At 65.8% G+C, this 115343-nt stretch carries 79 protein-coding genes and 1 pseudogene (1 of these 80 running past the window's edge); 50 read left to right on the top strand and 30 right to left on the bottom strand.

The genetic code is table 11. The features are described from left to right. A protein-coding gene (gene guaA / locus ADE01S_RS04160) for a glutamine-hydrolyzing GMP synthase (RefSeq protein ID WP_062680198.1) crosses the window boundary here: on the top strand, window positions 1-1346 show its 3' portion. It extends 247 nt beyond the left edge of the window; only the last 1346 of its 1593 coding nucleotides appear in the window; its start codon lies beyond the left edge, outside the window; its stop codon occupies window positions 1344-1346. A 589-nt stretch (window positions 1347-1935) separates the two neighbouring features. Further along, window positions 1936-3185: pseudogene (locus ADE01S_RS04155) on the top strand (tyrosine-type recombinase/integrase). Window positions 3186-3467: 282 nt separating this feature from the next. Here ADE01S_RS04155 and ADE01S_RS04150 read toward each other — a convergent pair. Both ADE01S_RS04150 and ADE01S_RS04145 read right to left on the bottom strand, forming a co-directional pair. After that, complete coding sequence (locus ADE01S_RS04150; protein ID WP_242663379.1) at window positions 3468-4697, bottom strand: argonaute/piwi family protein; 1230 nt, start codon at window positions 4695-4697, stop codon at window positions 3468-3470. A 221-nt stretch (window positions 4698-4918) separates the two neighbouring features. Continuing rightward, window positions 4919-6808 (bottom strand): SIR2 family protein, encoded by a 1890-nt coding sequence (locus ADE01S_RS04145; protein ID WP_242663380.1) that lies wholly within the window; start codon window positions 6806-6808, stop codon window positions 4919-4921. A 652-nt stretch (window positions 6809-7460) separates the two neighbouring features. On the opposite strand from ADE01S_RS04145, the gene ADE01S_RS31095 reads away from it, so the two are divergent. The 9 genes from ADE01S_RS31095 (at window position 7461) to ADE01S_RS04105 (ending at window position 22932) form a co-directional block, all read left to right on the top strand. Next, window positions 7461-11438, top strand: coding sequence for a reverse transcriptase domain-containing protein (locus ADE01S_RS31095; protein ID WP_075873231.1), 3978 nt, complete (start codon window positions 7461-7463; stop codon window positions 11436-11438). Between the two features lie 617 nt (window positions 11439-12055). Next, window positions 12056-12667, top strand: a complete 612-nt coding sequence (locus ADE01S_RS04135) for a hypothetical protein (protein WP_062680194.1) — start codon at window positions 12056-12058, stop codon at window positions 12665-12667. After that, a complete protein-coding gene (locus ADE01S_RS04130; RefSeq protein WP_062680193.1) occupies window positions 12660-13604 on the top strand; it encodes a nucleotidyl transferase AbiEii/AbiGii toxin family protein in 945 nt (314 codons plus the stop codon). The genes ADE01S_RS04135 and ADE01S_RS04130 overlap by 8 nt, the downstream gene beginning before the upstream one ends. Window positions 13605-13650: 46 nt before the next feature. Continuing rightward, entirely contained in the window at window positions 13651-14070 is a 420-nt protein-coding gene (locus ADE01S_RS04125; protein WP_062680192.1) for a hypothetical protein, read from the top strand. A 1028-nt stretch (window positions 14071-15098) separates the two neighbouring features. Then, window positions 15099-17432: a tellurite resistance TerB family protein gene (locus tag ADE01S_RS04120; RefSeq protein ID WP_242663381.1), complete on the top strand. Its 2334-nt coding sequence runs from the start codon at window positions 15099-15101 to the stop codon at window positions 17430-17432. Beyond that, window positions 17429-18733, top strand: a complete 1305-nt coding sequence (locus tag ADE01S_RS04115) for an ATP-binding protein (protein ID WP_062680190.1) — start codon at window positions 17429-17431, stop codon at window positions 18731-18733. The genes ADE01S_RS04120 and ADE01S_RS04115 overlap by 4 nt, the downstream gene beginning before the upstream one ends. An 18-nt stretch (window positions 18734-18751) precedes the next feature. Continuing rightward, window positions 18752-21016, top strand: coding sequence for a DEAD/DEAH box helicase (locus ADE01S_RS04110; protein ID WP_062680189.1), 2265 nt, complete (start codon window positions 18752-18754; stop codon window positions 21014-21016). A gap of 284 nt (window positions 21017-21300) precedes the next feature. Then, complete coding sequence (locus ADE01S_RS31475) at window positions 21301-21456, top strand: hypothetical protein (RefSeq protein WP_156494247.1); 156 nt, start codon at window positions 21301-21303, stop codon at window positions 21454-21456. A gap of 720 nt (window positions 21457-22176) precedes the next feature. After that, window positions 22177-22932 carry a methyltransferase domain-containing protein gene (locus ADE01S_RS04105; protein WP_062680188.1) on the top strand — a complete coding sequence of 252 codons (756 nt, stop codon included), beginning with the start codon at window positions 22177-22179 and terminating at the stop codon, window positions 22930-22932. 258 nt (window positions 22933-23190) lie between these two features. On the opposite strand, the gene ADE01S_RS04100 is transcribed toward ADE01S_RS04105, so the two are convergent. Continuing rightward, window positions 23191-24111 carry a glycoside hydrolase family 75 protein gene (locus ADE01S_RS04100; RefSeq protein WP_075873232.1) on the bottom strand — a complete coding sequence of 307 codons (921 nt, stop codon included), beginning with the start codon at window positions 24109-24111 and terminating at the stop codon, window positions 23191-23193. Between the two features lie 281 nt (window positions 24112-24392). Here ADE01S_RS04100 and ADE01S_RS04095 point away from each other — a divergent pair, with 281 nt between their 5' ends. From ADE01S_RS04095 to ADE01S_RS04080, 4 genes are all read left to right on the top strand, one after another. After that, window positions 24393-25169, top strand: coding sequence for a GntR family transcriptional regulator (locus ADE01S_RS04095; RefSeq protein WP_062680186.1), 777 nt, complete (start codon window positions 24393-24395; stop codon window positions 25167-25169). A 91-nt stretch (window positions 25170-25260) separates the two neighbouring features. Next, on the top strand, window positions 25261-26220 hold the full coding sequence (locus ADE01S_RS04090; RefSeq protein WP_062680185.1) for a Bug family tripartite tricarboxylate transporter substrate binding protein: 960 nt from the start codon (window positions 25261-25263) through the stop codon (window positions 26218-26220). A 32-nt stretch (window positions 26221-26252) separates the two neighbouring features. After that, window positions 26253-26972, top strand: coding sequence for an arylmalonate decarboxylase (locus ADE01S_RS04085; protein ID WP_062680184.1), 720 nt, complete (start codon window positions 26253-26255; stop codon window positions 26970-26972). A 212-nt stretch (window positions 26973-27184) separates the two neighbouring features. Continuing rightward, window positions 27185-28168, top strand: coding sequence for a Bug family tripartite tricarboxylate transporter substrate binding protein (locus tag ADE01S_RS04080; protein WP_062680183.1), 984 nt, complete (start codon window positions 27185-27187; stop codon window positions 28166-28168). Window positions 28169-28266: 98 nt separating this feature from the next. Here the strand turns inward: ADE01S_RS04080 and ADE01S_RS04075 are convergent, their stop codons facing one another. The 4 genes from ADE01S_RS04075 to ADE01S_RS04060 all read right to left on the bottom strand — a co-directional run bounded on the left by ADE01S_RS04075 (window position 28267) and on the right by ADE01S_RS04060 (window position 33559). Then, complete coding sequence (locus tag ADE01S_RS04075) at window positions 28267-30687, bottom strand: TonB-dependent receptor (protein ID WP_062680182.1); 2421 nt, start codon at window positions 30685-30687, stop codon at window positions 28267-28269. 100 nt (window positions 30688-30787) lie between these two features. Beyond that, the gene (locus ADE01S_RS04070) at window positions 30788-31804 is read right to left on the bottom strand and encodes a FecR family protein (RefSeq protein WP_075873240.1); all 1017 of its coding nucleotides are present in this window, start codon (window positions 31802-31804) and stop codon (window positions 30788-30790) included. Between the two features lie 5 nt (window positions 31805-31809). Beyond that, window positions 31810-32448, bottom strand: a complete 639-nt coding sequence (locus ADE01S_RS04065; RefSeq protein ID WP_062680180.1) for an RNA polymerase sigma factor — start codon at window positions 32446-32448, stop codon at window positions 31810-31812. Between the two features lie 208 nt (window positions 32449-32656). Then, a complete protein-coding gene (locus tag ADE01S_RS04060; protein ID WP_062680179.1) occupies window positions 32657-33559 on the bottom strand; it encodes a LysR family transcriptional regulator in 903 nt (300 codons plus the stop codon). 300 nt (window positions 33560-33859) lie between these two features. Between ADE01S_RS04060 and ADE01S_RS04055 the strand changes: the two genes are divergently transcribed. From ADE01S_RS04055 to ADE01S_RS04020, 8 genes are all read left to right on the top strand, one after another. Beyond that, complete coding sequence (locus ADE01S_RS04055; RefSeq protein WP_062680178.1) at window positions 33860-35500, top strand: GMC family oxidoreductase; 1641 nt, start codon at window positions 33860-33862, stop codon at window positions 35498-35500. A gap of 82 nt (window positions 35501-35582) precedes the next feature. Beyond that, window positions 35583-37022, top strand: a complete 1440-nt coding sequence (locus ADE01S_RS04050) for an aldehyde dehydrogenase family protein (protein ID WP_062680177.1) — start codon at window positions 35583-35585, stop codon at window positions 37020-37022. Window positions 37023-37038: 16 nt separating this feature from the next. Then, on the top strand, window positions 37039-38304 hold the full coding sequence (locus tag ADE01S_RS04045) for a methylaspartate ammonia-lyase (protein ID WP_062680176.1): 1266 nt from the start codon (window positions 37039-37041) through the stop codon (window positions 38302-38304). A gap of 17 nt (window positions 38305-38321) precedes the next feature. Beyond that, window positions 38322-39125, top strand: a complete 804-nt coding sequence (locus tag ADE01S_RS04040) for an inositol monophosphatase family protein (protein WP_062680175.1) — start codon at window positions 38322-38324, stop codon at window positions 39123-39125. Between the two features lie 30 nt (window positions 39126-39155). Continuing rightward, the gene (locus ADE01S_RS04035; RefSeq protein ID WP_062680174.1) at window positions 39156-40208 is read left to right on the top strand and encodes an ABC transporter ATP-binding protein; all 1053 of its coding nucleotides are present in this window, start codon (window positions 39156-39158) and stop codon (window positions 40206-40208) included. After that, window positions 40205-41854, top strand: coding sequence for an ABC transporter permease (locus ADE01S_RS04030; protein ID WP_062680173.1), 1650 nt, complete (start codon window positions 40205-40207; stop codon window positions 41852-41854). Before ADE01S_RS04035 ends, ADE01S_RS04030 begins: the two co-directional genes overlap by 4 nt. Window positions 41855-41902: 48 nt before the next feature. Then, the gene (locus ADE01S_RS04025; protein WP_087881355.1) at window positions 41903-42925 is read left to right on the top strand and encodes an extracellular solute-binding protein; all 1023 of its coding nucleotides are present in this window, start codon (window positions 41903-41905) and stop codon (window positions 42923-42925) included. A 160-nt stretch (window positions 42926-43085) separates the two neighbouring features. Next, window positions 43086-45119 (top strand): DUF2075 domain-containing protein, encoded by a 2034-nt coding sequence (locus tag ADE01S_RS04020; protein WP_075873235.1) that lies wholly within the window; start codon window positions 43086-43088, stop codon window positions 45117-45119. Window positions 45120-45248: 129 nt separating this feature from the next. Here the strand turns inward: ADE01S_RS04020 and ADE01S_RS04015 are convergent, their stop codons facing one another. Next, on the bottom strand, window positions 45249-46748 hold the full coding sequence (locus ADE01S_RS04015; RefSeq protein ID WP_062680172.1) for a catalase: 1500 nt from the start codon (window positions 46746-46748) through the stop codon (window positions 45249-45251). A 550-nt stretch (window positions 46749-47298) separates the two neighbouring features. Here ADE01S_RS04015 and ADE01S_RS04010 point away from each other — a divergent pair. The 4 genes from ADE01S_RS04010 (at window position 47299) to ADE01S_RS03995 (ending at window position 53977) form a co-directional block, all read left to right on the top strand. Continuing rightward, window positions 47299-47562 carry a helix-turn-helix domain-containing protein gene (locus ADE01S_RS04010; protein WP_062680171.1) on the top strand — a complete coding sequence of 88 codons (264 nt, stop codon included), beginning with the start codon at window positions 47299-47301 and terminating at the stop codon, window positions 47560-47562. Window position 47563: 1 nt separating this feature from the next. Then, window positions 47564-48904 (top strand): type II toxin-antitoxin system HipA family toxin, encoded by a 1341-nt coding sequence (locus ADE01S_RS04005; RefSeq protein WP_062680170.1) that lies wholly within the window; start codon window positions 47564-47566, stop codon window positions 48902-48904. Window positions 48905-49240: 336 nt separating this feature from the next. Then, on the top strand, window positions 49241-51133 hold the full coding sequence (locus ADE01S_RS04000; RefSeq protein WP_131828704.1) for a hypothetical protein: 1893 nt from the start codon (window positions 49241-49243) through the stop codon (window positions 51131-51133). 126 nt (window positions 51134-51259) lie between these two features. Then, complete coding sequence (locus tag ADE01S_RS03995) at window positions 51260-53977, top strand: cation-transporting P-type ATPase (RefSeq protein ID WP_062680168.1); 2718 nt, start codon at window positions 51260-51262, stop codon at window positions 53975-53977. Here ADE01S_RS03995 and ADE01S_RS03990 read toward each other — a convergent pair. The 5 genes from ADE01S_RS03990 to ADE01S_RS03970 all read right to left on the bottom strand — a co-directional run bounded on the left by ADE01S_RS03990 (window position 53964) and on the right by ADE01S_RS03970 (window position 62455). Beyond that, window positions 53964-55064 (bottom strand): NAD(P)-dependent alcohol dehydrogenase, encoded by a 1101-nt coding sequence (locus tag ADE01S_RS03990; protein ID WP_062680167.1) that lies wholly within the window; start codon window positions 55062-55064, stop codon window positions 53964-53966. The two genes, ADE01S_RS03995 and ADE01S_RS03990, sit on opposite strands and share 14 nt — an antisense overlap. A 140-nt stretch (window positions 55065-55204) precedes the next feature. Next, complete coding sequence (locus tag ADE01S_RS03985) at window positions 55205-57166, bottom strand: sigma-54-dependent Fis family transcriptional regulator (RefSeq protein ID WP_242663382.1); 1962 nt, start codon at window positions 57164-57166, stop codon at window positions 55205-55207. 260 nt (window positions 57167-57426) lie between these two features. Beyond that, window positions 57427-57933 carry an acetone carboxylase subunit gamma gene (locus ADE01S_RS03980; RefSeq protein ID WP_062680165.1) on the bottom strand — a complete coding sequence of 169 codons (507 nt, stop codon included), beginning with the start codon at window positions 57931-57933 and terminating at the stop codon, window positions 57427-57429. 31 nt (window positions 57934-57964) lie between these two features. Next, window positions 57965-60289 (bottom strand): hydantoinase B/oxoprolinase family protein, encoded by a 2325-nt coding sequence (locus tag ADE01S_RS03975; protein ID WP_062680164.1) that lies wholly within the window; start codon window positions 60287-60289, stop codon window positions 57965-57967. Window positions 60290-60310: 21 nt separating this feature from the next. Continuing rightward, entirely contained in the window at window positions 60311-62455 is a 2145-nt protein-coding gene (locus ADE01S_RS03970) for a hydantoinase/oxoprolinase family protein (RefSeq protein ID WP_062680163.1), read from the bottom strand. A gap of 422 nt (window positions 62456-62877) precedes the next feature. Here ADE01S_RS03970 and ADE01S_RS03965 point away from each other — a divergent pair, with 422 nt between their 5' ends. Together ADE01S_RS03965 and ADE01S_RS03960 are read left to right on the top strand one after the other, a co-directional pair. Beyond that, window positions 62878-64002: a hypothetical protein gene (locus ADE01S_RS03965; protein ID WP_062680162.1), complete on the top strand. Its 1125-nt coding sequence runs from the start codon at window positions 62878-62880 to the stop codon at window positions 64000-64002. 3 nt (window positions 64003-64005) lie between these two features. After that, a complete protein-coding gene (locus tag ADE01S_RS03960) occupies window positions 64006-66768 on the top strand; it encodes a DEAD/DEAH box helicase (protein WP_075873236.1) in 2763 nt (920 codons plus the stop codon). A gap of 33 nt (window positions 66769-66801) precedes the next feature. On the opposite strand, the gene ADE01S_RS03955 is transcribed toward ADE01S_RS03960, so the two are convergent. Beyond that, complete coding sequence (locus ADE01S_RS03955; protein ID WP_062680161.1) at window positions 66802-67704, bottom strand: LysR family transcriptional regulator; 903 nt, start codon at window positions 67702-67704, stop codon at window positions 66802-66804. 103 nt (window positions 67705-67807) lie between these two features. Between ADE01S_RS03955 and ADE01S_RS03950 the strand changes: the two genes are divergently transcribed. Next, entirely contained in the window at window positions 67808-68779 is a 972-nt protein-coding gene (locus tag ADE01S_RS03950; protein ID WP_062680160.1) for a Bug family tripartite tricarboxylate transporter substrate binding protein, read from the top strand. A 7-nt stretch (window positions 68780-68786) separates the two neighbouring features. Next, window positions 68787-69953 (top strand): alpha-hydroxy acid oxidase, encoded by a 1167-nt coding sequence (locus ADE01S_RS03945; protein ID WP_062680159.1) that lies wholly within the window; start codon window positions 68787-68789, stop codon window positions 69951-69953. Here the strand turns inward: ADE01S_RS03945 and ADE01S_RS03940 are convergent. The 3 genes from ADE01S_RS03940 to ADE01S_RS03930 are packed head-to-tail and all read right to left on the bottom strand — an operon-like array spanning window position 69935 to window position 74073. Next, entirely contained in the window at window positions 69935-71767 is a 1833-nt protein-coding gene (locus tag ADE01S_RS03940) for a gamma-glutamyltransferase family protein (protein ID WP_228468476.1), read from the bottom strand. The two genes, ADE01S_RS03945 and ADE01S_RS03940, sit on opposite strands and share 19 nt — an antisense overlap. Next, window positions 71764-72780 carry a Bug family tripartite tricarboxylate transporter substrate binding protein gene (locus tag ADE01S_RS03935; protein ID WP_062680158.1) on the bottom strand — a complete coding sequence of 339 codons (1017 nt, stop codon included), beginning with the start codon at window positions 72778-72780 and terminating at the stop codon, window positions 71764-71766. The genes ADE01S_RS03940 and ADE01S_RS03935 overlap by 4 nt, the downstream gene beginning before the upstream one ends. A 12-nt stretch (window positions 72781-72792) precedes the next feature. Continuing rightward, window positions 72793-74073 (bottom strand): NAD(P)/FAD-dependent oxidoreductase, encoded by a 1281-nt coding sequence (locus tag ADE01S_RS03930; RefSeq protein ID WP_062680157.1) that lies wholly within the window; start codon window positions 74071-74073, stop codon window positions 72793-72795. A gap of 171 nt (window positions 74074-74244) precedes the next feature. Here ADE01S_RS03930 and ADE01S_RS03925 point away from each other — a divergent pair, with 171 nt between their 5' ends. Then, the gene (locus ADE01S_RS03925; protein ID WP_075873238.1) at window positions 74245-75009 is read left to right on the top strand and encodes an IclR family transcriptional regulator; all 765 of its coding nucleotides are present in this window, start codon (window positions 74245-74247) and stop codon (window positions 75007-75009) included. Between the two features lie 7 nt (window positions 75010-75016). Here the strand turns inward: ADE01S_RS03925 and ADE01S_RS03920 are convergent, their stop codons facing one another. Then, window positions 75017-76027 carry a Bug family tripartite tricarboxylate transporter substrate binding protein gene (locus ADE01S_RS03920; protein ID WP_232481982.1) on the bottom strand — a complete coding sequence of 337 codons (1011 nt, stop codon included), beginning with the start codon at window positions 76025-76027 and terminating at the stop codon, window positions 75017-75019. Further along, a complete protein-coding gene (gene argE, locus ADE01S_RS03915; protein WP_075873239.1) occupies window positions 76024-77235 on the bottom strand; it encodes an acetylornithine deacetylase in 1212 nt (403 codons plus the stop codon). Before argE ends, ADE01S_RS03920 begins: the two co-directional genes overlap by 4 nt. A gap of 535 nt (window positions 77236-77770) precedes the next feature. On the opposite strand from argE, the gene ADE01S_RS03910 reads away from it, so the two are divergent. From ADE01S_RS03910 to ADE01S_RS03885, 6 genes are all read left to right on the top strand, one after another. After that, on the top strand, window positions 77771-78484 hold the full coding sequence (locus ADE01S_RS03910; protein WP_062680156.1) for a gluconate 2-dehydrogenase subunit 3 family protein: 714 nt from the start codon (window positions 77771-77773) through the stop codon (window positions 78482-78484). Window positions 78485-78487: 3 nt separating this feature from the next. Continuing rightward, window positions 78488-80263, top strand: coding sequence for a GMC family oxidoreductase (locus ADE01S_RS03905; RefSeq protein WP_062680155.1), 1776 nt, complete (start codon window positions 78488-78490; stop codon window positions 80261-80263). A gap of 12 nt (window positions 80264-80275) precedes the next feature. Continuing rightward, on the top strand, window positions 80276-81589 hold the full coding sequence (locus ADE01S_RS03900) for a c-type cytochrome (RefSeq protein WP_062680154.1): 1314 nt from the start codon (window positions 80276-80278) through the stop codon (window positions 81587-81589). Between the two features lie 209 nt (window positions 81590-81798). Next, window positions 81799-82338: a P-loop nucleotide/nucleoside kinase family protein gene (locus ADE01S_RS03895; protein WP_062680153.1), complete on the top strand. Its 540-nt coding sequence runs from the start codon at window positions 81799-81801 to the stop codon at window positions 82336-82338. Between the two features lie 35 nt (window positions 82339-82373). Further along, on the top strand, window positions 82374-84017 hold the full coding sequence (locus tag ADE01S_RS03890) for a VRR-NUC domain-containing protein (RefSeq protein WP_062680152.1): 1644 nt from the start codon (window positions 82374-82376) through the stop codon (window positions 84015-84017). An 80-nt stretch (window positions 84018-84097) separates the two neighbouring features. Then, complete coding sequence (locus ADE01S_RS03885) at window positions 84098-86401, top strand: ATP-dependent DNA helicase (RefSeq protein ID WP_062680319.1); 2304 nt, start codon at window positions 84098-84100, stop codon at window positions 86399-86401. On the opposite strand, the gene ADE01S_RS03880 is transcribed toward ADE01S_RS03885, so the two are convergent. Then, window positions 86402-86809 (bottom strand): group III truncated hemoglobin, encoded by a 408-nt coding sequence (locus ADE01S_RS03880; protein WP_062680151.1) that lies wholly within the window; start codon window positions 86807-86809, stop codon window positions 86402-86404. Between the two features lie 173 nt (window positions 86810-86982). Between ADE01S_RS03880 and ADE01S_RS03875 the strand changes: the two genes are divergently transcribed. The 8 genes from ADE01S_RS03875 to ADE01S_RS03840 all read left to right on the top strand — a co-directional run bounded on the left by ADE01S_RS03875 (window position 86983) and on the right by ADE01S_RS03840 (window position 97077). Continuing rightward, window positions 86983-88452: an amidase gene (locus ADE01S_RS03875; RefSeq protein WP_062680150.1), complete on the top strand. Its 1470-nt coding sequence runs from the start codon at window positions 86983-86985 to the stop codon at window positions 88450-88452. A gap of 253 nt (window positions 88453-88705) precedes the next feature. Further along, complete coding sequence (locus ADE01S_RS03870) at window positions 88706-90325, top strand: methyl-accepting chemotaxis protein (RefSeq protein WP_062680149.1); 1620 nt, start codon at window positions 88706-88708, stop codon at window positions 90323-90325. 8 nt (window positions 90326-90333) lie between these two features. Continuing rightward, a complete protein-coding gene (locus ADE01S_RS03865; protein ID WP_062680148.1) occupies window positions 90334-90837 on the top strand; it encodes a chemotaxis protein CheW in 504 nt (167 codons plus the stop codon). After that, window positions 90834-92096 (top strand): CheR family methyltransferase, encoded by a 1263-nt coding sequence (locus ADE01S_RS03860; RefSeq protein WP_082775689.1) that lies wholly within the window; start codon window positions 90834-90836, stop codon window positions 92094-92096. The genes ADE01S_RS03865 and ADE01S_RS03860 overlap by 4 nt, the downstream gene beginning before the upstream one ends. Then, complete coding sequence (locus ADE01S_RS03855; RefSeq protein WP_062680147.1) at window positions 92089-92751, top strand: chemotaxis protein CheW; 663 nt, start codon at window positions 92089-92091, stop codon at window positions 92749-92751. The genes ADE01S_RS03860 and ADE01S_RS03855 overlap by 8 nt, the downstream gene beginning before the upstream one ends. Further along, entirely contained in the window at window positions 92748-95021 is a 2274-nt protein-coding gene (locus tag ADE01S_RS03850) for a hybrid sensor histidine kinase/response regulator (protein WP_062680146.1), read from the top strand. The genes ADE01S_RS03855 and ADE01S_RS03850 overlap by 4 nt, the downstream gene beginning before the upstream one ends. Next, window positions 95018-96028, top strand: coding sequence for a chemotaxis response regulator protein-glutamate methylesterase (locus tag ADE01S_RS03845; RefSeq protein ID WP_062680145.1), 1011 nt, complete (start codon window positions 95018-95020; stop codon window positions 96026-96028). The genes ADE01S_RS03850 and ADE01S_RS03845 overlap by 4 nt, the downstream gene beginning before the upstream one ends. A gap of 35 nt (window positions 96029-96063) precedes the next feature. After that, window positions 96064-97077 (top strand): response regulator, encoded by a 1014-nt coding sequence (locus ADE01S_RS03840; protein ID WP_062680144.1) that lies wholly within the window; start codon window positions 96064-96066, stop codon window positions 97075-97077. A gap of 13 nt (window positions 97078-97090) precedes the next feature. Here the strand turns inward: ADE01S_RS03840 and ADE01S_RS03835 are convergent, their stop codons facing one another. Continuing rightward, window positions 97091-97570 (bottom strand): Lrp/AsnC family transcriptional regulator, encoded by a 480-nt coding sequence (locus ADE01S_RS03835; RefSeq protein ID WP_075873492.1) that lies wholly within the window; start codon window positions 97568-97570, stop codon window positions 97091-97093. A gap of 159 nt (window positions 97571-97729) precedes the next feature. Between ADE01S_RS03835 and ADE01S_RS03830 the strand changes: the two genes are divergently transcribed. Next, window positions 97730-99013 (top strand): cystathionine gamma-synthase family protein, encoded by a 1284-nt coding sequence (locus ADE01S_RS03830; RefSeq protein WP_062680142.1) that lies wholly within the window; start codon window positions 97730-97732, stop codon window positions 99011-99013. Between the two features lie 15 nt (window positions 99014-99028). Here ADE01S_RS03830 and ADE01S_RS03825 read toward each other — a convergent pair whose 3' ends face one another. Continuing rightward, the gene (locus ADE01S_RS03825) at window positions 99029-100540 is read right to left on the bottom strand and encodes an MFS transporter (protein WP_062680141.1); all 1512 of its coding nucleotides are present in this window, start codon (window positions 100538-100540) and stop codon (window positions 99029-99031) included. Window positions 100541-100693: 153 nt separating this feature from the next. Between ADE01S_RS03825 and ADE01S_RS03820 the strand changes: the two genes are divergently transcribed. After that, window positions 100694-101599 carry a LysR family transcriptional regulator gene (locus ADE01S_RS03820; RefSeq protein ID WP_062680140.1) on the top strand — a complete coding sequence of 302 codons (906 nt, stop codon included), beginning with the start codon at window positions 100694-100696 and terminating at the stop codon, window positions 101597-101599. Here the strand turns inward: ADE01S_RS03820 and ADE01S_RS03815 are convergent. Both ADE01S_RS03815 and ADE01S_RS03810 read right to left on the bottom strand, forming a co-directional pair. After that, complete coding sequence (locus tag ADE01S_RS03815) at window positions 101592-102278, bottom strand: GntR family transcriptional regulator (RefSeq protein ID WP_062680139.1); 687 nt, start codon at window positions 102276-102278, stop codon at window positions 101592-101594. The two genes, ADE01S_RS03820 and ADE01S_RS03815, sit on opposite strands and share 8 nt — an antisense overlap. A 70-nt stretch (window positions 102279-102348) precedes the next feature. Next, window positions 102349-103239: a LysR family transcriptional regulator gene (locus ADE01S_RS03810; RefSeq protein ID WP_062680317.1), complete on the bottom strand. Its 891-nt coding sequence runs from the start codon at window positions 103237-103239 to the stop codon at window positions 102349-102351. Between the two features lie 133 nt (window positions 103240-103372). Between ADE01S_RS03810 and ADE01S_RS03805 the strand changes: the two genes are divergently transcribed. Beyond that, window positions 103373-103969, top strand: coding sequence for a short chain dehydrogenase (locus ADE01S_RS03805; RefSeq protein WP_062680138.1), 597 nt, complete (start codon window positions 103373-103375; stop codon window positions 103967-103969). Between the two features lie 256 nt (window positions 103970-104225). After that, the gene (locus ADE01S_RS03800) at window positions 104226-107279 is read left to right on the top strand and encodes an autotransporter family protein (protein ID WP_075873490.1); all 3054 of its coding nucleotides are present in this window, start codon (window positions 104226-104228) and stop codon (window positions 107277-107279) included. 66 nt (window positions 107280-107345) lie between these two features. On the opposite strand, the gene ADE01S_RS03795 is transcribed toward ADE01S_RS03800, so the two are convergent. The 6 genes from ADE01S_RS03795 to ADE01S_RS03770 all read right to left on the bottom strand — a co-directional run. After that, window positions 107346-108332, bottom strand: coding sequence for a tripartite tricarboxylate transporter substrate binding protein (locus tag ADE01S_RS03795; RefSeq protein WP_062680136.1), 987 nt, complete (start codon window positions 108330-108332; stop codon window positions 107346-107348). A gap of 41 nt (window positions 108333-108373) precedes the next feature. After that, window positions 108374-110305: an acyl-CoA synthetase gene (locus tag ADE01S_RS03790; RefSeq protein ID WP_062680135.1), complete on the bottom strand. Its 1932-nt coding sequence runs from the start codon at window positions 110303-110305 to the stop codon at window positions 108374-108376. A gap of 16 nt (window positions 110306-110321) precedes the next feature. After that, entirely contained in the window at window positions 110322-111455 is a 1134-nt protein-coding gene (locus ADE01S_RS03785; protein WP_062680134.1) for an acyl-CoA dehydrogenase family protein, read from the bottom strand. A 9-nt stretch (window positions 111456-111464) separates the two neighbouring features. After that, the gene (locus ADE01S_RS03780) at window positions 111465-112661 is read right to left on the bottom strand and encodes an acyl-CoA dehydrogenase family protein (protein ID WP_062680133.1); all 1197 of its coding nucleotides are present in this window, start codon (window positions 112659-112661) and stop codon (window positions 111465-111467) included. Between the two features lie 9 nt (window positions 112662-112670). Then, entirely contained in the window at window positions 112671-113852 is a 1182-nt protein-coding gene (locus tag ADE01S_RS03775; RefSeq protein WP_062680132.1) for an acetyl-CoA C-acyltransferase, read from the bottom strand. 24 nt (window positions 113853-113876) lie between these two features. Continuing rightward, on the bottom strand, window positions 113877-115343 hold a 1467-nt coding region (locus ADE01S_RS03770; protein ID WP_062680131.1), incomplete at its 5' end, for a 3-hydroxyacyl-CoA dehydrogenase.

Here is a 115343-nt window from a genome sequence, read left to right as displayed (position 1 = left end):
TCTGCTACGGCATGCAGTCCATGGCGCAACAGCTGGGCGGCGTGGTCAGCTTCTCCGACCACCGCGAATTCGGCTACGCCGAAGTCCGCGCCCACGGCCATACCAAGCTGCTGGAAGGCCTGGAAGACTTCTCCACGCCGGAAGGTCACGGCATGCTGAAGGTCTGGATGAGCCACGGCGACAAGGTCACCGAGCTGCCCCCCGGCTTCAAGCTCATGGCCTCCACGCCGTCCTGCCCGATCGCCGGCATGGCCGACGAAGACCGCAACTTCTACGCCGTGCAGTTCCACCCCGAAGTCACGCACACCGTCCAGGGCAAGGCCATGCTGGCCCGCTTCGTGAACGAGATCTGCGGCTGCGAAGGCGACTGGAACATGCCCGACTACGTGGCCGAAGCCGTCGCCCGCATCCGCGAGCAAGTCGGCACCGACGAAGTCATCCTCGGCCTGTCCGGCGGCGTGGACTCGTCGGTTGCCGCCGCGCTGATCCACAAGGCCATCGGCGACCAGCTCACCTGCGTCTTCGTCGACCACGGCCTGTTGCGCCTGGACGAAGGCAAGCAGGTCATGCAGACCTTCGCCGAGAACATGGGCGTCAAGATCATCCACGTCGACGCCACCGCCCAGTTCATGGGCAAGCTGTCCGGCGTGGCCGATCCCGAAGCCAAGCGCAAGATCATCGGCCGCGAATTCGTCGAAGTGTTCCAGGAACAGGCCGGCAAGCAGAAGAGCGCCAAGTGGCTGGCCCAGGGCACCATCTACCCCGACGTCATCGAGTCGGCTGGCGCCAAGACCGGCAAGGCCACCTCGATCAAGTCGCACCACAACGTGGGCGGCCTGCCCGACACGCTGAACCTGCAACTGCTGGAGCCCCTGCGCGAACTGTTCAAGGACGAAGTCCGCGAACTCGGCGTGGCCCTCGGCCTGCCTCCGCAGATGGTCTACCGCCACCCGTTCCCCGGCCCCGGCCTGGGCGTGCGCATCCTCGGCGAAGTCAAGCACGAATACGCCGAACTGCTGCGCCGCGCGGATGCGATCTTCATTGAAGAGCTGCGTAATACCAAGGACGAGGCCAGCGGGCTGACCTGGTATGAGCTGACCTCGCAAGCCTTCGCCGTGTTCCTGCCCGTGAAGTCGGTGGGGGTGATGGGGGATGGGCGCACGTATGAGTACGTTGTGGCTTTGCGCGCCGTGCAGACCTTCGACTTCATGACCGCCGACTGGGCGCCGTTGCCGCATCCGCTGCTGGCGCGCGTGTCGTCGCGCATCATCAATGAAGTGCGCGGGATCAACCGGGTCGTGTACGACGTGTCGAGCAAGCCGCCGGCGACGATTGAGTGGGAGTGAGTGGTAAAAAATATCCTTATAAATCAACAACTTGCCGCGTATTTTGCACGTGCAAGTTGATGAAATATAGCCTGGTGACCCATCTCTAAGCTATTGATTAAAAAGGGTAATCGTCTTTTTGTTCCTCTCGAAGTCGATGGTTGCCAAGCACTGAACTCGACGGTATTGGCGACGGTAGAAATAGCGCGCTCAGCCTAGGCCCAATCTAGGCTAACCGCCATACCGTCTGCCGATACCGTGCGACACGGTATGCCGCGCTCAAAAAAGTCAGGTTTCATGCGGGTTGGCGGGCAGGTGTACGTCTTGTGGCTGGTGACGGCATTCGTCTCTTGCCGGTCGTCGTTGTTTCCTTGGTTTTGGATAGATTAGGGCGCCATGTCGCTGCGTACAAGCAGGCAAGAGGCATTGCGCAGTTTTTCGGCCGGTTTACCGGCCGTTTGCATGTGGTGAATGTAGGCAGCTGGAGCCTGGGACCGCATGAGACAGAATGCGACCATGGGTCAAGTGGCCAGTCACTCAGGGTGGAGCGGAAATCTGTAGGTTTCACGATTGATGACGGCAACCGGCCGTCTCGATTCAGGAAACCAACATGCTTACAGACTTCGCCCTGCGGAACCTCAAACCTCGCGCGACCCTTTACAAAGTCGCTGACCGAGATGGGATGTACGTGGCCATCTCCCCGACAGGGTCCATCTCCTTCCGGTACGACTACGGCATCAACGGCCGGCGCGAAACGCTGACCCTCGGCCGCTATGGCTTCGGCGGCATCTCGCTCGCCGCTGCACGGGACAAACTGTCAGCCGCCAAGCGGTTGGTGCGCGATGGGATTTCCCCAGGCATCCAGAAACAGCGCGAGAAAGCCCGTGGGCCGGAGCTCAAGACCTTCGGTGATCACGCTGCTAATTGGCTCTACGGAGCGACTATGGCCCCTACGACTCGGGCAATGCGCAAGAGCGTGCTGGATCGAGACATCCTACCGATCTTAAGAAGCGCCTTTTGAGCGAGGTGCAAGCGGAGGATTTGCGTGCGCTATGCCTGCGCGTAAAGGGGCGAGGGGCTCCCACGGTGGCGCTCAACATCCGTGAAATCATCAAGCTGATCTACGGCTACGCTCACCTTCATGGAGAGAAGGTGAGCAATCCCGCCGATGATGTCAACGCAGCGTCTATTGCTACATGTGCACCGAAAGATCGAGCGCTATCTCCTGACGAAATTCAGCTGATGTGCCGGCAGCTGGAGCTTGCCCCGACCCATCCGGCGATCCGGCTCGCGTTGCGGCTGATCCTGCTGACCTTGGTACGCAAGAGCGAATTGATCGAGGCAACCTGGGATGAAGTCGATTTCGAGGCGGCGGTATGCACCATCCCGAAAGCTCGCATGAAGGGGAGGAGGGCGCACAACGTGTATCTATCGTCACAGGCGCTCGACATCATGATCGCGCTGCGCACGTATTCCGCTGGGTCTAGGTACGTATTGCCATCGCGCTACAGCGCGGATCGGTGTATGTCCAAAGCGACGCTGAATCGCGTGACGCAGCTGATTTCAGCGCAGGCGAAGGCTGCGGGGGTGCCGTTGGAGTCATTCACCGTCCATGATTTGAGGCGAACGGGGTCTACGTTGCTTAATGAGGCTGGTTTCAATGGGGATTGGGTCGAGAAGTGTCTGGCGCACGAAAGTGGCCGGTCTTCACGGTCGATTTATAACAAAGCGGAGTATGCGGAGCCGCGGCGGCATATGTTGCAGGAGTGGGCGAATATGGTTGATACTTGGGGAGTTGGAGAGAGGTATGCGCCGGTGGTGTATTCACTGGCGGTTGTTATGGGAGGTAACGGTACTTGATGACTCAGTCCTAAGCGGAGTGTTTGCTCTGCAGCGGTTGCTGACGAGGGGTGCGGCCAAGCGCACTCCCGCTGCATGCCAAAAACGGCTGTTCAGTTCCGATGCCGGATCTGGTTGCCAACAACGCTTGTCCGGTGTACTGCGGTCACAAGGCTTCCGTGACTCAACGTGTGTACGCCATCGGTCGCTTTCCCATCACCCGTACTGCCGGTTTCGACCCAACTCAGACCTGGCTAGAGGCTGCTTCCAGCAGCCCATATCGTCTACTTCTCGCCGCTTTTTTTACATGAAAAGTCGGTAGGGATAGACATTGCCAGGCAACTCCGGCACGTTGGCAATGGTCCGTGCCAGCCTCTGAGAGTACCGGATACTCACAGGCACGGGGTCGTACAAAGCATCGTTGTTCCAGTCCATCTTCGTCATGGCCAATGCTTCATGGGCGATCAGCTCTAGTGGCCCACTGCCGGCATGTCGAATCAGTTGTAGCGGCTTCGGGATGCTTTTACCGCCCTGGTAGTAATCGCCTTTGGGAGAAGCTTGCGGGGCATTTCCAGCCACCCAAACGAGCGCTGAATTCCCCGAGCGAATGACCATAGTACCTCGAGGCACTGGGTACCCAGACGGCTTGGTGGGTGCGTTTCTCTGTCCTGATTTAATTAGCCAGACACCTCTCCAGCATGAGGCCGCCCCTACCTCGATGCACTCGATTTCAGGCACGCCGGCCAAGGCATCGAAGGCCCCTTCAATCTCCTGCTCTTTAAAGGCCGTGGTCTTGTGGATCACCAGCCGTTTGGGCAACTGTCCACCGTTCCTGCCTTGGTAGAGACCCAAGCTTCGAGCTATGACGGCACGCATGTCATCACGGCTCAGAAACGGATTCCTGCGAGCCTCGGCAAGGTCTACAACGGGATCGCGTGCTTCAAACGCCACGAACTGCATGCCGCCACCGTCCATGTCGAAGACCTGCGAGCAACAGGTCACATAGTGAGCCTCTCGCTGGTCACCCCTCAGCGCGTATGCAAGTCCTATGTATGCAGTGTCGTTTGGAACGCCCTTAAGAGGCACTAGCTTCCAAGGCGTGCCCGATGCCTTGACGTACAGTGCAATGCCAAGGCGCCAAGCAAGCTGAGCCTTGTAGGGAAAAGTGAAGGCCCGGTCGTTCAGCACCTGAGTCGGGATGTTGTACTTCGCGCCCAGCGCCTTGAGTACATCATGCGCGTCAAAGGTCTTCGTGCGTGTCGCCTGCGCCCAGGAGTCCGGGAAGTGGATCAAGGCGACGTCGAATTCGTTGCGCGCGGTGTCGAGTTGCCGCAACGCCGACTCCATCGCCTGAACCAGCCGAGACTGCAGGTCTCCCGCGCCCGGTAACTGGCTGACCACGTCCGGCCATTTGATGTGCTGCGCTGCCGGCGCCGACGCCAACCTCACCCCAAAGAGCGGCTCAAAGCCTGGGTAGTCAGGAACGTACTCGGTGCGGTCAATTGGGCGATGCAAATTGCGCAGCGATGCCATCAACTCGCCGCGGCGACGGAAGGCGCTTTCAGGACCAATGGTCGCGATCCGTACTTCCGAGGTGTAGCCGCTGAAGGAGCCCTTAGAGTAAGGCCCGAATTTTGCCAAACCCCGAAGGGGGTGTACGTGCTGCTGCTGAGGGTCGGATGGCGAAAAGGAGAGCAACGGCTCATCCAAGAGGGTAAATGGCGGGAGTTGGGATGCTTGAGCGCGGCTTGCCATTACTTGGTCCTGTCAAAGTAGTCGTGCTGGTGGGCCGGCCGACTCCAGCCCGTAAACGTAGAGAGTGCAAAGGTAGCGTCTACACCCTCGCCGTCTCCAAGATTAAAGGCACGGACTGAACCATCTCTAGTGGTGGTCAGTAGTTTGGTCCACGCATCGATGATGGACGCCCAGTTTTTGTTGTACTTCTGTGCCCAGCGTTCTCTACGCCAATCACCTGCGGGGTCGCCTCCTCTCGCGTCGAAGAATCGGCCCAGCGCATCACGCTCTGCAGCGGCGGTCTCGCCATACATGCCTTTATCCACCCCAGGATCTCGCGGAATGTCAACAAACGTGTAAGGCTCGAAGCCGCACCACCAGCGCCCCTCGATTTGCTCAAGCTTCAGGAAAATGCCCTCTTGAAAAGGGAAACCAAGCTTCTGAACGGTGCCTGTGACAGGCCCCCCATAAGCGAACCGCAGTTGAGCGAGATCTTGCTCTTGCCGACGGACGCGCTCCGGGTCATCCCCCTCCCTTTGCGTCGCCACGATCAACGAGTGACCGGCCCTCTTGTAACGAGGGATGAGTGGGCGGTATCGCGATAGCGCCTTGACCAACGCATCGTAAAGAAGGCCCAGCGCCCAACTGTCTCGGGTGGGGTCGAGGGCGATAGTTCCATCAAGCTTTGCACCATCAGGGCCTAGTATCGCTATTACCTCCTCGTCGCGTCCGAACACAGCGAGCTCGTGACCGTTCGCGGCCACGACCGCCTTGCATCCATGGGCCCTGAGAAGGCCGCGCACCACCGGAGTTGTGGTGGCTTGGGTAAGGGCGATTCGCCGAGCAGTTTTTGGTATGGATTCGATCAGGACAGCGGAGTACCTGAGCACAGGAAATTGCAGTGCGGTTGTCTCTGGAAGCACCACAGGAACTAGGCGTGGCTCTGGATGCGCCTGCATGACATGATCCATGAGGAGCTTTGGTAGTTCTAGCCGCTTGATGACATCCGCAGCAAGCTCATCGAAGGTCTTGCATTCAACGACAGCGACGTCCACGCCGGCGATGTGCGCAGCTTCCAGGAATTGCGTGACCGCAGGCAGCAGCTTCGAAGTAGAAGAAGTCACCCAGTACAAGCCATTGGGAAACGCATCTGGCTCCCGAAGCACCGAAGCCAAGGCCTCCATCACGGATGAGTCGCGGCCGCTGTACCCGACGAACACCATGCCAAAGCGCTGGCTGGCCTCGACCAAGACGTGTCTCATGCTGTCATCTTGCTTTTCAAGCTCAGTCCCAGTGATCTTGATGGAAACGGACTGGTAGTCACCATGCAATTTGGCAACAAGCGGCCAATCCGATTCCCTCAGGCATCGCAACGCCCGTTCACCGGAGTCAATGCCAGCAACTGTCGGTCGTGCGCGCGCCTCAACAGACAATAGGTTGTTCGCAGCACCCGCAGCGTCCTCAACCAGCGGGTCAAAGTTGGTTGTGAATACGCAGTCGACCTTCTGTGCCGCAATCAGGCTGCCAAGCACGCGATGTCCAAAACATGGTGTGCCCTTGGAGATAGCGTCGTCGATGTACTGGCGGCGGTGCCGTGGCTGGGGGTACACCGCTTCGAAGGCTGCAGCGTATTCGTTTGGATCGCCATCCGGGGGGAGGATGGATGTCTGGCGAAAGAAGCGGTCGATCCGCTCAAGCCAGACTTGGTCACCTGTGTCTATTTCTCTAGGGGATAGGTTGTTTTCTCGGCAGAAGATTTCTGCTTTGAAGTTCCGGATCATGTCGTAGCCGGTGGGAATTCCGGAGGCGGCGGAGGCTCCGGCACCAAGGAACCAGGCTACGAGGTTGGGCCGCAAGGCAAGAGCAGTGGAGAACTGCGCGGCTGAAATGCTCGGAAACGACTGCGTCACAACGCCCCTTTTTTTGGAATGAGACTGCACCTTCCGCTATGCGGCTTGCTGATTTGAAGAGCTTCCAATATAGCTTAGATAACGCCGCTTTTAATCACCTATCGTATACAACTGGGGAAAACATCGCGCAACTGAATACCTAGACTGCATGTTTCATCTAACCAGATGACGCGTCATGGGCCAGGTCATTCCCCTTCACACGTTAAAGCGATGTGCCCAATCAGGCCTGCCGGTGGCCGGATCCAGTTTGCAACCTAGAACGGCCTCGCCCCTAGTGGTGACTTTGCAGCGATTGCCGCTGCTCGTAGCCGCATCGCGGCCCATCGTTCAAGCCCCATAACGGCCATCTGAGCATTGACGCTGGTGATGGCTCAGCACGGGTATCAGGTGAACTGCAGACACTGCCCGTCAGTTGCAGGCGTATACCCTTCCGGCCAAAAGCGGCAGTTCATTTGGTTTGCTCCAGCGTCCGGTGAAGGCTGGTCTCGATTTATGGCTGACCTTAAAGGCTGGAGTCGTACTGGAGTTGTCGTCCGGCTCGGCAAATGAATACTGTTCTTCAAGCGACAGCTCTCCTCTAAACTATAGGAGTTTGCCTTGATCTGAGCGCTAGCCCAGAGAATCGAACGCAACAAGAACGAAGGGGAGTTGGGTGTCTATCGTCAAAGAAGAGTATCAAGGCCTTCCGCCGAGGGGTGAGAAACTTTGTGATGTAGTTGTGCTCGCACAGGCCTGGAAAAAGTCGCACACTTACGTCCGCCGGCACAACTGGTACGCCGATGTTCTGGAACTAGATGCTTCGACCATCGACCTAGAGAACCAACTGATACGTTGGGCGGCGGAGGTCTGCCATGTCGATTTCCGACCGAAGGACCTGTTACTCGTTCCCGCACCCAAGAACGCGCGCTGGGGGTTTCGCCCGGCACCAATCATTACCTCGTTCGACCAGTTGTTGGACCTTGACCTCGATGACCTGGGTTCCGAGCCGACATTTGAGGACTGGATACCTACCGAATCATATCAGTCAGAAGCGCCTGGCGAACAGCTACGACAAGATCTGCCGCGTCTGAAGTTGCGACCGCTGTCCCATCTGTCCATTCGTGATCAGACTTTGGCGACGACGGTGATGATGTGCTTGGCGGAGGCTGTGGAGTCCGCACAAGGCGATACGACAAACAATGATTTAGTGGCAATGCGTGCAAGCGGTGTGGTGAGCTACGGAAACCGCCTGCACTGCACATGGGCCGTCAATACTGGTGTTCGACCCCGAGCTCAATTTTCATGGGGCAACAGCAGAACATATCGCCAATATTTCCAGGATTATCGGGCGTTCCTCTCTCGCTCCCGTCGAATCTGTGCAGAACTGGCCCCTCACTTGCGGCCACGGCAGGAGCTGTTTGTGGTGTCTCTGGACATCAAGTCGTTCTTTGACCATATCGACAAAAACGCTTTGATCGCGGAATTGAAGATACTGGAGGACGAACATCGGATGGAACAAAAACTGCCTGACTCAGCGGCAGCTGACACGGTGTTCTGGGAGCGCGTCGCAAGAATTTTCTCCTGGCGGTGGCGTTCCGAAGATCAGCAAGAAGCTGAGCTAATCCGCGGTGGAGAGCATCAAGATCTTGAGCTTGGGTTGCCTCAAGGACTGGTTGCTTCGGGATTCCTAGCGAATGCCTATCTGGTTCGATTCGATCGTGAAATGCAGAAGTCTGTAGCTGACGGTGCCATGGTTGGCGACGAAGTCAAACTACTGGACTACTGTCGGTATGTCGATGATATGCGCCTCGTTGTTGAGGCTAAGAGTGTGCCTGGCGGGCTTGGCCAAGCAGCGGTATTGGAGCATGTAAAACGTCATGTAACCTTGGTCCTGAAAGAGCATTGCCACCGCATTGGTGCACAGAGAGTGCTCGAGTTGTCGTTGGAAAAATGCGTGACCACCTCATACCGGGCGATTTCAGCTCAAAGCCATGCATCGGGCCTAATGGAGATGCTCAACGCAGAGTTGAGTGGTACCTTCGACCTGGAATCTCTGGCGCAGGCGGCAGGCGGCCTTGAGGGACTACTGTGGGTGTCAGAGCAGATTGAAAGCGTTGCCGACCCAAAGCCATCACGATTGTCGTTGGCGACGGTCGCTGTGCCCAACACTGACGTGCGAGACGATACCGTGAAGCGGTTTGTCGCGACACGCATTGCCCAACTAATGCGGCACCGGCTAGCGATGACGGATCTCGAAAGTCCTGTGGGCTCGGGTGAGACTACTAACGACCAGGTGACACAGGGCGTAGTTCTGTCGCATGAATTCGAGTCAACAGCACGTAAGCTCATCAAATGCTGGGCCGAGAACCCCGCGCTTGTCTTACTGCTGCGGTGTGGCCTGGATCTGTTTCCACACCCTCGCCTACTGAGTCCTGTGATCGAAGCGCTTAGCATTAAGTTGTTCGACGTAGCTGCGGACTTGGACACAGGCAAACGCAGGCAGGTGCGTGTGGCGGAGTACATACTGGCCGACCTCTTGCGAGCTGGTGCAGTGGAGACTGGCTTCCGTGACCCGGAGGAGTATCCGGACGGCGTGGATATTCAAGGCTTCCGTGAGGACCTTGGCGGAATCGCACGCCGCGTTTTGACCGAACGAACGTCGTCGCCTTGGTACCTGCGCCAACAGGCTCGCCTCTATCTGGCTTCCATTGGTGACTCTTCGCTCGCTGCAATGGTCGAAGTTGCCGCCGAGGTGCAGATGTACGCAGCATTGCAACGTGCGGCGCTGTTTGAGCCCATGCAGGGTGAAGCACTGAAGGAAGCTATACCCCTAGCTATCGTCGCGCAGCAATTGCAGCCGAATGCACGACGCTTCGGCGTGTGGTTATCAGAAGGGCTCCGGTGTACAGATGACGAGGGGATCCGAGAGGCAGTTGTGCGCTCCGTGGCACTAAGCCGCCCAGACTTGCTGATGGCAGCGCTGAACGGGCGACGGGCATCGAACTGGCGCCAGTTTGTTCCGCCCGCTCTGGTTCAAGCCAATAAGCGCTCGAATAGTTCGCGTAGACACCCGGCCAAGTTGAAGAGCACCCTGCCACTTCTGCAAATCATCAGTGAATCGAATAACCTTTTCGATCAGGAAAACGCTCTGCTCATGCTCGCTGATGCGTTGCTTCGCCACCCCGACGCAGAGGAGAAATTGTCCGCAGGGAAGAGCGCTGCTGATATTGTGCTTCGATGCGAGGATTGGTCAAAACTACCGGAACTGCCTGAGCAGCCAGGCTTCCTACATGTAGAGTCAATTGAGGGAGACGATGCGACAAACCCCTTGTATGCCAGCCCACCATGGGTGGTGCCTGAAAAAGCCTGGCTCTACGGGCTGGGTCGCATCCTGCGCTCGGCTCTTACCGGAGAGTTTGACTTCACGAGCCGTCGTTATCTTGTCACTGAAGATGTAGGCCGATACAGTGGGCTACGCAGCACCTGGTTCAAACGCCGATTCGGTCTTTTGAATTCCGGACGTGGGCTTTTGAACGAGCCAGGACCGGTGTCGCCGTGGCTTTCCAGCCTGCTTTCAACTCTCTTGCAATGGCCTGGAGTTGAGTTCCGCGCTAATGCCGCGTTGGCAGCGGGCGATGTCCGGACCGCTGCCGAACTACTCGTGCTTGTTCAGGAGCGCATCGTGGTGCAACGCGGGCTGTTTGGCCGTCGAAGTAAGACGCCGATGTATGTGGTGCCTGTTGATGACCATGAGCCCTTACAGGATCGGCCACTACGCGTGGCTATCATTCAACCGATGCGCCCGTGGCGAGAGGAATTTAATGACAAGGACCCGACGCACTGGACACCGGGGACTTTGGCCGGGCATCGTCGCCACTTGGCCGAGGTTTGCAGATTGGCCCATCAGAAACTCAAGACTTGGGCGTCGGCAAGTTCTGCGATAGCGTCCGACAAGACTGATGGTCCGATGGTCGATGTCATCTTGTTCCCTGAGCTGGCCGTACATCCGGAACATGTCTTCCTGTTAAGACGACTTTCAGACAAGGTGCGAGCTAACATCTTCACTGGCTTAACGTTTCTCCACTCGCACAAAGCGGGTGGCACTGTTAATCAAGGCCTATGGTTGATTCGAACCGAGTCCTCGGCGCATGGCCGGGCTTTTCAATACGCCTGGCAGGGCAAGCAGCATCCGATGAAGGATGAAGTGAGGATGGGCGTGAGGGGGCATCGGCCACATGTAACCCTGGTTGAATTGCCAATTGGTGCCAAGTCACGCACCCGCATCGCGGCGGCCATTTGCTACGACGCCACAGACCTCGATCTCGTCGCCGACCTTCGCGACAGGTCGGACATGTTCTTGGTCGCAGCATTGAATCAGGATGTTCAGACGTTCGACAACATGGTGGCGGCGCTGCACTTTCACATGTATCAGCCGGTGGTCCTTGCCAACTCGGGCGAGTTCGGCGGTTCGACAGCACAGGTGCCTCTACCCAAGCACGAGCGCCTCATTGCACATGTGCATGGAAATCAGCAAGTTGCGGTTAGCGTGTTTGAGGTCGACCCGTCTCTCTTCAAGTCCACATCGGCAACCAAGGCTCCGAAGGTTTTAAAGACTCCGCCGGCTGGATATAAGGGACGCCCCGATAACTGATGCCAGAAGAGTCAAGTCACAGGACGCAGAAGTCCTGTGCCGATATGTTGTTTAAGGAAGTCTGAACCGCCTCGGGGCAATTCATAATGCCAATTCGTCGAGCGTTAGTGTTTCGCCTTCGTCATTGCTAAGGAATTCCGCTTTGGGTCGCGATGAGCCTGCCGCGGCGCGTAGATGCAGTCATCCGACTTGGTACGCGGCGAGCCGTGCAATCGAGCGGCCGGTTCTGAGGGAGAGGCGGCCGTTAAGGACTGGTGGCCTTCAACGACGGATATTGGTGGTTGCTGCCGCTTAGGCACTGGACAGTGAATGACTCAGATCAGCTTTGAGCAGGCATCGCTTTGCTGTGCCCAACAATCTGCCATCCGTACCAAGACAATAGAGAATTTGCGCAACCGAGAGGAAGCGTGATGCGCGAGAGCAAGTATACAGACGAGTAGGGCTATTGAGTTCATCAAGCATACACATGATGATTGTCATGAGCTAAAGACTTCTTCCAACAGGTACGACCAAAGGACGCTGCGAGGGATTGGCGGTGACCCCTTGGGCACTCCCTTGGGTCTGACATAGTCGGCAGAATGCGATAAAATGCATGAAAATTCAATGAGAAATTAGACATGACTGAAGCTGCTCTATCTGCCGTTGAGCCCCTCCGAGGGGCCGCAGCTCATCTTGCGGATGAGTTGCAGGCCGGTCGTGTCTATCGTCGCGAGGACCTGGCACGTCTGTCCACCGCAGTGGATAGGCATCTCCGTGAGCTGGTAGCCACAGGAAAGCTGAAAAAACTTGCTCAGGGCCTCTACCACGCGCCGAAGCAGTCCAGCTTTGGCCCGCTGCCACCAACTGATGACCAAGTGGTGGGGGGCTTTCTTCGTGACAAGGACTTTTTGGTGTTTTCACCCTCGGCCTACAACGCCGTGGGTCTTGGTACCACTCAGCTCTATAACCGCACGCTGGTCTACAACCACAAGCGCCATGGTGTTTTCCAACTTGGCAACCGGCAGTTCGATTTCCGAATGAAGCCGCGCTTCCCGAAGAAGCTGACCCCCGAGTTTCTGTATGTCGATCTGCTAAACAACCTTGAAGAGTTGGCCGAGGATCGTGATGCCGTTTTGCGCCAAGCGCGCAGCAAGCTGTCCTCGTTCGACTCAGTCCGGCTGCAGCGGGCTGCCGACAGTTTTGGCAATGTGGCGACGCGCAAGCGCCTGCGGGAGTGGATGAGTGCCTGATTTCCTGCACGCGCGGAAGGACTTTGATCAGTTGCTTGCTCTTGTCGCTGACGAACGAGGGCTTGATCCTATGTTGGTCGAGAAGGACTACTGGATCATGCATTGCCTGTGGGGTTTGCAGGCACAGGGCTTCCAGTTCGAACTAAAGGGAGGGACGTCGCTCTCGAAGGGCTTTGGTGTCATCCACCGTTTTTCTGAAGACATCGACATTCGCATCGAGCCGCCCGCCGACATGGATGTGAAGACGGGGCGCAATCAAGACAAGCCAGCGCACGTCCTTTCGCGCCGTGCGTATTACGACGAACTGGCGGCGCGTATCCGTATCCCAGGCATCGGCAACGTTGAGCGCGACACGCAATTTGACGACGACAAGATGCGTAGCGCCGGCATTCGCTTGATATACACGCCGCGCGTATCGGCATTGGCAGGCGTCAAAGATGGAATTTTGTTGGAGCTTGGGTTTGACGACACGGCACCCAATCGAGCTGTCACGATCTCGTCATGGGCTTTCGATGTTGCCAGAGATCGCGGCGTAGACGTGTTCGACAACCGTGCAGTAGCGGTACCTTGCTATGCGCCGACGTACACTTTCGTCGAGAAGCTTCAGACAATTTCCACCAAGTACCGTCGCTTGGGTGAGTCGGAGGCGTTTCCGGGCAATTTCCTTCGGCACTACTATGACGTGTACTGCCTTCTGGGTTTGGAGGAGGTGCAGGTATTCATGCGGAAACCGGCCTACCAGGAGCGTAAGGCGCAGCGCTTTCGTAGTGGCGACGAGCGGGTGATTGCACGAAACCAGGCATTTGTCCTTGCTGACGCTGCACAACGCGAGCGCTTCGCGTTGGAGTACCGCAAGACGCAAGCGCTGTATTACCAGGGCCAGCCAGATTTCGATGCGCTGGTGGCCCGAATACATGAGCACATCGACGTGATGTGAGCTGTTGATCAGTTCTTCCCAGCAACGGCATGCAACCAACCTCTTCATGCAGAACCAATTCAAAGAAGCAGCAATGCTGGAGCGATCACGAAAAGCCGTGCTGGACAACGCGGATTGGTTGACCGTAGCCGAGATTGCCGAACGTATTGAATCGAATCAAGCCCGCCTGAGTGAGCTATTTGGGCAATGGGTACGAGAACGGCGGATTTTTACGATTCGCCGCGATGGTGTCGATTATTTCCCTGGCTATGGTTTGGATGCTGGGGCAGGGTGGCAGCCTTTTAAGGGGCTGGAGACCGTACTGGAGGTCTTTGGAGATGCCAGGGATGGCTGGGGCCTGGCCTACTGGTTCCTTTCGGCCAACAGCTTTTTCGGCGGGAGACGTCCTCAAGACACATTAGCGTCAGAGCCTGAGCAGGTTATCGCAGCCGCGAAGGATGAGATGCAAGGTGTCGTGCACGGCTAAATCCTGCGGAACACCGTCGGTGGACTCCATTGGTGCGGGACCGCAGACGCCACAATTGCAGAAGCACCTATGGGAGATGGCTCAGGTACTGGCCATGACAATCGAACTGACTGGCGACGAGAAGCGAGCAGCGTTCCTCTTGTGCAATTAGCCGTTGCGTGCCTTTTGCGGTAAGACGGCCAATTCACTCGTCCAGGAGGGGAGGACCGAGGCGGTCACCACTTATCTGGAGTCGTTTGCGGGTGGCTCGGCGGAGTAACCTTTTCCCTAAACGGATGGTTAAGAGTTTTTATGACGTGTTCGAACTGCTTCAGTTTCTAGTTCTCGCGGTGCAGTAGAAGTGCCAGTAGGGTCTTCTGACATCGCCATTGCGGAGTGATGGTAACGAAGTCGCCGCGCCTCATTCGGCCCGGTCGTCCACGTCCGCCAAGGCATCATTTATCCACTGCACTAGGTCAGCGTCGGTTTGGTTGGCCTTGACTACCAACTCGGTTTGATAATTAGCTATATTGATAGGAGTTTGAGGAATCCATGATTTGCGCACTATAGGTCAGCAAATTCCGGGGAGCGAGGGGTTTAAAAACCCTTTTTAAATCAATGATTTGCGAATCAATCCCAGTTTGTGAATGAACTGGGATTTGGGTGTAAGTCTTTGATTTTTTATGGGAATTTTTGTCTTGCCTTCTTAACGAAGGACAAGGTTTTGATGGTGTCAATGACGGTATCAGTCTACCTCGCTTTTAATCAGATTATTTACCGTCTCGCCAGGTAGATGATCTGACGGTAAAAATTCCGCGAAAAGCTAGGTTTCATGCGGATTGCGAGGCAGTTGGCACGTTCTTGTCCAAGGTGTTCGTCGATTACGCTCACATTAAGATTGCACTTCTTCCCAAATGCGAGTAAAGACGTTGGGTGTTTCTGGTTGCGGTGCACAATATTCGTAACTAATAGTTTGCGGTGGTAGGAGGGGGCAAAGCATGGCGAGGCGAAAGAAATCAGGAGTGGGTGGGGGCATTGTTGCAGTCGTCGTGGGACTGCTGGTGCTGTTGGCTGCTATTCCGCGCGAGATCTGGATCGGGGTCGGCGTGCTCGCCGCCATCGGCGTTGGCATCTATCTCTATCTCAAGTCCAAAGGCGGTGCTCAGGAGACCGCTCGTCCTGCTCGCGCTGTTCCTTGTCCCGAGAGTCGCGCGCCGGTTGCGCCGAGCCCGGCGGTCAGTTCGCGCGTGTCCAGCCGACTCCATGACGATGAGCAGCCTGTAGCGGTTGCGGCCAGCCCAGCACCTGCCACACCGTCGTTTCGCATCCCGGCCGCGCCCAAGCGCTTCGGCCTCGGAGCCTGGGTTCCTGCCGGAGAGGCGGTTGAGCTCGGGGGCGTCTCGATTCCCGGTGGCCTCATCTATGTCGGCACGTCGCTGCCCACCCCCACGGGTGGTAATGATCCATGCCTCATCGATCCGTCGAAATCTGTCGCATCCAGTGGCGATTACACAGAGCGGCAGATGGGCTACTGGCCGAGCTACTCGGAGATTTCACCTTCCGCCCGGCGCGCCTATCTGAACTGGCTGGCAGGCGGCAGGCAGGATCCCGAGGCCGATGTTGGGTACGTCTTCATCTTCTTCTACGGGTTGGAGCGCCGCGCCATTCTGGATGCCTCGAAGGACGACGCAGCCAAGGCCGACTGGCCTGTGATTGCCGCGGAACTGCGCCGGTTGCTGGACATCTATGGCGACAAGTCGGGCTCATTCCGAAGCTACGCGGGCTCGCTGCTGGATTGGGTCTCTCTGGCCGAGCACCCCGAGAAGGCCTATCTCAAGCCTATTCCGAGTTTTCCCAAGACCTACGAACTGCCTCTCTACATCCGTGTCGCCCTTGGCCAGGCGGCGGTCGATGGCGTGCCGGTGCCGGCGCAACTGGCACTGGCCTGGGCTAAGCTGGATCCGACCAATTACCTGCGAACGCCTGCAACGCGTTGTCCCGAAGAGTTCGACAAGCTGTTTGTGTCGAAGTACCACGAGATATTCGGGCAGGGCTTGGCCCTTCCGAGAAACAAAACCAAGATCAAGCTGGTTCATCGCCCCGCCTCTGCCGGCTTTCGCGGGTACACGGACCTGACCCTGTCGTTTGGGAATACGCCGGACGTCACCGTGCTGACCGCGCCCATCAACAAGCTGCGCCAGGTTGTCGAGGCGGCCACGAAGGAACTGGAGCCGTTCAGCCGCTATGTGGGGCGGAATCCGGATGGCAGGCATGCGCTGGAGGGGCTGCTGCAATTGCCTGCCACGCTGTGGCCCGAAGGTGCCCAGAAGGCCTTGCATGATCTGAAGGCACGTATGGGCGAAGGGATGATCGCCATGTCGTTCCAGGAACTGCTGGGCAGTCTGGATGCGAAGACGACGCTGACGCGGGACCGGACGCTGGCGTTGGCGCGAGCGCTCGAATCCTTGAGCATCGGTATCGAGCCCGATGTCCTGGGTGGAGCCAGGCTGCCCAAGCCGGACGAGACGGTTGTGCTGTTCGCCGTTCCGCCGGGCGAGGCGGCCAGCCGCTCGACGCCGGCTTATCAGGCCGCTGTGCTGACCCTGGATCTGGCATCGGCCGTCGCTGCTGCCGATGGCGAATTCAGTGTTCAGGAAATGGCGCATCTCCGGGCACAGGTGCAGTCTTGGGCTCACCTCACGCCGAACCATGTCTGCAGACTTCTGGCGCACCTGCGTCTGCTGATGACGACGCCGGCATCACTGACCGCGCTCAGAAAGAAGCTGGAGCCACTAGACGCTGACGCCAAAGAGACCATTGCTGCCTTTATGGCCACGGTTGCGCAGTCCGATGGAGATGTTTCACCGATAGAAGTGAAGATGCTGGAGAGGGTCTATAAAGCCCTCGGCGTCGAGCCCAAGAAGGTGTTTTCCGACGTGCATGCCGTGGCGGCAGGAGCAAAGCCAACGGCGACGGCCGTCGCGAAAGTCGAGGAGACCGGGCTCAAGCTCGATCCCGCACGTATTGCTGCCCTCCAGAAGGATACCGAAGCCGTATCGGCGCTGTTGTCGGAAATCTTCAAGGAAGAAAATCTGCCCGAGCCGGTGCTTGTCGAACCCGAGCCTGAAGGCAATACCGAGGCGACATCACCAGGACTGCTCGGCCTGGACGAGGCGCACAGCGCGCTCGCGCGCCTGCTGCTGTCGCGGCCGGAATGGACAAAGGACGAGCTCGGCGACGCCGCTGCCGACCTGGACCTGATGGTCGATGGAGCCATCGAAGCCCTCAACGAGGCGGCCTTCGACCTGCACGACATACCGTTCACAGAGGGCGAGGATGTCGTGACGGTGAACCCTGAACTCCTGGAGAAGCTGGAAGCATGAACGCACCGATCCGCCCCAGAGACCGCGACGCGGTCATCCAATCGTTACGTGCGGGTGTCGTGCCCCGCAGCGGTCAGCACCTGATCCAAGTCGGCCGTGCCCGGGAAATCGAGACACTGGTAGCCGACATCGCCCGCATTGCCGATGGGGGCTCGGCATTCCGTGTCGTCATCGGCGAGTACGGTGCTGGCAAGACCTTCTTCCTGAATCTGGTGCGTGCCGTGGCCCTGGAGAAGAAGCTCGTGGTGGCGACGGCCGATCTGAACCCGGACCGGCGTCTTCACGCCAGTGGCGGACAGGCCCGTTCGCTCTATGCCGAACTCATGCGCAACCTGTCGACCCGAACCAAGCCGGATGGGGGCGCGCTTGCGGGCATCGTCGAGAAGTTCATCGCCACGGCCAAGACGGAGGCCAAGGCATCCAGCCAATCGACCGAGGCGGTCTTGCGCCAGAAGCTCGACCAACTGACCGAACTGGTGAACGGCTACGACTTCGCGGACGTCATTGCTGCCTACTGTCGTGGCTATGAGGAGGGCAACGAGAAGCTCAAGTCCGATGGCATCCGCTGGCTGCGGGGGGAATTCGCAACCAAGACCGATGCCAGGCAGGCTCTCGGCGTGCGGAGCATCGTCGATGATTCCGAGGTCTATGACCAACTCAAGCTCATGGCGCGCTTCGTGCGCTTGGCCGGCTTTTCTGGCCTGCTAGTTGGCCTGGATGAACTGGTCAATCTCTACAAGCTGGCCAACACGCAGGCCCGCAATGCGAACTACGAACAGATCCTGCGTATCCTCAACGACTCGCTGCAAGGCACAGCCGTGGGCCTCGGGTTTGTGCTCGGCGGGACGCCGGAGTTTCTGCTGGACACCCGGCGTGGGCTCTACAGTTATCCCGCGTTGCAGAGTCGTCTTGCGCAGAACACCTTCGCCTCGGATGGCTTGGTCGACTACAGCGGACCGGTGGTCCGGCTGTCGAGTCTCACGCCCGAGGACTTCTACGTCCTGCTGCAGAAAATTCGCTCCGTCTACGCCTTCGGCGACGCCGACAAGTTTCTCGTTCCGGATAAAGGCATCTTCAGCTTCATGGAGCACTGCTCCAAACGCATCGGGGACACCTACTTCCGAACGCCGCGCACGACCATCACGGCCTTCATCAACATGCTCGCTGTGCTCGATCAGAACCCTGGTGCGGCATGGCAGGACTTGCTGGGCGGAATAGAGGTTGCCGCGGACAACGGCGGCGTGACTGATCAGCAGGTCGAGGCGGACGACGGCGATGAGTTCGCCTCGTTCAAGATGTGATGGTCCGCGTTTGAACACATGTCCGGCGACAGCGCTTCCTTCTTCCTGCTAGACGAGCGTATCCAGCGTTTCCTATGGGCCGAAGGCTGGGAGTCGCTGAGAGATGCCCAGGAGGCGGCCATTCCGCTGATCGTCAAAGCGGACCGTGACGTCATCGTGGCCGCCGCCACGGCCGCCGGCAAGACGGAAGCGGCATTTCTGCCGGCGCTGACAAACCTGCTTCAGGCGGAGTCGCAGGGGCTCATCGTCTACATCAGCCCGCTCAAGGCGCTCATCAATGACCAGTTCGGTCGCCTCGACCGGCTGTGCGAGCAACTGGAAATTCCGGTGTGGCCCTGGCATGGCGACATCTCTTCTTCGGCCAAGGCACGCTTCCTGGCGAAGCGGCAAGGGGTCTTACTGATCACGCCGGAGTCCCTGGAGGCAACGTTGTGCCATCGAGGTACGTCGATCGGTGCGGTGTTCGACCGGCTGAAGTTCTTTGTCGTCGACGAGCTTCACGCCTTCATCGGATCGGAACGCGGCAAACAGCTTCAATCCCTGATGCATCGCATCGAGCGGGTCATCGGTCGACAGGTAGCGCGTGTAGGCCTTTCCGCGACCTTGGGTGACATGCGCCTGGCTGCCGATTTCCTGCGCCCGGGGCAAGGAGGCTCGGTCGCATTGGTGGGGTCGAAGTCCTCCCACAGTGAACTGAGAATCCTGGTCAAAGGCTACGAGGAGCCTCTGGCCGTGCGCAATGAGGATGGCGACGAGGAGCCGGAATCTGTCACCCCGGCCAAGATTGCCCTGCATCTGTTCCAGGGCTTGCGCGGCACGAACAATCTGGTCTTCCCGAACTCGCGCCGTGAGGTCGAACGCTACACGCACCTTCTCAACAAACTGTGCGCGCAAGAGAAGGTGCCCAATGAGTTCTGGCCGCACCACGGCAGTCTGTCGAAGGAGATCCGCTCGGAGACCGAGGCGGCCCTGAAACAAAAGGAATTCCCCGCGACGGCCATCTGTACCAACACGCTGGAGTTGGGCATCGACATTGGCGCCGTCAAGAGCGTGGCCCAGATCGGCCCGCCACCGTCGGTAGCCAGCTTGCGACAGCGCCTGGGGCGGTCGGGTCGCCGCAAGGGAGATCCGGCCATTTTGCGGGGCTACAGCGTGGAGAACGCGCTTGGCGGGAAGCCGTCGCTCGCCGACGAACTCCGGCTGGAGACGGTGAAGGTGACGGCGATGATCTCGCTGCTCCTGGATGGCTGGTTCGAACCACCCATGGCGCATGGCGTTCACCTGTCGACGCTGGTTCAGCAGATACTGTCCTATGTGGCACAGAACGGCGGAGCGTCCATCGGACAACTCCACGCGATGTTCTGTGCTTCCGAGACCCTTTTCACGGGGCTAGACAAAGGTGAGTTTGTGGAACTCGTTCGCCATCTCGGCCAGAAAGAACTGCTTATGCAGGAGTCCAGCGGTCTCCTGCTGCATGGCCGTGTCGGCGAGAAGTTCGTCAACCACTACACCTTCTATGCCGCGTTTGCCGCTGACGAGGAGTTCCGCATCGTCTGCGGCGGGAAAACGCTCGGCACCTTGCCGGTATCGCAGATGCTCAGCGTGGGTCAGCGTATCCTGTTTGCTGGCAGGACCTGGCTGGTGGAAGACATCGACGAGGAGCAAAAAAACATATTCGTCGTCCGCTCTGGTGGCGGGGTGCCGCCGTTGTTTTCGGGAGGAACAGGGCGCACGCACACGCGCGTTCACCAGCGAATGCGCCAATTGTTCGAGTCCTCCGAGGTGCCGCCGTTTTTGGATGAAGTGGCCAGGCGGTTCCTAGCCGAGGGCAGGGCGAACTACGCTGAGCGAAACCTGGCGAACGGCTGCGTCGTGGACCAAGGGCGGGAAGTGGTACTTCTGACCTGGCTTGGGGATGCCGCCAACGAAGCGCTGGCTTGCCTGCTCCGCCGGCGAGGCTATTCGGCCAATGCGGCCGGCCCGGGCATCGAAGTCGTCAAGGGGGCTTCGGGTATCGAGAGCATCGTCGATGCCCTTATCGATGCGGCGGTGGATGAGCCTCCGCCGCTCGACATGCTTCTGGTCGACGTCCGCAACCTGCAGCGCGAGAAGTGGGATTGGGCTTTGCCCGATGGACTCCTACGCAAGGCGTATGCAAGTCTGTACCTGAACCTTGAAGAGGCTCTCTCTTGGGCAAGGGCACTTCCTGGTAATTACGCATTCCATAGCCGTGAGTCACCGTTGAATCGGGTGGATGAGGATGGAGCGGCTAGTGCAGCGTAGCAGTCGTTTGGTTAGGGCGCCATATCGCTGCGTACAAGCTGGCAAGAGGCATTGCGCAGTTTTTCGGCCGGTTTACCGGCCGTTTTCACCTCGACTGCAATGGGCGCACTATGCTCTTGGTTCATTCCGAGCTATGCCACCGGGCAAGCATCTCCATCAACTGGACCGGCAGTCGCAAGGCTGACTATCTGGAGGCGTTGACTTAGGAACTGCTCAGACCTAATGACCAGCCTCTCGATGCGTACTTACGCCCACTGTTGGGAGACGCACCGGCCAAGCGTACCTTGCTCGAGCAACTGGTGGCCTTGCCCGGTTTGGACGGTCGTGGTGGTGACGCTGGCCAGGAACTCGATGTGGCCAATGCAGCGGATGATCCGCAGGCCAATCAAGGTTACCTGGATATGAAGCGATCGCGAGGAGAGGGCGATAGCGGCAAGTGATACGGTGGACCTGAATAGGCTGACGGGACCAGTTCGCGATGAGTTAGGTTAGCTGTCCAAGTCACCGGGGTCTGGTTTTCTAGCGCAGTCGATGGGCTTTGGCGGCACGCCATGGGACGGCCTGGTACTGACTTGACGGTATCGGGTGAGCGGGACTTGGGGCGCTTCAGGAGCCGATACCGTCAAAGCACGGGCACCCTCCCGATTCCGATACCGTAAACTCCTCCGAAGAGGCTATTTCTGATACCGTCAGAACAGTGGTGAAAGTCGTCGCTGGTACCGTTGGGCTCTGGCTTTCGGAGTACGATTTCCCTGTTGGAAGTGACCCATCAGGACAATTGCAAGGTCGCGAAGGGGCTCTACAGTTCAATGGGCTACCATGGGCCTACATGAAACCGCTCTGGCAGGGCCACCCCAGCGAGACCAGTCGGCCGGTATCCCTGACGGTATCAAGCTCCCCACCCCAACCCGAAACCCTTGCCACACAACGCTCTCCACGGCCCTATTGACAATCGAGTGGGAGTGATCCCGCAGTTTGTCACGCGGTGAATGAGAAAGGCGCTTCGGCGCCTTTTTTATTGGCGCACCGGGAGGCCGCACCAAGCATCCCGCTGTAGATGGATATGTTGCGCGACAATGTCGCAGCGCTGGGCCAGACGATTATGCGACCTATGATGAATCAGATCGACAGCCTATTCATCGTTATTGATTAGGAATGAAATGGAAAATCGGTATGGAAAGCTTGCATCCTGGGTCTACAACCTCGATAAGCCAGTCGGTCGGTCATTCGGGGATTTGGAGTACTACCGGCAGCTTCTCAGTGAGTGTGAAGGTCCAATTTTGGAGCCTGCCGTAGGTAACGGTCGAATTTTTGTGCCGTTGCTCGAAGCCGGCTTTCCTATCGAAGGTTTCGATGCATCAGAAGAGATGCTTGATTATTGCCAGGATGAGTGTCGAAGGCGGAATATTTCTGCGAACCTGACACGGCAGACATTTGAAGGGTTCTCTTACGACAAGAGCTTTGCCGCCATAATCATCCCGGCAGGATCACTGCAATTGATTACGGATGTAACGCTAGCAGCGGCAGTGTTGAAACGGTTTTATCAATACTTGGTTCCCAATGGGAGACTGATCGTAGACCTCGACTCGATCGAAGGTTTTTTTGGCCCCTCCGGTTCTATTCGTAGTTGGGTGACGGAGAAGGGTGATCTGTTGACGCTGACGGATCATCGGGTTGAAACCGATTACATAGCTCAGACGACACTTTCCCATCTCCGCTATGAGCATTGGCGGGATGGGAACTTGGTGGCGACGGAACTTGACCTATTCAAGCTGCGTTGGTGGGGTGTCGAGGAGTTCATCCTCGCTTTGCGCGCTGCTGGTTTCATTGATGTGGTTGCGTCAGGCAGCTACCAGCACGGACGCTCCCCACAAAAGGGCGACCAAATCATCAGCTTTGAAGCGCGGCGCCCTTAAGAGCGTAGCAATGTGATCTTTTCCTCCGGGAAGGCGGCGGGGTATCGGACTAACCCGGATTTCGCGGATAGTTTGAAGATTTCCATGGGCGACGCCAGCATGGCGGACGTGGCGAAGGGGGGGGAAGGTAGTCTGACTCTTGACCTATGGCAATATCGGCTGCCCGTCATGGAACTTGCGATCCTGCCGAGCCTCCAACGTCGCTACGGGCAATTTGGCGGAACCGTTTTGCCCCTGCCGTCCAATAGCGCCCACCTTCTAGTTCCGCGGCACCTGCTGCACACAGAGCGCCAGGCGCGCCTCGCCGCCCCATGCTTGGAAGGCATCCTTAGCCTTCTGGACGGTAGCGGCCTCCTTGGTGCTGTCATATGGAGCCGGCGCGTCTTTGAAGTAGATCCAGAGCACGTTTTTGGCGTCGACCTGGCCTTTGTACCGTTCGCTGCGCTGGATGGGGTCCTTGATGGCCAGGCCTGCCGCGAGTCTCGCCAGCGCGACGCTGCCTTCGCCTATTGCCGGCCCGGCGTCGCCAACCACAAATGGCACCGCAATGCGCGTGTCTTTGTTGTAGGCAACGCCGAAGCTTCCCATTTTCACGCCCTGGGCCATGACTGAATCCGGAACGACGGCGGCGGGCACGCGCAGCGGATTGAGGTATCTTGATTGGTCCGCCGCGTCGACGATGGTGCTATCCGCTAGCGCGGTGGGCGATACGTAAAAACCGGAGCCGTCTTTCTGGAGGACGGGGACGACGGACTTGATAGTCACGCCATTGAGCTGGACTTGGTCTCGCCCCAAAACGCCAAACCACCTGATGACGCCGACGGAGGTGTCCTTCCAACCGGCCGCGCCGATGCGAGCGTAGTCGTCCATGAAGCGCCCCGTGCAAGTCGGATTGTCTTTTGAAGCGTTGTACGAGGTGCCATCGGGCGCATAGGGCCGTCCGGCGTTGCACAAGTGCAGCAGGGCGCCAGCGCTTGCGTTTTGGGGGTGGTAGGCCCGCGCGTAGCCGTCGATGTTGATATTCATCTTGGAGTAGGCGGCGATACCTCCATCCGCCAGCTTCCATGCGCGCGCCACGCCTCCGACATTCCTGAGTTCAGCCCCAGCGCAATCCTTCGCATGCGCTGCCGGAAGACCCAGCAGATTGGAAAATCCCAGTGTGGCGGCGAAAGTCAGCATGCGGGCCGCCCGAGAACCAATATCCCTTCCCATTTTCCACCTCCGGTTTGGCGACGAAGTCTTAGAAGAAGAGCCTGTTACACGCTTTGGATGCACGCTGGAAGGCGTTTCGGAATAATCGCGATCGCCCGCGATCGTGCGGACATCCAGTTTCGAGGGTATCGGGCCCTCTTGCAAGCGCAAAGCCATGGCGAAAAAGGTGACGGCCGCCCGGCAGGCGCGTTGATATATCAGATTCCCCTGACGATAATCATTCCACTGTTGCCAGCTAGGGAATCGTCATGCAGAAGCCTTACCCCGCCACGGCGGCCGACCGGATACGGCAGACGCTGGAGGATCAGATCGTCAATGCCGAACTGCCCCCTGGCCTGGCGCTGGACGAGACCTTGCTGGCGCAACGCTGCGGTGTTTCGCGCACACCCGTGCGGGATGCCTTGCTGCAGCTTTCCGCCCAGGGGTACGTGCACATCAAGCCTCGTGTCGGCATATTCGTGGCAGCGCTTGAGCCTGGCGAACTGGCCAATATGTTCGAGACCCTGGCTTACCTGGAAGGCTTGTGCGCGGGGCTGGCGAGCCAACGGATCACCCAGTCGGGGCGCCGGGACCTGCTGGCAACGCATCGCGATGCCGAGCCGGACCTGGCCGCGCTGCGCCCAGGCGGTTACGCCGCCGCGAACCTGGCGTTCCACGACGTCCTTTATCGCGCCAGCGGAAACGACTACCTGATCCAGCAGATCATGGCGATCCGCAAGCGCACGCATCCGTATCGGCTGCGTCACTTCGACCAGCCGGGCCGCCTCGCTTGTTCGTGGCGGGAGCATGCCGGCATTCTGGAGGCGGTGCTGGATGGCGACGAGGGGGCGGCTTCGCGGGCCGCCACGCGCCACATCGTCGAGGGCGGGCAGCAGTTCCGCGAGTTTGCCGAGCGCTTTCCGCAGGGGCTGTTCGCCGCGGTGGGAAGCATGCGCGCCGCGGAGCAGGCTGCGCCGGCGGCGGCCACGCTGGCCTGGTTGTACGGCCCGCGCGTGGCCGGCAGGCATTCCAACCCGATCAACTGAACCTCGCAAGGCGTTTGCCGGCGCAAGCCGGGGGCCTCGTGTTGCCCGGCGCTTTTGCGCCATTGACCAAAACAGAGACAGGAGACTAGCCATGTTCCATCGTGCTGCAGGCCTTGCGGCCGCCGCGTTCATTGCCGCCGCGAGCCCGGCCGCGCAGGCGCAGACTACGCCGGTCAAGATCGTCGTCGGGTTTTCGCCGGGCGGGGGCGTGGATACGCTGGCGCGCTTGCTGGCGCAGGGGCTGGCGCAGGCCATCGACCGGCCCGTGGTGGTCGAGAACCGCGCCGGGGCAGGCGGCACGATTGCCGCGGACGTGGTGGCGCGGGCGGATCCGGACGGCGCGACTCTGCTGCTGGCGGATACCTCGTTGCTGCTTGCTCCGCACATCTACCCGAAAGTCAATTACCGGATGAGCACCAGCTTTACGCCTGTCGCGATGGTGGGCGACGCGGGGCTGGCGCTGGCGGTGCCGGCGTCCAGTCCGGCCGGCTCGCTGTCGGACTTGTTGGCGATGGCTCGCAAGGAACCCGGCCGCTACACCTACGCTTCGGTGGGCGTCGGATCCATGCACCATCTCGGCGGGGAACTGATCAAGGCGATGGCGAACGTGGACATGGTGCACGTGCCTTACAAGGGCGGCAGCCCGGCCGTTCAGGCCGTGGCGTCGGATCAGGTGTCGGCCGCCATCTCAAGCCTGCCCGCGGTGATTCCGCAGGCCAGCGCCGGGCGCATCCGCATCCTGGCGGTCCTGGGTACCGATCGCTTCCCGGGCTTGCCCGAGACGCCCACGGTGGCCGAGACCTTGCCCGGCTTCGATGCCACACCCGCGATATTCCTGCTCGCTCCGGCCAAGACACCGGCAGCCGCGCTTGAAAAGGTGACGCAGGTACTGCCGAAGGTATTGGCCGAGCCGAAGTTGCGGGAGGCGTTCATTGCGCAAGGTTCGCTGGTGCGCTATGAGCCCGCCGACGCGCTCGCCGCCTGGCTGCCGGCACAGGAGCAGCGCTGGGTCGATCTGATCTCGCGAGCCAAGTTGACGTTCGCCCCTTGAATTATCGGTATCCACCAGAAGGAGACGCTTTCATGCAAGACTCAAACACGCCCATTATTGGCATGATCGTGCCGCCGGCCGCCGGCCTGGTGCCGGCGGATGGTGCGCGCCTTTATCCCGGCCTGCCTTTCATCGCCAGCGGATTGGGCCTGGGTTCGGTGACGCCGGAGGGCTATGACGCGGTGATCGAATCGGTCGTGGACCATGCGTGTCGCTTGAAGGAGGAGGGGGCCGCGGTAATCTCGTTGATGGGCACTTCCCTCAGCTTCTACCGGGGCGCGGCCTTCAACCGGGCGTTGACTGCGGCGATGCATGACGCCACCGGCCTGCCGTGCACGACTATGAGCACGGCGGTGCTCAATGGCTTGCGCGCCCTGGACGTGGCGCGCGTTGCGCTGGCGACGGCCTACATCGACGATGTGAATGACCGCCTGGCGGCATTCCTTGCCGAAGAGGGCTTGGTCCCCGCCGGGTGCCGCAGCCTGGGCATCACGGGCGTGGACGCCATGGCCCGCGTGGACACGGACACGCTGGTCGAGCTTTGCGTGCGCGCTATCGAGGCGGCGCCGGACAGCGATGCAATCCTGCTGTCCTGCGGCGGTCTACAGACGCTCGACGCCATTCCGGAAGTCGAGCGTCGGCTGGGCGTGCCCGTCGTGTCCAGTTCGCCCGCCGGGTTCTGGGACGCGGTGCGTCTAGCGGGTGGCGGGGCCAAGGTTGCGCCCGGATACGGCCGCCTGCTAGGCGCCTGACCGCCAGGGACCAAAGCGGTCTTACTGAGCTGCGCTTGTCGCTGCCGGCGCACTAGGGTTATCCGGGATTCTTTATGCTTAAAGTTTTGTGAAGAATGAGCGGCATAGGCAGGGCTGCCGCCGCGATGAGGCATCAAGGGGCATACACCGTGGTGCGGCACCCGACGCACCGTACGCAGGATCGCGCGGTGACGCCCCGTAAGGAGATTCGCATGCTGCTGCGTAGACATTGCCTGGCCATGATGATGCTGGCGCTGACTGGCTGGGCGACGGGCAGCCATGCGCAAACCTCACCCCAGGCCTGGCCGGCCAAGCCGGTGCGCCTGGTCGTGGGGCTGGCCCCCGGCGGGCTGGTCGACGTGTTGGCGCGCACGGTGCAGCCGCATTTGGCCGAGGCCTTGAAGCAGACGGTTATCGTGGAAAACCGGGGCGGCGCGGGCGGCAACGTGGCGGGCGCCGAGGTCGTGCGCAACGGCGGAGACAACCATACCTTCCTGCTCAATCCTTCGACGACCGTATCGGTCAACCCGGTGATGTTCACCAGCATGCCGTTCGATCCGCAGCGGGACCTGCGGCCGGTCGCCTTGCTGGCCAACAGCCAGTTGTTCTTGTTCGTCCGGTCTTCGCTAGGCGTCGATACGCTGGAAGCGTTCGTCGAATACGCGCGCAAACGGCCCGAGCCGCTTAACTATGGTTCGGCCGGCAATGGCACGACGCCGCATCTGGCCGGCGAGCTGCTCAAGCAGGCGACCGGCATGCAGGCCACCCACGCGCCATATCGCGGCGTGGCGCCGGCGATACAAGACCTGGCCGCGGGCCAGATCGACTTCGCGTTTGGACCGGCCACGGTCTTTCCCATGGTGCAGGCGGGCAAGCTGAAGGTGCTGGCGGTGGCAAGCCGGCAGCGGGCGGCCGTGGCGCCCGACATACGCACCTTTTCCGAGGTCGGCATCGACGGCGTTTTCGCGGACAGCCTGTTTGGTGTGTATGCCGCCGCCGGCACGCGCGATGATGTGGTCGAACGTATGAATGGCGAAATCAACAAGGTGCTTGCACGGCCGGAGATCCAGGCGCGATTCCTGGACGCCGGCGCCGAGGCGCTACCGCTGCGCGCGGCCGACTATGCCGCGCGCGTGGAGGACGAGAAGAAACTGTTCGCCCCGCTGATGAAGTCGTTGGGGTTGAAGGAACAGTAGATTCCTGGACGTCCTGATTCGATGAGGTGTTGCCCCCTTAGGTTGCCAGGACCTGGGACGCATCCCGATGCGCGAGGTCGCCGGCCTGCCGTGCATGCTCAGAAGTCCACCGACGCCGACAGCATCACCGACCGAGGCGAACCCAGGCGCAGGTACCCTTCGGATGCCGACGACCAGTAATCCTTGCCGAAGACGTTGTTGACCGTCGCGCGCAACGTGACGGGATGGTCGAAAGCGCGGGTGGCGTAGCGCATACCCACGTCCCAGCGCGTCCAGCCCGGTATGCGGCGGGTGTTTTCCAGATTCTGGTATTGCCAGCTGGTCGACAGCGCGCGGGCGGTCAGCGTCAGTCCCGGTGCGAACGACGGGTCCCATTCCATGCCGATATTGGCCATCCAGCGCGGCACCCCGACGGCGCTGTTGCCTTCGGTGTCGGCGGAGGCGGTGCGGGTCATCGTCGGCTGGATGTACGTGACGCCGCCCAGCAGGCGCACGCCCCGGGCAAGCTCGCCGAAGGCGTTCAGTTCGACGCCGCGGTTGCGTTGTTCGCCGCCCATGTCATAGCGCGTCACGCCGCCGCTGACCGTGGCCAGTCCGGAGGGCTGTTTGATCTGGAACAGGCCGAGGGTGGTCGTGACCGAACCGAAATCGACCTTTACGCCGGCCTCGATCTGCTTGGTCTTGATGGGCGCGAAGATCTCGCCCGCATTGACGGTGCCGGCCGGAGCGATGGGGCCGGCGGTCAGGCCTTCGATGTAGTTTGCGTATAGAGAAACGTCGCTCCATGGCTTGACCACCAGGCCGAACGCCGGGGTCACGGCGGATTTGTCATAGCTGGAAGTCTCCTGGCCCGTGGTGTAGCTGTAGTTCGTCGATTTCACCGTCTGATAGCGCACGCCCGCGGTGAACTGGACCCGGTCATCGGCGAAGGACAGGGTGTCGGCCAGCGCGATCGTCGGAAGTTTCAGGAGCGAGGTGCGCGGCGGCGAACTCGATAGCCCATCGGTGGACGGCTTGGGGATGTCGGCGGGGTCGTACAGATTGGACGGCGACAGGCCGTAGATGTAGTAGTCGTAGTAGCCGGCGCGCTGTTCGAAGGTTGAATAGCTCAGGCTCACTTCGTGTTTGACGGAGCCCGTGTTGAAGTTGCCGCGCGCGCCCCATACGCTGGAGACGTTCTGCTCCCAGCTGGGCCAATAGTACGGACGCATCAGCAGTTCGCCGTTCTCGCCGACCACGATGGGGTCTGCGTACAGGTAGCGGTTGTCGCTGCGCCGGTAGCCTACGCCGCCGAATACGGTCAGTTGGGGGGTGATGTCATACTCGGCGCGCAGTACGCCGTAGTTGTCGCGCGACTTCGAATAGCCCCAGTCGGGCGAATAGCCCTTGGAGGCGTCGGGCGCGCGCGGCACCGGCAGGTGGTCGCCGAAGATCAGCACGCCCGAATCGCCCGGCGCGTCGATGTTGTTGGTCTGGTGTCCGGCGTCCAGCGAGACGCGCAGCCTGTCGCCGCGGTAGTCCAACCCGACGACGGCCGTTCCCATCTGATTGGATTGGTTCTGGACGGCCGTGTCGCCGTCGCGGTACGAGCCGTTGAAGCGGATGCCGAATTCGTTGTTCTCGCCGAACCGCCGGCCGATGTCGACCATGCCGCCGAAGCGGGAATCGGATTGATAGGTGGCGGTCAGGCGGGTCAGGGGCTCGTCGCCGGCGCGCTTGGGCACGACGTTGATGCCGCCGCCGACGCTGCCCCGGGGGCTCATGCCGTTCAAGAGGGCGGTGGGGCCCTTGAGCACCTCGACCCGCTCCACGCCATCCATCGCGATGGTGCGCAGCGGCAGCATGCCGTACAGCCCGTTGAAGGACACGTCCTGGTTGCGCACCGGGAAGCCGCGGATCTGGAATTCGTCGCCCGTGCCGGCAACGGAACCCTGGCCCTCGTTGACCGTTCGCACCGACGCGTCGTTGGCCAGCACGTCGGCGATGGAGTTGGCCTGTTGGTTCTGGATCAGCTCCGAGGTGTAGCTGGACATGTTGAACGGCGTGTCCATCACATCGCGTTCGCCGAGCAGGCCCACCCGGCCGCCGCGGGCGACCTGGCCGCCGGCGTAGGGTTCGGGCAATTGCTGCCGGCCCGTCACCAGCACCGGCGCCAGCGTGGTTACGGCGGGGCTCTGGTCCGGCGCGGTCACCGCGTAGCCGCCGCCAGGCGTGGCGGCACTGGACAAGCCTGACCCCGCCAGCAGCCGCGTCAAGGCTTCCTGGACTGTCATGCGGCCGGAGACCGCCGGCGCGCTGTGCGCCGCGACGCGCGAACCGCCCGCCATGATGGAGGTATTGGTCTGGCGCGACAGCGCCGTCAGCGCCGTGTTCAGGGGCTGCGCGGGCAGGTCGATGCTGTAGAGCCGTTCGGACTGGGCCTGGGCCTGGGCGCTCGTGGGCGTGGCGGCCAGGGGCAGGCCGAGCGCGCCCGCCAGCGCCAGGACCCGCGCAGACCGGCGAATACCGGATTGGTGCATTTCAACTCCGTCTATCGAGAGAATCGTCGCCCTCATGGGCGGCCATCGAGACAGAAGACGGATGAGGCGCCGAAATGGATACACCTCCGGCGAAAAAATCTCAGCGCAGTCGCAAGACGACGTCGCCGTCGGGGCGCGTCTCCGCGCGCAGCGGCAGGATGGCTTCGAGCACACGCGAGGCGCTGTCGGCGTCGGCGCTGCGGAACCGGCCCGTCAGGCGCAGGGCGTTGACGGCCGGGCTGGCCGCCGTCAGGGGGCGGGCACGGAAGGCATTGATCGCTGGCAGCGCTTCGTCCAGGCGCTGGTTGTCGAACCACAGCCAACCGTTGCGCCACGCCGCCACGCTTTCCGGGTCGATGCGGCGGACAGGCTCGACGTCGCCGTCGCGCCAGGTGACTGCGGTGTTGGCCCGCAAATCCAGGGCAGGTCCGCCGCGCGCCAGCGTGTACCAACGGGCGTCGCGCGGCGCGGGGTGGAAGCGGACGTGGCCTTCCTCGACGGCCAGCGACACGGCGCCGCCCCGGTCGCTGACGGTGAACACCGTGCCCACGACCTCGACCTCGCCGCCCCGGGTCCGGACCCGGAACGGGCGGCTGGCGTCAGGCGCCACGGTAAACAGCGCTTCGCCGTGGCTCAGTTCCACCACGCGTTCGTGCCGGTACAGGCTGACGGCCAGCCGAGTCTGGGCGCTGAGGTCGATCCGCGTTCCCAAGCCGTCGCCGTCGGATCCGTCGGGCACTTGGGCCAGGGAGAGTTGGCCGGAGCCGGTTTCATAAGACGCCCGGTAAACGGGCTGGCGCCAGTACCAGCCCGTGCCGAGCAACGCGGTACAGGCGCCCGCCACGCCCCAGCCCAGCAGCGTCCGACGGGACATTCCTCGGCTGGCGGCCAGCGGGACGTCCTGGGGAAAATGCTCTCGCATTTCCGGCGCTACCACCGCCAGCAGCTTCCAGCGCCGGAGGGCTTCGACGTAGGCGGCTTCGTTCTCGGGCGCGCGGGTGCGCCAGGCCGCCAATCGCGAGGCGGCCTGGCGGGCGGCGCGCTCAGTCGCGATCTCCGATGTGGCGATCAGGCTGAGCGCCTGCTCGATGAGTCCCTCGTCGGGTACTTGCTGCATGATGGTCAATTGCCGTCGTCCGTGGCCGGATCGTACTTGGTTTGCGGGCGGTCGCTGGCGTCGTCAAAGCCGGTATCGAGGCGCAGGTTGCGCAGGGCGCGGGAGCAATCCAGCGTGCCGCGCACCAGGTGCTTGGCGACCGCCGCTTCCGTAATGCCCAGCTGTTGCGCGATTTCGGCGCGGCTATGGCCGTAGGCCCGGTACAGCAGGAATATTTGCATCCGCCGCGGGGGCAGGGACGCCAGCACCGCGGCCACCCGCTCGACCATCTGCCGTTGCGACACGATCTGCTCGGCCGAGGGCGCGGTTCGTTCCGCTTCGAGCGGGGCGTGCTCGGCCAGCCAGGTCCGGGCGACCTTGCGGCGGCGAGCCTCGTCGATGCAAAGGTTATGGGCAATGCGAAAGAGCAGCCCGCGCGACGACTCAATGCCCGGACCGTTCTTGTGGGCGTCGTCCAGGCCGCTGGCGTAGGCGCGCTCGAAACTGGTCTGGGCAATGTCGGCGGCGTCGTCCGGATTGCGCAATTGGTAGCTCAGGTGCCGGTACAGGTCCCGATAGTGGCTGAGCAGGTCGTCGACGAACTCGCGCACTGCCGAGGCAGTGGCCGTCCGTTTGGCGGGATGGATCGGGGAGGGCGCTGACATTGGGGCAAGCAAAACGCCGCCCCGGCCGGCGGAGCGTAGTGGGGCATAGTCAAGAATGATTCCTATTATTATTTTTTGACACAAGCCGTGCAAGCAATCGTTTACCCTCAGGCTCCGATCGGGAAGGAATGCGGCGCGCGCGCCACATCCGTGCACATTTGCCGGCTTCAAACGCCCGGGCGGCAGTGCTGCGGTCCATCCAGGCTGTTCACGCCGGTTGCAGTTCTTTTTCCTGCTTCGACCACGACGCTACCGATTCCACGATGTGCCTGTGCATGGCCTTTGCCGCCGGCGCCAGGCCCGCGTGGCTCAAGGACGACAGCACGATGGCGCGGCTTTCCGCGGGATAGAACGGGAAGGCCTGCACGGAGCTCCGGTAATTGAGCAGGGCGAGTTGCGGCACGATGCTGATGCCCAGGCCGCTTTCGACGATGGCGATGATGGCGGCATCATCCGTGGCCCGCGCGCTCGACTTGATGGCGACCTTATGGGTGGCCAGCAACTGCTGGGTTTCCTTGCCGCAGCCTTCGCCCTGGAGCACCAGGTTGTGCTCGGCCAGTTCCGCGACGGTCATGTAGGCTTTGTTTTTCGGCAGAAAGCCGGGTGGCGCGATGCAGACGAGGGGGTCGGCATAGAGCGGCGTGGCATCCAGCCCGGGCGCGACGGGCAAGGTGACGAAGCCGAGGTCGACCCGGCTTTTCAGGATCCATTCGATCACGTCGTCGTAGCCGCCTTGCTCGATGACCACCTCGATATTGGGATAGAGCTCGGAGAAGGACCGGATGATTTTCGGCATCCAGGCCACGCTTACGCTGCTGAAGGCGCCGATGCGCACCGTTCCCGCTTCAAGGCCCAGCAGTTTGGAAGCCTGCTGTTCCAGCTTTTCATTGCTTTGCAGCACTTCCCGGACGGTGGGCAGCAAGGCTTCGCCGCCCGAGGTCAGGCGAACGCCGCTGCGGTTGCGCACGAATAGCGTGAAGCCCAGTTCCTCTTCAAAAGAGGCCAGGGCGTGGCTGACGGCGGACGGCGACAGGTTCAGTTGATGCGCGGCCGCCGCGAAGCTGCCGCGTTCGGCGATGGCGACGAAAACCTTGTAGGCATTGATGGGCATGGTCGTTTATTAGTTGAAAGTTATGCATCCATGATTCTTGTATCTTCAACTGAATCATCAATCCCGGACGGTGGAAAATAGGCGAAAGCGTCGCAATACTCGTTCAAGCCATTGATATGGCGAGATTTCCGGATGCGGGCCGACCCTTTAGGGTTTCTATCTAGTTTCCAGATAGATGCGAAATTTGCATTTATCAAATAAAACAATTCTCTTTTTGGATTCTATCTAGCTTCCTATTATTTCGTCGACATCGCAACCGCGGTCTGGCCCTCGCCCCGAGCATCCGGCACAAGAGACGAAATGAGCAAAAGCACAGCAAGCGCGAAAACCTACGACTACGTGATCGTCGGCGCCGGATCGGCGGGTTCCATCCTGGCCGCTCGCCTGTCCGAAGACCCCGGCGTGACGGTATGCGTGCTGGAAGCGGGCCCCAGCGATCTGCGCCCCTATGTCCGCGTTCCGGCCGGTTTCGTGAAGACCTTGAGCCAGGATCGGATTACCTGGCAGTTCAAGACCCAGCCGTCCGAAGGTAGCGGCGGGCGCAAGATCTCCACCACCCAGGGGCGGGTGCGGGGCGGATCCAGTTCCATCAACGGCATGATGATCGTGCGCGGCCAACCGGAGGACTTCGACGCTTGGGCGGCGCAGGGCAACGCGGGCTGGGGCTACCGGGACGTGCTGCCTTACTTCGCGCGCTCCGAGCGCTATACCGGCCCGGGCGACGATAAGGTCCGGGGGCGTTCCGGCGCGATACCAGTGACGCCGATGGACTGGTTCCATCCCATTTCCGAGACCTTCATCGAGGCGGCCGTCGCCGCCGGCCACAAGCGCAATCCCGACTACAACTCGGGCGATCAGGAGGGCGTGGGCTATTTTCAGCGCACGATAGAGCGCGGCCTGCGCGTGAGCGCCGCGGTGGCCTTCCTGGAACCGGCTCTCAAGCGCGGCAATGTGGAACTGCTGTCCGGCGTGCGCGCGCAGCGCATCCTGTTCGAGGGCAAGCGCGCGTTGGGGGTAGGGTTCATCCGGCGCCGGGGCGGCGAGGAAACCGTCGTCCGTGCGCGACGCGAAGTGATCGTGTCCGCCGGCACCGTCAATACGGCGCGGCTGCTGCAGATTTCGGGGGTGGGCCCAGCAAGCCTGCTGGCCGGACTGGGCGTGAAGGTGGTGCATGAGTTGCCCGGCGTCGGCGAGAACCTCAGCGACCATTACTCGGCGCGCCTGGTCATGCGCGCCCGGCCCGGCGTCACGACCCTGAACGAGATGGCGCGGGGCCCGCGGCTCCTGTGGCAGATCATGCGCTGGCTGGCGCGCAAGCCGGGGGTGCTGACCCTGACGCCGTCGCAGGCGCACCTGTTCTGCAAGTCGAATGCCGGGGTGCAGCGGCCGGACCTGCAGTGCGTCTTCGTGCCGGGCAGTTACAAGGAAGGCAAGCATTACGTGCTGGACGACTACCCCGGCGTGACCGGCGGCTGGTGGCAGCACCGGCCGCTGAGCCGCGGCCACGTCCGCGCCCGCTCGACCGATGTGTACGAGGATCCGCTGATCCAGCCCAATTACCTGGCGCACAGCCTGGACCAGGAGGTCATGGTGGCGGGCATGAAGATCATCCGCGGGTTGCTGCATTCGCCGGCGCTGGCGAAGTACCTGGTGGAGGAAACGGTGCCGGGCGTCCAACTCAGCACCGACGAGCAGTTGCTGGACTTCTGCAAGCACCACGGGTCTACCGGCTACCACTTGGTGGGCACGGCCCGCATGGGCCCGGCATCCGATCCGATGGCGGTGGTGGACGACTCGCTGCGCGTGCGCGGGGTGGCGAACCTGCGGGTGATCGACGCGTCGGTCATGCCCGCGATCACCTCCGGCAACACCTATGCCGCCACGCTGATGATCGCCGAGAAGGGCGCGGATCTGGTTCGCGGCAAACGCCCTCCCGGCTAATACCCGAAACGCTTATTGCCGGGCTGCCCCAGGATAGACAAGCCCCGGGGGCGCCGCGCGAGTCCATTTTTAGGAGACGGCCATGGCCGAACACAATCTTGATGCCCATCTTTTCATCAACGGCCGATGGGAGGAGGGCAACGCCGGGCCGCAGCCCAATATCGACCCGGCCACCGGCGCGGCCGTCGGCGTCGTGACGCTGGCGGACGCAGACCAGGTCCAGGCGGCGCTGGCCGCCGCAAGCCGCGCCTTCCCCGTGTGGAGCGCGCTGACGGGGCAGGCGCGCGGCGCCATCCTGAAAAAGGCCTCCCTCCTGCTGGCCGAGCGTATCGAGGAAGTCGCCCACGGCCTGTTGCTGGAATCCGGCAAGACCCGCGCCGACGCGGTGGGCGAACTGCGGCGCACCATCGAGACCCTGGCCTGGAACGGCGAAGAGGCCGGCCGCATCAGCGGCAAGGTGCACCAGGGCGTCGTGCCCGGCAGCACGCGGCTATCGCTGCCGACGCCGTTGGGCGTCGTGGTGGCGATCACTCCGTGGAATTTCCCGGCCGTGCTGGTCGGGCGCAAGCTCGGCGCGGCGCTGGCCGCCGGTTGCACGGTGGTGCTGAAGGCATCCGAATTCACGCCATACAGCGCGCGCGCCATCGTCCAGACGCTGGCGGATGCCGGCCTGCCCGAAGGCGTGGTCAACCTGGTGTTCGGCGACCCTGCGGCGGTCAGCCGGCAGTTGCTGGCCTCGCCGGAGGTGAAAGCCGTGTCGTTCACGGGCTCCACGCAAGTGGGCAAGCAGCTTGCGGCGTTGGCCGCGCCCAACCTGATCCGTCCGATTTTCGAATTGGGCGGGCATGCGCCGGTCATCGTGTGGAGCGACGCGGATGTCGAGAAGGTGGTGCAGCTGACCGCGCCGGCGAAGTTCGGATCGGCGGGCCAGTCCTGCGTGGCGCCCACGCGCTACCTGGCGCATCCGGCCGTGCACGATGCGCTGGTCAAGGCGCTGGTGGCCAAAGCCCGGACATACACGCTCGGGCATGGGCGGGACGAGGGCACCACGCTGGGCTCGGTGGCCCATGGCGGGCGCGTGGCGGCGTTTCTCCAGCTGGTGGAGGACGCCGTGGCCAAGGGCGCCGTGCTGGAAACGGGTGGGAAGCGGGTGGATCGTCCCGGGTTCTTCGTCGAGCCGACAGTGTTGTCGGCGGTCTCGCGGGACGCGGACATCCTGGTCGAGGAGCCGTTCGGCCCCGTGGCTACCGTCCAGTCGGTGGAGAGCGTGGATGAGGCGGTGGCGTTGGCAAATGCCACGCCATATTCGTTTGCCGCATACGTCTTCACCGATTCGCTGCGGGTGCGCGATGAACTGGTCCGCCGCCTGAACGCCTCGAACATCGGCATCAACCAGACCGCTCCCTCGCTGCCCGACGTGGCCCTCGGCGGCCTGGGCAATAGCGGCTACGGCTACGAAGGCGGCACCGAAGGCGTGCTGGCCTACATGCAGCTGCGGCTCGTCAGCCAATCGGCCCTCTAACCCTCAAGAGACTGCAATGGGAAAATCGATCAAGATCGTCAAGGTTCTCGCCGCCGCCGGCGTCGGCTCGTTCTTCTTTGACGACCAGGCGGCCATCAAGGCCGGCGCGGAGCGCGACGGCGCCGCCTATCTGGGCACGGCTGTCACACCAGGCTACGCCGCGGTGCGCGAGCCCTCGGAGTCCGTTTCCGTCATGCTGGTGCTCAGCGATGGCTACGTCGCCATGGGCGATTGCGCCAGCGTGCAGTATTCCGGGGTGGGCGGGCGCGAACCGCGCTTCCATGCCGCGCAGCTGGCGCGGCAGATCGAAGAGGACCTGGCGCCCCGCCTGCTGGACCTGGACGTCAGCCGCTTCCGCGAGGCCGCGGCGCGGGCCGAGGGCTGGATCGGCGTATCGGTGGAGGCACAGCGCGCGGCGGCCTATGGCGTTTCCCAGGCCTTGCTGGACGCGGCCGCCCATGTCGCCGGCCATCACCTGATGGCCCGTGTCATCAAGGACGAATGGGCGCTGGCCGCGCCGCTCGCGGAGGTGCCGATCTATGCCCAGTCGGGAGACGATCGCCACGCCAACGTCGACAAGATGATCCTGAAAAGCGTGCCCATCCTGCCGCACGGGCTCATCAATACGCTGGACCTGGTCGGCCCCGAGGGCGCCGAGCTGGAGCGCTACATACGGTGGATCGTTGCGCGCATCAAGCAGCTTCGGACCCGGCCGGATTACCGTCCGCGCATCCACCTGGACGTCTACGGCATGGTCGGTGCGCTGGTGCAGGGCTCGCCGGATCGCACGGCCGACATCCTGCAACGGCTGGAGGCCGCGGCGGGGGCGTTCCCGCTGACCATCGAGCATCCGCTGGACGCCGGCAGCCGCGACGCGCAGATCCAGGCCTTGGCGCGCTTGCGGCAGGTGCTGCGGGCACGCCGCAGCCAGGTGCGGATCGTGGCCGACGAATGGGCCAATACGGCTGAGGACATCGGCTTGTTCGCCGCCGCCCAGGCCGCCGACCTGATCCAGGTGAAGACGCCGGACCTCGGCTCCCTCCACCACACCATCGACGCCATCCTGGACTGCCACCGCCACGGCGTGGGGCCGGTGCTGGGCGGCACCTGCGCGGAAACCGACCTGTCGGCGCGCGCCACGGTCCATATCGGCATCGCCACCCAGGTGGCCCAGATGCTGGCCAAGCCGGGCATGGGCTTCGACGAGGGCTACACCATCGTGAAGAACGAAATGAACCGCGCCTTGCGCCTCGACGCCCATCTCGCCCAGACAAAAAAGTAGAAATCAAGGAGACAGACATGACACCCCCCATCCCCGCCGCGACCTTGGACGCGCTGATCGCGTTTGCCGAGCGCCTCGCCGACGAATCGCGCCTGCTGTTCGCGCCCAATATCGGGTTGGCGCCGCGCGTTGAGGTGAAAGCCGACCGCAGCCTCGTCACCGCCCTGGACAAGGCGATCGAGGAGCGGCTGCGCAATCTCATCGAGCAGGCCTATCCCGCGCACGGCATCTACGGCGAGGAAGAAGGCCACGTGCGGCTGGACGCCGAGTACGTCTGGGTGGTGGACCCGATAGACGGCACGGCGCCGTTCATCGCCGGCGTACCCGTGTTCGGCACGCTGATCGCGCTGATGCACCGGGGCGCGCCCGTGCTGGGCGTCATGGATCTACCCGTGACGCAGGACCGCTGGGTGGGCGCCGCGGGCCGCGCCACGGCTTTCCGGGGGCAGCCTTGCGCCACGCGGGCCTGCCCGAGCCTGGGCGACGCCATGCTGAGCACCAGCAACCCCGATCTCTACAGCGCGGAGGAACGGCCATTCTTCGAGGCGCTGCGCAGCCGCACGCGCTGGCGCATCTACGGAGGCTGTTGCATGTCCTATGGATTGCTGGCCAGCGGCCGCACCGACGTGGCGATCGATGCCGGCCTCAAGCTCTGGGACTACGCGCCGTTCGTGCCCATCATCGAAGGGGCGGGCGGCGTCATCACCGATTGGAATGGCCGCCCTCTGAGGCTGGAGAACTGGGGCTCGCGGATCCTGGCTGCGGGCGATCCGGCCCGTCATGCCGAGGCGCTGGCGTTGTTGGCGCAGGCCGCGAGCTGACGGGGCCTAGGTTAAGCGAGGAGACTATCCATGGGCATTTCCATCGAAAACCTGTGCGTGACCTATGGCGGCGGCACGCGCGTCATCGACGGCATGACGCTGGACATCGCGCCGGGCAGCTTTTTCACCCTGCTGGGGCCCAGCGGCTGCGGCAAGACCACCTTGCTGCGCACCATCGCGGGCTTCATTCCCATCGCCTCGGGCAGCATGCGCTTCAGCGGCAAGGACGTGACGAAGCTGGCCGCGCACGAGCGCAATATCGGCATGGTCTTCCAGGACTACGCCCTGTTCCCCAACCGCACGGTGTTCGAGAACGTGGCCTACGGCCTGCGCGCGCGGAAGATGGACGGGGCGTCGATCAGAAAGAAGGTGCCGGCGGCCCTGGAGCGCGTCGGGCTAGGTCCCTACGCCGACAGGCTGCCCGCCGCGCTGTCGGGCGGCCAGCGGCAGCGCGTGGCTTTGGCGCGGGCCATGGTGATCCAGCCGCAGGTGCTGCTGATGGATGAGCCGCTGTCCAACCTCGACGCCAAGCTGCGCGTCCAGGTGCGGGAGACCATTGCCGAGTTGCAGCGAGAGGCGGGCATCACCACGGTATTCGTGACCCACGACCAGGAGGAGGCGCTAGCCTTGTCGGACCAGATCGCCGTCATGAACCAGGGGCGCGTCGAGCAGCTCGGCTCTCCCCAGCAGATCTATCGCGAACCCGCGACCGCTTACGTGGCCGACTTCATCGGCGCGGCCAACCTTATCCCGGTGCAGGGTCGCACCACGGGGCCGGGGGCCGCGGAGGTGGTTCTGGATCAGCATGCGCTGCGCGCGCGGGCGCCGCACGCGGTCGATGGCGCCGCCATCCTGGTGGCGCGACCGGAGGACATCGGGCTCGCCCGGGCGGGAGAGGGCGGCCTGCCCGGCCGGATACGGAGCCAGCAGTATCTCGGCGTCAAGACGACCTACCGCATCGAGTTCGGCGGCGGCCGAATGGTGAATGTGGATGTGCATGGCGACAGGCGCGAGGAGTTCGACGCCGGCATGGAGGTCAGCCTGGCCTTCGATCCGCTCAAGACCCGGGTGCTGGCGTCATGAGCGGGCTGCGCGCGTCTCTCCGTTCGCCGTGGGTCTGGCTGTCGCTGGCGTCGCTGGGCCTGCTGGTCGTGTTCCTGATCCTGCCCGTGGCCAATATCCTGGTATCGAGCCTGACCGCGAAATCCGCGGACGGGCAATCGGGTTGGAGCATCCTGCTATCGGATACCCGCTATCTGAAGGCCATCGGCAATACCGTCGCGCTCGGCCTGGGCGTCACCGCGCTTGCGGCCGTCATCGGCGTGCCCCTGGCCTACTTCACGGCCCGCCACAGCTATCCGGGCAAGTGGCTGGTGTCCATCCTCCCCTTGATCACGCTGGTGATCCCCGAGGTCATTTCGGTCCAGACCTGGCTGATGCTGCTCGGGAACAACGGCGTGATCACGCACGCGCTGTACGACTACCTCGGCATCGACATCCCGTCCTTCTATGGCTGGCCCGGCCTGCTGGTGGTGATGACGTTCACCTATTACTCCTATATCTATATCGGGACGCTGGCGGCCATGCGGGGCTTCGACGTGCAGCTGGAAGAGGCCGCCCGCAGCCTGGGCACGTCCCCGGCCAGGTCCCGGCTCAAGGTCATGGTGCCCGTGATCATGCCGGCCGTGCTGGCCAGCGCCTTGCTGGTGTTCACGCTGGTCGTCGGCAACTTCGCCACCTCGATGTTCCTGGGGCACGACGTGGAGCTGCTGTCGGTGCTGACCTACCTGGCCGCCACCTCCGAGATCGGCGGACCGCCCGTGATGCAGAGCACCCTAGCGACGACCTCCATCCTCCTGGTGATGATGGCGCTCTTCGTCCAGCGCTGGATCATCGCCCGCGGCCGCTACGAGATCGTGCAGGGGCGCAGCCCGACGGAGACGCGGGTTCGCGGCGCGCGCGAGCATGTCCTGGCGATCCTGGCCGTGGGCGTGGTGCTGGTGTCGATGCTGCCGCTCATCACGCTGGTGGCGGGCGCCTTCACCCGGGCGCGCGGGCCGGTGATGCGCTGGGGAGAGTGGACGCTGGCCAATCTGGAACGGGCGCTCATCGGCGCGCCGGACCCGGTGCTGAACTCCATCATGTACGCCGGTATGGCCACGGCGCTGGGCATTGCCTTCAGCACGCTGGTCAGCTACCTGATCGTCAAGAAACGCAACCGCCTCACGCCCATGCTGGACTACGTCAGTTCGCTGCCGCTGGCATTGTCCGGAACGGTGATCGGCATCGGCCTGCTGATGACCTTCAACACCGGCTGGCTGGTGCTGAGCGGCACGGGAACGGTCATCGTGCTGGCCTACATGGTGAGGCGGCTGTCTTTCGGCGTGCGCAACGCGTCGTCCACCTTGTTCAATATTCCCGACTCGATAGAAGAGGCCTCGGTCAGCCTGGGCGTGCCGCCGGTCCGGTCGTTCCTGAAGGTGGTGCTGCCGCTCATGGTGCCGGCCATCGCCGCCGCCGCGGTGCTGACCTGGACCACCACGGTATCCGAGCTCAGCGCCTCCATCGTCGTGTACTCGCCGGGCCGGGAGACGGTGCCCATCCAGATGTTCCGCCTCATCGACAGCGGCCTGATGGCCCAGGCGTCGGCCTATGGCGTGATCCTGATCACGGTCATCCTGGTGCCCATCGTCGTCGCCATCAAGGGTTTCAGAATCCGGCTGTTCTGACCATTCCTGCGATCCATCCCGGTCTCATCTCTTCCTAGGAGGCATGACATGAAACGTTCCAATTTTTCGCCGCTGCGCAGGGCCATGGTTCTGGGTACGCCCCTTCTGGCTGCCGGCTTGCCCTTTTCCTTCGCTCGGGCCCAGGCTCAGGCCGGCGGCCAGGTCGTGGTTTATGTGTCCGCCAATGCCCAGTCGGCGCAGGCCGTGACCGACGTGGCGCGCAAGCAGCTGCGGGACGTCAAGCTCAGCATGGTCGCCGGCGGCACGGGGCAGTTGCTCAAGCGTGTCGAAGCCGAAGCGGCCAGCCCCCGCGCCGATATCTTCTGGACGGCGTTCGCCAGCTCCCTGGAGCGCTACAAGACCCATCTGGCCGAGTACCGATCGCCCGAGCTCGCGGCCATACCCGAGAAATACGTGGAGCAGAGCGGCCTGTGGGCCGCCTCCAACGTCCACGTGGCCGTGGCAATGCTCAACGCCAGGCAGTTCCAGGGCAAGGCGCCCGCGTCGTGGCGCGACCTGACGGATCCGCGGTTCAAGGGAAAAATCATCGTTTCCAACCCCGAGGACAGCTCCACGGCGTTCACCATTCTGTGGTGGATAGAAAAGAACTTCGGGGCGGAAGTCCTGGCGAAAATCGCCGCGAACTGCGTCGTGACCCCATCCGGCTCGAACGTCGTGCGCAGCGTGGGGCAGGGCGAGTACGCCGTCGGCATTACCTACGAATCCATCGCCTACCCCTACGTCGCGGGCGGACAGCGCGGCATCCGCCTCATGTACGCGGAGGACGGCACCTTCGAGATTCCCGACGACATCGCCCTCATCCGGAACGGCCCCAATCCGGCCGCCGCCCGGCGCGCCTATGACCTGATCCTGTCGCGCGAGGTACAGATCGCCCTGCTCGAAACCGCCTTCCGCAGGCCGAGCCGCAGCGACATCAAGGTCAGCGAAACCATCGACATGCCGGACCTGTCCAGCATCAAGTTGCTGCCCTTCGACGAAGCCGTGGCTACCGCGGATCGCGACGCCTTCCTGGCGCGCTGGAGGGCGCTGCCGAAGGCGGGGGGGAAGTAGGGAGGGGATGGTGCGGGAAAGGCGCTTCGGCGCCTTTTTTTATTGGAACTGAACGGCTGCATTGGCGGAATGGCAGGGAAAGGTATTATTCATAGCTCCGCGGTTGGCGATGTGCACTGTTCTATTAAGTCCAAGAGCACCCTATAAGGTACATAAAGCTATGCAGGCGGCATATTACGAAGCCCCGATTGTGGATTTTCTGGCAGCTGACGAGCAGGCCATTTTGGGGGCCTTGGCAGAGCATCATGCTTTCGCCCTTGAACAGCTACAACGCGATGCGTGGATAGGCCAGATCCGGTTGCTCAAAGAGGCTCTCGCGGGGATGGTGCGTGGCCATATCCTATTTGAGTTCGTGATTCCGCGTATTGGAAAGCGTGCGGATGTCGTACTTCTCGTTGACGGCATCCTCTTCGTGCTGGAATTCAAGGTCGGGGCAAATACGTACACTCGCTCCGCAATTGATCAGGTGCACGATTACGCGTTGGATCTGAAGAATTTCCACAAGGGCAGCCATGACCTGCCCATCGTCCCGATCGCGCTTGCAACGGAGTCCGCTTCGTCCAGGCAGAGTGCGCTCAAGTTTGCCGCGGACAAGGTGGCGGAACCTCTTCTTATCCCGGTGCAACAACTTACGGACGTAATCAATCGATGCTCCGCTGTCGCCTCTGGCGAGTCGACTGATGTGCGCGTATGGCTGAAATCAGGCTATCAGCCGACCCCGACAATCGTAGAGGCGGCGCAAGCTCTCTATCAGAATCACTCGGTCGAACAGATCTCGCGATCTGACGCGGGTGCCAAGAATCTTAGTCAAACAACCGATCGCATCTCCGCGATTATTGACCAATCTAAATCTCAAGGCCGCAAATCAATCTGCTTCGTCACGGGCGTTCCAGGGGCAGGAAAAACACTTGCGGGCCTCAATATCTCCACAAAGAGACTGCAAGAGCATTCGGATGAGCATGCCGTATTCCTTTCCGGTAATGGCCCTCTAGTTACTGTGTTGCGGGAAGCGCTCGCTAGAAACGTAGCGACGAGTACGGGTGTCTCAAAGGTGGATGCGCGCCGCAAGGTGTCTAGCTTTATTCAGAATATTCATCATTTTCGAGACGAGGCGCTAAGGAACCAGAGGGCGCCGCACGAGAAGGTCGCCGTATTTGATGAGGCACAACGTGCCTGGACGCACGCCCAAACAAGCAAGTTTATGCAGAGAAAGCGTGGTCAGCACGGCTTCGATATGTCTGAACCTGAGTTCCTGATCAGCGTGATGGATCGTCACGACGATTGGTGCGTAGTCGTTTGCCTCATCGGTGGGGGGCAAGAAATCAATACAGGGGAGGCCGGCCTGGATGAATGGGTGACCGCACTTAAGAAACGCTTTCAGCGCTGGGACATTTATATATCGGATCGCCTGGAGGAGGGTGACTATACCGTTGACCCAGCCGCGCTTAAGCAGTTGGCGGCGATGTCTGTCCAACGATTTAGCGAGCTGCATCTAAGCGTATCGATGCGGTCTTTCAGGGCAGAGGCGCTTTCGAGCTTCATCAGTCATGTTGTTGAGAACCGCCCGGGAAAGGCCCGCGACGTTTACCGAACGCTTGAGACGCCTTATCCCATATGGCTGACACGCGATCTTGCGACCGCTAAGGACTGGCTACGAAGGACAGCACGTGGAAGTGAGCGCTATGGCCTGATTGCATCCTCCGGCGCATATCGATTGCGGCCTGAAGGGTTGCATACGAAGGCAAAGATCGATGCCGAACTGTGGTTCTTGAACGACCGGACGGATGTGCGCTCCTCCTACTATCTAGAGGAGGTTGCCACCGAGTTTGATGTTCAGGGGCTTGAGCTGGATTGGGCTGGCATATGCTGGGACGCGGACTTTCGCCATCAGGAGAGCGATTGGGGGGCTTATAGCTTTCGTGGGACGACGTGGCAAAGAGTTAGGCAGGCAGAGAGGCAGCTCTATCTCAAGAACGCCTATCGCGTTATCTTGACCCGGGCCCGTCAGGGCATGATCATTTTCGTGCCGAAAGGCGATTCGTCCGATCCGACTCGGTTGCCGAACTACTACGACAAGACCTTCGAGTTCTTGAAGTCGTGTGGCCTCAGGGAGTTCGACGCTGCTGGGCCTGTGGCGACCGAGCCGGTGGCAGACCCGGCGATAGAGGCGGCGCCAGCCCTTGCAGACGAATAGTTCACAGGCTCAGCCGCCCGCGCTGACGCCGGCCCTCGGCGCCAGGCGCAGGTTGCCGAATGCCGGCTGAACTGCCCATTGGCATCCCCATATTGCTCCCGAGGCGGCCACGAGGCACGGGCGGGAGGTCTACGGCTTGGCGTTACGCGATGGCGCGGGTCGGCCGGTGGAACTCAGTCCCAACGCCTGGGCCACGCCCGCGCCGTAGGCAGGGTCTGCCTTGCTGCAATTGGCGATGTGGCGGTGCTTGATGAAGTCCGGCGCATTGCCGAGCGCCCGGGCGGTGTTCTCGAACAAAGCCTGTCGCTGAGCCGGCTTCATCAGGCGGAACAGGTCTCCAGGCTGTTTGAAGTAATCATCGTCGTCTTCCCGGAAATCCCAGAAATCGCCGTCGCCGCGGATCTTGAGCGGGGGTTCGCGGTAGGCGGGTTGGTCATTCCAGACGTCGAAACTGTTGGGCGTGTAGTGCAGCGAGCCGCCATAGTTGCCGTCTACGCGCATGGCGCCGTCGCGTTGGTTGCTGTGCACCGGGCAGCGCGCGGCGTTCACGGGGATCTGGTGATGGTTGACGCCTAGCCGGTAACGCTGCGCATCGGAGTAAGCGAACATGCGCGCCTGCAGCATCTTGTCGGGCGAGATGCCGATCCCGGGCACGAGATTGTTCGGCGCCATCGCCGCCTGTTCGACGTCGGCGAAGTAGTTCTCGGGATTGCGGTTCAACTCCAGCACGCCGACTTCGATGAGCGGGTAATCTTTGTGCGGCCAGATCTTGGTGAGGTCGAAGGGGTGGTAGGGGACCTTCTCCGCGTCGCCCTCGGGCATGATCTGCACGCAGAGGGTCCAGCGGGGAAAGTCGCCGCGCTCGATGGCTTCGTAAAGATCGCGCTGGAAGCTTTCGCGGTCGTGGCGGATGATGTCGCCGGCTTCGGCGTCGGTGAGCGTCTTGATGCCCTGCTGGGTGCGCCAATGGAACTTGACCCAGTGGCGCTGGTTGTCCGGGTCGATAAAGCTGAACGTATGCGAGCCGAAGCCGTGCATGTGGCGATAGCCGGCCGGAATGCCGCGGTCGCTCATGACGATGGTCACCTGGTGCAGCGATTCGGGCAGCAGCGTCCAGAAGTCCCAGTTGTGAGTGGGGCTACGAAGGTTGCTGCGCGGATCGCGCTTGACCGCCTTGTTCAGGTCCGCGAACTTGCGCGGGTCGCGCACGAAGAATACCGGCGTGTTGTTGCCGACCAGATCCCAGTTGCCTTCTTCCGTATAGAACTTCACCGCGAAGCCGTGGATGTCGCGCTCGCCGTCGGCCGCGCCGCGCTCGCCCGCCACCGACGAAAAGCGCGCGAATACGTCGGTTTTCTTTCCGATATTGCTGAACAGCTTCGCGCGCGTGTAGCGGGAGATGTCGTGCGTGACGGTGAAGTGCCCGAATGCGCCCGACCCTTTGGCGTGCATGCGGCGTTCGGGGATGACCTCGCGGTTGAGGTTGGCCAGCTTCTCGATCAGCCAGACGTCCTGCAAGAGCACGGGCCCGCGAGGCCCGGCGGTCATGGTGTTCTCGTTATCGACTACCGGCGCGCCGAACGCGGTAGTCAGGGGACATTGCTGCTTCTTGGGAATGCGTTTACCCATGGGGAGCTCCTATGCTGAGAGTCGGTCCTGTGGTTCACACCGGGCAGGCCGAGCGGTGACGGAAACGACGATCTACCGGACTACGGAGGCCGGGCGTCAGCCCCCAGGGGCCAGCCGACGGACCTTTCTGACCTAGCGCCGGGTCGCCCCAGTCATCATTGAGACATCCTGGCCCGGTCGGCGCTATGGCATAGGTCAATAATATTTATGATCTATGTAAATAGTAAAATTGAATCATTGAATAGTTTTAATAGATGAGGACTATTTGTTGTGGCGGCAGGTGCAGGGCCTGCCGATGGCGGCGGCGGTGGTGGCCGGTGCCTTCATCCGATTCGTCCGGAAGAGCCCGGCGGAGCGCGCAAGGGATGCCATCCGAGGCAAGCGTCGCAGCGCGCGGTGTGGTTGCGCGGCCGGAGCGCGCAGCGCGGGACCGCGATCGGGTCCGCCAGGCGGTCAGGATCCGCCTTCATGAAAATAGTTGTATTTCAACTATTTGACAATTATCTGTTTTGCAGATATTTTTCATTTAACTGAATCCCGGGTATCCGCTATGACGCCGACCTCCCATACCCTGATCACCGCCGTCCAGCTTGCCGCGGTGCTCCAGGCCACGCGCAAGGCGCAGGGGTTGACCCAATCGGCGTTGGCTGCCCGTATCGGCCTGAGCCAGTCGCGGGTCTCTCATCTTGAACTCAATGCCCACGAGTTGAGCGTGGAGCAACTTCTGGCGTGGTGCGCGGCGCTGGGCCTGGAGCTGGCCATCGGGACCCGGGGCAGCGCCGCAGTGTCCGCCGAGCCGACCGCGGATTGGTGACATGGGGCGTCGATCGCACAGCCGCAGCCTGTCCATCTGGACCAACGGCATCCACGTCGGTCGCTGGACGATTCCCGCGCGTGGAGAGAGGGAGCTGCAATATGACGCGAATTGGGTCGGTGCCGACATCGGCCGGCCACTGTCGTTGTCGTTGCCGTTCAATCTGCAGAACCTGCCGCTCAGGGGCGAGAAGGTCGCCAATTATTTCGACAACCTGCTTCCGGACAGCGATGCCATCCGCAGACGCGCGGCCGAGCGGTTCAAGACGGGATCGATAGAACCGTTCGATCTGCTGGCGGCGATCGGACGCGATTGCGTGGGGGCCGTGCAGTTGCTGGGGCAGGACGAGGAGCCGGAGGGCTTCGACCGTATTGAGGGCGTCCCGTTGTCCGAGGAGGATATCGAGCGACACTTGATCGAAACCGTTACGCCGCTGGCCTTCGCGGCGGGGCGGGACCCGGACGCGGATTTCCGCATTTCGTTGGCCGGCGCGCAGGAGAAGACGGCTTTCCTTTGGTGGGGCGGGCAGTGGCTCGTGCCGCAGGGCGCTACGCCGACGAGCCACATCTTCAAGCTTCCGCTCGGGCTGATGGGCGGGCGCCGGGCGGACTTCAGCACCTCCGTCGACAACGAATGGCTGTGCCTGCGGCTGCTGAAGGCTTATGGGTTGGCCGTGGCCGACGCGGATATCGCGACCTTCGGCCGGCAGCGCGCGCTGGTGGTGGAGCGCTTCGATCGGCGCGTCGCGCCCAACGGCCAGTGGCTTATGCGCCTTCCGCAGGAAGATTTCTGCCAGGTTGAAGGCTGCTCGCCGCTGCGCAAGTATGAGAATGAGGGCGGCCCCGGGCTCAAGGCCTTGTTCGCCACGCTGCGGCAGTCGGTGAACGCCGAGGCCGACATGAAGACGTTGATGGCGGCGCAGGTGCTGTTCTGGCTGCTGCGAGCGCCCGATGGCCATGCCAAGAACTTCAGCATCCAGCTTCGGCCGCGCGGTCGTTTTCAGTTGAGCCCGCTGTATGACGTGATGTCGGTCTATCCGGTGCTGGGCGACGGTCCCAGCCTATGGTCGCCGTATGGAATCAAGTCGGCGATGGCCTTGTTCGGCAAGAACCGGCACTACGAGATGCACAGCATCCAGCGCAGGCACTTCAACAGTACCGCGCAGAGAGTCGGCTACGCCGCGACGGCGGAGCCGATCATTGAAGAACTTCTCGCCCGTACGCCGGCGGCGATTGCGGAAGTTCAAGCCGCGCTGCCGAGAGATTTCTCGCCGCGTGTCGCCGATGCCATCCTGGGCGGACTTGAGCAGGCCGCGAAGGCGCTCGGCGCGATGGCGCCGTAGGCAAGGGGAGAGGGGGGCGTCTCCGCCACGGCCGCTCCAGAATCCGTGCCCCCGGGCCTTCTTCCCCCAGTCTGTCCATGGGATTGCGCAGCGGGCAGTCCGTGAGCGACAGGCTCCCGCGGTCTATGCAGCTGTCGAGTTCGTCGCGCAACCGCATCGGGTGTTTGATCCCGTCGTCCGGATTGGCGCGCCATGTCGACGACCGCTTGCGCCATGGCTTCGCTGTGAGCTTGTCGCCCGGAAGGTACGGTATTCTTCCGCGTGAGCAGAGGGCCAGCCTCGATTCCGCGGGTGCGGATGCTGGCGTTTTGCGAGACTTGCGACCAGGACAGAGAGATGAAAAGGACGCGGGAGAAGATCAAGGAAAAAGTGATGGCGGCCTTGGAGCTGCCGTCCGTGCCGGCGGAGGAGCTGGCGGCGGTGTTGCGGGAGGTGAAACTGCACCGCCTTTATGCCGATCCGGACATCGAGGGCCTGCTTCAGAAGCGGGACGAGGTTCGGGACGTGCGGGAACTCCTGGACGATGCCGGTATTTTCGTGGCGCTGGATCGTTCATTTACCGACCGTATCGCCGCCATCGGCGCAAGATTCGATTCCAGGTCCGACGAGCTCTATCACACGATGCTGGTGCACGAGCAACAGCTCAGGTCCACCTGCGGGTTGCCGACTTACGAGCATTTCAATACCTCCATCGCGGTGGAATTCCTGGACGAGGACCATTACAAGAATCCCTTGGACTTCGGCGCCTCAGTGGACTACGCCATGTCTTACTTCTCCCTCACGCTGAGGTCGTTCCTGGAAGCGGGGGAGAGGATGAGCGTGCACTATGACAGTGCGAAATTCGACGCGGCATGCCTGCATCTTCCTCTGAGTGGCGAATGGGCGATCTTCCACGAACGACGGTCGATCTGGGAACATGGGCAAGCGAGGGGAACGCGGCATGAGAACGTCGCGGTCTTTGATGCCAGCGGGTCCGAGTTGCTGTCCGCATTCCGCGTGTCGCTCAGCCGTCTTCGCGGGGTCAGGCAAGGGGAGTCCTTCAATCCGATGACTCATCCGGCAGTCGCCGGCTCCACCCGGACATTGCCTATCGATGGGTTCAGGTCGAACGACGAGGTGAAGTCCGCCTACATGACGACTCAGCAGTTCTACTCGGAAGACCTGCGGGAGGAAGTCCGTGGAGCCAGGCTGTGCGAATGGATTCGCGCCTATACGGTGGTCAAGGAGATTGCGAAGCAGCACATTGAATCGCATCCCCTGATCGGGCAGCCGGCAACGTTGCTGTTGCACAAGACAGCCGATTTTTTCCTGGCCGAGTTCGTCGCGGCGGGAATCCCGGTGAAATCTGCCGAGCAGATTCTGCGCCGCTTCACCTTCAATGCGTCCTCGAAAGACATTCTCGATGCGCCATTGATTCCCTTCAACGGCGAACTGGTCTTGGTTCCCACGGCGGCCCTGCTGATCGAGCCGGCTTTTTCGCTGGAGTCTCTCCTGAAAAGCATAAGAAGCAGGAAGGACGAGCCGAACCATGAGCTGCAGTTCATCGGGCCGGGCTTCGAGAAGCTGACTCGCCGGGTATTGGCGGATGCGGGCATCGTCGCGAGAAAGGTCAAGCATAAGAACCGGGACTGCGATGTGGCCTTCGTGCTGGAAGACGACGTTTTGTTCCTGTGCGAATGCAAGGGCCGGTTCCAGACCAGCGATTTCCGCAGTTACGTGGAGCTTGAGGCTGAGCTTGGTCGGGATGCGGCCCAACAGCACCGGAAGACGTGCGACTACTTCGAGAGTCATTTGGCCCACGTCCGCGACCGGCTCGGGCTTGCGCCGACATGGGTGCCGTCCAGGGTGATGAGGGTGATCCTGACGTCCGCAAAGCTGGGGCGGGTGAGATTCAACGAGGACTTTTACGTCATCGACGAGAACATGTTCTACGCCTTCTTCGCTCGCAAGAAGCTCTCCATGCGGCCCTTGTCGTCGCGGCGGCGCACCTTCGTCCACGATCCGCGCCTGGACGGCCCGATCACCGTGGATGCATTTATCGCCTACATGGACGATCCGCCCAGCATTTCCCGGACCCGAATGCTGCTGGAGGAGCGCGAGCTCCACTTCGAGCTGGAGGGCCGCATGATCACGTTCAAGGACGTCGAGTGCTATGGAGAGTTGCTGAAGGAACATAAGGAAAGCGCGGTATGGACTTTCCCCGGGACGACGGTCCATCACTATTCTTGACGGTGCCGGCGGAGTCGGGAGGCGGCGCGCGCCAGGGCTCGGCCGGAGCCCCCGTATGCTGATAGACTCGAAGGGAACGTCCCTGTCGCGAATGAGTCCTGCACGCTAAGAAGGCATATTCCATCGATGACTTCCTCCGATCGCTCGTTGTCCGAACAAGAAGATTGGCATGCGCGGCCCGCGGTGGCCGTGGAAGAGGCACTACAGACCCGTCCAACGGGCCTGAGCGAACGCGAAATCCAGGATCGGCTGGCCCGCTACGGGCCGAATCGCCTGGTCGAGGCGCGGCGCCAGAGCGCGTTCATGCGTCTCCTGCGGCAGTTCCACAATATCCTGCTCTACGTGATGATGGCCTCGGCGGTCGTGACCGCGCTGCTGGGGCATTGGATCGACACGGGCGTGCTGATGGCGGCGGTGGTGGTCAATGCCATCATCGGGTTCATCCAGGAAGGCAAGGCGGAAAGCGCGATGGACGCGATCCGGGGCATGCTGTCGCCGCGCGCCGTGGTGTTGCGCGACGGAACCCGCGGGGAGATCGACGCGGCCGGGCTGGTGCCTGGCGACCAGGTCCTGCTGGTTTCGGGGGACCGGGTGCCCGCCGACCTGCGGCTGGTCGAGACCAAGGAGTTGCGGGTCGAGGAGGCGGCGCTTACCGGCGAATCGCTCCCGGTGGAGAAGCTGACCTCGGCGGTGGCCGCCGACGCGCCCTTGGGCGATCGCCAGGGCATGGCGTATTCAGGCACCGTGGTGGTGCATGGGCAGGCGCGCGGGGTGGTGGTGGCCACCGGCGCGCATACCGAGCTGGGCCGGATCAACCAGCTGCTGTCGGGCATCGGCAGCATGACCACGCCGCTGCTGCGCCAGGTGGATCATTTCGGCCGGGTGCTGGCGGTGGCCATCCTGGCGCTCTCGGCGCTGCTGTTCGTGGCGGGCACGTGGTGGCTGGGCCATGCGCCGGAAGAGATGTTCATGATGGTGGTGGCGTTGGCGGCCTCCGCCATTCCGGAGGGGCTGCCGGCCATCATGACCGTGACGCTGGCGCTGGGCGTGCAGCGCATGGCGCGGCGGCAGGCGGTGGTGCGGCGGCTGCCGGCGGTCGAGGCGCTGGGGTCGGTGACGGTGATCTGCTCCGACAAGACGGGCACGCTGACCCGCAACGAGATGACGGTGCAGCGCGTGGTGTGCGCGAGCGCGGCGGTGGACGTCGGCGGCGTGGGCTACGAGCCCGTGGGCCAGTGCAGCATCGACGGCCATCCCGTGGATCCGGCGGCTTATCCCGCGCTGGAGCTGGCCATCCGCGCCGGCGTGCTGTGCAACGACGCGGCGCTGCGCGAGGAAGACGGCGCCTGGCGGGTGGAGGGCGATCCCACCGAGGGCGCGCTGCTGGTGCTGGGGGCCAAGGCGGGCCTGACGCAGGAGGCGGGCCGGGAGGAATGGCCGCGCCGCGATTCCATTCCGTTCGAGTCCGAGCACCGCTTCATGGCGACCTGGCACGAGGCGGGGCGGGGCGCTCCGTGGATTTTCGTGAAAGGGGCGCCGGAGCGGGTATTGGATATGTGCAGCGCGCAGGCGGACCGCGAGGGCGAGCCGCAGGCGCTGGACGTGGACTACTGGCGCCGCATGGCGACCGACACGGCGGCCAAGGGGCTGCGCGTGCTGGGCCTGGCCTGCAAGCGCGCGAGCCCCCCGGGCGGCTCCCTGGGCTTCGATGACGTGGAAGGCGGCTTCATGCTGCTGGCGCTGGTGGGGATGATGGATCCGCCGCGCGCGGAAGCCATCGCGGCGGTGGCCGAATGCCACCGCGCCGGGATCCAGGTCAAGATGATCACGGGCGACCATGCCGAGACGGCGCGCGCCATCGGCGCGCAGCTGGACATCGGCGTGGGCAAGCCGGCGGTGACGGGCGCCGAGGTGGCGCTGATGGACGACGCGACGCTGCGCGAGATGGTGATGGGCGTGGACATCTACGCGCGCGCCAGCCCCGAGCACAAGCTGCGGCTGGTGCAGGCGATGCAGGCGCAGGGGCAGGTGGTGTCCATGACGGGCGACGGCGTGAACGACGCGCCGGCGCTCAAGCGCGCGGACGTGGGGGTGGCGATGGGCCTGAAGGGCACCGAGGCCGCCAAGGAAGCGTCCGACGTGGTGCTGGCCGACGACAACTTCGCGACGATCGCCGCGGCGGTGCGGGAGGGTCGGGCGGTCTACGACAACCTGAAGAAGTTCGTGCTGTTCATGCTGCCCACCAACGGCGGCGAGGGGCTGCTGGTGATCGCGGCCATCCTGTTCCAGCTCACGCTGCCGCTGACGCCGGCGCAGGTGCTGTGGATCAACCTGGTGACCTCCAGCACCCTGGGCCTGGCGCTGGCCTTCGAGCCGGCGGAGCCCGACATCATGCGCCATCGCCCGCGCCCGCCGGGCGAGCCGCTGCTGTCGCTGCTGTTCGTGCAGCGGGTGCTGGTGGTGTCGGTGCTGATGATGGCCGGGGCGCTGGGCCTGTTCCTGTGGGAGCTGTCCAACGGCATGTCGGTGGACCGCGCCCGGACCATGGCGGTGAACGCCGTGGTCGCGGCGGAGATGTTCTACCTGATCAACAGCCGGCACATCTACGATTCGGTGTTCAGCCGCGAGGGGCTGTTCGGCAACCGCTATGTATGGGTGGCGATCGGCGCCTGCGTGGCGCTGCAGCTGGCCTACACCTACACGCCGTTCATGCACGCGGTGTTCGGCTCGGTGCCGCTGGGTTGGCGCGAGTGGCTGGACGTGCTCGGCGCCGGCTTGTTGGTGTTCGCCGGCGCCGAGATCGAGAAGTACGTGATGCGCCGCTGGCGCGTCAGGCGGGCTTGACGGCGACCTTGAGCACGTTGTCGCGCTGGTGCGCGAACAGGTCGTAGGCTTCGACGATGTTGTCGAGCTTGTATTGGTGGGTGACCATCACGCCCAGGTCCACCCGGCCGGACTGGATCACGTTCATCAGGCGGCGCATGCGTTCCTTGCCGCCGGGGCACAGGGCCGTGTTGATCTTGTGGTCGCCCAGGCCCGCCGCGAACGCGCTCAGGGGGATCTTCAGGTCTTCGGAGTAGACGCCCAGGCTGGACAGGGTGCCGCCCGGCTTGAGCACGCGCAGGGCGGATTCGAAGGTGCTTTGCAGCCCCAGGGCTTCGATGGACGAGTCGACGCCGCGCCCGCCGGTCAGGCGCAGGATCTCTTCCACCACGTCGCAGTCGCGGAAGTTCAGGGTCACGTCGGCGCCGAGGGACCGCGCCACGTCCAGCCGGTGGGCGTTGCCGTCGACGGCGATGATGGTGGACGCGCCCAGCAGGCGGGCGCCGGCCGTGGCGCACAGGCCGATGGGGCCCTGGGCGAAGACCGCCACCACGTCGCCGATGCGGATGTTGGCGTTCTCGGCGCCCTTGAAGCCGGTGGACATGATGTCCGGGCACATCAGCACCTGCTCGTCGGTCAGGCCGTCGGGAACCGGGGCCAGGTTGGCCTGCGCGTCGGGCACGAGCACGTATTCGGCCTGGGTGCCGTCGATCTTGTTGCCGAAGCGCCAGCCGGCCGTGGCCTGGTAGCCGTGGCAGCCGCAGAGCCCCATGGCGGCGAGGTAGCTGCCGTCCTGCGACGCGACGCCGTCCTGGGCCGCGTACGAGTTGAAGTTCGGGCAGATCGCGCCGGCGATGACGCGCTGCCCTTCCTGGTAGCCGGTCACCGCGCTGCCCAGCTTCTCGATGATGCCGACGGGTTCATGGCCGACGGTCAGCCCGGGCGCGACGGGATATTCGCCCTTCAGAATATGGATATCGGTGCCGCAGATGGTGGTGGTGGTGATGCGGATGAGGGCGTCGTTGGGGCCGACGTCCGGAATCGGCTTGTCGACGATTTCGATGCGGCCGGGTTCGACAAAGACAGCGGCTTTCATCATGACGGGCATGGCAATCTCCTGAAGTGCGTGTCGGGTATGGGCTTAGCGTACCGCTTCCAACTACATTCCTGGACGACATTGTTTGCGCCATGTCAATTGCCGCGCACATGGCGATGGATCCCCGGGCGGAAGCGCCCGGCGCGGGCGCCTCAGGCGTCGCGCGGGTCGATTCCCGGCCGGTCGGGCCCGAAGCCCAGCGCGTCTTCGCGCGACATGCCGTAGCGTTTCATCTTCGCATACAGCGTGCTCTTGGCGATATGCAGGCTGCGGGCGGACTGGGTCAGGTTGCCGCCGCTGGCGACGATGCTGCGGCGGATCAGGTCCTCTTCCCCCTGGAGCAGGGTGATGGGGCCGGGAGCGGCCGGGGCTGGCGCGGGCGCGTGGCTCACTTCCGGCGGCAGCATCGCCCGCGAGAGCGAGCCGCCGGAGGACAGGAGCACGGCGCTCTCGATGACGTTGCGCAGTTCGCGGATGTTGCCGGGCCACGGATAGGCCTCCAGCGCGGCCAGCGCGTCGGGCTCCATGCCGGCGGCCTCCTTGCCGTGTTCCTGCTGGAAGCGCATGGCGAAGGCCTGCGCCAGCAAGGCCACGTCGCCCTTGCGGGCGCGCAGGGCCGGGATGTGCAGGTGCACGACGGCGATGCGGTAGTAGAGGTCCATGCGGAAGCGCCCCGCCTTGATCTCGGCCTGCAGGTCGCGGTGGGTCGCGGCGACGAGGCGGAAGTTGACGCGGCGCGCCACGTTTTCGCCCAGGCGATACACCTCGCGCTCTTCGAGCACGCGCAGCAGGTAGGACTGCATGTCCAGCGGCATTTCGCCGATCTCGTCGAGGAACAGCGTGCCGCCCTCGGCCGCTTCGATCTTGCCCCGCATGCCTCCCTTGCGCGCGCCCGTGAACGCGCCGTCGGCGTAGCCGAAGAGTTCGCTGGCCAGGAGTTCGCGCGACAGTCCGCCGCAATTGAGCACCATGAAGGGGCCGCGGCTATGCAGCCCGCGGGCAAAGAGCTCCTTGCCCACGCCAGTTTCCCCCAGCAGCAGGACGGGGACCGGAGAGCCCCGCAGGCGGCGCGCCTGTTCCACCAGTTCGCCCACGGCGGGGTCCGCCGTGATCACGGTGTTGAAGGGATCGGGCGCCGGCGCGTCCGCCACCTGCGCGGCCGCCGCGGCCCGCGGCGCGCAAGGGGCCGGCGGATGCCGGGGGAGAATCAGCAGGGATCCCAGCCGTTCCGGGCCTGCGAGCACGGGCTCCACCCATTCGGGCCGCAGCCAGACCGGCAGCGCGGGGCCCGCACCGCGCGGGGAGTGCGGGCCCAGGGCGAGTTCGGCAATGCGCCGCAGCCGGGGCAGGTTGATTCCCGCGCCGGCGTCGTCCAGCGCGCGTTGCGCCTGGGCGTTCGCCTTTATCGGACAGCCGCGGTGGTCGAGCAGGATGACGCCCACGTCGGCGCCCGCCGCCACGAACCGCGCCAGGGCGGCGTCCAGCAATTGATAGCGGCGTTCCATTTCGGCCGTGCGCAAGCGGCTTTCGATGTGCCTGGCCGAGGTCATGGCGATGGCCAGGTGCTGGCGGCTGTAGGTGCGCGACAGGCCCGAGACGTCGAGCACGCCCACCACGTCGCCGTCCAGCGGATGCCGGATGACGGCGGCCGAACAGGTCCAGCCCTTGATGCCTTCGCAGAAATGCTCGGTGGAATGCACTTGCACGGCCTGCCCGGTGATCAGGGCGGTGCCGATGGCATTGGTGCCGCAGTATGCTTCGCTCCAGTCCACGCCGGGCATGAGATGGATGGCCTGCCCGGCCTCCAGCGCGGTGGGGTCGCCCACGGCGTTGAGGATGACGCTTCTCGTGTCGGACAGCGCGATCAGGGTTCCCAGTTCGGCCAGGGTTTCACAGGCCTGGGCGAGCACGGGCTGGCTGGCGCCGAGCAGATCGCGCTGGCGCTCGCGATGGAGGAACAGTTCGTCCTCGGACAAGGGTTCGGGCCCGCGCGAGGCGCGGGGATTCACGTCGGCCTGGAGGCAGCGTTGCCAGGACCCTTCGATCAGCGCGCGCAGCGCGGTTCCCGGGGGGCCGGCGATCGTGCCGGACAAGACCGATTCCCAGGCTTGCATGACTGCGCGCTCGGCGGCGGGATCTGAAAACCGTTCCCGGTAGCTTGGCTCCATCGCCTAGTCTCCAAGATGCGATGCATGGGCCGGCTATCCTGCCGGCTGTACGCAGGGCGCGCGCTGCCGCTGGCCCTGGGTCGGGGCGGGCCGAGTGCCTGGCCAGCCGCGTTCATTAGACGGCATGAGCGCCAGGCGTCAATCCGGAGCAACCCGGACCAGGACGGCCGCGGCCATCCCGGTCCGGTTCGCGCCGCGGCCGCCCGCTATGCCGCGCGCTCGGGCAAGGGCAGGTTGACCCATTCCTTGTAGAAGGTATCGATATCCGGCTCGAAATCATGGATTACCGGATACCAGGGCGTGGGCGCCTCGACGTCGTGCAGGGTGCCGCACTGGGGGCAGTAGTACTCGCGGTACACCTGCCATTGGGTGTCGGGCGCCATGAGCTTGGGATAGACCTCGCTCATGGCCTGGGCGTCCTCGCGCACGTAGACGTGCGCGGCGAGCTTCCAGTTCTGCCGGTAATCGCCGAACTCATGGCCGCAATCGCATTTCGTCACCCAGTGCTTGTCGCGCGCGCGCTGCACGATGTACAGGTGCGGCGCGAGCGGCAGGACGATCCGGTCGTTCCAGTCGAGCTTCTTCTGCAGCGTCTTGAGGTACATCTCGAAGCGCTCGCCGTCCTTCGGCATGGACAGCATGCGGATGGTGGTGTCCCAGTCCAGCCGGCCGTCCACCAGGTGGTCCACCTGTTCCTGCGTGTAAGTCGTCATTGTCGTCTCCTTGTTTTCGCAAGCCACCGGCTCACTCGTCCACCAGCACGATGGTCTTCACGTCGGGCATTTTCGAAAGATCCATGCGGAACTTGGACCCGTAGGTGGGCACGTCGAGTTCTTCCTCGGTCAGGGTCCAGTCGGCCGGCAGGCTCCAGAAGTCCCGGAACTGCTGCTCGAACTTCCTGGACAGCCCGAAACTCGTGGCGTACATGTGCTGCACCTGGGTCGAGGCGGTCTTGGCCAGGATGCGTTCGCGCTCGGACCGCATCCAGTCGCGCACCGGCACCGCCCGTTCCAGCCTGCGTTTGCGGATATCCAGGCGCTTGCTGGCCGAGGCCTTGGCGTCGACCTGCCAGCGTCCTGCGGCGTCCTGGGTCACCACGGCGCCGTAGACCTCCAGCGCGTACTTGGGCAGCAGCAGCTCGTTGTTCAGGTCGTCGGCGATGGCGTCGAGCTCGCGGTCCAGGGGGTCTCCGAAGCCGGGGCCGCCGCGCAGGTAGTTGAGATAGAGGTCGTAGTTCTCGTAGCAGTCCTCCGTCGTCATGCACTGCTGGTCCCGCTTGACGCGGGCCCCGGGCGCCAGGTGCTGCTCGTAGTCGGGCGCCTCCGGATTGGTGTCGGCGCCCAGCGGCAGGCTTTCGCCGCGGGCGATGCGGTCCTTCAGGCCGGTATGGTGGGCCTCGAAGCGGTAGCCGGTGGCCGCCGGATAGCCGCCCATCAGGCCCCAGTCGCTGTTCATGTAGCCGTTGCCCATGAAGAACATGGTCCAGTCCTGCGCCTTCCAGACCATGCGCAGCGTCTCGAAGCCGCAGCCGCCCCGATACTTGCCGTAGCCGCCGGAGTTGGATTTGGCATTGCGGCCCAGGTAGAGCAGGGGCTCGGCCATCTCCCAGATTTCCATGTCGCCCATGTCGCCTTCCGGGTTCCAGATGGCGGCGGCGTGGTTCAGGCCGTCCTTGACGGCGCCCGCGCCGGTGCCGCAGGAGCTGGCCTCGAAGCTGTTGACGGCATGGATCTCGCCCTCTTGGTTGATGCCGCCGCCCTGCAGCCAGTTGGAGGTATTGGCGTTGCCGGCGTTGACTTCCTCCAGGTAGCCGCGGCTGAAGTACGCCTGCCCCAGGCCGCGCCACAGCGCGCTCCATCCGGACACCAGGAAGTGCCATGCGTAGGCGTGCCCGGTGCGCCGGTCGTCGGGGTTCATCCAGGCGCCCTTGGGCAGGCGGAATTCCGTGCCGTAGTAGGCGCCGTCGTTGATGCGCTGGGTGGGCACCAGCGTCTGCGTCATCATTACCCAGATGCCGCTGGTGAACGCCACCTGGTGCGCGTTGTAGCTGTGCCAGCCCCAGCGGCTGGAGCCTTCGAAGTCCAGCCGCCAGGTGCCGTCCTTGCGGATCTCCATCTCCACCGGGGAGTGCATGATGGAATCGAGCTTGGCGAAGGCGTTCGAGGTCTGCACGTCCTCGTGCTTGTAGGGCACGTCGACGAACGCCACCTTGCGGTACTTGCCCGGCAGGGTCAGCGCCTTGATCCGCATCTGCAGCCCGCGGCGGCCTTCCTCGATGACTTCATAGGCGAACTTCTCGTAGGCCTCCAGCCCTTCCTCGGCGATGACCTCTTCGATCAGGCTGCGCACCATGTGGCAGCCGGCGATGCGGGTCTTCTCGTCCAGGATCCAGTACTTGGGCGTGCGCACGGCGCGCTGGCTTTCATGCAGCCAGTCCTTGAGCGGCACGTCGTTGATGCCGGTCTTGCGGCAGGTGATCATGTAGCCGTCGCCAAAGCGCTGCGTCTGGCCCGTCGACATGGAGCCGGGCGTCACCGCGCCGGTGTCGATCACGTGCGTGACGCCGCCGACCCAGCCGACCAGCTTGCCCTGCGCGAAGATCGGCACGATGGTGGCGATGTCGCAGGGGTGCACGTTGCCGATGGCGCAGTCATTGTTGGTGAACATGTCGCCCGGGTTGATGCCGGGGTTGGTTTCCCAGTCGTTCTCGATCATGTACTTGATCGCCGCGCCCATGGTGCCCACATGGATGATGATGCCGGTGGAGGTCAGCACGCAGTCGCCGGCGGCGTTGTACAGAGTGAAGCAGAGTTCGCCTTCCTGTTCGACGATGGGGCTGGCGGCGATGCGCTTGGCGGTCTCGCGCGCATGCACCAGGCCGCCGCGCAGCTTGGAGAACATTTTCTCGTAGCGGATGGGCTCGCTCTCCCGCAGGTCCAGCCGGGTCAGGCCGTTGTAGTGGCCGGTGTCCTTGGTGCGGGCCAGGATGGCGTCGCGGAACTGCTTGAGCGTTTCGCCCGTGCCCAGCAGGCCCGAGGCGCCGGTTTCCATTCTTGATATCGTGTTCATGTTGTCTCTCCGGGAGTCCGATTACTTGGTTTCCTGCAGGTGGAACAGGCGATGCTTGTCGATGCTTGCCGAGAAGCCCTGCGGCACCACGAAGGTGGTCGCGTCGGACTCGACGATGGCGGGCCCCTTGATCCGGTTGCCCGGCTTGAGCGCCTCCATGTGCCACAGCGTGGCCACGTGCCATTGCCCGCGGCGGTACAGCTTGCGGGTGCCCAGCCTGGCCTCGGCCGGCGGGGTGGGGCCGGCTTCGGGATCCTCGGGCAGGACCGGCTTCTGGGTGACGACCATGCCGCGCATGATGGCGCCGGTGACCGAGAAGCCCAGTTCGGGCGAGCGGGCGGAGCTGGCGTAGACGCGGCCATAGGTGTCTTCGAACGCGCCCACGATCCTGTCCCAGTCGTCCGCGCTGCCGGCGCCGGCGATGGGCGAATCGATTTCCAGGTCGTTCAGCTGCCCCATGTACTGCATGCGGTACCCGGGCCGCAGGATCACGTCTTCGGGCTTGAAGCCGTTGATGCGGAATTCCTCGATCACCTTCTCGGCCAGTTCGTTCCAGGCCTGTTGCAAGGTCTCCACCGCCTGGACCTTGTCGGACTGCGCCGCGACCTGTGGCAGCGCCAGGTCCACGCTTTTGTCGTAGCGGTATTCGAAGTCGGCGCAGGCGCAGCCGAAGGCCGAGAACCCGGCCGCCCAGGCCGGCACGATGACGTCCTTGAAGCCCAGCCCCTCGGTGTAGCCATAGGTATGCACCGGCCCCGCGCCGCCATAGCTGAAGCACACGAAGTCGGTCGGGTTGTAGCCCTTGGCGCTCACGTTGGAGCGCAGGTATTCGCGCAGCTGCAGGTCCAGCAGTTCGATCACGCCGGCGGCCGCGTCCTCGACCGTCAGGCCCAGCGGATCCGCGATCTGCCGCTTGATGCTCTCGCGGGCGCGGGCGACGTCCAGCTTGATGGCGCCGCCGAGGAAGTTGTCGGGATTGAGGTAGCCCAGCACCACGTGGCAGTCCGATACCGAGACGGTGTCCAGGCCGCTTTCCGGCCAGCAGGTGCCGACGCGGTAGCCGGCGCTGTCCGGGCCGAGCTTGATGGCGCCGCTGTAGGGATCGAGCCGCACGAAGCTGCCGGCGCCCGCGCCTACGGAATCCATGGCGACGAGCGGCAGCGACAGCACCAGCCGGGCCATGTCCGGGTCGGCCACGATGGTGAAATTGCCCTTGGTGATCAGCGCCATGTCGAACGAGGTTCCGCCGATGTCGGAACACGCGATGTTCTCGTAGCCCAGCGCCTGGCCCAGCAGCCGCGAGCCGATGACGCCGCCGATCGGCCCGGACACGATGGTGCGGGCCAGTTCCTTGGCCTTCCAGCTGATCGTGCCGCCGTGCGTGGCCATGACGCGCAGATCGAACTTCGCCCCGTGCTTCTTGAAGCGGTCGCTGACCTTGCGCAAAGTCTGGCGCGAGGGTTCGGCGGCGTATGCCTCCAGGATGGTGGTGTTCATCCTGTGGCTTTCCTTGCGCTGCGGGTAGTAGTCCACCGAAGCGAAGACGGGCACCTCGCTGCCCAGCCTGGCCAGCTCGTCCAGCGCGATGTCCCGGGCCTGGCGCTCGCTGGCGCCGTTCTTGTGGGATTGCAGCAGCACGATCACCAGGGCCTTGCTGCCGGCGGCCACCAGGTCGCGCACGGCCTGGCGCACCTCGGCCTCGCGCAGCGGGATGACGATCTCGCCCTGCACGTCGGTGCGTTCGGTCACGCCGCGCGTGCGCGACAGCGGCACCAGCGGCTCGTCATAGCGATGGGTGTTGAGGTGGATGCGTTCCTCCAACGCGTAGCCCAGGTAGCTCTGGATGGCGCGGCCCATCGAATGCACGTGCTCGAACCCCTTGTTGACGATCAGGCCGACCTCCAGCCCCTTGCGCTGCACCACCCGGTTGAGCATCGCGGTGCCGGAGTACACGCAGGTCAACAGCTCCGGGAAGACGTCGTCGACGTCGCGGTCCCAATGCGCGAGCGCGTCTTGCGAAGAGTTGAAGATGGCAAGGGATTCGTCGGCCGGGTTGCTTTGCGCCTTGCCGACCACAAAGCGGCCATCCTTGCGGACGAAGAAAGTGTCGGTCATCGTGCCGCCGGCATCGATGCCCATCACCTGGGCTGGGGATTGCAATGACATGAAGAGTCTCCTCGTTGTTGTCCCGCGCGCTTGACGCGGCGCGTGCGGATATCCAAGCAAAATGGATGCCAGCGGCAGGCGCGCCCCGGCGCGATGCGCCGGAAGCAGGCTGTGCGAGGGAGGGCGCCCCTGCGGCGGGCCGCGGCGGACGCGGGGAGAGAGGAGCGCGGGCGTCCGGAACCGAGCCGGACGTACGGATTTCGAACGTTTTCACGGCCTGTTCGGGAGCGGCGGGCCGTCCGATGAGCGCGCCACGAAGGGCGGGGCGCTGTGGCTCGGCATCGGTAACAGAGTTTGTAATTTGAGTTAAAGTGTAATGTTCTGAATTAAATGCCGACAACAACAAGGAAGACCTTCATATGCGGTTCGGTGGCGATCTGGCGCGTTCGTTTGCATTCTCCGGTCGCAGGATTTGTCTTGCGATGTCGGTCCTGGCGTTGGGCGGTTGCGCGGATTTGTCCGCCGTGGGCCGCGACATGATGAGCAAGCCGTACGACGCGCCGACGGCGCGCGCGGAGGCGGCCCGGGTCGATCCTTCCCCCTTGCGCGATCTGTTCCCCGACATGACGCCGCCAGTGCGGGCGCAGGAAAAGGGCACGTACCTGCGCTATTGGACGGCATTCAACTGGTCCCTGGCTTTCAGTTCGCGCCTGTCGATCGCGGCGGCGCCCATGTGCTGGGGCGGCCTGTATGAATTCAACGGCTCCGGCGAGACGACGCTGATGCGCTACAGCATGGAACTGGACCGGGGGAAGGCCAAGTGGGAGGTGCCCCAGGTGAACTGGGTGGCGCCGTACGCGGCCAAGGTCGACGGCAGCCGCGCGGGCGACGTCTGGCTGTCCAAGGAAGTCATCGCGCGATTGCCCGCGGACGACAAACTGGCGGCGCACCAGGCGCGGCTCGCGTCCCTGGACGAAAAGCGCTTTGGCGGCGTGCTGCGCGACGGCGAGTATGCCATCGCGGAAAAGCGCGGGCTGGACCTGCGCATCTGCCGATTCAGCGTGCATATCGTCGAAGACCAGATCGGGTTTCCCGCGCTGGTCAGGCACCGCAGCGATATCACGGGCGTTCCCTCCAGCACCATGGTCTATGAGCGCGTCTTCGAAGTCTTCCCGCGCGACGAGGAGCTGCAATGGTTCTTCGCGCAGGAGTACGCGTCGGGAATCGTATTCGTGAATTTCGGCGGATCCGAGCGGCGCGACCTGCGCAAGCGCTTCTCGGCGGCGGTGGACGGCGCGGTCGCTCGCATGGCCCGGGCCGACAACATCGATCCGGACCGGGTGGAGGACAAGGTGTTCCGGAGGTCCGCCTATCCGTATTATCTGGCGGTCTACATCGGCCATAATGCCGGGCTGGACATCGACGACTATCTGGCGTCGCTGCGCATCGACGATGCGCAGATGCTGGTGAAGGTCGATCCCAAGGCGGTGGAATACCGCGAGCGCCTGCTGCGCCATTGGTGGGACGAATTGCGCGCCCAGCACGCCGCGGGCACCCTGGTCAAACCTGACCCGCTGGCGTCGGCCGCCGCGCTGGAGCGCCTGTGAAGTATGGTTTCCATCTACGTTAGGGGCGAAGACAAGACCCGGCAGATCCGCGACTGGACCATTTCGCGCCGGCCCCAAAGCCGTGAACTGGTGCTGACTTGCCATTTCCCATCGGGCAAGACCTATTCCTGCCCGTTGAGCGAGTGCGAGGTCGTTCCGACCGAGACGGTGGAAGGCAAGCTCCTGGGCAGGAAAGGGAGCGTGGTCTTCACCGCCATCGACCGAGCGGTCGTGTACGGCGGGAAGTACGCCGCCGTCTATTACCCGGGCAATGCCGAGCCCTATCTGATGAAGGCGGATACCGTCGAATTCGCGCAGGAAGCCCCGATCAGGAACGGCGGGGTATTCGACTACCTGCGGGCGGTGGCGAGCGCCCGAGTGGAGCAGGCCCAATCCAGCGACAGCCGCAGCGCGGCGGAGAACGTCCAGCGCCAGCTGGAGGGGCTGGTCCCGCTAGCGGGCACCGCCTTGCATGCCTATTGCACGGGGAGCAACGCGGCCAGAGAGGCCGCGGGCGATCTGATCTACCCCTTCGGGGTCAACGAAAGCCAGCTCCAGGCGGTGGAGCAGGCCTTTGCTTCCCAGGTCAGCCTGGTTGAAGGCCCGCCCGGCACCGGCAAGACGCAGACGATATTGAACATCGTCGCCAACATCCTGCTGCGCGGCCAGACCGTCGCCATCCTGTCCAACAATAATGCGGCGGTCGACAACGTCTATGAGAAGCTGGACCGGGTGGGGCTGGGCTATCTGGTCGCCAAGCTGGGCAACGCGGAAAAACGCAAGGACTTCTTCGCCGGCGCGCCCGCTGCGTCGCCGGACGCGGCGGCGCCCGCGCCGGAGATGCCGCAAATCCAGGCCGTGTTGCAGAAGTTGAAGCGCTATCTCCAGGCGCAGAATTCGGCCGCGCGGTTGCAGGCCGAAGTCGACGAACTGGAGATAGAGCGCCGGCGGCTGCTGCAATGGCAGCGCGAGAACCTGGCCGAGACGCCGTCGCTGCTGCTGGAGAAGTACCAGCTTTCCTCGCGCAAAACCACGGATCTGCTCGCCTACCTGAACCACCTGGCCGAGCACGGGGTCCGGCTCCGGGACAGGGTGGAACTGCTGCTGAACTTCCGGATATTCCGGCTCAAGCCCTTCCTGGACGGGGAGGGGCGTAAGTCCGCGAGCCACGCCTTGCAGCGCCACTACTACGACCAGGCGCTGCGGGAGAAGTCGGCCGAGCTGGCGGCTTGCCGCGAGGCCCTGGAAAGCGGCGGCTTCAAGGCGCTGCTCGATGCGCTGGCGGCCTCGTCGATGGCGCATCTGAAGCATCATTTGCACCAGCGCCCCGGCGTGCCCGACGATTTCGACGCGCAATCCTACCGCAACAAGTTCGATGCCTTCGTCAAGCGCTATCCGATCATCGGCAGCAGCACTCACTCGATCCTCAATTCGATCAAGCGGGGCGCGGTGCTCGACTACGCCATCATCGACGAAGCCTCGCAGCAGGATATCGTTCCGGGCGTGCTGGCCCTGGGCTGCGTCAGGAACCTGATCGTCGTCGGAGACCGCAAGCAGCTTCCGCACATCCCCGCGAACCTGGGCATCGCCGCGCCGGGCAAACACTACGACTGCGATACGCACAGCATGCTGGACTCCTGCATCGGGGTGTTCGGCGGCGCGCTTCCCGCGACGCTGTTGAAAGAACACTACCGTTGCCATCCCCGGATCATCCAGTTCTGCAACCAGCAGTTCTACGACGGCCAGCTCATCCCGATGACGCAGGACAAGGGCGAACAGGCATTGCGGCTCTTGATCACCTCCAAGGGAAACCACGCCCGACGCAACGAGAACCGCAGGGAGCTGGATTCCCTGCTCGACGTGCTGCAGCGAGGCCGCGAGATCGCGCCGGACGGGGAGGGAGGCCGGGGCTTCATCGCGCCCTACAACGCGCAGGTCTCGCTGTCGCGCAAGCGTCTGCCGGCGGATTTCGTCAAGGACACGGTGCACAAGTTCCAGGGGCGGGAATGCGACGAGATCGTGTTTTCCACCGTGCTGGACAAGAGCCGGAGCAGCCAGGACAGCCTGGATTTCGTGGACGATCCGCATCTGGTGAACGTGGCCGTATCGAGGGCCAAGCAGCGGTTCACGCTGGTGACGGGCGACGAGGTGTTTGCGTCGGGCCCGGGGCATATCGCCGCGCTGGTGCGCTACATGGAGTACTACGCGGACGACGCGCAGATCAGCCGGGCGCCCGTCGTATCCGCTTTCGACCTGCTCTACAAGGAATACGACCAATCCCTGGAACGGTTCAACGCCCGGTTGCGGCCGGGGGACTCGGAATACAAGTCCGAGCAGATCGTGGCGCAGCTATTGCGCGAGGCCTTGGCGCTGCCGGCATTCCAAGGGGTGATGTTCCATACCCAGGTCAGGCTTGCCCAACTGGTTTCATCGACGAACGAGGCGCTGGCGCCGCGCGAGCGGGAATTCATCAGGCAGCAGGCAAGCTGCGATTTCGTGCTCTATTTCCGGGTGGGGAAGACGCCCTTGGGCGTGATCGAGGTGGACGGCGAATCGCACGCCGATGCCAGGCAATCGGAGCGGGATGCGCTGAAGAACAATATCCTGAAAACCAGCGGAGTGCCGCTGCTGCGCCTGAGCACGGTCGAAAGCCATGTGGAAGAGAAAATCGCGGCGTTCCTGGCGCACTGCCTGAAGGGCGGAGCAAGCGTGGATACGCGGGCGAGCGAAGCGAGCGTTGCCTCCCGCGCCGGGCCCGTCTCCTGACGCGCCCGCCGGGGGCGGGCCAGCCCCCGGGCGTTATCCGCCGGCCTGCCGCCGGATTTCATCCAGGAAGCGCAAGGCCGGCGCCGGCAGGATGCCTTCGCGCCGATGATAGGCGGCGAACCGGCGCTTATGGTCCAGGCCTTCGACCTGGAGTTCTCGGATCAGGCCGGCCTTCAATTCCGCCGCATACATGGGCCGGGTCAGCCAGCTGACGAAACCGGAATGCGCGACCAGACTCTTGAGCAGCGGAATCGAGGGACTGGACACCGCGATCGCGGGCGGGGGCAGGCCCCGCTTCCTGAAGAGGGAGACCAGCCGATTGCGGGGCTCGGTGCGTTCGGGCACAAAGCACCAGCGCTCCGCCAGCAAGGCTTGCATGGCGATGGGCGATCCGCCTTGCAGCGGATGGCCGGCGCCGACGATCACGTTCATGCTTTCGTGCCAGGCGCAGTCCCTGGCGGCGGCGATGCGCGCGGTTTCCGGGGCCTCCGGGGCGATCACCAGATCGACCTGGTAAGCCTCCAGGCGGGTCGCCAGTTCATCCCAGATGCCTTCCACGACGTCGACGGCGATGCCGGGCCAGCGTTCCAGGAACGTGCCCAGCGCCTTGGGGATGAAGAGCGCGGACGCGCCCGCGGTGACACCCAGGCGCAGCGCGCCCACGGCCAGGCCGCGCATGCGGTTGATTTCGTCGCGCGCGATCTTCTCTTCGCGGCAGAGCAATTGCGCATGCGGGGCCAGCGCCTTGCCATAGGCCGTCAGGCGCATGCCGCCGGTGTGACGCTCGAACAGCGGCTCGCCGACGGAGGCTTCCAGACGCTTGACGATCCTGCTCAGCGCCGGCTGCGTGAGGCCGAGTTTGTCGGCGGTCTTGCCCAGCGATCCGTCTTCGATGACGGCGAGGAATGCGCGCAGTTCTTGCAGGTTGTAGGTCATACCGAAATGTAATGACTTTGATGTGAAATAACAATTCTCAGGAATGCCGCGCGGCCTCACACTCTCGCCATCCGATATGCGTTCACCGGGGGGAGAAAGCGATATGCGCAAGCGACTGTTCTTGAAAGTCCTGTTCGCGTTGGCGGCGGGAGGGAGTGCGGCTGCCGGTTGGGCGCAAGGCAGCGAGAGGCCGGTTGAATGGGTGCATCCCTATCCGGTGGGCGGCGGTTCCGACGTGATCGCGCGCAAGCTGGCGGAAAGCGTGGGCGCGCAAATGGGCCGCGGGTTTTTCGTCAGCAACAAGCCGGGCGGGGCCACGAACATCGCGGCCGCCTACGTGGCCAACGCGAAGGGGCAAGGGAATATGGTGTTCACGGGCGATTTCGCCACGCTGGCGGCCAATCCGCATCTGTTCGCCAGCCTGCCTTACGACAGCGCGAAAGACTTCGTCTCGGCGGGCCTGTATGCGCGCTATCCGATCCTGCTGGTGGTGTCGAGCAAGGTGCCCGCGAACAACCTGGCCGAATTCCTGCGCTGGGCGCAGGCCAATCCCGACAGCGCCAATTTCGCGAGCTCGGGCGTGGGGTCGCCGCAGCATCTGGCGGCCGAACTGTTCCGCGAACGGACGGGCCTGAAGATGACGCACGTGGCGTACCGGGGCGGGGCGCCCGCGGTGACGGACCTGATGGCGGGCGCGGTGTCGTTCGCGCTGATGGATGCGTCTACCGTGGTGCCGCAGATGAAGACGGGCCGGCTCAAGGTGCTGGGCGTGGCCAGCCCGCGACGGATGGCGAATTTCCCGGACATTCCCACGCTGGACGAACAAGGGCTGGCCGGCTTCGAGGCGTTCGCCTGGCAGGGGATGCTGGTTCCCGCGGGCACGCCCCGCGCCACGGTGGACGCGCTGAACCGGGCGCTGGGCGCGGCGCTGGCGTCGCAGCCGGTGATTGACTTCTTCGCCAGCATCGCGGTCGAGCCCTGGTTCAGCTCGCCGGACGAGATGGCGCGTTTCGTGGCGCAGGAGAATGCGCGCTGGGGCAAGATCATCCGCGAGCGCGGCCTGACGCTGCAATAGGTGCCGAGTGCTGATTACGATAGACGATTACCGGCGCCGGGCCCGGAAGTCCCTGCCCAGGTTCGTGTACGAGTTCATCGACGGCGGCGCGGAGCACGAGACCTGCCTGGCCGCCAACCGCGCCGACTTCGAGCGGATCCGGCTGACGCCGCGAGTGCTTCAGGACACCCGCCAGGTCGATACCTCGGTGGAGGTGTTCGGGGCGTCCTGGCGCCTGCCGTTCGCGCTGGCCCCGACGGGCTTGAACGGCATCGTGCGCCCCGGGGGCGACGCGATGCTGGCCGCCGCCGCCGCGGAGAGCGGCGTGCCTTTCGTGCTGTCGACCGCTTCGAACGAGCGCGCCGAGGACGTGCGGGCCCAGGCGGGCGGCGGCGAACAATGGCTGCAGCTGTACGTGATGGAGGATAGGCGGCTGGCGGAGCAGCTGCTGCGCCGCGCGCGCGGCGCGGGTTACCGGGCGCTGGTACTGACGGCCGACGTGCCGGTCGGGGGCCATCGCTGGCGCGACGCGCGCAACGGCTTCAAGATCCCGTTCCGGATCACGCCCCGGCTGGCCTGGGACATCGCGCGGCGGCCAGGGTGGGCGTTGCGGATGCTCGCCGGCGGTCCGCCGCGCTTCGTCAACCTGGCCGAGGAGGCCGCCGACGCGTTGCCGACGGACGTGCAGGCCTCGCTGCTGGCGCGCAGCATGGACAGGTCGCTGGTCTGGGAGAGCCTGCGCTGGCTGCGCGGGCTGTGGGACGGGCCGCTGGTGCTCAAGGGCGTGCTGCATCCCGAGGACGCGGCCCTGGCGGTGCGCCATGGCGTGGACGGAGTCATCGTGTCGAATCACGGAGGCCGGCAGCTGGACGCGGCGCCGTCGGCGATCGGCGCGCTGACCGCCGTTGCGGATCGGGTCGGCGGCCGCATCCCGGTGTTCCTGGACAGCGGCGTTCGCAGCGGCGCGGACATCCTCCGCGCCCAGGCGCTGGGCGCGCGGGCGGTGTTCGTCGGCAGGCCGACGCTGTACGGCCTGGCCTGCGGAGGCAGGAAAGGCGTGCGGGACGTCATCCGGCTGCTGGCCGAGGACTACGAGCGCAACATGGTGCTGCTGGGGCTGGACCGCGCAAGCGGCGTGGTCCAGGCCCGGGGGCTCGCGCAGGCGGAGCCGTCGCTTCACCACCCCATGGCATAGGCCGGCCGCCGCGGGTCCGCGCCGCCGTGGCGGATGCCGGTCTCGACGTCGTGCTTGACCGCGCACATGGCGCCGGCGCGCCAGCTGCGGTCCTGCCACCACTTGACGGTATGGCCCATGGCGGCCAGTCGGTCGCCGACTTCGCGGGAGACCAGGTCTTCGATCATCAGCCGGCCGGGCATGGCGTTGTGCGGCTCGAACGAGGACGGGAAGCTGAAGGTGGCGAAGCGGGGCGCCTCGATGGCCTGCTGGACTTCCATGCCGAAGACTTCGATGTTGAGGAAGGTTTGCAGCATGGCCTGGCATTGCACGTCGCCGCCCGGCGTGCCGAAGGGCATGACGTAGCCGCCGGGGCGGATGGCCAGGGAGGGATTCGGCGTGAGCCGCGGCCGGCGGCCGGGGCCGATGGCGCAGGGATGGCCGGCTTCGGCCCAGGACTGGCTGCCGCGTCCCGAGGCGCAAAGGCCGGTGCCGGGGATGACGGGCACGTTGTACGAGCCGTCGCTGGGCGTGGCCGAAAAGGCGTTGCCGTCCTTGTCCACCACCGCGACGTAGGAGGTGTCCAGCCGCGGATCGGTGCGCGCCATGTCGTCCGGGCCGGCGGCGCGCAGGTCGATGCCGCGCGCGTCGGGCAGGCGGCCGGCGGGCGGCATGTCGGGGCCGGCCCGATCGGGATCGATCATGGCCAGGCGGGCGCGGGCGTAGTCCTTGGACAGCAGCGCCTGCTGCGGCACGGGGACATGGCGGGGATCGCCGTAGTGCGCCTCGCGGTCGGCGAAGGCCAGCTTGATGGTTTCGGTGAGGAGGTGGATGTAGGGCGCGGAGTTGTGGCCCAGCGCGCGCAGGTCGCGCGGCTCCAGGATGTTCAGCATCTGCAGCAGCGACGGGCCCTGGCACCAGAAGCCGCAGCTGTGCACCTGGGTGCCGTGGAAATCGGTGGCGAGCGCGGGCTCGACGTCGACCGAGAAATCGCGCAGGTCCTCGCGGGTGACGAGGCCGCCTTCTTCCTGGTGGTATTTGACGATGGCGGCGGCGATGTCGCCCTCGTAGAAGGCGCGGCGGGCGGCGGCGAGGCCGGCGGCGCGGCCCTGGCCCTGGCGCAGGCGCTCTTCATCGGCCATGTACTGGATGCTGGCGGCCAGGTCGGCCTGGCGGAAGATGGATCCTGCGGGCGGGGGCTTGCCGCCGGGCAGGTAGATGGCCGCGCTCGACGCCCAGCGCGCATAGTTCTTTTCGTTCTCGGCCAGCACCTCGGCCATCAGCGGATACATGACGAAGCCATCGCGCGCCAGGCGTATCGCGCCCGCGGCCACTTCGCCGAAGCTGAGGGTGCCGAAGCGTTCCAGGGCGGTGATCCAGGCGTCGGGCGCGGCCGGGATGACGGTGCGCAGGACGCCGGCCGGTATCGTGCCGCCGTGCTTTTCCAGGAAGGTTTCCAATCGGGCGGCCCGGGGCCAGCCGCCGAGTCCGGAAATGCTGAATACGCGCCGCGCGCTGGCTTGATAGACCAGGATGGGCGCGACCCCGCCGAAGTTCACGATATCGCTTTGCACCACGCCCAGCGCGATGCCCGCCGCCACGCCCGCGTCGACCGCGTTGCCGCCGGCCTGCAGGATATCCATGCCGGCCTGGGTGGCGAGGTAGTGGCCGGCCGAGATCATGTGTTTCAGGCCGGCCAGCGTGGGCCGCATGGAGGTGGGGGCGCTGCCCGAGGTCAGGTCGGGCGCGTAGGGCGTGGCGGGCATGGAGGTCTCCGGCGTGGGGCGGTGGTGTTTGTTGCGGGCGGGCGCGTCGGCGCCGCGCGGGGGGCTCATTGCGGCTTGATGCCGAGCTTCTCGGTCACGCCTTGCCAGCGCTTGAATTCGGCGAGCAGGTAGGTCCGGAACTGGTCGGGGGTGCTGCCTTCGATGATCACGTCGCGCTCTTCCATGGCGCGGCGGACGTCCTCGCCGGACAGGGCGACCTTGGTGGCCTTGTACAGCGCGTCCACGACCTCCGGCGGCGTGCCCTTGGGCAGCAGCAAGCCGTACCAGGAGCCGCCCACCATGTTGGGGAATCCGCCTTCCTTGGCGGTGGGAATGTCGGGCGCGCGGTCCAGGCGCTTCTCGCTGAAAATCGCCAGGGCCTTGAGCTTGCCGGATTTGATGAGGGGCAGGGTGGTGCCTGGGGTGTCCAGCGTGTATTGCACCTGTCCGGCCATGACGTCGTTCAGCAGCGCGGCGCTGCCCTTGTAGGGCACGTGCACGGTCTTGATGCCGGCGTCCATGTTCAGCTGTTCGGAGAAGAAGTAGTTGGCGGTCATGACGCCCGGCGACGCGTAATTGACCTCGCCGGGATGGGCGCGCGCATAGGCGACCAGTTCCGGCAGCGTGTTGGGCGGGAAGGCGGGGTGGGCGACCAGGATGAACGGGCCGCCGCCGATGCGCGAGACCGGGATCAGGTCGTTCATGGGATCGTAGGTCAGGCCCTTGACCGTGAGCGGCGCGCCCGTCAGGGGCGAGGCGGTGGCGAACAGCACCGTGTAGCCGTCGGGTTCGGAACGGATGACCTGCTGGGTGGCGATGGTGCCGCTGGCGCCGGCGCGGTTCTCCACGACGACGGGTTGCTTGAGCTGCTTGCCCAGCTGCTGCGCCAGCACGCGCGCCACGGTGTCGGTGCCGCCGCCCGGCGGATAGCCGACGATCATGCGGATGGGCTTGTCCGGCCAGGCCTGCGCGCGCGCGGCGGGCGGCTGGACCAGCGCGAGCAGGGCGGCCACGCCCGCCATGAGGACGGCGCGGCGGGCGAGTGGGCGGGAGGGCGTTGCGGCCAGTGCGCGGATGGGCATGGGGGAGATCTCCTAGGAGCCGTAGCGGCCATAGCGAAAGGGATGCAGATCGATGGCGGGCGTCCGGCCCTGGATGAGTTGCGCCATGGCCTCGCCCGCGGCGGGGCCGATGCCGAACCCGTGCCCCGAGAAGCCCGAGGCGAGGTAGAGGCCGGGCAGGCGCGGGACGGCGTCCATCACCGGCATCGCGTCCGGGGTGACGTCGATGTAGCCGGCCCAGGACTGCAGGATGCTGGCTTGGGCGAATACGGGAAACGCATGCGTCAGCCGGCGCCAGGCCTGTTCGATGCCGAGCTCGGACGGGCGGGGGTCCAGCACCCGATGCCGCTCGAAGGGCGATGCGCGGTCCGCCGGGAAATGGCGCGGCATCCCCAGCTCTTCGAAGAAGCGCTTGCCGAAGCGCAGCCGCACGAAGTCGCGGTTGGCCAGCCAGGAGCGCAGGAAATGGCGCATGAGGCGGAAGCTGTCCGGCACGACGTCGGCCATGGACGCGCCGAACTGGGAGACGGTGTAGCCGCCGTCGGCGCGCTTGCGGCAGGTGAAGTCGCGGCCGTTGACGGCGGCGGCCGGCCCGCCCTCGACGGGCGTGGTGCGCAGCACCGAGCCGCGGACTTTCAGTTGAGGGAAATCGGCGCCCAGGTTGCCGCAGAACAGCCGCGACCAGGCGCCGGCGGCGACCAGCACGGCCTGGGCGGCGACGCGCCCGCGCTCGGTGACCACCGCCGATATCCGGCCGGCCGCGAGCTCCACGCCGCGTACCGCGCATCCCTCCAGGATCTGCGCGCCCGCGGCGCGCGCCAGCGCGGCGATGGCGGGGGCGGCCAGTTGCGGTTCGGCCACGCCGTCGTTGGCGCTGTACATGGCCCCGGTCCAGTTTCGGGCGGTTTGCGGCAGCAGGCCGCGGGCCTCGCCGCTGCCCAACAGCCGGGCGTCGATGCCGTAGGCGCGGGCGCCGTCGATCCAGGCCTGGTGCCCGGCCGCGTCGGCGTCGGACTCCTGCAGGTACAGGATGCCGCTGCGGCGAAAGCCCACGTCGATGCGGTCCTGGATCTGGCCCCACAGCTGGTTCGCGCGCAGCGCCAGCGGAACCTCCGGCAGCTCGCGGCCCAGCGTGCGCACCCATCCCCAGTTGCGCGAGGACTGCTCGCAGGCCACCGCGCCTTTTTCGAAGACCGCCACGCGCACGCCGGCCTGGGCCAGCGCGTAAGCGGCGCTCACGCCGATGATGCCGGCGCCGATGATGGCCACGTCGACCGCCGGGGGCAGGGCGGACGGCAGGGAAGAACGCGTCAAATCCGGAGAGGTCGGCACTTGCGTTGCGACTCCCTTGTATGGTTTTATCGCTATGCGATAACAAAATACGGATAGAGATATCTCTGAGCGTTTTTATACTGCTCGATCCGCGGCCCGGGCACCTAGGGTTTGCCTGGGGCCGCGGCGCCCGTTCCTACCCTTGGAGTGCCGATGTCCGAACCTTCCGCCTTGATGATCCAGTCGCTGGAGAAGGGCCTGGCCGTGCTGGAGTCCTTTCGCGCCCACGCCTCGCTGACGCTGCAGGAAATCGCGCGGGAGAACGGCATCACCATGGGCTCGGCGCAGCGCGTGGCCCACACGCTGGAGCGGGGCGGCTACCTGTGGCGGGATCCGCGCACCAAGCGTTACAGCGTGACGGTCAAGGCCGTCGGGCTGGGCTACAGCTATCTCTACCGCCAGCCCCTGTTCCAGCACGCGCACGCGGTGCTGCACCAGGTCAACCAGGAATGCGGCGAGATCGTGAACCTGGGCGTGCCCGACGACCAGGACAACATGGTGTTCGTGATGCGCGTGGCGCCGGCGCGCCACATCCCGGAATACATGCCCGCAGGCACGCGCATTCCCTGCGTGGCCTCAGCGTCGGGCCGCGCCCTGTGGGCGCTGCTGCCGCCGGCCGAACTGGACCGCAAGCTGCGCGGCGTGGCGCGCATCAAGCACACGCCGCGCAGCACGACCGACCTCGCCACGCTGCGCGCCTTCATCGATGAAGCGCGGCGGGACCAGTACGCCTACGCCGACGAAGAGTTCTACCCGGGTGACCTGAACGTGGCGGCCGTCATCCACGACGACCAGGGCCAGCCCATGGGCGCGCTGAACATCTCGGTGCCCAAGCCCCGCTGGTCGCTGGAGCGCGCGCGCAGCGAACTGGGGCCGCTGGTGATCCGGGCGGCCCGGGCGATCAGCAAGCACGCCTGAGACGGCCCTAGTCCACCGCCAGCTTCGCCGTCTTGACGACGCCGGCCCAGTAGGTCGTTTCGTCTTGCAGCTTGCGGGCGAACGCGGCGGGTTCGCTGGCGACGACTTCGGCGCCGTCCTGGCGGATCTTGTCGAGCACGGCCGGCGCGCGCGCCGCCTGGCTGATCGCGGCGGCCAGGTACGCCACGCGTTCGGGCGGCGTGCCGGCGGGCGCGAACACGCCGTACCAGCCTTCGATGGAGACGTCGGCGATGCCCTGTCCGGCCAGCGTGGGCGCCTGCTCGAACGCGCCGATGCGGCTTTCGTGGGTGACGCCCAGCACGCGCAGCTTGCCGCCGGTGACCAGGGACTCGACCGAGGGAGGCGAGGTGATCAGCATGTCCACCGTGCCCCCGAGCAGGTCGTTGACGGCAGGGCCTGCGCCCCGGTACGGCACGTGCACGAGCGACAGGTCTTTCTGCCGCGCCAGCAGCACGCCGGTCAGGTGCGACAGCGTGCCGTTGCCGGGCGTGGCGTAAGTGACGGCGCCGGGCCGGGCCCGGGCGTCGTTCAGGTAGTCGGCCAGCGTGAGGTAGGGGCTTTCCTTGCGCACGACGAGCGCGAGCGGGGCCGAGGTGATCTGCGACACGGGGGTGAAGTCCTTCAGCGCGTCGAAGCCGGTGTTCTTGTAGATGGCGGGGTTCACCGCCATCACGCTGTTCTGCGACAGCACCAGGGTATAGCCGTCGGGCTTGGCGCGGGCCACGGCCGCCGTGCCCATGTTGCCGCCGGCGCCGGACCGGTTCTCGACCACCACGGACTGGCCGGTGATGCGGCCCAGCTCGTTGGCCAGCAGGCGGGCGACGCCGTCGTTGCCGCCGCCGGGCGGGAAGGGCGATATCAGCGTGATGGCTTGCCGCGGGTAGTCCTTGAGCGGCGCGGGCGCCTGCGTTTGCGCCTGCGCGCACAAGGGGAACAGCAGCGCGGCCATGAGGGCGGCCGGCGCGCGGCGCAGCGCGCCGGTGGCTTGGGGGATCATCGGGCTTCTCCTGTCGTTTCCGTATCGGTCTGGAATTCGGCGGCGTGCTCGCACAGCGCGGCGATCATGGTTTCGCAGCGCGCGAGCTGGCTCAGTTCCACGTATTCGTCCGGCCGGTGGGCCTGCTCGATGCTGCCCGGCCCGCAGATCACGGAAGCGACGCCGGCCTGCTGGTAGAGCCCACCTTCCGTCATGTAGCTGACGTGCGGGCCGGCGTGTCCGGCGCCGGACAGGCCCATGACGAAGCGGGCGATGGCGGCGTTGGGGCCGGGGCGCAGCGCGGGATTGTCGGATTGCTTTTCGAACAGAATGTCGGCCGCCGCGTGCCGCCTGCGCATGCGCGGCAGCACCTGGTCGCGGGCGTAGTCCTGGATGCTGCCGACGATGCGGTCGGGGTCGCTGTCGGGCAGGTAGCGGTAGCCGAAGATGAATTCGCAGTCGCGCGGCACGATGTTGCGCGCCAGCCCGCCGGTGACGAGGGCGGTCTGCAGGGTGTCGTAAGGCGTGTCGAAGGCGCTGTCCGGGCGCGGCGCCTCGGCGTATTCGTCGGCGAGGTCCTGGATGTGGCCGATGAGGCGCGCGGCGTATTCGATGGCATTGACGCCGTCCTGCGTGCGCGAGGCGTGGGCCTCCTTGCCGCGGACGCAGCAGCGGTAGTTGCGGCTGCCCTTGTGGGCCGTCACGACCTGCATCTCGGTGGGCTCGCCCACGATACAGGCCGCGGGCGCGATCCGCGCGGCCTGGAGGTCGGCCAGCAGCGTCCTGACGCCTTTGCAGCCGACTTCTTCGTCATAGGTGAAGGCCAGGTGGACCGGACGACGCAGGTCCGCCGCCGCGAGGCGGTCGACGGACGCAAGCACGGCCGCGAGGAATCCCTTCATGTCGCAGGCGCCGCGGCCGTAGAGGCGGCCGCCGGCGATGCGCGCCTTGAACGGATCGCTGCTCCAGTCCTGGCCGTCGACGGGCACCACGTCGGTGTGTCCCGACAGCACGATGCCGCCGGGCAGGTCGGGCCCGATGGTGGCGAACAGATTGGCCTTGGCGCCGGTGGCATCGTAGCTGAGGCGCGCGCCGATGCCCTGCCTGCGCAGGCTGTCGCGCACCCATTCGATCAGGCCCAGGTTCGAGTCCCGGCTGACGGTGGGAAAGGCGATCAAGGCGGACAGGATGTCCAGCGTCCGGCTTGTGGGTTCTTGGTGCTGCGACACGTGTTCCCTCCCATGAATCGATGACACTGTAAGTGTCGGAGGGAGGCAGGACTAATTAAATTAACAGAGCGTCCTATTAGCGTTGTTAATGCGTTCGGCCCCGCATTTGCGCGCTTCGGAAGGATCGCCTCCTGCCATCGGGCAGGCGCCGGATGACGTGCGCCGCGCTGGATGCGAGGGCCCGGACGAGGCCCGGCTGCGCCTCGCGATGGCACCGCGCGGGCTCCCCATCAGGCCATCGGTGGCCCTGATCGTTCATCGCCATGTCAGCCAAGACCCACCGTCCAGGACCGCTTACGTAGTCCTTAAAGCAAAAGATATTTTCATGTCAAGAAAATCTGTCTGATATGGTCAAGTGAGCGTATCAGTTGCTCCAAAAAGCGCATAATGGCGGCACCGCTTCTTGTGTCCCTTTTCACGGAAGCGGTCGTTTTTCTGCAAGCGAAGAGCGTGTTGTCACTAGCTCGGCGGTTCGTGTTTCCAGGTCATGTTCGCTCGCGCGCTAGGGCAACTTGGAGTATTCACGGAGATGTCTATGACAGAAGACGCAAAGCCGCGCAGGCGGTTTCTGCAGGCGTTGGCAATCGTGCCGGCGTCGACGTTGGCGGTGGGCGCAATGACCACCGGCTGTACCAACGGAACGGAAAGCGCCGCCGCGCGCCCGGCCAAGCCTTATGAACCCACTTATTTCACGAAGGCCGAATGGGCCTTCATCGTCGCGGCGGTGGATCACCTGATTCCCGCCGACGAGTACGGTCCCGGCGCCATCGAGGCCGGCGTGCCCGAGTTCATCGACCGCCAGATGGAAACGCCTTTCGGCCACGGCAAGCTCTGGTACATGCAGGGGCCGTTCCATCCCGAGGTGGTGCCCGAACTGGGTTATCAGCTGAACCAGAACCCGCGCCAGGTCTACCGCAACGGCATCGAAGCCTGCGATCTCTGGTGCATGAAGACGCACGGCAAGGTCTACGCGGACCTCGACAAGCCCTTGCAGGAGCAGATCCTGAAGGACCTGCAGGGCGGCAAGATCGAATTCGACACCGTGCCCTCGCGGACGTTCTTCAGCTTCCTGCTGTCGAACACCAAGGAAGGGTTCTTCGCCGATCCGATCTATGGCGGCAACAAGAACATGGTGGGCTGGAAGATGGTGGGCTTCCCCGGCGCGCGCGCCGACTACATGGACTGGGCGGATCAGCCCAACGTGAAGTACCCCTACGGTCCGGTGTCGATCTCTGGGGAGAAGGGCTGAGCCATGGCGATCAAAAAAGAGAAAGTTGATGCGGTGCTGGTCGGGTTCGGCTGGACCGGCGCGATCCTGGGCCAGGAGCTGACCGAGGCCGGCCTGCACGTGCTTGCGCTGGAGCGCGGCGGCATGCAGGACACGCCCAAGGACGCCGAGTACCCGAAGGTGATCGACGAGCTTGCCTATTCCGTGCGCGGCAAGCTGTTCCAGGATCTCTCCAAGGAAACCGTGACCATACGCCACGGCGTGGACGACGTGGCCGTGCCTTACCGCCAGAACGGTTCGTTCCTGCTGGGCACCGGCGTGGGCGGGGCGGGCTTCCACTGGAACGGCATGCATTACCGCGTGCTGCCGGAGGAGCTGGAACTGCGCACGCGCTACGAGACGCGCTACGGCAAGGACTTCATTCCCGAAGGCATGACCATCCAGGATTTCGGCGTCACCTACGACGAGCTGGAGCCGTACTTCAGCAAGTTCGAGTACGTCTGCGGCACGTCGGGCAAGGCCGGCAACCTGAACGGCAAGATCGTGGAAGGCGGCAACCCGCTGGAAGGCAAGCGCAGCAGGGAGTTCCCGCTGCCGCCGCTCACCACCACCTACGGCGCGCAGCTGTTCGACAAGGCGGCGCGCGAGGTGGGCTTCCATCCCTATCCGGCGCCCGCGGCCAATGCGTCCGGCCCGTACACCAACCCGTACGGCGTGCGCCTGGGCCCCTGTAATTTCTGCGGCTTCTGCGAGAACTACGGCTGCTACATGTATTCGAAGGCCTCGCCGCAGACGACCATCCTGCCGGTGCTGCTGAAGAAGCCCAACTTCGAACTGCGCACGCAATCGCACGTGATCCGCGTCAACCTGGATTCGACCGGCAAGAAGGCCGTCGGCGTGACCTACATCGACGCGCAGGGCCGCGAGGTCGATCAGCCCGCCGACCTGGTGATCCTGTCCGCCTACCAGATGCACAACGTGCGCCTGCTGCTGCTCTCGGGCATCGGCAAGCCCTACGATCCCAAGACCAACGAGGGCGTGGTCGGCAAGAACTACGCCTACCAGATGAACGGCGCGGTGAACGTGCTGCTGCCCAAGGGCACCCAGCTCAATCCCTTCGTGGGCACGGGCGCCGGCGGCGTGGGCATGGACGACCTGAACGGCGACCAGTTCGACCACGGCCCCCTGGGCTTCCTGGGCGGGGCCAGCATCCGCCACGTGCGCTACGGCGGGCGACCCATCAAGCAGACGCCCACCACGCCGGGCACGCCCAGCTGGGGCACCGCGTGGAAGGCGGGCGTGCAGGACGCCTACCAGCGCTATATGACCATCGGCATTTCCGGTTCGGTGATGTCGTACCGCGACGCGTACCTCTCGCTGGACCCGACCTACAAGGACAGCTTCGGCCAGCCCTTGCTGCGCATGACCTTCGACTGGCACGACAACGAGTTCGACATGCTGGGCCATATGGGCAAGCGCATGGAGGAAGTGGCGAAGGCCATGAAGCCGGAGAAGCACTTCGTGGCCGTGCGCAAGAAGGGCGCGCGCTACGACACGCGCGTCTACCAGAGCACGCACAACACGGGCGGGGCCATCATGGGCGCCAACCCGAAGGAAAGCGTGGTCAACAAGTACCTGCAGAGCTGGGACGTGTCCAATGTGTTCGTGATGGGGGCCTGCGTGTTCCCGCAGAACATGGGCTACAACCCGACCGGCCTGGTCGGCGCGCTGGCTTTCTGGGCCGCGCAGGCGATCCGCGACCAGTACCTGAAGAACCCCGGCCCGCTGGTCCAGGCGTAAGGAGACGGAACAATGATTAAGCAGACCATTGTTGCGGCGCTCTCCGCCCTGGTTGCGGGATCCGCGTGGGCGGCCGACGGCACGCCGGCCGCGACCGATGCGCAGATGATCAAGCAGGGCGAGTACCTGTCGCGCGCCGGCGACTGCATCGCCTGCCACACCGCCAAGGACGGCAAGCCGTTCGCGGGCGGGCTGGGCATCGAGTCGCCGCTGGGCACGATCTACTCCACCAACATCACGCCGGACAAGGAAACCGGCATCGGCGACTACACCTACGAGGACTTCGACCGGGCGGTGCGCCACGGCGTCGCGAAGGACGGGCATTCGCTGTATCCGGCCATGCCCTACACGGCCTACGCCAAGGTCACGCCCGATGACGTGAAGGCCTTGTACGCCTACTTCATGCATGGCGTGCAGCCGGTGAAGCAGGCCAACAAGGACACCGACATCAGCTGGCCGCTGTCGATGCGCTGGCCGCTGGGCGTGTGGCGCTGGATGTTCGCGCCCGACGCGGTGAGCGGCCCCGCGGCCAGCGATCTCACGGGCGCGGACCGCGAGGCGCTGCTGCGCGGCCAGTACCTGGTCGAGGGCCTGGGCCATTGCAGCACCTGCCATACGCCGCGCGGTTTCGCCTTGCAGGAAAAGGCGCTGACCGCGGCCGACGGCTCGGCTTTCCTGTCGGGCGGCGTGGTCGAGGGCTGGCTGGCCAAGAACCTGCGCGGCGACATGGCCGACGGCCTGGGCAGCTGGAGCAAGGAAGACATCGCGGCTTTCCTGAAGTCCGGCCGCAACGGCCATTCCGCGGCCTTCGGCGGCATGGCGCAGGTGGTGGGCGACAGCACGCAGCACCTGTCCGACGCCGACGTGAACGCCATCGCGGCGTACCTGAAGAGCCTGCCGCCGGTGAACAAGGACGCCACCCAGGCGCTCGCCTACGACGACTCCGTGGCGCAGGCGCTGCGCGCGGGCAAGGACAAGGGCGATGGCGCCATGGCCTTCCTCAACAACTGCGCGGCCTGCCACCGCAGCACCGGCAAGGGCTATTCGGAGACGTTCCCGCAACTGGCGCTCAGCTCCACGGTGAACTCGGCGGATCCGGCATCCCTCATCCATATCGTGCTCAAGGGCGCGCAGATGCCGGGAACCGCGGCGGCGCCGACCGCGTACGCCATGCCGGGCTTCGACTGGCGCATGACGGACAAGGAAGTGGCCGACGTGGTGACTTTCGTGCGGTCGAGCTGGGGCAACAAGGCGGCGGCCGTCAGCGCCGCCGACGTGGCCAAGGTCCGCAAGGAAGTCGGGGCCGCGCCGCAGCCGGCTCGCTGAGGCCGGCGAGGCGCCCGCGATTTGACAGGCGCGGTGGCGCGGCGCATCATCTTTCGCATGACGCGCCCGCCACCTTCGTTCGCCCGAATTATTCCCGCCATCGCAAGCATGGTGGGTTAGCGCGCGTCAGCACATTGCCAGACAACCCGCCATAGGCGGGTTTCTTCGTTTGGGTCTCCCGCCTCCGGTATTCGTTCCCAGGAGCCCCGATGTCGCTTTCCCTTTCCACTCCCTGCGTTCCGGCGCCGACCCTGCACTTTCTGTGCGGCAAGATCGGCGCCGGCAAATCCACGCTGGCCGCCGAGCTGGCGTCCGGGCCCTGCACCATGCTGCTGAGCGAAGACCGCTGGCTGGCGGCGCTGTATCCCGGCGAGATCCTGGACGTGGCGGACTACGGCCGCTGCGCCGCCCGGCTGCGCAACGCGATCGGCGAGCACGTCGCCTCGCTGGCCGGCGCGGGCCTGTCGGTGGTGCTGGACTTTCCGGCCAACACGCGGCGCAGCCGCGAATGGCTGCGCCAGGTGGCGGAGCAGGCGGGCTGCGCCCACCGCCTGCACTATCTGGACGTGCCGGACGCCGTGTGCAAGGCGCGGCTGCGGGCGCGCAACGCGTCGGGCACCCATCCGTACACCACCAGCGAAGCGCAATTCGACGCGATCACCGCGTATTTCGTGGAGCCGGGCGAGGACGAGGGCTTCGACATCGTCCGCCACGCTCCGGCCGGCGGGGAGCGGGCGGGCCTGCTATGATTACTGGATAAATACCCAGCTATCCGGCCGCGCCGATGTTTCCTCCGCACCGCTACTACTACCTGCACAATTTCGAGCGCGCCCTGGCGTGGATCGCCGAACGCTACGCCGACCTGCTGGACGACGCGGAACTTCGCTTCCTGGCGGATTTCCAGGCCTTGCCGCAAGCGTCGCGGGCGCTGCTGGTGCGCATGCTGATGCGGCGCGGGCCCTGGTTCCGCGCCACCCGGCTGGCCTACGAAGAGATCCCCGGCACCCGTGAAGCCGCCGCGCCGCTAGCGGCGCTGGGCTGGCTGGACGCCGAGGCGCCCATGACGCTGGACGAGTTCTTCGGCCTGCATACCCGGGCCGAGCTGGCCGCGGTGTTTCCGGGCGCGCCGGTGAAGGCCGGCGCCCGCAAGGCGGACCTGCTGGAGGCCCTGCGGCCGCTGCACCCGCGGGCGCAGCCGTATGCCGCCTGGCATCCGCGGGCGGGCGAGCCGGTCTGGCGCGTGATGGCGGCGGACCAGTGCGAGCGGTTCCGCGTCATGTTCTTCGGCAATCTGCGCCAGGACTGGTCGGAATTCGTGCTGGCGGACCTGGGCGTGTTCCAGTACGAGACCGTGCCGTTCGACGCCGCGTCGCGAGCCTTCCAGGCGCGCGACGACGTGGATCGCTACCTGGCGCTGCACGCCTGCCGCGAGGCCCTGGAAGCCGGCGCGGAGATCGACGCGCTGCTGCCCGCGGTGGACGCCTGCGCCAGCGATAACGCCTGGCTGGAGAAGCGGCGCGGCAAGGTGCTGCTGCGGATCGGCCAGGCCTGCGAGCGCGCCCAGGATTGGGAAGCCGCGCAGCGGGTGTACGCGCTGTGCGCCTACCCCGGCGCGCGCCACCGCCGCATCCGCGTCTACGAGCGCATGGCGCGGTTCGACGAGGCGCTGGCGCTGGCGGCGCAGGCCCAGGCCGAGCCCGAAAGCGAAGAGGAAAGCCAGCGGCTCGCGCGCATGATGCCGCGCCTGATGCGCGGGGCGGGGCAGAGCGCCCCGGCGCGGCGGCGCCCGCCCGCGGTGGAGCGCAGGGACTTGTCCCTGCCGCGGCCCGGCCAGCCGGCCGCGGTCGAGTTCGTGGCGCGCGACTATCTCCATCGCGACGACGCGCCGGTCCATTACGTGGAGAACGCGCTCATCAATTCGCTGTTCGGCCTGCTGTGCTGGCCGGCCGTGTTCGCGCCCGTGCCCGGCGCGTTCTTCCATCCGTTCCAGCGCGGGCCGGCCGACCTCGATTCGCCCGACTTCCCCCTGCGGCGCGAGGCGCGCTTCGCCGAGTGCCTGGCGCTGCTCGACACGCCCGGCTACCGCGACATCATCCTGGCGCGGTACGCCGAGAAGCGCGGGGTGCAGTCGCCCTTCGTGTTCTGGGGGGCGCTGTCGGAACCGCTGCTGGAGCAGGCGCTGGACTGCCTGCCCGCGGCGCACCTGAAGCTGTTCTTCGCGCGGCTGCTGCGCGACGTCAAGGGCAACCGCTCGGGCCTGCCGGACCTGGTCCGCTTCTGGCCCGGCGAGCGGCGCTACGAGCTGATCGAGGTCAAGGGGCCGGGCGACAAGCTGCAGGACAACCAGATCCGCTGGCTGGAATACTGCGTGGCGCACGGCATGCCGGTGAGCGTTTGCCACGTGAGCTGGCAGGAGGATGCCCCGTGACCGCGGCCGCCCACGCTGCGTCCGCGGTCAGCCCCTCCCGGGAAGATGCCGCATCCGCTGCGCCGCCCGGCAGCGCTTCCGTGGAAGACGCCGCGCCCGGGCGCGCCCCGGCGACGCGCTATTCCGTCGCCGTGCGGGCGCTGTGCGAGTTCACGGCCCGCGCGGGCGATCTGGATTCGCGCTTCACGCCCGCGCCGAGCGGGCTGGAGGGCATGGCCGGGCATGCGGCGGTGACGGCGCGGCGCGGGCCGGACTACGAAACCGAGGTGCCGCTGTCCGGCCTGCACGAGAACCTGCTTGTGCGCGGCCGCGCCGACGGCTACGACCCCGCGGCGAACCAGCTCGAAGAGATCAAGACCTATCGCGGCCGGCTGGAAAGCGTGCGCGACAATCACCGCGCCGCGCATTGGGCGCAGGCCCGGGTCTACGGGCACCTGCTGTGCCAGGCGCGCGGGCTGGCGCAATTGCGGGTGGCGCTGGTGTACTTCAACGTGGCCACCGAGGAAGAAACGGTGCTGGTGGAAACGCACGAGGCGGCGGCGCTGGCGGCGTTCTTCGAAGAACAGTGCGGCCGCTTCCTGGCCTGGGCCGCGAGCGAACTGGCCCATCGCCAGGCGCGCGACGCGGCGCTGGAGGCGCTGGCGTTCCCGCACGGCGCCTTCCGCAGCGGGCAGCGCGAGCTGGCGGTGGCCGCCTACCGGACGGCGCGCGACGGCGGCTGCCTGATGGCGCAGGCGCCCACCGGCATCGGCAAGACGCTGGGCACGATCTTCCCCCTGCTGAAGGCCTGCCCGGGCGCGGGGCTGGACAAGCTCTTCTTCCTGGCGGCCAAGGGGCCGGGCCGCGCCCTGGCGCTGGAGGCGCTGGAAACCGTCAACGCGCAGCCCGCGGCGCCGGGCCTGCGGGTGCTGGACATGCAGGCCCGCGACAAGGCCTGCGTGCATCCCGACAAGGATTGCCATGGCGAGTCCTGCCCGCTGGCGCAGGGCTTCTACGACCGCCTGCCGCGGGCGCGCGAGGCCGCGCTGGCGCACGTCCGCCTGGACGCCGCCGCGCTGCGCCTGGCGGCCGCCGAACACCAGGTGTGCCCGTATTACCTGTCGCAGGAAATGGCGCGCTGGAGCGACGTGGTGGTGGGCGACTACAACTACTACTACGACGCCACGGCGATGCTGCACGGGCTGACCCAGGCCAACCAGTGGAAGGTCGCGGTGCTGGTGGACGAGGCGCACAACCTGGTGGACCGGGCGCGCCGCATGTACACGGGCGAGCTGGAGCAGGCCGCGCTGTCGGCCGCGCGCTACGCGGCGCCCAAGCCCCTGAAGAAGGCGCTGGACGGCCTGAACCGTTCCTGGAACGCCCTGAACAAGAAGCAGGGCGAGGCCTACCAGGCCTATGACGAGGCGCCCGCCGGCGTGCTCGCGGCGGTGCAGAAGGCGGTGGCCGCGATCACCGACCACATGGGCCTGTCGCCCCTGGCGCAGGACGACCCGGTGCTGGCCTTTTATTTCGAGGCCCTGCATTTCATGCGGCTGGCCGAGCAGTTCGGCCCGCACGCGCTGTTCGACGTGACCGTGAGCGCCCCGGGCGCCGCGGGCGCCAAGACGCCGCCCTCGACCCTGTGCGTGCGCAACGTGATCCCCGCGCCGTACCTGGCGGGGCGCTACGCGGCGGCGCACGCCACGGTGCTGTTTTCCGGCACCTTCAGTCCGCAGCAGTTCTACCGCGACACGCTGGGCCTGCCGGCGGCCGCCGCCTGGATCGACGTGGCCGCCCCGTTCCAGGCCGAGCAGCTGGCGGTGCGGGTGGTGGGCAATGTGTCCACGCGCTTTCGCGACCGCGAGCGCTCGCTCGCGCCCATCGCGGACCTGATCGCGCGCCAGTACGCCGAGCGGCCGGGCAATTACCTGGGCTTTCTCAGCAGCTTCGATTACCTGCGCCGCGTGGCCGACCTGATGCGCGACCGCCATCCCGGCGTGCCGATCTGGACGCAGACGCCCGGCATGGACGAGGCCGGCCGCGCCGCGTTCCTGGCGCGTTTCTCCGAGAGCGGGCAGGGCGTGGGATTCGCCGTGCTGGGCGGCGCCTTTTCCGAAGGCGTGGACCTGCCGGGCAAGCGCCTGATCGGCGCCTTCATCGCCACGCTGGGGCTGCCGCAGGTGAACGCCGTGAACGAGAACATCAAGCGCGCCATGGATCGGCGCTACGGCGTGGAGAACGGCTACGACTACACCTATCTCTATCCGGGCCTGCAGAAGGTGGTGCAGGCCGCCGGCCGGGTGATCCGCACCGAACAGGACGTCGGCACGGTGCACCTGATCGACGACCGCTACCGCCGCGCCAAGGTGCGCGGCCTGCTGCCGGGCTGGTGGCGGGTGGAGTGATCAGGCGGGGCGCAGTTCCGTCAGGGGCTGGCTGGGATCGCGGCTGAGCTGGTAGCCGTACCAGAGGCTGCGCGCCATGCGCCGGGCCATTTCCTGGGCGGCGTCGGCCAGGGCGCGGTTGGGCAGGGCGTCGGTGGTTTCGCGCCATAGCGCCAGCCAGCGTTCGAACAGCTCGGCGCTGAGGTTGGGCATGGCGACGTGCTTGGGCATGGGCATGCCGGTGAAGCGGCGGGTGCCCAGCAGCACGGCGGACCAGAAATCGCACAGGGTCGCGAGGTGCCCGTCCCAGTCGTGCACCTGGCTTTCGAAAACGGGGCCCAGCGCCGCGTCGGCGCGCGCCCTGGCGTAGAAGGCGTGCACCAGTTCCTGGATTTCGGCTTCGGTGCAGAGGTCGGCGGTGTCGGTCAAGGTCGTCTCCGGGCGGGGCGCAATAGGCGATCTTAGGGCGGCGGCGGGCGCGGGCGGTTTGATCTGGCGCAAGCGGCGCCCCGGAAGTTGCGCCAGGCGGGCGCCGTCGGCCCGGTTTCGGTAGTATCTCGTCTGCGCCCGCCCGGCAGGCGGAGCGCCACAAGGAGACAAGCATGCCAACAGCCCCCCGGGCCGACGCCCCGTTGAACGACATCGTGGCCATGCCCGCCCATGCGCTGTCCGAGGCGATCCGGCTGCGCAAGGTGTCGTGCCGCGAGGTCATGGCGGCCTATCTGGCGCACATCGACCACGTCAATCCCAAGCTCAACGCCATCGTGGCCCGCCGCGACAGCGACGACCTGATGCGCGAGGCCGCCGAGCGCGACGCCCAGCTGGACGCGGGGCAGTGGCTGGGCTGGCTTCACGGCATGCCGCAGGCGCCCAAGGACCTGACCGCCGTGCGGGACATGGTCACCTCCATGGGGTCGCTCGTCTACAAGGACCTGGTGACGCCGCATGATTCGATCATGATCGAACGCATGCGGGCGTCCGGCGCCATTTTCATCGGCCGCAGCAACGTGCCCGAATTCGGCCTGGGATCGCACACCTACAACCGGGTGTACGGCACCACCGGCAACCCCTACAACCCGGCGAAAACCGCGGGCGGCAGCAGTGGCGGCGCGGCCGCGGCGCTGGCGGCCCGCATGCTGCCGGTGGCGGACGGCAGCGATTTCGGCGGTTCGCTGCGCAATCCGGCCGCCTTCTGCAACGTCTACGGCATGCGGCCGTCGGCCGGGCGCGTGCCGTTCGGGCCGGCGCCCGAAGTGTTCCTGAAGCAGCTGTCCTATGAAGGCCCGATGGCGCGCTCGCCGCGCGACGTGGCCCTGCTGCTGTCCGTGATGGCCGGCCACGATCCGCGCGTGCCGCTGTCGCTCTCGGACGACCCGGCGCAATTCGCCCAGCCGCTGGATGCCGACCTGCGCGGCAAGCGGGTGGGCTGGCTGGGCGACTGGAACGGCTACCTGCCCATGGAACCGGGCATCCTGGACCTGTGCGAGCGCGCCCTGGGCGACCTGGCGGCGGTGGGCTGCGAGGCCCTGGACTACCGCGTGCCCTTCGCCGGCGACCGCCTGTGGCGGATCTGGCTGGCCCACCGCCACCTGATGGTGGGCGGGCAGTTCCATGCCCTGGTGCAGAACCCCGAGACGCGCAAGTTGGTCAAGCCGGCGCTGATCTGGGAGGTGGAGGGGCTGGACGGGATGACGGCGCGGCAGGTCTACCAGGCCACCGAAGAGCGCAGCGCCTGGTACCAGACGGTGCTGCGCATGTTCGAGGAGGTGGACTACCTGGCGGTGCCGTCCGCCCAGGTGTTCCCCTTCGACGCTTCGCTGGACTGGCCCAGGCAGATCGCCGGGCGCCCGATGGACACCTATCACCGCTGGATGGAGACGGTGACGCCCTGGACGCTGGCGGGCTGCCCCGTCATCAGCGTGCCGGTAGGGTTCAACGCCACCGGGCTGCCCATGGGCATGCAGCTGATCGGACCGCCCCGGGGCGACCTGGCCGTACTGCGGCTGGCGCATGCCTACGGGCAGGCTCGCGACTGGGTCCAGGACCGTCCTCCGGCCGCGCTCTGGCAGTAAATCGCCTGCCGGCTGCCCTGGTACCCATAGGCGGGCCAAAACACAAGCCTTGTAAGCGGACTTTGCTTTTTCCCGACGAAACGGTCCCTATCCGGGGCCGTTTCCGCGTTTTTCGTGGCTGGCTCCCCACGCCTTTGCAATAATTGCCGACGAACTCCACATTCCGTAATACTCGGAAGGGCGGCGCGCCCTATCTTGTTCCAGAATATTTCGACCGAATCGGCGAGTTGACACTGCATAAAGGTTTCCCGGCATGAAGAATCTGACCCTCCGCCAGCGCATCCTGGCCAGTTTCATGGTCATCCTGGCCATCATGGCCCTGATGGTGGTGGTCGATTACCGGCGCCTGCTGGTCATCGAGTCCCAGGCCGAGCTGATCAACAGCGACGCCGTGCCCGGCATCTATTACAGCACCTCGATCCGCGCCTCCTGGTTCGCGGGCTTCGTGGCGGTGCAGGACGCGTTCAGCACCGATAGCGAACAGGAGCGCCTGGGCGCCCTGGAAGCGCTGCCCAAGAACGACCAACTGCTGGAAGACCACATCGCGCAGTACCGCCGCACGGTCGCGCGCGAGGACGACCGCCAGATGTTCGACGAGTTCGAGCGGGAATTGCAGGAGTACAAGCGCATCCGCGCCGACATCCTGGCCCCCGCCACGCTGGCGGACCCGGGCCGGGCGCAGGCGCGCATCAAGGCGGAGCTGCGGCCCGCTTTCTACAAGGGCCGCGACATCCTGGCCCGGATGGTGGTCGAGAACAAGCGGCAGGCCGACGAGGCCGCCGCCGCGATCCGCAAGTCCGTCGAAAGCGCGGAAGTCGGCATGCTGGTGTCGCTGGCCATGGCCATCGCCGCGGCCGTCGTCTGCGGCGTCCTGCTGATGCGGGCGATCGCCAATCCCATGCGCGACATCGTCAGGACGCTGGAATCCACCGGCGGCGGCGACCTGACCCGCCGCCTGAAACTGGCCCGCAAGGACGAATTCAACGCCATCGAGACCGGTTTCAACGGCATGGTGGACGAGCTGACGGGGCTGGTGGGCAAGACCCAGCGCTCGGCGGTGCAGGTGGCCACTTCGGTCACCGAAATCGCGGCCACGTCCAAGCAGCAGCAGGCGACCGCCTCGGAAGTGGCCGCCACCACCACCGAAATCGGCGTGACCTCGCGGGAAATTTCCGCCACCTCGCGGGAACTCGTGCGCACCATGACCGAGGTATCCGGCGCCGCCGAGCAGACCGCGGCGCTGGCCGGCAGCGGCCAGGTGGGGCTCGCGCGCATGGAAGACACCATGCGCAACGTGGTGGGCGCGGCCGGCTCGGTCAACGCCAAGCTGGCCATCCTCAACGAGAAGGCGGGCAATATCACCCAGGTCGTGACCACCATCACGAAAGTGGCCGACCAGACCAATCTGCTGTCGCTCAACGCCGCCATCGAGGCCGAGAAGGCGGGCGAGTACGGGCGCGGCTTCGTCGTCGTGGCCACCGAGATCCGCCGCCTGGCGGACCAGACCGCCGTCGCCACCTACGACATCGAGCAGATGGTGCGCGAGATCCAGTCGTCGGTATCGGCCGGCGTCATGGGCATGGACAAGTTCTCCGAGGAAGTGCGCCGCGGCATGGCCGACATGCAGCAGGTGGGCGACCAGCTGTCGCAGATCATCCAGCAGGTGCAGACGCTGGCGCCGCGGGTGCAGATGGTCAACGAAGGCATGCAGGCGCAGGCCACCGGCGCCGAACAGATCAATCAGGCGCTGCAGCAATTGAGCGACGCGGCGCAGCAGACGGTGGAATCCTTGCGCCAGTCCACGCTGGCCATCGAAGAGCTGACGCTGGTGGCCAACGACCTGCGCAGCGGCGTGTCGCGCTTCAAGGTGTGACGACGGCCATGGCGGACCACGCTCCCCGCGCGGCGGCCGGACGCCGGCTGTACCTGCTCTTTCGCATCGGCGAGGACCGCTATGCGCTGGAGGCGGGCGGCGTGGCCGAGGTGCTGGGCCTGCGCGTCCTGAAGCAGGTGCCCGGCGCGCCCGCCTGGGTGGCGGGCCTGCTGGACCGCCGGGGCGCGTCGGTGCCGGTCATCGACATGAGCGCGCTGGCCGGGCGGGGCGCCGCCGCCGCCGTGACCAGCACGCGCCTGGCCCTGTTGCGCTACCGGCCCGGCCCGGGGGCGGGCGAGCGCCTGCTGGGACTGATCCTGGAGCAGGCGACCGAGACGGCGCACTTCGATCCCGCCGCCTTCCAGCCCGGCGGCCTGGACAATCCCGGCGCGCGCTACCTGGGGCCGGTGCTGAGCGACGCCCGCGGCATGGTGCAGGCCGTGACCGTGGACGAGCTGTTGCCCGCGCCGGTGCGCGCGCTGCTGTTTCCCGACGGCGAGGCGCGGCCATGATGCTGATCGACGACTTCAGCGCGCTGCTCAAGCGGCGGATGGGGCTGGACAGCGGCTCCATCGGCCGCGCCGCCGTGGAGCGCGCGGTGCGGCGCCGGATGGGCGCGGCCGGGGTCGAGGACGAGCGCGACTATCTGTTGCAGGCCCAGGCCTCGCCCGACGAAATGCAGCAGCTGATCGAAGCCGTCATCGTGCCGGAGACCTGGTTCTTCCGGTATCCCGAATCGCAGGCCGCGATGGCCGCGCTGGCGCGCGAGCGCCTGTACGCCGCGGGCGCCGAGAACCGCGTGCTGCGCGTGCTGAGCCTGCCTTGCTCCAGCGGCGAAGAGCCGTATTCCATTGTCATGGCCCTGCTGGACGCGGGCGTGCCGGCCGAGCGTTTCCAGGTCGACGCGGTCGACATCAGCCAGCGCATGATCGAATTCGCGCAGCGCGCTTTGTACGGCCGCAACTCGTTCCGGGGCGACGGTCTGGCCTACCGTGACCGCTATTTCACCGAGACGGCCGATGGCCACCGGCTCGCCGCGCAGGTGGCGGACCGCGTCCGGTTCCGCGCCGGCAACCTGTTCGACGCCGGCCTGCTGGCCGGCGCGGCGCCGTACGATTTCGTCTTTTGCCGCAACCTGCTCATCTATTTCGACGCGGCCACCCAGGAACGCGCCGTGCAGGTGCTGCTGCGGTTCACGCGGGACGACGGCGCGCTGTTCGTCGGCCCCGCCGAAACCAGCCTGCTGACCGCGCGCCGGCTGCCGGCGGTGCCGCTGGCGCGGTCGTTCGCCTTCCAGGCGCGCCCTTCGGCGCCTCCGGCGGCCGCGCCCGCGCCGCCGCCCGCGCGGCCCCTGGTGCACGCCTGGACGCCGCCCAGGCGGCCGATGCCGCAGGCGCCGGCGTCCGGCCTGCCGCTGCCGCGGGCTGCGATGCCCGCCGCGCCGTCGGCGGAGCAGGGCGCGCAGGAATCGCTGCGTCGCATTGCCGCACTGGCGGACCAGGGGCGGGTGAGCGACGCCATGGCGCAGTGCCGGCTGCATCTCGATGCGCACGGCGCCAGCGCCGAGGCCCTGTACCTGCAAGGGTTGCTGCAGGATGCCGCGGGCGAGGCGCGCCAGGCCCAGGCCGCGTACCGCAAGGCGCTCTACCTGGATCCGACGCACCGCAAGGCCCTGCTGCACCTGGCCGCGCTGGTCGCGTCCGACGGCGACCACGAAGGCGCCCGCCGCCTGCAGGCGCGCGCGGCGCGCGAGGAGGCGCGACGTGACTGAACCCCTGGGCATCCTGTCCGACGTGGACGACTGCTGGAACCGCATCGGCATCCGCGGCGACAAAAGCTGTCCGCAGCTGCCGGCGCACGTGCATTGCCGCAACTGTCCCGTCTACGCCGCGGCGGCCAAGCGCATCCTGGACCGCCTGCCGCCGCAGATGGAAGACGGCGACGACGCCGCCGCCGGCACGCAGGAACGGGGCGACCTTTCCTCGCTGCTCGTGTTCCGCGTGCAGCGCGAATGGCTGGCATTGCCGACCCGCGCGCTGGACGAAGTGGCCGGCATGCGCCGCATCCTGGGCTTGCCGCATCGCCGCGATCCTGCGATGCTGGGCGTGGCCAACGTGCGCGGCACGCTCACCGTCTGTGTGTCGCTGCCCCGGCTGCTGGGCCTGGATGCGATGGCGCAGGCGCGCGAGCGCCCGGCGGCCGCGCGCATGCTGATCCTCGGCGGGGCCGGCCGGGCGGTGGTGCTGCCGGTGGACGAGGTGGAGGGCATCCACTCGGTCGATCTCGGCCGGCTGGAGCCGCTGCCCGCCACGGTGGAGGGCGCGAGCCTGAAGTATTCGCGCGGGGTGGCGCGCTGCGGCGGCCGCGCCGTGGGCGTCTTGGACGAGACCTTGCTGATGCAAGCTTTGGAACGGAGCCTGGCGTGAACCCGGAACAGATGCGCGACGCGTCGCTCCTGGAATTGTTCCAGCTCGAAACCCGCACCCAGGTGCAGGTGCTGAACAACGGCCTGCTGGCGCTGGAGCACGATCCGACCTCGGCGCCGCAGCTGGAAGCCTGCATGCGGGCCGCGCATTCGCTCAAGGGCGCCGCCCGCATCGTGGACCTGCATCCCGCCGTGCGCATCGCGCACGCCATGGAGGACTGCCTGGTCGAGGCGAAGGAAGGCCGCCTGCGTTTGCAGGCCGCCGACATCGACGCCTTGCTGCTGGGCGCCGACCTGCTGCAGCGCGTGGCCACGCCGGGCACCGAGCTGGGCGGCGAGATCGACGCGCTGGTGGCGCGCCTGAGCGGCGCGGCCCATGCGCAGCCGCCCGCGCCCGCCGCGCCGCGCGCGCCCCGGCCTTCCGACTTCCTGCCGCCGATCCCGGCGCTGGACGAGCCCGCGCCTGCCGCGGCCTCGCCCTCGGCCCCGACGCGGCGCAGCACCGATCTGGGGCTGGGCGACGGCGAGCGGGTGCTGCGCGTCACCGCCGACACCTTGAACAAGCTGCTGGGGCTGTCCAGCGAGACGCTGGTGGAATCGCACTGGATCGCGCCGTATGGCGCGTCGCTGCTGCGGCTGCGGCGCATGCAGGCGGGGGCGGTACAGGCGCTGGACGGCGTGCGCGCCGCGCTGGCCGGGCAGGCCCTGGACGCGCGCGCGCAGGCGGCGCTGGACGACGCGCAGCGCATCGTCGAGCAATGCCAGCAGGAATTGTCGCAGCGCGCCAGCGAGGTCGACGAATTCGGCTGGCGCATGGGCCACCTGGCCCAGCGCCTCTACGACACCGCGCTGGCCTGCCGCATGCGCCCCTTCGGCGACGGCGTGGGCGGCCTGGCGCGTATGGTGCGTGACCTGGGCCGTTCGCTGGGCAAGCAGGTCCGGCTGGAAATCGAGGGCGAGTCCACGCAGGTGGACCGCGACATCCTGGAAAAGCTGGATGCGCCGCTGACCCATCTGCTGCGCAACGCGGTGGACCACGGCATAGAAATGCCCGCGTCCCGGGTGGCGGCGGGCAAGCCGCCCGAGGGCCTGATCCGGCTGTCGGCGCGCCACGCGGCCGGCATGCTGTTGATCGAATTGAGCGACGACGGCGCCGGCATTTCGCCGGAGCGGCTGCGCGGCGAGGTAGTGCGGCGCAAGCTGGCCAGCCCGGAGACGGCCGCGCGCCTGACCGAGGCGGAGCTGCTGGAATTCCTGTTCCTGTCCGGGTTCAGCACGCGCGGCGAGGTCACCGAGATCTCGGGCCGCGGCGTGGGGCTGGACGTGGTGCAGACCATGGCGCGGCAGCTGCGCGGCGCCGTGCGCATTCATCAGCAGGCCGGGCAGGGCACGCGCTTCATGCTGGAAATGCCGCTGTCGCTGTCGGTGGTGCGCAGCCTGCTGGTCGAAGTGCAGGACGAGATCTACGCGTTTCCGCTGGCCTACGTCAATCATGCGCTGCAAGTGCGCGCCGAGGACATCGAACAGCTGGAAGGCCACCAGCATTTCCGGTTCATGGACCGCCAGGTCGGGCTGGTCTCTGCGCGCCAGATCCTCAGCGCGGCCGAGCCCGCGCCGTTCTCCGAGACGGTCTGCGTGGTGCTCGTGGGCGACCACGACCGGCTCTACGGCATCGCCGTGGACCGCTACGTGGGCGAGCGCACGCTGGTGGTGCAGCCGCTGGATCCGCGCCTGGGCAAGGTGCAGGACGTGATGGCGGGCTCGCTGATGGACGACGGCACGCCGCTGCTGATCCTCGACGTGGAAGACATGCTGCGGTCGGTGCAGAAGCTGGTGGAGGGCGGGCGGCTGGCCCGCGTGGACGGGCCGGGGGCCTCGGCCCAGGCGCGCCGCCGCAAGCGCGTGCTGGTGGTGGACGATTCGCTCACGGTGCGCGAACTGGAGCGCAAGCTGCTGTTGAACCGCGGCTTCGACGTGGTCGTGGCGGTGGACGGCATGGACGGCTGGAACATGCTGCGCAGCGAGCCGTTCGACCTGGTCGTGACCGACGTGGACATGCCGCGCATGGACGGCATCGAACTCGTGTCGTGCATCAAGGCCGACCCGGGGCTGCGCTCCCTGCCGGTCATGGTGGTGTCCTACAAGGACCGCGAAGAGGACCGGCGGCGCGGGCTGGACGCCGGCGCCGATTATTATCTGGCCAAGGGCAGCTTCCATGACGATGCGCTGCTCGATGCCGTGGAAGACCTGATCGGGAAGGCGAGCACGTGAGAATCGGGATCGTCAACGATATGCCGCTGGCGGTGGAAATGCTGCGGCGAGCGATCGCGCTGGAGCCGGAGCTCCAGGTGGCGTGGGTGGCGGCCAACGGCCAGGAGGCCGTGGACCTGTGCGCCCGCGACCGGCCGGACCTGGTGCTGATGGACCTGATCATGCCCGTCATGGACGGCGTGGAGGCCACGCGCCGCATCATGGCCGAAACGCCCTGTGCCATCGTGGTGGTCACGGCGGACGTCGCGCGCCATACCTCGCGCGTGTTCGACGCGATGGGCCACGGCGCGCTGGACGCCGCCGACACGCCGGTGGCGGGCTGCGCCGACTTGCGCACCGCGGCCGCGCCCCTGCTGCGCAAGATCCGCAATATCGGCTGGCTGATCGGCCGCTACGGCAAGCGCCCCGCCTTGAGCCCCGTGGCCGGGCCGGGGCCGCAGGCGGATCCGCGGCGCCTGCTGGTGATCGGCGCCTCGGCCGGCGGCCCCGCGGCGCTGGCGCAGCTGCTGGCCGGCGTCCCGGCGAACTTTCCCGCGGGCATCGTGCTGGTGCAGCACGTGGACGCATCGTTCGCCGCGGGCATGGCCGATTGGCTCAACGACCAGGCGGCCTTGCCGGTGCGGCTGGTGCGCGAAGGCGAGTCGCCCGCGCCCGGCCAGATACTGCTGGCCGGCACCGGCGACCATCTGCGCCTGTTGGCCGATGGTACGCTGCGGTATGCCGAAGATCCCAAGGAAAGCCTGTACCGGCCTTCCATCGACGTGTTTTTCCACAGCGTGGCCCAGCACTGGCGCGGCCGGGTGGTCGGCGTGCTGCTGACGGGCATGGGCCAGGACGGCGCGCGCGGACTGCGGGCGCTGCGCGAGCGCGGCTGCCTGACCATCGCCCAGGACCAGGCCACCAGCGCCGTGTACGGCATGCCCAAGGCCGCGGCGGCCATGCAGGCGGCCGTGGAAATCTGCCCATTGGACCAAATCGCTCCCCGCTTGATACAGGCATTTGCCTGAGCGGCCGGACATTGCCAAAAAAAGAAGGACTGACTATGTACCCTCCCATTGACAGCTCGGCCTCGGCGAACCTGCATTCGCATGCGGCCATGGTGTTGCTCGTCGACGATCAGGTGATGGTCGGCGAAGCCATCAGGCGGGCGCTGGCCACGGAGGGCAATATCGATTTCCACTACTGCTCGGATCCCGAAAAGGCGCTGTCGGTGGCGATCCAGACGCGTCCCACCGTGATCCTGCAGGACCTGGTGCTGCCGGGCGTGGACGGGCTGAGCCTGGTGCAGGAATACCGCAGCCATCCGGTGACGCGCGACATCCCCATCATCGTGCTGTCCACCAAGGAAGACCCGGCGATCAAGAGCGCCGCCTTTTCGGCCGGGGCCAACGATTACCTGGTGAAGCTGCCCGACTCCATCGAGCTGGTGGCGCGCATCCGCTACCACTCGCGCTCCTATCTGGCGCTGGTGCAGCGCGACGAGGCCTACCAGGCCTTGCGCCAGAGCCAGCAGCAGCTGCTGGAAAGCAATATGGAACTGCGCCGCCTCACGAATTCCGACGGCTTGACCGGCCTGGGCAACCGGCGCTATTTCGATGAATACCTGAACGCGGAATGGCAGCGCGCGCGCCGCGACAGCCGCGAAATCAGCATGCTGATGATAGACGTGGACCACTTCAAGTCCTACAACGACACCTACGGCCACATTGCGGGCGACGAGGCCCTCAAGCGCGTGGCCAGCACCATTTTCGCCAGCTGCGACCGCTCCACCGACCTGGCGGCGCGCTTCGGCGGCGAGGAGTTCGCGCTGGTGCTCCCGGGCACGCCGGCCGGCAGCGCGCGGCTGGCGGCCGAAAAGCTGCGGCGCGCGGTCGAGGCCATGCAGATTCCCCAGAAGGACGCGGGCTCGGGCCCCTGGCTGACGGTGAGCATCGGCGCCGCCACCGCCGTGCCCCATGACGAGCAGCTGTGCACCGAGCTGATCCAGGCGGCCGACCGCGGCCTCTACCAGGCCAAGCGGCAGGGCCGCAACCGCGTGGTGCCCGGCGAGCTGTAGCGGCGGGGCGGCGCTACAGGTGCAGCTTGGCCGAGGATTTGACCTCGTGCATCGATAGCGTGCTCAACAGCTCCTTCACGCCCGGCAAGGGCCGCAGGCGATTGCGCACGAACTCCGAATAGGCGTCGAAATCGCGCGCCACGATGTGCAGCAGGTAATCGTGCTGGCCCGTGGTGTTGTGGCACGCGAGCACCTCGGGCATGGCGAGCACGCCGGCCTCGAAGGCCTGGCAGGTCTTTTCCGTGTGGTTTTCCAGCGAGATGCTGACGAAGGCCACCACCCCCATGCCCAGCGCGCGGCGGTCCAGGATGGCCTGGTAGCCGCGGATCACGCCGGACGCTTCCAGCCGCTTCAGCCGCTTCCAGCAGGGGGAGGCGGACAGCGACACGCGCTCGGCCAGCTCGGCGTTGCTGAGCCGCCCATCTTCTTGAAGGATTTTCATGATTTTCCAATCGATCGCGTCAAGTTGATGTAACGAGGCAGTGTCTTTCATGAAATTCTTCATATGGGAAACGTTGTTTCCCATTATCGCCGCCAGGCAGTTGAAATGGAAAGAATATTGCCGCGGCGCGCGCCCATACTGCCATGCATCCCCGGGCCGCCGGCGCTATCGTTTTCGCATGCGCGACCCGCAAACCGAGAGAGGCAGACCATGAGTTACTCCAGCTATCACAAGAAGGACATCTTCGGCCGCCCGCTGCACGCGGAAACGCAGATGATGTCCTACGGGTTCGACCCCTTCCTGTCGGAGGGCGCCGTCAAGCCGCCGGTGTTCCTGACCTCCACCTTCGCCTTCCGCTCGGCCGAGGACGGGGCGGAATTCTTCGACCTGGTGTCGGGCCGCAAGCCCCTGCCGCAGGGCGAATCCGCGGGGCTGGTGTACAGCCGCTTCAATCACCCGAACCTGGAAATCGTGGAAGACCGGCTGGCGCTGCTGGACGGCTCGCAGGACGCGGCCGTGACTTCCAGCGGCATGTCGGCGATCAGCGCGGTCTTCCTGGCGTTCCTGCGCCCGGGCGACCAGCTGGTGCAGTCGGTGCCGCTGTATGGGGGCACCGAAACCCTGATCTCCCGGATCTTTCCGGAGTGGGGCATCGGTTCGCATCCCATCCGCGACGGCCTGTCGCCCAGCAGCATGCGCGAGGCGCTGGAGGCCGCCGCGGCCCAGGGGCCGGTTCGTCTCTTCTACGTGGAAACGCCGGCCAACCCGACCAATGCGCTGATCGACTTCGAGGCCATGAAGAACGAGCTGGACGCGTTCGAGGGGCGGCACGGCTACCGCCCGATCTCGGTCTGCGACAACACGCTGCTGGGCCCCATCTTCCAGAAGCCGGCCGAGCACGGCGTGGACCTCTGCGTGTATTCGCTCACGAAATACGTGGGTGGCCACAGCGACCTGGTGGCGGGCGCCGTCACGGGCAGCAAAGAGTTGATCAAGAAGGTGCGCGCCATCCGCAGCGCCTTCGGCTCGCAGCTGGATCCCCATTCCTGCTGGATGATCACGCGTTCGATGGAAACCGTGGTGCTGCGCATGAAGCAGGCGGCGCGCACCGCCACCAAGGTGGCGCAATGGCTGTCGGGCAATCCGCACGAGAAGCTGCGGATCTACCATCCGGAACTGATCGCCGACCGCGCCTACCAGGAGGTCTACAAGCGCCAGTGCACGGGCCCGGGCTCGACCTTCGCCTTCGTGCTGGAAGGCGGGCGGGCCAGGGCGTTCCGCTTCATCAACGCGCTGCACCTGTTCCGCTCGGCCGTGAGCCTGGGCGGCACCGAATCGCTGATCTGCCATCCGGCGTCCACCACGCATTCGGGCGTGCCCGCGGCCGAGCGCGACGCGGCCGGCGTGTCCGAGGGGCTGATCCGGATTTCCATCGGGCTGGAACACGAGGAGGACCTGATCGCCGACATGGACCACGCCTTCCGCAATGGCTGAGCGGCGGGCGCGGGCTCAGGCGCGCATGCGCTTGCGGTTGAGCAGCACGAACGCCGCCGTGGCCAGCAGCAGCACGGTGGCGGTGGCGAGCACGGCCGCGTAGCCGGCGTCGAACGCCGTCCTGGCCAGGTGGGCGAGCGTCGCGCCCAGGTCCGCCGGCACGTCCTCGGCGATGATGAGCGCCTGGTCCAGGCTGTCGCGCGCGGCATCCGATGCGGGCAGCCCGTCGGGCACCGCCAGCGAGCGCGCGTACACGCCCGACAGGATCGAGCCCATCAGGGTGACGCCCAGCGCGCCGCCCAGTTCGTACGACACTTCCTCGATCGAGGCCGCCATGCCGGCGCGTTCCGGCGTGGCGCTTTGCATGATGGTGCTGGACGCCGCCGTCATGGTGGCGCCGATACCCGCGCCCAGCACGCACAGGCTGGCCATCTGCGGCCAGAGCGTGGCGTCGTAGCTCAACAGGTAGCCGCCCATGCCCAGGCCCGAGACCAGCAGCGACAGGAACAGCATGCGGGCGCTGTCGACCCGCCCCAGCATCCAGCCCGCCAGCGGTCCGGCAATGAAGGCGGCCGCGGACAGAGGCAGGATGAAGAGCGCGGCTTCCAGCGGCGATTTGCCCATGACCAGCTGCAGCCGCTGGCTGAACACCAGCTCCATGCCCAGCAGCGCCGCCGCCGCGAACAGCGCCGAGGCCACGGCCGAACTGAAGGCGCGGTTGCGGAAGATGGCGAAGTCGATCAGGGGATAGGGCCGCGCGCGCTGGCGGCGGACGAACACGGCCAGCAGGGCGGCGCCCGCCGCGCAGGCCAGGCCGGCGTGGGCCCACGAGGGCGCGGGCTTGCCCAGTTCCTTCAGCGCGTAGGCGCAGAGGATCAGGCCCGCCATCACCTGCAGGGACCCGGCCAAGTCCCAGGGGCGGGACGCGTCCGCGCGGCTGACCGGGATGTGGCGCCAGGCCAGCGGCAGGGCGAGCAGCACGATGGGCACGTTGATGAGGAAGACCGAGCCCCACCAGAAATGCTCCAGCAGCACGCCGCCCACGACCGGGCCGACGGCCGCGCCGCCGGAGGCGACCGAGGCCCAGACGCCGATGGCGACCGCGCGCTCGCGCTCGTCGGCGAAAGTGAGCCGCAGGATGGACAGCGTGGCCGGCATCATCATGGCGGCGCCCACCGCCAGCAGCGCGCGCGCCGCGATCAGCGTGGCGGCGCCCGGCGAATAGGCGGCGGCCAGGGAAGCGACGCCGAAGACGGCCAGCCCCGCCATGAACAGGCGCTTGTGGCCCAGGCGGTCGCCCAGCGTGCCCATGCCCAGCAGCAGGCCGGACACGACCAGCGCATAGATGTTCACGATCCACAGTTTTTCCGATGCATTGACGTTCAAGTCATGCGTCAGCCGCGGCAGGGCGGTGTACAGGACGGTCATGTCGACCACGATCAACAGCAAGGCGCTGGACACGATGGCCAGCACCAGCCAGCGGCCGGGCGCGGCCGTGGCGACAGCGTTCGGTTCGGTCCGCTGCATGGTTCTACTCCTGGAACTGAAACGCTTGCCGCCCCGCTTGCGCGGGCGGTGCCGGGATGGCCGGGTTTCAGGGGCCGCCATTATCTATCTTGTAATTGAGGAAAAAAAGTTGGTATCCATCTATAAAATAGATGAATCATGGAGGGATAGCCTATGCAATGGACGCTGGACCAACTGCGTCAATTCGCCGCCGCGGCCGAGGCCGGATCGTTCTCGGCGGCCGGGCGCCGCCTGGGCCGGGCGCAGTCCGCGATCAGCACCTCGGTGGGCCTGCTGGAAGCGGATCTGGGCGTGGAGCTGTTCGACCGGTCGCGGCGCAACGCCACCCTGACCCCCGCCGGCGAGGTCATGCTGCAGGAGGCCCGCGAACTGCTGCGGCAGGCCGGCGCGCTGGAGCAGCGCGCCTTGGCCTTCGCCGCCGGGCGCGAGGCGCGCCTCTCCATCGCCCTGGATGAAGGCTTGCCCTACCTGGTGGCGGACCAACTGCTCAAGGAACTGGCCGAGCGCTATCCGGCGCTGGAACTCACCCAGCTCAACGGGACCGCCACGGAAGTCGCGGGCTACGTGGAGCAGGGCCGCGCCAGCCTGGCCTTCCAATTCGACCGCGGCGATCCCGGCAGCGCCTTCGCGCACCGCCATCTGGGCAATGTGGCCCAGGGCATCTTCGTCGCCCAGGGCCACCCGCTGGCGGCGCTGGCCGAAGTCGGGCGCAACGACCTGGCGCGGCATCGCCAACTGCTCATGCAGATGGACGGCGTGGAGCAGGTCGTGCTGAGCCCGTCGGTATGGCGGGCCGATAGCAGTTACAACATCGCCGCCATGGCGGCCCACGGCGTGGGCTGGGCCATCCTGCCGCTGAATATTGGCGAATACGAAGGCTTCAGCAACCAGCTCGTCAGCGTGCGCTGCGCGGACCTGTTCCTGCCCATGCTGTCCGTGCGCACGCTTTGGCTGCAGGGCGGCAGCCTGAGCGAGACGGAGCAGTGGCTGCAGCAGCGGATGGGCCAGCTGCTGCGGGCAGGGGCGCCCGCCCCGGCCGGCGGGGCCGGCGTCAACTGAGCAGCGCGGTCACCAGATCGCCGCGGGCCTGGCCGCCGCTCTTGAAGTTCAGCGTCGTCTGCACGTGCTCCAGATGCGCGTCCATCAGCGCGCAGGCGCGCTCCGCGTCGCCCCGACGGGCGGCCTCGATGAAGTCGCGATGCTCCCGCGAGGAGCAGCTGGCGTCGTGCGAACTCTGGTACAGCATCGTGATGACCGCGCTGCGAGCGGACAGCTCGCGCAGCATCCCCGTGAGCACCGAATTGCCCACCGTCTCGGCCAGCAGGATGTGGAAGTGCCCAAGCAGCCGGTTGCGTTCCTGCACGTCGCCGTTCTCCAGCGCCCGGGTTTCCTCGGCCAGATGCGCGTCGATGCGGCGATAGTCGGCCGCCGTGGCGCGCGCCACGAACTCGCGCGCCAGGGCCGCTTCCAGGATGCGCCGCACGGCATAGACCTCGCGCGCCTCGTTCGCGTCCGGCTTGCTCACGAATGCGCCCTTGTCCGGCACGATGTTGATCAGCTTGTCCTTGGACAGCATCAGCAGCGCGGCGCGGATCTTGGTCCGGCTGACCTGGTACACCCCCGCCAGCGCCTCCTCGCGCAGCCGCGTGCCCGGCGGCAGTTTGTGCGCGACGATGGCGGCCGCGATTTCCTTGGCGATATCGTCGGCGCTGGGGTCGGGGCGGGCTTCCTGGGGCATGGGGGAACCGGGGTAAAGGGAAAAATCGAGCCGGTCAGTCTAGCAAAAGGCGGCAAGTTCGAGGCTTGGGCTACTTCGCCGGCCGGGCGAACCTTTTCACCATGAAGTCCACGAAAGTCGTGAGCTTGGGCAGGGCTTTGCGATCCTTCGGATACAGCAGCGAGATCGGCCGGGGGGCGGGCCAGACGGCTTGCAGGATCGGAACCAGGCGGCCGGCGTGGACGTCCTCGGCCAGCAGCAACTCCGGCTGCAGCACGATGCCGAATCCGGCCAGCGCCGCCTGCCGCAGCGCCTGGCCGTTGTTCGACACGAAGCGCCCGGCCGGATAGGCGGCGCCGCCCGCTTCCGAATTCAGAAGCCAGCTGGCGCGGCGGTTCCAGTAGGAAAAATCCAGGCATTGATGGCGCGCCAGGTCGCCGGCGGTTTGGGGCGTGCCGTGGCGTTCCAGATAGGCCGGCGCCGCGCAGATGATCATCTGGTAACGCCCGATCCTGCGCGCCACCAGCCCCGAGTCGGCGGGCTCGCCGATGCGCACCGCCAGGTCGTAGCGCGAGGCCACCACGTCTTCGACGGCGTCGCTCAAGGCCAGGTCCACGCTGACGTCGGGATACACGGCCAGATAGTCGGCGATAGCCGGGGCCAGCGCGAACGACCCGAAAGTCACGGTAGACGTGATGCGCAGATGGCCGCGCGGGGCCGCGAGCATGGCTTCGGCGCCTTGTTCCGCGTCGCGGATGTCCGAGAGGATCACCTTGCAGCGCGCGAAATAGGCCTGGCCGGCTTCGGTCAGGCTCTGGCGTCGCGTCGTCCGGTTCATGAGCCTCAGGCCCAGTCGCGTTTCCAGCCCCTTGATGTGCTTGGCCGCCATGCCGGGAGACATGTCGTGGCGGGCCGCCGCCGCGGTCAGGCTGCCCAGTTCGACAACCGCCACGAAGACTTCCATGCTGAGCAAGCGGTCCATGAATTGCGCACCCTGAGTGTGGAATGATCCCACCATTTTAGGATTTTTCCCGGGTCCTCCCTTGGTCAGAATGCGTTCAGGCGCTGGCGGTGTCGCGGGCGCATTCCCCTACACAGACGAATTGGAGTTCCCCATGAAAATCATCCTGATCGGCGCCACTGGCACCGTAGGCCGCGCGGTCGCCCTGGAACTGGGCCAGCGCCATGACATCATCGCCGTGGGCAAATCCCGGGGCGAGCATCAGGTCGACGTGACCCGCAGCGACAGCATCCGCGCCCTGTTCGAGCGCGTGGGCAAGGTCGACGCCATCGTCTCCACCACGGGGAGCCTGCATTTCGGGCCGCTCGCGGAAATGACGGCCGAGCAGTTCAAGATCGGCCTGCACGACAAGCTGCTGGGCCAGGTGGACCTGGCGCTGATCGGCCAGCATTACGTCAATGACGGCGGGTCCATCACCCTCACCAGCGGCATCGTCAGCGATGAACCCATCCGCTACGGCGCCAACGCGTCCGCGGTCAATATGGCGATCGATGGGTTCGTGCGCGGCGCCGCCGTGGAGCTGCGCGGCATCCGCATCAATTCGGTCAGCCCGACGGTGCTGACGGAATCGCTGGACAGCTACGGCCCGTACTTCCTGGGCTTTGAATCGGCGCCGGCCAGCCGCGTCGCGGCGGCCTATAGCCGCAGCGTGGAAGGCGCGCAGACCGGACGCGTATTCCGGGTGTGGTGATTCCCGCCGCGCCAGGCTGGCTCCGCCGGTCCGAAGTCGATGCTAGACCCGTTGTCAAAATGGCACACCCGACGTCATAGTGTGCAAAAAAAAGTGATTATCCGAAATTTTGATGAGAATATTTACACCAATCACACGTCCGGACTAGGACGTTTGGCGTAGGTATCGAAGTCTATCGTCGTTACCCCCGGTTGCCCCGGGGTCTGGTTTGAGCGTCCCGGCCTGCTGCCCGGACGTCATCACGGAGACGAATCGGATGGCACACCACGCAAGTCCTCCCAAGCCCCTGTTCTCCCGCTCGATGGGCGCGGCCATGTCGCTGGCCGCCACCACGGCCTGGGGCGCCAATTACGCGCCGTTCACCGTACCCGCGGGCACCACGTTCACGCTGAACGGCGGCGACAGCGTCACGGGCACGGGTTCGAGCTCGGCGATCCGCGTCGGCGGCGCCACGCTGAACTTCGGACCCGGCAACATCGCCATCGGCAATGTGGACCTGGGTGTCTTCGCCACGAACGGGCCGGCGGCCAACATCAATTTCCAGACCGGCACCAACGTCACCATCACGACGGTGACGACCACGGGCCTGGGGCTCCAATCGACCGTGAACTCCCAGGCGAGTTTTACGCTGGCGCCGAGCTCCTCGGTGACGATCCGCGGGTACCAGGGCGTGAACCTGGGCCACACGCCGTTCGGCACGGCGAGCCAGCTGCGTATCGGCAATGGCGCGACCCTCAAGATCGAGGCCGCGCCCGCGGGCGGCAATCCCTGGCCCAAGGGGGTCATGACCAGCAACAACACCGCCATTACGCTGGATGCGGGCGGCGTGCTGGACGTGCAGACGACCGGCGGATCGTATGCGCGCGGCGTCGAACTGGGCTACAGCCTGACCTACCCGGACTCGTTCCTGCGCCGATTCACCTCGGGGCCGGGCTCGACGCTGCGGATCAGCACCACCGGGCAGAGCTCTGACGGTTTCTACATGCTGGGCGTGGGCGAAGCGGTGATAGAGGGCTCGACCGATATCCACACCACGGGCCAGGGCAGCAGCGGCATTCTGCTGCACCGTTACGTCAGCCCGACCAACCATCTGGTCGTGGCGCCCCAGGGCGGGTCCACCGCGCGCATCCTGACCGAGGGCGCGGACGCCTACGGCGTCTGGGGCATCAACGGGTCCCGCGCCGAGCTGTCCGATCTGCGGGTCGAGACTCGCGGCACGGATGCGGCAGGTCTATATGCCTATACGGGCAGCGGCGAGCCGGCCACCGTCGTTCAGGCCCTGCGCAACACCGTCGTCACCAGCGGGCAGGGCGGGTTCGGGATCCTCGCGGAAGGCGTGGCCAGCAACGTGGTGTTCGATGCCGGCTCGGTGCAGACGTCCGGCGCCGCCGCCCATGGCGTCGTCGTGGCCGGCACTTCAAGCTACGCGGCCACGGGCAGCGCCGTCGGGGTGAGCGGAGCGGGGTCCATCGGCCTGCTGCTGACGAGCGACACGGGCACGCAGAGCGCAGTCATCAACGGCGGCAGCATCGCCAGCACGGCCGGGACGGCCGTCGGCGTCGACGGTGGCGTGGCGAACATCCAATTGAACGGCGCGACGGTCCAGGGCGCGACCAACTGGCTGCAGGTAGCCAGTTCCGGCACCCTGCTGAGCAGCAGGACCCGCACGCTGCGCGGGCTGGACCCCAGCCTGGCGCCCGACGCGGGCAATCCCGGCGGCATCAATGCCCCCGGCGTGCTCGCCGGCTCTCCCGCCACGGCCAATGTGACGGCGCGCAACGCGGTCTTGACGGGCGCGGCGGTCACGGAGGCGGGCAGCACCTCGAACGTGACGCTGGTGGATTCGACCTGGACGATGACCGGCAATTCCAACATCACCAACCTGGTCAACGATCCCAGCCTGATCGACTTCACGCCGCCGCAAGGCGGGGCATACAAGACGCTGACGGTGCGCAACTACAGCGGGGATGGCGTCATTGCGCTCAATACCTACCTGGGCGACGACAGCTCGCCATCGGACAAACTGGTCGTTGACGGCGGCAGCGCCAGCGGCGCTTCGCAACTGCGCATCAAGAACACGGGCGGGCCGGGCGCGCTGACGACGGCCAGCGGGATACAGGTGGTCGAGGTCGTCAACGGCGGCGTGTCGGGATCCAGCGCGTTCGCGCTGGCCGGCCGCGCGGTGGCGGGCCCGTATGAGTACCGTCTGTACCAGGGCTCGGCGGCCGCGCCCGCCGACCAGAGCTGGTATCTGCGTTCCCAGAAACAGCCGGATCCGCCTCCGGTGCCGCCGGATCCTCCCATCCCGCCGAATCCCCCCGTGCCGCCGGTGCCGGGGCCCGATCCAGAGCCGTTGTACCGCCCCGAAGTCGCGGCCTATCTCGCGAACCAGCGCCTGGTCGGGCAGATGTTCGTGCACAGCATGCACGACCGCCTGGGCGAGCCGCAGTTCATCGAGGGCCAGCAGTTTCAATCGGAGGACAGCAAGCGCCGGGCGCTCTGGCTGCGGGCCGTGGGCAAGTGGGAAGGCTCGCACAGCCGGGACGGCAACTTCGACGTCAGCACCGACATGTTCCTGCTGCAAGGCGGCGGCGACGTGGCGCAATGGAAGCTGTTCTCGGAAACCGACCGCCTGCATCTCGGCGCGATGCTGGGTTATGGCAGCGCCGACAGCACGGCCCGCGCCGACGGCAACCCCTACAAGGCCAAGGGCAAGGTGCAAGGCTACAGCGCGGGTGTCTACGGCACCTGGTTCCAGAACGACGAGAGCAAGCTTGGCGCCTATGTGGACACCTGGTTCCAGTACGGCTGGTACAACAACCGGGTAATGGGCACCGATCTGCCGCGGGTGGACTACGATTCCCGCGCTTGGGCGGTGTCCGCCGAGACGGGCTACGCCTTCAAGCTGCGCGGCGACTGGATACTCGAACCCCAGGCTCAGATCATTTACGTGAGTTCGGACACGGACAGCCTGACCGAAGCCAACGGCACCCGGGTGGACAGCGCAGATTCGCACGGCACCATCACGCGGCTGGGCGTGCGCACCCACACCACCTACGACCTGGGGAATGGCCGCAAGGCGCAGCCGTTCGCGACGCTGAACTGGTGGCACAGCAACACCGGCAGTTCGGTGTCGTTCAATCAGCTGTCCGTCGGCGATCTCTATCCGGAAGACCGCTATGAATTGAAGCTGGGCGTGCACGCCGATTTCAACAAGGGCTGGACGGGCTGGGTCAACGTGGCCGGATCCTGGGGCGCGCAGAGCTATCACCAATATGCCGGCAGGATAGGCGTCAAGTACACCTGGTGAGGCCGCCCAGGCGCAGGGCATCGAGCCCGCGCCGCGCGGTCCCTGGGCGGCGCGGAGGCTGGGCGCTCAGTCCTTGGCCATCAGTCCCAGGTATTCGATCAGCCCCTTTTCCTTGATGTAGGTGGCCTGGGCCCATTCCTTGTAGTCCTGGCTGTTGCGGTAGGCGGGCTCCTGGTTCAGCTGCTTCATGACGTCCATGCTGGCGGGGTCGAACAGCGCCTTCTTGAAGGCATCGTGCAGCGTCTTTACGACCGCGGGGTCCATGCCCTTGGGGCCAGCCAGGCCGTAGGGCGAGGTGGACACGACCTTGTAGCCGAGTTCCTGCGCGGTGGGCACGTCGGGCCAGCGGGTGGTGCGCTTTTCGCCGAAGGTGACGAGCAGGCGCATCTTGCCCGAGTCCACGAACTGGTCCCAGCCGGTGGCGTCGCTTTGCGCCATGACGTGGCCGCCCAGCAGCGCCTGCTGCATGTCCGCGTTGCCCTTGAACGGCACGTGGTTCAGCTTGACCTTGGCGTTGATGGCGATTTCCTCGATCAGCAGGTGCGGGGACGAGCCCACGCCGGTGGAGCCGTAGTCGATGGTGCCGGGCGCCTTGCGCGCGGCCTCGATGTATTCGTTGAAGGTCTTGTACGGAGAATCGGCGCGGACGGTGAAGCCGAAGGTGTAGCCCGACAGCCCCAGGATGAAGCTGAAGTCGTTGATCGGGTCCCAGCTGCTTTTCTGCATGTAGGGCATGCGCAGCATGGCCAGGGTGTACAGGGAGATGGTGTAGCCGTCGGGCTTGGCGGTCTTGGCCATGGTGGCGGGGCCCAGGGTGCCGCCGGCGCCGGGCCGGTTTTCCACGATGACGGGCTGGCCCAGGTATTTGGAGGCGTCCTGCGCCACGATGCGCATGTGGCGGTCGGTGGACCCGCCGGCCGGGAAAGGCACGATCACCGTGATGGGCTTGGAGGGAAAGGCGCTTTGCGCGGTGGCGGCCAAGGGCAGGGCGGCGCCGGCCATCGAGAGCAGCAAGGCGCCCAGGCAGGCGCGCCGCAGGGGCTGGTGGGTCATGGGGTTGTCTCCTGTGGTGTTGTTGTGTGTGGGGGGACTGCTCAGTCGCGCAAGGCGATCTTTATCGGCAACCGGGCCAGGGCGTCGCGCAGGCGGGCTTTCAGCGCCGCCGGGGCGCGGGCGTCGGCCAGGACGGCCACGTCGGGCTGCGCGTCGGCCCGCACGCGGAACAGCGCGCCGTCGTCGGTCAGGCCCGCTTCCCGCAAGACGCGCTCCACCACGGCCTGCACCGAGACGGCGGCGGCCAGGCGGCGCAGGTCCGGCTTGTAGATCTTGCCCACGTTGGTCATGGGCATGCTGTCGAGCACGATGACGCGCTTGGGGCGCGCCGGGCTTTCGTCCACGTGTTCGGCGGCGTAGGCCAGCAGTTCCGCCTCCTGGACCTGGGCGCCTTCGGCCAGCGTGACGAAGGCGATGGGCAGTTCGCCGGCGTAGGCGTCGGGCGCGCCGACCGCCGCGCAGAGCCGTACGGCGGGGTGCGAGGCGAGGGCGTCCTCGATGGTCTTGGGGTCGATGTTGTGGCCGCTGCGGATGATCAGGTCCTTGGCGCGGCCTTGCAGGTGCAGGCGGCCCTCCGGGTCCAGGTAGCCGACGTCGCCGCTGATCAGCCAGCCGTCCTCGGTGAAGGCGCGCGCCGTGTCTTCGGCGTCGAGGAAACCGGGGATGACGTTGGGCGCCTTGAACAGCACCATGCCGGGCACGCCGGCGGGCAGGTCGCGGGCGGGCGTGCCGGCCGGCATGTCCAGGCCGACGATGCGGATCCGCACGTAGGGCAGCGGATAGCCCACGCAGCCCACCGGGAATTCGCAGCCCGGGGGCGAGATGGTCGAGATGCCGGCCATTTCCGTCATGCCCAGGCTTTCATTGACGTGCAGCCCGAACAGGCGCTTGAAGCGCGCGGCCAGCTCGGCAGGCAAGGGCGCCGCGCCGGTGCGGCAGTAGCGCAGCGACGAGATGTCGGCGCCGGCCAGCGGAATCTCCGCCAGCGCCGCGAGGATGGTGGGCACGCCTTGCAGCGAGGTGGCGCGGTGGTGTTCGACCAGGCGCCAGTAATTGCGCAGCACGTCGCGGTTGCGCAGCAGCAGGGTGGTGGGGATGACGGTCTCCACGCCGGCCGACAGGGCCGCCAGCGAGGCCGGCAGCACGCCCGCCACGTGGAACAGCGGATAGCCGTTGATGACCACGTCGCCGGGCCCGGCGTTCTGCAGTTGCACCGCGGCCCAGGCGCTGAAGACCTGGTTGGCGTGGGTGTGGATGGCGAGCTTGGGCGCGCCGGTGGTGCCGCCGGTGTGGAAATACGCGGCCACGTCGCCGCCCTGGATGTCGCGGCCGCTGACGAGGCGGTCCGCCGGCTGCGCGGCGCGCGCGGCGTTGAAGTCCAGCGCGTCGTCCGGCAGCGCGGGGCGTTCGGACGCCGGCTCGCCCAGCGGCGCCACGCGCAGCAGCATGCGCAGCGTGGGCACGCGTTCGCGCAGGCGCAGCGCCTTGGACCAGGAGCCGCATTCCACGTCCGACCCGTAGGCGATCAGCACCTTGGCGCGGGCCGCGTTCATGAGGGAGGCGAGCTTGTCCTCGGCCAGCAGGGGGTTGAGCGGCTGGACGATGCCCGCCGCCTCGCCGCCCCACAGCGCCAGGTGGTATTCCAGGCAGCCCGGCAGCAGCACGCCCACCGCGTCGTCCGGACCCACGCCCAGGCTGTGCAGCAGATTGGCCGTCCGGTGGATGCCGGCCAGCAGTTCGCGGTAGCTCCAGCGCACGGGCTCGTCGCCGGGGTCGGCGCTGCGCAGGAAGGTCAGCGCGGTCTTGTCGCCGAAGGCCGCGGCCGAGTTGCGGAAGATCTCGTAGGTGCTGCGCACCGTCAGCGTCTCGGCGAGCGGGCGGGCCGCCAGCCGGCGCACGTCGTCGGCGGTGCGCACCGGGAACGGGGCCGCGAAGGGCGGCGACAGCGGCGGGGCGGTCAGGGCCTGCGTCATGTCCGTCGTCCTCCGTCTATCGCCGTCCCAGCGCGATGTAGCGGCGCAGGTGATGGTCTTCGTCGCCCAGCTGGTGGTCGATCATGACCAGGCGCTTGGCATAGTGCGCCAGCGGCAGTTCCCAGGTCATGCCGATGCCGCCGTGCAGCTGGATGCTCTCTTCGGCCACCAGCGTGCCGATGCGGCCGATGGTGTATTTGGCGGCGGACAGGGCGCGCTCGCGCGTGGCGCGGTCGGGGTGGTCCAGCGCCGCCGCCGCGTTGATCACCGCCGAACGCGCCTGTTCGATTTCCAGCAGCACGTCCGCCATGCGGTGCTGCAGGGCCTGGAAGCTGCCGAGGGGCACGCCGAACTGGCGGCGCGTGCGCAGGTATTCCAGGGTGGCGTCGCGCGCGCAATCCATGGCGCCCACGGCCTCGGCGCACAGGGCCAGGATGCCGCGGCCGACGGCGCGCTCCAGCACCGGGTAGGCGGCGCCGGCCTCGCCCAGCAGCGCTTGGGGCGGGAGCTGGACGCCGTCCAGCGTCAGTTCGGCCGCGCGGCCGCCGTCGATCAGGCCGTAGCCGCGCAGCGTCAGGCCGGGCGTGCCGGCGCTCACCAGGAACAGGCTGATGCCGGCTTCGTCGCCCGGCGCGCCGGCGCCGCGGGCCGAGACCAGGAACAGGTCCGCGTGCTCGCCGGCCGCCACCACCGCCTTGGCGCCGTTCAGCACCCAGCCGCCGGGGCCTTGTTCGGCGCGGGTGCCGACCTCGGCCAATGCATAGCCGGAATCGGGTTCGGCATGCGCCAGCGAGACGGTGAGGGCGCCCGCGATCAGAGCCTCCAGGGTTTCGCGCTGGGCGGGCGAGCCGGCCTCGGCAATGGCGCTGCCCGCCATCAGGGCGTCCAGGAAGGGCTCGACGGCCAGGCCGCGGCCCAGCGCCTCGAACACCACGGAAATGTCGAAGCCGGTTCCGCCCAGCCCGCCGTCAGCCTCCTTGAAGAGCGCGCCGATGGCGCCGAGTTCGGCGTAGCGCTGCCAGAGTTCGAGGCTGTAGCCGCGTTCCGAGCGCGCGTGGCGGTCGCGCGCGGCGAAACCGCTTTGCTCGGCGACGAATCGGCGCAGCATGTCCGACAGCATGCGGCGGTCTTCGGTATGTTCAAAGTTCATGGCCAGCCCTCACAGCCCGAGGATCATCTTGGAGATGATGTTCTTCTGGATTTCATTGGAGCCGCCGAAGATCGACAGCTTGCGTTGGTTGAAGTACTGCGCCGCGGCGCTCTCGGCGCCTTCGGGGCCGATGGCCGGGCCGCCGTAGCCTTCGTGCAGGGCTTCGGGCACGAAGGGGCGCGCATACGGGCCCATGGCGCGGCGGTTCAGCGCGCTGATCTCCTGCCGTATCTGGGTGCCGCGTATCTTCAGCATCGAGCTTTCCGCGCCCGGCGCGCCGCCGCCGGCAACGGCGGCCACCACGCGCAGATTGGTGGTGCGCATATTGGCCAGTTCGATCTCCACGCGCGCCAGGCGGGCGGCGAAGTCGGGGTCTTCGGCCAGCGGCCGGCCGTTCCGGCGCTGGCTCGCGGCCACCGTCCTCAGGCGCGCCAGCGCCGCCGTCGATTGTCCGACGCCGGCGATGTTGGTGCGCTCGTAGGTCAGCAGGTACTTGGCGCAGGTCCAGCCGCGGTTCTCTTCGCCCACCAGGTTGGCCGCCGGCACCCGCACGTCGGAGAAGAACACTTCGTTGACTTCGTGCTCGCCGTCCAGGGTGATGATGGGGCGGACTTCCACGCCCGGGCTTTGCATGTCGACCAGCAGGAAGCTGATGCCCTCCTGGCGGCGGCCTTCCTGCGAGGTGCGCACCAGGCAGAAAATCATGTTGGCGTGCTGGCCCAGCGTGGTCCAGGTTTTCTGGCCGTTGACGATGTAGCTGTCGCCGTCGCGCACGGCGGTGGTCTTCACGGAGGCCAGGTCGGAGCCGGCGCCCGGCTCGGAATAGCCCTGGCACCACCAGTCGCTGCCGTCCAGGATGCGCGGCAGCCAATGGCGCCGCTGCGCTTCGGTGCCGTACTTGATCAGCACCGGGCCCAGCATGCTCAAGCCGAAGGGGACGATGCGCGGCGCGCCGGCCAGCGCGCATTCCTCGTCGAAAATGTACTTCTCGACCGTGCTCCAGCCGGTGCCGCCGTATTCCACCGGCCAGTGGCTGGCCAGCCAGCCGCGGCGGTTCAGGATGGCATGCCATTCGACCATGTCGGCGCGCGCCAGCAGCTTGCCCTGGACGACCAGGGCCGACAGGCGCTCGGGCAGCTGCTCGGCCAGGAAGGTCCGCACTTCATCGCGGAAGGCGTTTTCCTCGGGGGTGAACTCCAGATCCATGGGGATTCCTCAATAGATTTCAAACAGTCCGGCCGCGCCCATGCCGCCGCCCACGCACATCGTCACGACGGCATAGCGGGCGCCGCGGCGGCGGCCTTCGATCAGCACGTGGCCGGCGAGCCGGGCGCCGGTGACGCCGAAGGGATGGCCCAGCGCGATGGCGCCGCCGTCCACGTTCAGGCGGTCCATCGGGATGCCGAGCTTCTCCTGGCAGTACAGGGCCTGGGAGGCGAAGGCCTCGTTCAGTTCCCAGAGGTCGATGTCCTGCACGCTCAGGCCGTGACGGGCCAGCAGCCTGGGCACCGCGTAGACCGGCCCGATGCCCATTTCGTCGGGCTCGCAGCCGGCCACCGCCAGGCCGCGGAACGCGCCCAGCGGCTCGATGCCGGCGCGTTGCGCCTGCGCGGCTTCCATCAGCACGCAGGCCGCCGCGCCGTCCGACAGTTGCGAGGCGTTGCCGGCCGTGACGAACTGGCCGGCCCCGCGCACCGGCGCCAGCTCGGCCAGGGCCTCGTAGCGCGTGCCGGGGCGGTTGCAGGTGTCCCGATCCACCGTCACTTCGCGTTCGCTGACCGCGCCGGTCGCGCGGTCGGTGACCGACATCGTGGTGGTGACGGGGATGATCTCGTCGCGGTAGCGGCCGGCGGCCTGCGCGGCCTCGGCGCGCGCCTGGCTCTGCGCGGCGTAGCGGTCCTGGGCTTCGCGGCTGATGCCGTAGCGCGCCGCGACGATGTCGGCGGTTTCGATCATGGGCAGGTAGAGATCGGGCTTGTTGGCCACGATCCACGGGTCCATGCCGCTCACGCCGTCGTCGCGGGTGCGGATCTGCGACACCAGTTCCACGCCGCCCGCGATCATGGCCGGCGCGCCGTCCATCACGATGCGGCTGGCGGCCGAGGCGATGGCTTGCAGGCCCGACGCGCAATAGCGATTGATGGTGGCGCCGCCGACGCTGACGGGCAGGCCGGCGCGGATCACGGCCTGGCGGCCGATGTTGCGGCCGGTGGCGCCCTCGGGGTAGCCGCAGCCGAGGATGGCATCCTCGATCAGCGCGGGGTCCACGCCGGCGCGCTCGACCGCGGCGCGCACGGCGTGCGCGGCCAGCGTGGGGCCGGCGATCAGGTTGAATTCGCCGCGCCCGGCCTTGGTGATGGGCGTGCGGGCGGTGGAGACGATGACGGCTTCGCGCATGGAGTGACCTGTCGTAAAGGGGAATCAGGCAGCCCGGTTGAGGCTGGCGAAATCGCGGCCGGCCTCGGCCAGCTCGACGAGCAGCGGGGAGGGCGTCCAGAAGGCGGGATCCTCGCGGGCGTACTCGCGCAGGTCCGCCAGGATGCGCGGCAGGCCGACGCTGTCGGCGTAGTGCATCGGCCCGCCGCGGTGGCGCGGAAAGCCGTAACCGGCCACGGCCACCACGTCGATGTCGGACGGGCGCAGCGCGATGCCCTGGCGCAGCACGTTGGCCGCTTCGTTGATCATGGCGGCCAGGTAGCGGCGCTGGATCTCTTCCGGCGGGAAGGGGCGCGGGGTCACTGCGGCGCGGCGCCGCTCGGCGTCGATGATGGCGAGCACTTCGGGATCCTGCCGGCCCTGGCGGGCGCCGTCGGGGTAGAGGTAATAGCCGCGGCCCGTCTTCTGGCCGAACCAGCCGCGTTCGCACAGGCGGTCGGCGATCTGCACGTAGCGCTGCGCGGGGTCGCGGGTGGGGGCGCGGCGCTTGCGCGTGGCCCAGCCGATATCGCCGCCGGCGAGGTCCATCATCTGGTAGGGGCCCATGGGGTAGCCGAATTCGCGCACCGCGGCATCGATGTCGTAGGGCGAGGCGCCGTCTTCCATCATCAGGTCCGCCGCCTGCCGGTACGCGGCCAGGATGCGGTTGCCGATGAAGCCGTCGCACACGCCCGCGCGCACCGGGATCTTGCGCAGCCGGCGCGCGAAGTCGAAGCCCGTGGCGACCGTGTCGGGCGCGGTCTGCCTGCCCACCACCACTTCCAGCAGTTTCATCACGTTGGCCGGCGAGAAGAAGTGCAGGCCCAGCACGTCGGCCGGGCCGCGCGTGGCGGCCGCGATCCGGTCCACGTCCAGGTAGGAGGTATTGGTGGCGAGCACGGCGCCCGGCTTGGCCACGCGGTCCAGCTGCGCGAAGACCGCGAGCTTGGCGTCCATGTCCTCGAACACCGCCTCGATGATGAGGTCGGCGTCGGCCAGGGCCTCGTAGCCGGTCGAGCCGGTGAAGCGAGCCAGGCGCTCGGCGCGCTCGTCGGTGCTCATCCTGCCCTTGCCGACCAGCAGGTCGTACACCTGCGCGACGCGGGCGCGGCCGCGCTCCAGCGCGGCGTCGTCCTGTTCCACCATGGCCACCGGCAGCCCGGCGTCCAGCACCGCCACGGCGATGCCCGCGCCCATGGTGCCGCCGCCCACGATGCCTACGCGCTCCACCCGGCGCGGCCGCGCCTGCTTCAGTTCCGGGATCTTGGCGGCCTCGCGTTCCGCGAAGAAGGCATGCACCAGCCCGGCGCGCTGCGGGCTGTCCAGGCACTGGAGGAACAGCGCGCGTTCGGTGCGCAGGCCTTCGTCGAAGGGCTGTTCGATGGCGGCGCGCACGGCTTCCACGATCCTGGCGGGCGAGTAGAGACCGCGGGCCGTCTGGGCCAGGCGGCCCGCGGCCGCCTCGACGGCGGC

The sequence above is a fragment of the Achromobacter denitrificans NBRC 15125 genome, from assembly GCF_001571365.1.
In the GTDB taxonomy this organism is placed as follows: domain Bacteria; phylum Pseudomonadota; class Gammaproteobacteria; order Burkholderiales; family Burkholderiaceae_B; genus Achromobacter; species Achromobacter denitrificans.
This window is presented reverse-complemented; position numbering and strand designations above follow the sequence as displayed.

Bases quoted from the DNA above. Each gene is read 5' to 3' on its own strand.
- ADE01S_RS04150 (WP_242663379.1), bottom strand. From the start codon at position 4,697: ATGGCATCGCTGCGCAATTTGCATCGCCCAATTGACCGCACCGAGTAC.
- ADE01S_RS04135 (WP_062680194.1), top strand. From the start codon at position 12,056: ATGACTGAAGCTGCTCTATCTGCCGTTGAGCCCCTCCGAGGGGCCGCA.
- ADE01S_RS04125 (WP_062680192.1), top strand. From the start codon at position 13,651: ATGCAGAACCAATTCAAAGAAGCAGCAATGCTGGAGCGATCACGAAAA.
- ADE01S_RS04115 (WP_062680190.1), top strand. From the start codon at position 17,429: ATGAACGCACCGATCCGCCCCAGAGACCGCGACGCGGTCATCCAATCG.
- ADE01S_RS04110 (WP_062680189.1), top strand. From the start codon at position 18,752: ATGTCCGGCGACAGCGCTTCCTTCTTCCTGCTAGACGAGCGTATCCAG.
- ADE01S_RS04105 (WP_062680188.1), top strand. From the start codon at position 22,177: ATGGAAAATCGGTATGGAAAGCTTGCATCCTGGGTCTACAACCTCGAT.
- ADE01S_RS04100 (WP_075873232.1), bottom strand. From the start codon at position 24,111: ATGCTGACTTTCGCCGCCACACTGGGATTTTCCAATCTGCTGGGTCTT.
- ADE01S_RS04095 (WP_062680186.1), top strand. From the start codon at position 24,393: ATGCAGAAGCCTTACCCCGCCACGGCGGCCGACCGGATACGGCAGACG.
- ADE01S_RS04090 (WP_062680185.1), top strand. From the start codon at position 25,261: ATGTTCCATCGTGCTGCAGGCCTTGCGGCCGCCGCGTTCATTGCCGCC.
- ADE01S_RS04085 (WP_062680184.1), top strand. From the start codon at position 26,253: ATGCAAGACTCAAACACGCCCATTATTGGCATGATCGTGCCGCCGGCC.
- ADE01S_RS04080 (WP_062680183.1), top strand. From the start codon at position 27,185: ATGCTGCTGCGTAGACATTGCCTGGCCATGATGATGCTGGCGCTGACT.
- ADE01S_RS04075 (WP_062680182.1), bottom strand. From the start codon at position 30,687: ATGCACCAATCCGGTATTCGCCGGTCTGCGCGGGTCCTGGCGCTGGCG.
- ADE01S_RS04070 (WP_075873240.1), bottom strand. From the start codon at position 31,804: ATGCAGCAAGTACCCGACGAGGGACTCATCGAGCAGGCGCTCAGCCTG.
- ADE01S_RS04065 (WP_062680180.1), bottom strand. From the start codon at position 32,448: ATGTCAGCGCCCTCCCCGATCCATCCCGCCAAACGGACGGCCACTGCC.
- ADE01S_RS04060 (WP_062680179.1), bottom strand. From the start codon at position 33,559: ATGCCCATCAATGCCTACAAGGTTTTCGTCGCCATCGCCGAACGCGGC.
- ADE01S_RS04055 (WP_062680178.1), top strand. From the start codon at position 33,860: ATGAGCAAAAGCACAGCAAGCGCGAAAACCTACGACTACGTGATCGTC.
- ADE01S_RS04050 (WP_062680177.1), top strand. From the start codon at position 35,583: ATGGCCGAACACAATCTTGATGCCCATCTTTTCATCAACGGCCGATGG.
- ADE01S_RS04045 (WP_062680176.1), top strand. From the start codon at position 37,039: ATGGGAAAATCGATCAAGATCGTCAAGGTTCTCGCCGCCGCCGGCGTC.
- ADE01S_RS04040 (WP_062680175.1), top strand. From the start codon at position 38,322: ATGACACCCCCCATCCCCGCCGCGACCTTGGACGCGCTGATCGCGTTT.
- ADE01S_RS04035 (WP_062680174.1), top strand. From the start codon at position 39,156: ATGGGCATTTCCATCGAAAACCTGTGCGTGACCTATGGCGGCGGCACG.
- ADE01S_RS04030 (WP_062680173.1), top strand. From the start codon at position 40,205: ATGAGCGGGCTGCGCGCGTCTCTCCGTTCGCCGTGGGTCTGGCTGTCG.
- ADE01S_RS04025 (WP_087881355.1), top strand. From the start codon at position 41,903: ATGAAACGTTCCAATTTTTCGCCGCTGCGCAGGGCCATGGTTCTGGGT.
- ADE01S_RS04020 (WP_075873235.1), top strand. From the start codon at position 43,086: ATGCAGGCGGCATATTACGAAGCCCCGATTGTGGATTTTCTGGCAGCT.
- ADE01S_RS04015 (WP_062680172.1), bottom strand. From the start codon at position 46,748: ATGGGTAAACGCATTCCCAAGAAGCAGCAATGTCCCCTGACTACCGCG.
- ADE01S_RS04010 (WP_062680171.1), top strand. From the start codon at position 47,299: ATGACGCCGACCTCCCATACCCTGATCACCGCCGTCCAGCTTGCCGCG.
- ADE01S_RS04005 (WP_062680170.1), top strand. From the start codon at position 47,564: ATGGGGCGTCGATCGCACAGCCGCAGCCTGTCCATCTGGACCAACGGC.
- ADE01S_RS04000 (WP_131828704.1), top strand. From the start codon at position 49,241: ATGAAAAGGACGCGGGAGAAGATCAAGGAAAAAGTGATGGCGGCCTTG.
- ADE01S_RS03995 (WP_062680168.1), top strand. From the start codon at position 51,260: ATGACTTCCTCCGATCGCTCGTTGTCCGAACAAGAAGATTGGCATGCG.
- ADE01S_RS03990 (WP_062680167.1), bottom strand. From the start codon at position 55,064: ATGCCCGTCATGATGAAAGCCGCTGTCTTTGTCGAACCCGGCCGCATC.
- ADE01S_RS03985 (WP_242663382.1), bottom strand. From the start codon at position 57,166: ATGCAAGCCTGGGAATCGGTCTTGTCCGGCACGATCGCCGGCCCCCCG.
- ADE01S_RS03980 (WP_062680165.1), bottom strand. From the start codon at position 57,933: ATGACGACTTACACGCAGGAACAGGTGGACCACCTGGTGGACGGCCGG.
- ADE01S_RS03975 (WP_062680164.1), bottom strand. From the start codon at position 60,289: ATGAACACGATATCAAGAATGGAAACCGGCGCCTCGGGCCTGCTGGGC.
- ADE01S_RS03970 (WP_062680163.1), bottom strand. From the start codon at position 62,455: ATGTCATTGCAATCCCCAGCCCAGGTGATGGGCATCGATGCCGGCGGC.
- ADE01S_RS03965 (WP_062680162.1), top strand. From the start codon at position 62,878: ATGTCGGTCCTGGCGTTGGGCGGTTGCGCGGATTTGTCCGCCGTGGGC.
- ADE01S_RS03960 (WP_075873236.1), top strand. From the start codon at position 64,006: ATGGTTTCCATCTACGTTAGGGGCGAAGACAAGACCCGGCAGATCCGC.
- ADE01S_RS03955 (WP_062680161.1), bottom strand. From the start codon at position 67,704: ATGACCTACAACCTGCAAGAACTGCGCGCATTCCTCGCCGTCATCGAA.
- ADE01S_RS03950 (WP_062680160.1), top strand. From the start codon at position 67,808: ATGCGCAAGCGACTGTTCTTGAAAGTCCTGTTCGCGTTGGCGGCGGGA.
- ADE01S_RS03940 (WP_228468476.1), bottom strand. From the start codon at position 71,767: ATGAGCCCCCCGCGCGGCGCCGACGCGCCCGCCCGCAACAAACACCAC.
- ADE01S_RS03935 (WP_062680158.1), bottom strand. From the start codon at position 72,780: ATGCCCATCCGCGCACTGGCCGCAACGCCCTCCCGCCCACTCGCCCGC.
- ADE01S_RS03925 (WP_075873238.1), top strand. From the start codon at position 74,245: ATGTCCGAACCTTCCGCCTTGATGATCCAGTCGCTGGAGAAGGGCCTG.
- ADE01S_RS03920 (WP_232481982.1), bottom strand. From the start codon at position 76,027: ATGATCCCCCAAGCCACCGGCGCGCTGCGCCGCGCGCCGGCCGCCCTC.
- ADE01S_RS03910 (WP_062680156.1), top strand. From the start codon at position 77,771: ATGACAGAAGACGCAAAGCCGCGCAGGCGGTTTCTGCAGGCGTTGGCA.
- ADE01S_RS03905 (WP_062680155.1), top strand. From the start codon at position 78,488: ATGGCGATCAAAAAAGAGAAAGTTGATGCGGTGCTGGTCGGGTTCGGC.
- ADE01S_RS03900 (WP_062680154.1), top strand. From the start codon at position 80,276: ATGATTAAGCAGACCATTGTTGCGGCGCTCTCCGCCCTGGTTGCGGGA.
- ADE01S_RS03895 (WP_062680153.1), top strand. From the start codon at position 81,799: ATGTCGCTTTCCCTTTCCACTCCCTGCGTTCCGGCGCCGACCCTGCAC.
- ADE01S_RS03890 (WP_062680152.1), top strand. From the start codon at position 82,374: ATGTTTCCTCCGCACCGCTACTACTACCTGCACAATTTCGAGCGCGCC.
- ADE01S_RS03875 (WP_062680150.1), top strand. From the start codon at position 86,983: ATGCCAACAGCCCCCCGGGCCGACGCCCCGTTGAACGACATCGTGGCC.
- ADE01S_RS03870 (WP_062680149.1), top strand. From the start codon at position 88,706: ATGAAGAATCTGACCCTCCGCCAGCGCATCCTGGCCAGTTTCATGGTC.
- ADE01S_RS03865 (WP_062680148.1), top strand. From the start codon at position 90,334: ATGGCGGACCACGCTCCCCGCGCGGCGGCCGGACGCCGGCTGTACCTG.
- ADE01S_RS03860 (WP_082775689.1), top strand. From the start codon at position 90,834: ATGATGCTGATCGACGACTTCAGCGCGCTGCTCAAGCGGCGGATGGGG.
- ADE01S_RS03840 (WP_062680144.1), top strand. From the start codon at position 96,064: ATGTACCCTCCCATTGACAGCTCGGCCTCGGCGAACCTGCATTCGCAT.
- ADE01S_RS03835 (WP_075873492.1), bottom strand. From the start codon at position 97,570: ATGAAAGACACTGCCTCGTTACATCAACTTGACGCGATCGATTGGAAA.
- ADE01S_RS03830 (WP_062680142.1), top strand. From the start codon at position 97,730: ATGAGTTACTCCAGCTATCACAAGAAGGACATCTTCGGCCGCCCGCTG.
- ADE01S_RS03825 (WP_062680141.1), bottom strand. From the start codon at position 100,540: ATGCAGCGGACCGAACCGAACGCTGTCGCCACGGCCGCGCCCGGCCGC.
- ADE01S_RS03820 (WP_062680140.1), top strand. From the start codon at position 100,694: ATGCAATGGACGCTGGACCAACTGCGTCAATTCGCCGCCGCGGCCGAG.
- ADE01S_RS03815 (WP_062680139.1), bottom strand. From the start codon at position 102,278: ATGCCCCAGGAAGCCCGCCCCGACCCCAGCGCCGACGATATCGCCAAG.
- ADE01S_RS03810 (WP_062680317.1), bottom strand. From the start codon at position 103,239: ATGGACCGCTTGCTCAGCATGGAAGTCTTCGTGGCGGTTGTCGAACTG.
- ADE01S_RS03805 (WP_062680138.1), top strand. From the start codon at position 103,373: ATGAAAATCATCCTGATCGGCGCCACTGGCACCGTAGGCCGCGCGGTC.
- ADE01S_RS03800 (WP_075873490.1), top strand. From the start codon at position 104,226: ATGGCACACCACGCAAGTCCTCCCAAGCCCCTGTTCTCCCGCTCGATG.
- ADE01S_RS03795 (WP_062680136.1), bottom strand. From the start codon at position 108,332: ATGACCCACCAGCCCCTGCGGCGCGCCTGCCTGGGCGCCTTGCTGCTC.
- ADE01S_RS03790 (WP_062680135.1), bottom strand. From the start codon at position 110,305: ATGACGCAGGCCCTGACCGCCCCGCCGCTGTCGCCGCCCTTCGCGGCC.
- ADE01S_RS03785 (WP_062680134.1), bottom strand. From the start codon at position 111,455: ATGAACTTTGAACATACCGAAGACCGCCGCATGCTGTCGGACATGCTG.
- ADE01S_RS03780 (WP_062680133.1), bottom strand. From the start codon at position 112,661: ATGGATCTGGAGTTCACCCCCGAGGAAAACGCCTTCCGCGATGAAGTG.
- ADE01S_RS03775 (WP_062680132.1), bottom strand. From the start codon at position 113,852: ATGCGCGAAGCCGTCATCGTCTCCACCGCCCGCACGCCCATCACCAAG.